We start from the raw sequence: 111,613 nt of genomic DNA, 5'->3' as shown, positions 1-111,613 counted from the left end.
AAATCGCTGCCTGGCATTCGACCATGGTAGCGGGCCGATTTTTTTTGAAATCACTAAACTGCGCACCTTGCTTCCGTAGCCTGAGATAAGAATCCATGTACCGTGATCGCATCCGCTTGCCTTCGTTGTTGAACAAGGTCATGAGCGCGGCAGACGCCGCCGCACTGATCGAGGACGGCATGACCGTCGGCATGAGCGGCTTCACCCGTGCCGGTGAAGCCAAGGCCGTTCCCCACGCCCTGGCCGAACGCGCCAAGACGTCGCCGCTGAAAATCACCCTGATGACCGGCGCCAGCCTGGGCAATGACCTGGACAAGCAACTGACCGAAGCGGGCGTACTGTCACGACGCATGCCTTTCCAGGTCGACAGCACCCTGCGTAAGGCAATCAACGCCGGCGAAGTGATGTTCATCGACCAGCACTTGTCGGAAACCGTCGAACAACTGCGCAACAACCAACTCAAGTTGCCGGACATCGCGGTGATTGAAGCGGTGGCGATCACTGAACAAGGGCATATCGTGCCCACCACGTCTGTGGGCAACTCAGCCAGCTTCGCGATTTTTGCCAAACAGGTGATTGTCGAGATCAACCTGGCGCACAACCCGAACCTGGAAGGGTTGCACGACATCTATATCCCGACCTACCGGCCGACGCGCACGCCGATCCCGCTGGTCAAAGTTGATGACCGTATCGGCAGCACCGCGATCCCGATCCCACCGGAAAAGATCGTCGCCATCGTGATCACTAACCAGGCCGACTCCGCCTCGACGGTGACGCCGCCCGACATCGACACCCAAGGCATCGCCAATCACCTGATCAACTTCCTCAAGCAGGAAGTCGACGCCGGGCGCATGACCAACAAGCTCGGTCCGCTGCAGGCCGGTATCGGCAACATAGCCAACGCGGTGATGTGCGGTTTGATCGAGTCGCCCTTCGAAGACCTGACCATGTATTCGGAAGTGTTGCAGGATTCGACCTTCGACCTGATCGACGCCGGCAAGCTCAGTTTCGCCTCGGGCAGCTCGATCACCTTGTCGGAGCGGCGCAATGCCGACGTGTTCGGCAACCTGGAACACTATAAGGACAAGCTGGTACTGCGCCCGCAGGAGATCTCCAACCACCCTGAGGTGGTGCGGCGCTTGGGCATTATTGGCATCAACACCGCGCTGGAGTTCGACATCTACGGCAACGTCAACTCCACCCATGTCTGCGGCACGCGGATGATGAACGGCATTGGCGGCTCCGGGGATTTCGCGCGCAACGCGCACCTGGCGATCTTCGTCACTAAGTCGATTGCCAAGGGCGGCGCAATTTCCAGCGTTGTGCCAATGGTCAGCCACGTCGACCACACCGAGCATGACGTCGACATCCTGGTGACAGAAATTGGCCTGGCCGACCTACGTGGCCTGGCGCCACGGGAACGGGCTCGGGTGATCATCGACAACTGTGTGCACCCCGCCTACCGCGATGCGCTGAACAGTTACTTCGATGCCGCCTGCGCCATCGGCGGGCATACCCCGCACATCCTGCGCGAAGCACTGAGTTGGCACATCAACCTGGAAGAAACCGGGCACATGCTCAAGGCGTGATTGATACAGATCCGAGCTGATGCAAATACAGTCTCATCAGCTCGGTGGCCTCATCGCCACTTATTGAAAAAACTGTACTGCTGTACCGGTCATTTCTTACCGAAATATCCTACGCACTTCACCGAAAACACCTATTTCGCACTATTTCAGTGCGGACAGGTACAGTTGCCCCAATTCCGTACAGTACAGCGCCTATAAACAGTTAACTGGCCCCTCACAATACAGGTGAACTGTATCTAGAGAGTCTTGCGCCGGAAGAGGATCATTGGCATCAGTTAAACCACTACCTAATCCCGCCACAAGCGGAAGGATGTCATCATGGAACGTACACTCAGTTCCGAACTGTTCTTCGAAGAAAAAGCTGTAAACACCCAGGCCTCCCTGCCTCTGCGGGTTATCGCCAACCTGATGTTGTGGCAGCGCCGCATCTCCAGCCGCCACCAACTGGCTCGCCTGGATTCGCGTCTGCTGGCTGACGCAGGTATCAGCGAAGCTCAACGCTACGAAGAGCTGAGCAAGCCGTTCTGGCGCTGATTTAGCGCTCGCTGGCCCTGACCTGACGGGTCCACTGCCAGCAACCTGATTTGTCAAAACAAAGCCCGCCCCGGGAAACCGGAGGCGGGCTTTGTTGTTTGTGGCCTTCGGATTTCCAACAGAAAACAGAAGCTTCGTGAAGCAATAGGTACAGTTTAAAAAATATAACAGTCAAGCAGTACAATTTTATTTCAGTGTATCTGTATCGGTCACACCGACTCACCCAACATGGTGCTCCAAGACCTCAGGAAAGGTACTCGCCATGGATACGCCATCCCCTCTATATAAGAGACTGCTACGCCAAACGGCCTCAACCCTCGCCAAATGGGTACGCCACACTTATGAACGACGCCAACTGTCGCAGCTTGATACCCGGGAATTGTCCGATGTCGGCATCAGCCAGGGCGACCGAATGGCCGAGCTGTCCAAGCCGTTCTGGCGTGACTAGGCAGTCAAGGCGCTTCCCGAACGGATAAGCGGCGGCTTAATATCCAGCCACCCTGTGGCAAACCGTGCAGTACAGGCGTCTGATCCCCAATGGCTGGCCTGCGCCACCTTATCCGTTCATCTATAGGAGTCATCCCATGTCCCGTCTTCGCCTGCTGAGTGCTGCCACCCTGTTCGCCCTGGCTGCCAACGCCAACGCGACCAGCTTCATCGTGACCACCGACTCCATCGTCGGCGCGCTGAAGGCCACTTCCGACGCCAGCTCCGATGCCACTTCGTCCCTGCGTGACAACAAGGTCGTACGTGCTGCCCGTGACGACGCCGCCAGCTTTGTCGCCAGCGAAGGCGCCATCCGTGGCGTGAAACTGGAAAGCGCCCTGGCCCAGATCCGCCAGCAAGCGCCGCAATTGAACACGGCCACTGACGCACAACTGGCCCAAGCCATCCTGGCCATCTGACGACAAGGCGGACGCCCGGGCGCTGGCTCTCGCCCGGGCATTGCGCTAGCCTTGGCGCTCGCTTTCAATTCTCGAGTCCCATGGCTTTTTCATACCGCCTTTTAATCGTCCCGGTGTTGTTTTCGTTCGGTTGGTCACCCTTGGCTTCGGCCTTTGACCTGACCACCCAGAGCACCGTCGCAAGCGCCTACGCCACCAGCAAGGTGACGTCTGCGCCCTTCGACAGAAAAGTGATAATGGCCGCCCAGGATGACGCTGCCGCATTTATCGCCACTGACGGCCAATGGCGGGGCACAAGGTTGGAGTCTGCGCTGGATTATCTGCGCCGCAGCCAACCAAAACTTAACGCCAGCGACCTTGAACTGGCGCAAGCAATTCTCGTCCAATAATCATCTTTGTATTCCATCTTTGTATCTGGAGTTATTCCATGCGTAGCCCGCTGATCGCCGCCACCCTCGGCCTGCTGTTGTTGGCCGACATCGCCCAGGCACACACCCTGGTGGCCACCAGTAACATCATTGTTCGCGCCTCCGGCCGCACCATTGATTTCACTTCGGACACCACCACCTCCATCCGTGACTCCAAAGTCGTGCGCGAAGCCCACGATGACGCCGCCAGTTTCGTCGCCAGCAACGGCGAGATCCGTGGCGCCCACCTTGAAGCCGCCTTCGACACCCTGCGCACACGCCTGCCGGAAGCCCGCGACGCCAGCGACCAGACGCTCGCCGAAGCCATCCTCGCACTGTGAGGCGAATCGTCGCCTGGCTCCTGGCCGGTGCTGTGCTGCTGTGTGCCGGCGCAGCCCAGGCCAGCCTGCAGCTGCGACTCAAGACCGAAGGTCTGAGCCCGGCTGAACAACAGGCCAGCCAGGCGTTGCTCGACGAAGCGATGCGTTCCCTGCCGCCACGCTTTGTCGAGCAGTTGGACCGGCGCATCGATGTCGGCTGGACCGACAAGATGCCCGAGAACGCCTACGGGCAAGCCTCGCTCGTGTCCGAGCTGGACCTCAACAACAACCTGCTGGCCAGCCTGACCGACGGCAGCGCCGCCACCCAAAAAACCAATCGCCCCCACGGAACTGTGCGCCGGGAAATGCTCGCCACGGTGCTGCATGAACTGACCCATATCTATGACCGTGCGCGCCTGTGGTCCAAAGAAGACCGCACGCTGATCAATCGCTGCAGCCGCCAGAACAACCTCACCGGCCTGATCGGCCTGCCGGATCAATGCCGTGGCCAGAATGGCCGCCGCTTTACCTTGAGCGATGATCCACGCCTGCTGGACCTGGCCGGCTGGCCGCAATACGTAGGCCGTCGCGGAGAGCGTGAACAAAATAATCATCAAGTCGCCCGCAGCCCGGACATCTACGAAACCACCAGCCCGTTGGAATTCGTGGCGGTCAACATGGAGTACTTCCTCCTCGACCCGAGCTACGCCTGCCGTCGTCCCGCGCTGTTCCGCTATTACAAGGAACACTTCGGCTGGGCCCCGCCGCAACAAGACACCTGCGCCAACACCTACGCGTTCCTCAATGCCGGTAACGATTTTGCCAAGACACCGCTGGGCCATGTGGACCCGGAGCGCGTCTACGAGATCGACTACCTGCTGGCCGAGGCCAACCAGAACCTGGTCAGCCGCTGGGGCCACAGCATGCTGCGCCTGGTGATCTGCGCACCGGGGCGCCCACGCGGGCCGGACTGCCGGCTGGACCTGGATCAGCATCTGGTCTTGTCCTACCGCGCGTTCGTCGGTGACGTACAGCTGTCGAGCTGGGATGGCCTGGTCGGCAAGTACCCCTCGCGCCTGTTCGTGCTGCCGCTGGCGCAAGTGATCGATGAATACACCAAGACCGAGCTGCGCGGCCTGGCCTCGGTGCCGTTGAAACTGACCCGCCAGGAAATCAACGATACCGTCGAGCATGCCGCCGAAATGCATTGGAGCTACGACGGCAACTACTTCTTCATCTCCAACAACTGCGCGGTCGAGAGCCTGAAACTGCTACGCAGCGGCAGTGCCAACCCGCAACTGACCGGCCTGGACAACATCACCCCCAATGGTTTGCTTGAGGTGCTGAGCGCACGCGGCCTGGCCGACACCAGCGTACTGGACGACAAACGCAGGGCATTGCGCCTGGGCTATCACTTCGACTCCTTCCGCGAACGCTACCAGGCGATGTTCGATGTGCTGCGCAAACACCTGCCGATCAAGCAGACCCAAGTTGAAGACTGGCTGTCCCTGAGCGCCGAGGAGCGTCGCCAGTGGTTCGACCAGGCCGACTTGCGCACCAGCGCCGCGTTGCTGCTGCTGGAGCAGGCGAGCTTTCGCAAGCAGTTGATGCTGGCCCAGGACGAAGTCAAACAACGCTACCTCGGCGCCCGCGAGCTGAAAAACGGTGGCATGGAGAAAGCCAACGCCACACTGCAACAGATCCTCGCCAACAGCGGCTTCCTCAGTCGCCCGGCTGAACTGCTGGGCAGCGGCGGCTATGGCCTGCCGCAACCTTCGGAAGCCACACGCCTGGAATCGGAAAGCGCCGAACGCCAGAAGCAGCTGCAATCGCTGACCGGCGAATTGGACAAGGAGGTGAGGGCGCTGCTGGAGCCTTCCCGTTCGGCCGAGATTGCCGCCTGTGAAGCCAACCTCAAGCTGGTGGGCGAACACTTGCGCAAGCTGCACAAAGCCGCCGGCGGCCTCGAACTGCCCTAAAAACCTCAGGCAAATGTGGGAGGGGGCAAGCCCCCTCCCACATGCTGATCGACATAAATCCAGAAACTGCGTGTATTCCCTTCGTCACCTGTTTTTCCAGCGAAAGCTGGCTGAAAGCTTACCCGTCTAGGATCGCCCCCACTGCCGGCAACAGACCGGCTGTTAACAACAACAATGGTGATTCCCGATGTCCGCTCGTACCCGCCTGTTCGCCCCAACTCCACCCGTACGCCTCGTGCCTTTCGTTCTGCGCTGACCGCCACCCGGTTCGCCATTCCCTAGCCGCGCTACGCCTGGAGTATTCCTATGCTGACTTTCCTTGGCTTTGCCATGGTCATCACGTTCATGTTCCTGATCATGACCAAGCGCCTGTCCGCGCTGATCGCCCTGATCATCGTGCCAATCCTGTTCGCGCTGTTCGGTGGCTTCGCGCCCGAGATCGGCCCGATGATGCTGGCGGGTATCACCAAGCTTGCGCCGACCGGCGTAATGCTGATGTTCGCCATTCTGTACTTTGCCCTGATGATCGACTCCGGCTTGTTCGACCCGGCCGTGCGCAAGATCCTCAAGATGGTCAAGGGCGACCCGCTGAAAGTCTCGGTCGGCACTGCCGTGCTGGCCCTGGTGGTGTCCCTCGACGGTGACGGCGCCACCACCTACATGATCTGCGTGGCCGCCATGTTGCCGCTGTACCAGCGCATCGGCATGAGCCCACGGATCATGGCCGGCCTGATCATTCTCGCCGGTGGCGTGATGAACATGACCCCCTGGGGCGGCCCAACTGCCCGTGCTGCCAGCGCGTTGCATGTGGACCCGTCGGACATTTTTGTGCCGATGATCCCGGCCATGGCCGCCGGCGTCGTCGCAATCCTGGTGATTGCCTACATGTACGGCCTGCGCGAACGTGCACGCCTGGGTGAATTGCACCTGCAAGGCGACGAGATCGACCACAGCGAAATCAGCGTGTCGCAATTCCCGGACGCCCGTCGCCCGAAACTGATCTGGTTCAACGGTGCCCTGACCTTTGCCCTGATGTGCACACTGATCGCCGGCCTGTTGCCACTGCCGGTGCTGTTCATGGTGGCGTTCAGTATCGCGATGATCGTCAACTACCCGTGCCTGCAGATGCAGAAAGACCGCGTCGCCGCCCACTCCGGCAGCGTACTGGCGGTGGTGGGGCTGATCTTCGCGGCCGGTATCTTCACCGGCATCCTGTCGGGCACCGGCATGGTCGATGCCATGTCCAAGAGCCTGCTGGCGGTCATCCCTGACGCATTGGGCCCTTACCTGGCGGTGATCACCGCACTGGTGAGCATGCCGTTTACCTTCTTCATGTCCAACGATGCGTTCTACTATGGCGTACTGCCCGTGCTCGCCGAAGCCGCCAGCCACTACGGCATCACGGCTGCAGAAATGGGACGTGCGTCGATCGTCGGCCAACCTGTACACCTGTTGAGCCCGCTCGTACCCTCGACCTACCTGCTGGTCGCTTTGGCAGGTATCGAATTTGGCGATCACCAGCGCTTCACCCTCAAGTGGGCAGTGCTGGTATGCCTGTGCATAATGGTCGCCGCTTTGCTGATGGGGATTATTCCGCTGTTCAGCACTCTATAATCCCAAACACCCAACCGCGCGGCGCTGCAGCTTGCGCGGTTTAACACTCGCTCAAAGGAATACACATGGAATGGCTGACCAATCCGGAAATCTGGATTGCCTTCTTCACCCTGACGGCCCTCGAGATCGTCCTGGGCATCGATAACATCATCATGATTTCGATCCTGGTCAGCCGCATGCCCAAGCATATGCAGGCACGCACCCGGATCTTCGGCCTGGCGCTGGCCATGGTCACGCGCATCCTGTTGCTGCTGTCGATCACCTGGGTAATGCAACTGACCGCCGACCTGTTCGTGGTCTTCGGCCAGGGCATCTCCGGTCGCGACCTGATCCTGTTCTTCGGTGGCCTGTTCCTGCTGTGGAAAAGCTCCCAGGAGATGTACCACGCGCTGGAAGGTGAAGACGAAACCCACGACGAGCCGAAGGGCGCCGGTGGCAAGTTCATCTACACCATCATCCAGATCGCGATCATCGACATCGTGTTCTCCCTGGACTCGGTGATCACCGCGGTCGGCATGGTCTCCCATGTACCGGTGATGGTCGCGGCGATTGTCGTGGCAGTGCTGGTGATGATGCTGGCAGCCGGCACCATCAGCGAATTCATCGACAAGCACCCGTCGCTGAAGATGCTCGCCCTGTCGTTCCTGCTGGTAGTCGGTACCGTGCTGATCGCCGAATCCTTCGACGTGCACGTGCCAAAAGGCTACGTCTACTTCGCCATGGCCTTCTCGCTGGCGGTGGAAGCGGTGAACATCAAGATGCGCACCGCCATCGCGAAAAAGAAGAAACAGCAGGATCCCGTGAAACTGCGCAAAGACATCCCGGGTCAATAATCCCGAGCCAGACAAAAAAGGGGCCTGCACAGGCCCCTTTTTTTCATCCGCACAAAGCTGATTTCATGACAGTTTTATTTCAATCCCCACTTTAGCTATGCGATGCTGGCGCCGAACCCATTCGCCAACTACAGCTTAAGTACAAGACGTAGAGCGGCACGCGGCAACTTTCCTTCGCTCATTTTCGAGCGCACCCACACGGGGGGCCGAGCATGCTGACCTTGCTCAATCTGCTTTCCGCCGTGACCCTGCTTATCTGGGGCACGCACATCGTCCGTACCGGCATCCTGCGGGTCTACGGTTCCAACTTGCGCCAAGTCATCGGGCAGAACATGTCCAAGCGCTGGCTGGCGTTTATCGCCGGTATCCTGGTGACCGCCATGGTGCAGAGCAGCAACGCCACGGCGATGCTGGTCACGTCCTTTGTCGGCCAGGGCCTGATGGGGCTGATGCCCGCCCTGGCGACCATGCTCGGCGCCGACGTCGGTACGGCGCTGATGGCGCGGGTGCTGACGTTTGATTTGTCCTGGCTGTCGCCGCTGCTGATTTTTCTCGGGGTGATCTTCTTCCTGTCACGCAAACAGACGCGGGCAGGGCAGTTGGGCCGGGTGGGGATCGGCCTCGGGCTGATCATCCTCGCACTGCAATTGATTGTTGAAGCGGCCGGGCCGATTACCCACGCCCAGGGCGTCAAAGTGATCTTCGCGTCGTTGACCGGCGACATCCTGCTCGACGCCTTGGTCGGCGCCTTGTTCGCGATGATTTCCTACTCCAGCCTGGCCGCGGTCCTGCTGACCGCCACGTTGGCCGGCGCCGGTGTGATCGGCCTGCACGTGGCCATCGGCCTGGTGATCGGCGCCAACATCGGCAGCGGCGTGCTGGCGTTCCTCAGCACCAGCATGCAGAACGCCGCCGGACGCCAGGTGGCCCTGGGCAGCCTGTTATACAAATTGATCGGCCTGTTGCTGATCATCCCGGTGCTCGACCCGCTCGTACGATGGATGGATGGCTTGGACTACAGCGCACAAGGCATGGTCATCACCTTCCACCTGCTCTACAACGTCAGCCGTTGCCTGATCCTGTTGCCGACCATTGGCCCGATGGCCCGCTTGTGTGCCTGGTTGCTGCCTGAACGCGAAGAGGTCAACGGCAAGGCCAAACCACGCCACTTGGACCTGGCCGCGCTGGCCACACCCAGCCTGGCACTGGCCAACGCTGCCCGCGAAACCCTGCGCCTGGGCGACCTGATCGACAATATGCTCACGGCCATGCTCGAAGTGCTGCGCGGCAAGCAGACCGCCATCACCCAGGAAATGCGCAGCCTCAGCGATGATGTCGAAGCGTTGTACAGCGCGATCAAACTCTACCTGGCACAAATGCCCCGGGAAGACCTCAGTGAACATGACAATCGGCGCTGGGCCGAGATCATCGAACTGTCGATCAACCTTAAACTGGCCGGCGACCTGATCGAACGTATGCTGCGCAAAGTCCAGCAGCAGAAAACCTCCCAGCGTCGCCAGTTCTCCGAAGTGGGCCTGGAGGAACTCACCGGCCTGCACAGCCAGTTGATCGCCAACCTGCGCCTGGGGTTGTCAGTGTTCCTCAGTGCCGACCCGGAAAGCGCCCGCCAGTTGCTGCGCGAGAAGCGCCGCTTCCGCGCCCAGGAACGGCGCCTGGCCCACGCCCATGTCAGCCGCCTTCAGCGCAAGATCGTCCAGAGCCTGGAAACCAGCTCCCTGCACCTGGAACTGATTGCCGACATGAAACGGCTAAACTCGTTGTTTTGCAGCAGTGCCTATGTAGTGTTGGAAACGTCTGACACCGGCGCGCTCTCCGCCGAAGATATTGCCGACATCACACATTCGCCCTGAACGTACGGTGGCCCGTGAAGTCAGTTAAAAATGACCTCACTCGCCAGGAAGCTTGTTATGCGTCGCCTGTTGTTCGCTTGCCTGCTCATGGGATCTGCCCACGCCTTTGCCTTTGACCGCCTGCAAGTCGAGGGCTACACCTTGCCCAACGGCCTGCAATTGTTGCTCAAACCGGGCACCGAACGCGGGCATGTAGCCATCCGCCTGGTGGTCGGTGTAGGCCTGGATGACTTCAACTGCGCAGACAAAGAGCTGCCGCACCTGCTCGAACACTTGCTGTTCAGCGGCATCGACGGCGGCGGCGAAGCTGAGCTTGAAGACCGTATGCAGGCCCTGGGCGGCGAGTGGAACGCCTACACCAGCAACGCCGATACCACCTTTGTGATCGAGGCGCCCGCGCAAAACCAGCGCAAGGTGCTGGACCTGCTGCTGGCGATCATCACCCGCACCGAACTGACCGACGCCAATATCAACGCGGCCAAGCGGGTCGTCGAACGCGAAGATGGCGGCCACTACTCACACCTGCAACGCCTGCTGGACCGCCAGGACCTGGGCCACACTGCCAGCAACCAATTGGCCGTCGAACTGGGACTCAAATGCGCCGAACGCGCCGAGGTCGACCACCTGACCCGCGACCAGCTGGAGAATCTGCGCACACACTGGTACGCCCCCAACAACATGACCCTGATCATCGTCGGCGACCTCGACAAACTGCTGCCGGCCTACCTGGAACGCACCTACGGCCAGCTCGACCCGGTCGACCCTACCGAGCATCCGGCGCTGCCGGAAATCCAGCACGCCGCTGCCAGCCATCGCGAGCTGATCCACGGCTGGGTCGGCAACAGCGCCAAGTTGCATTGGTTGTTTCCCGAACCGGTGTTGGACGAGGGTCATGATGAAACCTACGACCTGCTCAAGGACTACCTCGACTGGGCGCTGTATCGCCAGCTGCGCCTCAAGCACGGTTTGTCCTACGGCCCCTGGAGCGAGCGCGAAGTACTCGGCGGCGTCGGTTTCCTCAGTCTGAATGCCGACCTTGAGCGGGAAGACCTCCCCGAAGCGGAACACGTACTCCAGGACCTCAAGGCCCAACTGCTCAAGGACGGCCTCGACCCAGCGGTATTTGCGCGCCTGCAACAAGCTGCCATCGCGCGCCAGGCGTGGGCCGTGCAAGGCAACAGCGCCTTGGCCGACTACTACTGGAGCGCGTCCGGCGACTACAACAACGGCCACTTCAGCGACCCAGCCAAGCGCATCAAGGCCGTGAGCCTGGACCAGACCAACCAGGCCATGCGCGAAGTGTTGAAGCAGCCCGGTTACTGGCGCATCGAGAAACCACTGCTCAGCTACGACATGCTGAGCTGGATCGGCGCCGGAGTGCTCGGACTGATCGCCTTTGTGCTGATTGGCGTGCGGCTTTATCGCAAACGGATTGCGCAATGAGGCACCGTACAACGGCCTAAGACGTTATTCTGTCTGGGATTTTTTCCTACAAGTCTGCGAAGCGCCGAATGCCAAACCTGACTCACTTAATCCAGCGCGTCCTCGAACTGATGAAGCGCTACCCAGGGGTGATTGCACTCGGCGGTTTTATCTCGGGTGTGTGCAGCTTCATCCTGGTGGATCGCCAGCAGGGCATGGCCAGTTGGATTGCAGTGATCATGCTGGTGAGCTGGTTGTGGCTGATGCTGGAGAACAGCTTTACCCAGCTGTTCACCAAAGTCTTCAAGCGCGAAATCCCCGAACCGCTGTTGCGCTACGCGACCCAGATGATCCACCAGGAAAGTCTGTTTTTCGTGCTGCCGTTCTTTTTCGTCACCACCGCGTGGAACAGCGGCCAATCGGTATTCACTGGCTTGCTCGGCGCGGCGGCGCTGGTGTCGATCATCGACCCGCTGTACTACAAGTGGCTGGCGCCCAAGCGCTCACTGTTCCTGGCGCTGCATACCCTGACCCTGTTCGCCGCGCTGCTCACTGCATTGCCGATCATCCTGCACCTGACCACCGCCGAGAGTTACAAACTGGCCCTCGGCGTGGCCATGGCACTGTCGATCCCAAGCCTGGCGGTAAGCCTGCCGCTGCGTAGCGTCAAAGGCTGGGCGATGCTGCTCGGGGTCACCGCCGCCATCGGCTGCGCCGGGTGGTTCCTGCGCAGTTGGGTGCCTCCGGCCACCTTGTGGATGACCGAAGTGGCCATCAGCACTCAACTGCAGGACCGCACGCCAGGCGACGATCTCAAGGAAGTCACTGCAGCCCAACTGCGCAGCGGCGGGCTGTATGCCTATACCGCGATCAACGCGCCGCGTGGGCTGGATGAGCGCATCTACCACGTGTGGAAATTCAACGGCCAAGAGGTCGACCGCATCGCCCTGGATATCCACGGCGGGCGCAAAGAGGGCTACCGCGCCTGGACCCACAAGCAGAACTTCCCGGCCGACGCCGTGGGCCGCTGGCAGGTGCGGGTGCTGACCGAAGACGGGCAAGTGATCGGCGTGCTGCGCTTCAAGGTGACGGACTCAGCACAAACGGACAACCCAAAGTAGGCCGTATCGTGCTATTACGTAGGAATTGTGGATAGCCAAACAAGCTCGGAGCTTATGACCACCAGCACGACGGCCGGCGCAGCCCACCTCGATACGTCCACCACCCCGCCACAACTGCGGATTACGGGGGACTGGACACTTGCCCACTATGCCAACCTGAAAAAGCTGTCGGACAAGCTCGACGGCCAATACGACGCCGGCGCGCGCATCGACCTCAACGGCCTCGGCGCCCTGGATACGGCCGGCGCCTCGTTGCTGATGGAACTGCTGGGACCGAGCCGCATCGAGCAGTCCGCCGAGCAGACCGATTGCAGCTTGTCTGCCGCCGACCGCGCGCTGCTCAAGACCGTCTACCGCTCCCTGAATGATTTTTGCGTGCCGGAAAAAGCCCCGGAAGAAGCGGCGGGTATCCAGGTCCTCGCACGCATCGGCCGAGCAGTGGACACCGTCTGGCAGGACACCAAGAAACTCTTGGGTTTCGTCGGCCTGATTCTCGAAACCTTCGCCCGTAGCATTTTGCGCCCCAAGCGCTGGCGCGTGACGCCCATGGTTGCGCACCTCGAACAGGTCGGACTGGATGCCGCGCCCATCGTGGCTTTGCTGACGTTCCTGGTGGGTGCGGTAGTAGCCTTCCTCGGCGCCACCGTGCTCAAGAGCTTCGGTGCGACGATCTTCACGGTGGACCTGGTGGCGTTCTCTTTCCTACGGGAATTCGGCGTCTTGCTCACCGCGATCCTGATCGCCGGCCGCACCGCCAGTGCCTTTACCGCACAGATCGGCTCGATGAAGGCCAACGAAGAAATCGACGCGATCCGCACCCTGGGCCTGGACCCAATGGAGCTGCTGGTCCTGCCCCGCGTGCTGGCACTGCTGGTGGCGCTGCCGATGCTAACGTTCCTGGCGATGCTCTCGGGCATCATCGGCGGCGGCGTGGTATGCGCGGTGGCGCTGGATATTTCGCCGGCGATGTTTCTCTCGCTGCTGCAATCGGACATTGGCGTGCAGCACTTCCTGGTGGGCATGGTGAAAGCGCCGATCTTTGCGTTCCTGATCGCTGCGATTGGTTGCCTGGAAGGCTTCAAGGTCAGCGGCAGCGCTGAATCAGTCGGCGCCCACACCACCTCCAGCGTGGTGCAATCGATCTTTGTGGTGATCGTGATGGATGCTGTCGCCGCGCTGTTCTTTATGGAGATGGGCTGGTGAGTCGTCTACACCGAGCGCCCAGTGAGGCGGTGATTGAAGTGCGCGGCCTGTGCAATCGCTTTGGCAGCCAGAGCGTGCATGAAAACCTTGACCTGGATTTGTACAAGGGCGAGATCCTCGCAGTGGTTGGCGGCTCCGGCAGCGGCAAGTCGGTGCTGTTGCGCAGCATTGTCGGCCTGCGTCGTCCCAGCGAAGGTGAGGTGCGGGTGTTCGGCAAGAACCTGCCGAGCCTGCCGGAGCACGAACGCTCGATGGTGGAACGACGCTTTGGCGTACTGTTCCAGAAGGGCGCGCTGTTTTCCTCGCTGACCGTTACCGAAAACGTTGCACTGCCCTTGATCGAACACGCCGGCCTCAGCCGTCGCGACGCCGAGCACTTGGCCGCGGTCAAGCTGGCCCTGGCCGGGCTGCCGCTGTCGGCGGCCGACAAATACCCGGCCTCGCTGTCCGGCGGCATGATCAAGCGCGCCGCCCTGGCCCGCGCGTTGGCCCTGGACCCGGACATTCTGTTCCTCGACGAACCCACCGCCGGCCTCGACCCGATCGGCGCGGCGCAATTCGACCAACTGATCCTGACCCTGCGCGATGCACTGGGCCTGAGCGTGTTCCTGGTCACCCACGACCTGGACACGCTGTACACCATTACCGACCGCGTGGCGGTGCTGGCACAAAAGAAAGTGCTGGTGGCCGATGCCATCGATGTTGTCTCGGAAACCGACGACGCGTGGATCCACGAATATTTCCACGGCCCCCGTGGCCGCGCGGCATTGGATGCCGCTCAATCGCTCAACGAGGTATGAAATGGAAACCCGAGCCCATCATGTGATGATCGGTCTGTTCAGCGTGATCGTGGTGGTCGGCGCGATGCTGTTCGGCCTGTGGCTGGCCAAGTCCAGCGTCGACAGCGCCTTCCAGGACTACGAAGTGATCTTCAACGAGGCGGTCAGCGGGCTGTCCCAAGGCAGTTCGGTGCAGTACAGCGGGATCAAGGTGGGCGATGTGATCAGCCTGAGCCTGGACCCCAAGGACCCGCGCCGCGTGCTGGCGCGCATCCGCCTGGCCGGGCAGACGCCGGTCAAGGAGGACACCCAGGCCAAGCTCGCCCTGACCGGCATCACCGGCACCTCGATCATCCAGCTCAGTGGCGGCACCCCACAGAGCCCCGAGCTCAAGGGCAAGGACGGCAACCTGCCGCAGATCATCGCCTCGCCATCGCCCATCGCGCGCTTGCTCAACAACAGCAACGACCTGATGACCAGCGTCAATCTGCTGTTGCACAACGCCAACCACATGTTCTCCCGCGAGAACGTCGAACGCCTGAGCAACACCCTGGAGAATCTGCAGCAAACTACCGGCGCCATTACTGACCAGCGTGGCGATATCAAGGTGGTGATGCAGCAACTGATGCAGGTGAGCAAACAGGCGACTGCCGCCCTGGAACAGACCACCGTGCTCATGCGCAACGCCAATGGCTTGCTCAACGAACAAGGCAAGCAGGCCTTCGGCAGCGCCGAACAGGCCATGAAATCCCTTGAACAAAGCACCGCGACCATCAACACCTTGCTGACCAACAACAAGGACTCGGTGAACAGCGGTATGCAAGGTCTCAACGAACTGGCGCCGGCCGTGCGCGAGCTGCGCGAAACCCTCGGTTCGTTGCGCGCCATCTCCCGCCGCCTGGAAGCCAACCCCAGCGGTTACCTGCTGGGCAGCGACAAGAACAAGGAGTTCACGCCATGAAGCGTGCTTACCAACTAGTTGCCCCTCTAGCACTGGCGCTCATGAGCGCATGTTCGATTCTGCCCAAGGCCGACCCGTCGGACGTGTATCGCCTCGCGTCGGCGCAGACCACCAGCCAGGGCGCGCCGGTCAGTTGGTCGCTGCGCGTGAACAAGCCGCAGACCAGCGAGTTTCTCGACAGCCCACGCATCGCCGTGGTGCCCAATGGCGACCTGATCAGCAGCTATGCCAACTCGCGCTGGAGCGACCCGACGCCGGTGCTGCTGCGCAACCGCTTCATGGACGGCTTCCAGCGCGATGGCAGGGTGACGCTGCTGAGTACCGACGACACCAACCTGCAGTCCGACTATGAACTGGGCGGGCAATTGCAGGCGTTCCAGAGTGAATATCACGGCAGTGCGGTTGAGGTGGTGATTCGCCTGGACGCGCGCCTGGTGCGCGGGCGTGATCAGCGGATTATTGCCAGCCGACGGTTTGAGGTGAGGCAACCGGTCAGCGACACCAAGGTGCCGGCGGTGGTCGCCGGGTTTGGGCAGGCGGGGGATCAGTTGAATAAGCAGGTGGTGGATTGGGTGGTTCAGCAAGGCAATAGTGCAGCTAAACACTGAAGGCCTCATCGGGGGCAAGCCCCCTCCCACAGGTTGATCTGTGAACACATTCAAATGTGGGAGGGGGCTTGCCCCCGATAGCAATCCGAGCCTTAACCGAAGAACCAGTAACACACCGCAATCGCTGCCACCACACCGGCAAACTCCGCCAACAACGCACAGCCCACGGCATGCCTGGCCCGCTGAATACCCACCGAACCAAAGTACACCGCCAACACATAGAAGGTGGTCTCGGTACTGCCCTGAATCGTCGCCGCCACCAACGCCGGGAAGCTGTCCACACCCTGGGTCTGCATGGTCTCGATCAACATCGCCCGCGCGGCGCTGCCGGAGAACGGCTTGACCATCGCGGTCGGCAACGCATCGACAAAGCGCGTGTCCATGCCGGTCCAGGCGACCACATGACGAATGCCTTCGAGGCCGAAGTCCAACGCGCCCGAGGCTCGCAACACTCCGACGGCGCAGAGCATCGCCACCAGGTACGGCAGCAGGTTCTTGGCTACGTCAAAGCCTTCCTTGGCGCCTTCGACAAACGCCTCGTAGACCTTGACCTTGCGCAGCGCACCGATCACCAGGAACAGCATGATCAGGCCAAACAATGTGAGGTTGCCGAGGATCGAGGACAACCCGGCCAGCGCCGTGGCGGAGAGGGTCGCCAGCAGCGCCATAAAGCCGCCCAATACCAACGCACCAGGAATCAGATACGCCAGCACCACCGGGTCCCATAGCCGCAGGCGCTGCATGATCGCCACCGAGAGCAGCCCCACCAGCGTGGATGCACTGGTCGCCAGCAGAATCGGCAGGAACACCAGCGTCGGGTCCGCCGCACCTTGCTGGGCGCGGTACATGAAGATGGTCACCGGCAACAGCGTCAACGACGACGCGTTGAGCACCAGGAACAGGATCTGCGCGTTACTGGCGGTGTTGGGGATGGGGTTTAGTTCCTGCAACGCCTTCATGGCCTTGAGGCCGATGGGGGTGGCGGCGTTGTCCAGGCCCAGGCCGTTGGCGGCGAAGTTGAGGGTGATCAGGCCGATGGCCGGATGCCCGGCAGGCACTTCCGGCATCAAACGGCGGAACAGCGGGCCGAGGGCCTTGGCCAGCCAATCGACGATCCCGGCTTTTTCGGCGATGCGCAGAAAGCCCAGCCACAATGTCAGGGTGCCAAACAGCAGCACCATGACTTCCACCGACAATTTGGCCATGGCGAAAATGCTTTCGACCATCGCCGCAAAAATCCCGGCGTTACCGCCGACCAGCCATTGCGCCAGTGCCGACACCATTGCCACGACAAAGAAGCCAAGCCACAGGCCATTGAGCATCAGTTGAATCCCCCGAAGAATGGGGCGAATGATAGCGGGGCTGGCAGAAACGACAAACCCCGGAATTTTCCGGGGTTTGTCTTTAAGCCGTCACGCTATCAGCTACGGGTGGCCTGGGCGACCGGTGCAGCGGTCCTGGTCCGCCAGTGCGGCAGCGAGTTCCAGTAGCGCTCGCCCTTGGCATCGTCGTACATGCCTTCCCAACGGGAGATCACCAGCACAGCCAGGGCGTTGCCGATCACGTTCAGTGCGGTACGCGCCATGTCCATGATGCGGTCCACACCAGCGATGAACGCCAGGCCTTCCAGCGGAATGCCCACGCTGCCCAGGGTGGCCAGCAGCACCACAAAGGATACGCCCGGTACGCCGGCGATGCCTTTGGAGGTGACCATCAGGGTCAGCACCAGCATCAGTTGCTGACCGATCGACAGGTCGATGCCATACAGCTGGGCAATGAAGATCGCCGCGATGCTCTGGTACAGGGTCGAGCCGTCGAGGTTGAACGAGTAACCGGTCGGCACCACGAAACTGCAGATGGCTTTCGGCGCGCCGTAGGCTTCCATCTTCTCGATCACACGCGGCAACACGGTTTCGGAACTGGCGGTGGAGTAGGCCAGTACCAGCTCATCCTTGAAGATGCGCATCAGCTTGATCACCGAGAAGCCGAACAGACGGGCAATCAGGCCGAGGATCACGAAAGCGAAGAACAGGATGGCGACGTAAACCAGGATCACCAGCTTGGCCAGTGGCAGCAGCGAGGCGAAGCCGAAGTTGGCGACGGTCACCGCGATCAGTGCGAACACGCCGATGGGGGCGTACTTCATGATCATGTGGGTGACTTTGAACATGCTCTCGGACACACCCTGGAACATGGTTACCAGAGGCTCGCGCAGCTCAGGCTTGAGGCTCGACAAGCCAAGGCCGAACAGCACCGAGAAGAAGATGATCGGCAGCATCTCGCCACGGGCAACGGCGGCAAAGATGTTCGACGGGATCAGGTTGAGGATGGTCTGGATGAACGCATGCTCATGCTGCACTTCGGCGGCGGTAGCGGTGTATTTGGAGATGTCGACGGTACCCAGGGTACTCATGTCGATACCCGCGCCCGGGTGGAACAGGTTGGCCAGCAGCAGGCCGACCACGATGGCGATGGTGGTGACGATCTCGAAGTAAAGGATGGTCTTGACGCCGATGCGCCCGAGCTTCTTCGCGTCACCGACACCGGCGATGCCGACAATCAGCGAGGAAATCACAATCGGGATCACGATCATCTTGATCAGGCGGATAAAGATATCGCCCGCTGGCTGCAACACATTGCTGATCCACCAGGCCTTTTCAGCACTGAAATGGTTAAGCACTGCACCGATTGCGATCCCCAGCACCAAACCGATGAGGATCTGCCAGGCGAGGCTTAGCTTTGCCTTCTTCATGTCATTACCCTTACTTCAAGTGAACTTAAGGCAAATGCGCCAGCCGCAACGCTCGAGAGCGAAAAAGTGTGTGCATCTGCCTCCATGGAAGGTCACCGCAGCGTGGCCGAAATGGCTTACTGGCAGGCGAAAAAAGGCGCAACTATTCCCATGCAAGGGGGCGACGTCTAATGCCGTAAACGCCTACCCTATGCCGAATCGGCATGAGATTTTTTAATAATAACTGTCCGAACGGTCAGTTCAAATGTGACATTTTGTCCGACAAAAATGCCGTGAACCGGCCAAACCCGGCTCGCTCAGAGATTCAGGACGTCTCCGCAGACTTGGCGGAAATGCCTGAGAGTTCCACCGTTTAGTGTCGGAAATGTCCTATGGCACCCACCAAAATTTATCGATAGATGGTCTACCCGACACACCAAGTAATGGTTGGGAATGAGCAGAAAGGAAATTTTCGACTAAGGGCTGCATGAGAATAGAAGAAAGAGCGTTAAAGCCCGCCGCAAGTTCAGCAAGCCGATGGCTTGTGAACCTGCGTCGCAGCTTTTCGCCTGACCCGGCCCTTGCGCAGGCACTCCCTGTACCCGTAGGTCACGCCGATCGCAGGTGATCAGAGCAACCCAGCCCCTTGGTCATGCACCGCCCTTGGCGAGCGGTGCAAACAGAAAGAAGCGAGGGCTTCTTTCTATGGACGCCGGCCCCGCAGACAACAAGCGTGTCAGACGGAACCTAGTACCAATTCGGATCTTTCTTCAACTGCTCCATCAGCAGCTTTTGCATGCCTTCATCCGGCTTACCGATAAAGCGGTAATCGGCGTGCCGCGTCGGCGACTTGTCCGCCGGCAGACCGGCCGGGACTTGCACCAACATGGCGTAGGCATCTTCCTTATCGAGGCTGAAGGCAACGATCAGGCGTTTGTTCAGGCAGGTGTCCGCAGTTTCGCAGAGGGGCCCGACCAAATACTTGTCGCCATCTTCTTCCACGGCATTCATCTGCTCGGCCGTGCCGGACAGGTTCATCACCCATTCCGGCAAGCGCTCTTCTTTCTTCACCACACCTTGCCAGGTCTCACGGTATTGCGGGTCCGCGCTGAGCAATTCGTTGGCTCGGGACTGGCCGTCGTTGGCAGCCAACGCCAAGCCGCTGCCGCCCAGTAGCAGGGCGGCAGTAATGGCTTTGAAGGACAAAGTGGTCATGTTCAGCCTCGGCCGCGACGACCAAAGAAGAAGGAAGCGATGAACATCACCAGGAAAACCACAAACAGAATTTTTGCGATACCCGTGGCGGTGCCCGCGATACCACCGAAGCCCAGGACTGCAGCCACAATGGCGATGATCAGAAATGTGATTGCCCAACTCAACATGGTGATTCTCCTTATGCTTCTTTAAGAGGTAACAGCGGTAGTGCTTTGCGGCCACACAAGTGGCCTTTTGGTGCCTAGAACACCCAACGCTCCTGGGATGGCAGCTCACTCAGGGAAGACTCCTGGTCAACCATCCGCAGTTGCGGGGCTGTTGCATCGGCAGCAACACTGCCAACGGAACGGAAATGGGTCTGGGTCATGGCCGGACGTTCGAATTGGGGAATCTGCTGCTGACTCTGCTGCCAATGGCTGAGCTGCTGGCCGCCAATCAACGTGACCATGAGCGCCAGGCTCGCAAATAAGCCTTGTTGCAAATGCAGGGGCGATACACGCAATTGGCTGAGGCTTTGGCGAGTCATGCTGTTGTTCTCCCGCATTCTGATTATTCGTTGGGAGAGCTATTGCAGAGCGCGTGCCAGCTTTTTTACAAAATAAATCTCAATAAAATCATATAGTTATGAATTACAACTTAATCTCCCCCCCAGCATCCTGCACGATGCCCCCTCGGGCGCCGTGCGAAATGCACGATGGCCAGCGGTCGGATCAAGGGATCGAAAACACAAGGGGTGTTGCCGAAGTGGCAAGACGGCATGAAAACGCCATCAACTCGGGGCTTTGTAGGAAGTCATGCAGATACCTGCACGACACAGCTATTTATCGATCAGAATAAACCATGCAACTTGCCCGATTATTCCGGGACTAAACACCATCATTCATAGTTTAAGGAGCGCGGGACAGATGGAATCAGCCAAGGAACTTCAAGGCCGCATTCTTTTAGTGGACGACGAGTCCGCGATCCTCCGCACCTTCCGTTATTGCCTGGAAGATGAAGGCTACACCGTCGCCACTGCGAACAGCGCGGCCCAGGCCGATGCCTTGATGCAGCGCCAGGTGTTCGACCTGTGCTTTCTGGACTTGCGCCTGGGTGAAGACAATGGCCTGGATGTGCTGGCTCAGATGCGAATTCAGGCGCCATGGATGCGCGTGGTGATCGTCACCGCGCATTCGGCCGTCGATACTGCGGTCGATGCGATCCAGGCCGGCGCCGCCGACTACCTGGTAAAGCCCTGCAGCCCGGATCAACTGCGCCTGGCCACCGCCAAACAGTTGGAAGTGCGCCAACTGTCTGCGCGGCTCGAAGCCCTTGAGGGCGAAGTGCGCCAGCCTAAAGACGGCCTCGACTCTCACAGTCCGTCGATGATGGTGGTGCTGGAAACGGCGCGCCAAGTGGCTGGTACAGATGCGAACATCCTGATCCTTGGCGAGTCCGGCACCGGTAAAGGTGAACTGGCCCGCGCTATTCACGGTTGGAGCAAGCGCTCGAAAAAATCCTGCGTGACCATTAACTGCCCGTCGCTGACGGCAGAACTGATGGAAAGCGAGCTGTTCGGCCATAGCCGAGGGGCGTTTACCGGCGCCAGTGAAAGCACGTTAGGCCGCGTCAACCAAGCGGACGGCGGCACGCTTTTTCTCGACGAGATCGGCGACTTTCCTCTCACATTGCAACCCAAGTTGCTGCGATTTATCCAGGACAAGGAGTACGAGCGTGTGGGTGACCCCGTCACCCGCCGTGCCGATGTGCGCATCCTCGCCGCCACTAACCTGAACCTGGAAGACATGGTCCGCGACGGCCGCTTCCGTGAAGACTTGCTGTACCGCCTCAATGTAATCACCTTGCATCTACCGCCATTGCGCGAGCGCAGTGAAGACATCCTGACTCTGGCCGACCGGTTCCTGGCGCGCTTCGTCAAGGAATATGCCCGACCAGCACGCGGTTTCAGCGATGAAGCGCGCGAAGCGCTGCTCAATTACCGCTGGCCAGGCAACATCCGCGAACTGCGCAACGTAGTGGAGCGCGCCAGCATCATTTGCCCGCAGGAGAAGGTGGAAATCAGCCACCTGGGCATGGCCGAACAACCTAGCAACAATGCCCCACGCATCGGCGCGGCACTCAGCCTGGACCAGTTGGAGAAAGCCCATATCGGCGCGGTACTCGCTACCAGCGACACTCTGGACCAGGCGGCCCGCACCCTGGGCATCGACGCGTCGACCCTGTATCGCAAACGCAAACAGTACAACCTGTGAGCTGCACCCTATGAAGTTAGCGATGAAGTTGCGCACTCGGTTATTCCTGAGCATCTCAGCGCTGATTACCGTCGCCCTGCTGGGTTTGATCCTGGGCCTGGTGAGCGTCATGCAAATGGCCAAGACCCAAGAGTCCCTGATTCGCAGCAATTTCGTCACCCTGGACCTGGGCCTCAAGCTACGCCAGAGCCTGGGCGATCAATTGATCATGATGCTGGAGGAGCGCCCGGACCCCGCGGCGCTGCAAACCTCCAAGCAACGCTATTTCGATCTGCTGGATCAGGGTATTGCCCATGAACAACGCGACGGTCGCGGGACGGGCTTCAGCCAGGCTCGAGGCCAGTATCAGGCGCTGCTTGAGGCCTTTGACGAATCCCAGCAACCGTCGCCCCCGCCCGGCGCCAAGGACAAGCTCACCAACACCTTCAACGCGCTGCGCAATGGCCTGATCGCCGAACACAAGCAAGCCCTGGAAAACATCAGCAACAGCGAGCACAAGTCCCGCGAGCGCGCGTTGTTGATTGCCGGACTGCTGGGGTTGGTGGGGCTTGCCGTGCTGATCATCGGATTTGTGACGGCCCATGGCATCGCCCGGCGTTTTGGTGGACCGATCGAAGCGCTGGCCAAAGCGGCAGACAAGATCGGACAAGGGGATTTCGAGGTAACACTGCCGATCTCGTCGGCAGCAGAGATGAACCAGCTGACCCGCCGCTTCGGCATCATGGCCGAGGCGCTGCGCCAGCATCAGGCAACCAATGTCGATGAACTGCTGGCCGGCCAGCAGCGCCTGCAGGCCGTACTCGACAGCATCGACGATGGCCTGCTGATGATTGACCGCCAAGGCCGCCTGGAGCACCTCAACCCTGTGGCCCAACGCCAACTGGGCTGGGACGAGGAGCGCCTCGGCCAAGGCCTGGGCGAAGCCTTGTCGCGCCCGGAGCTGGATGAGCAGCTGCAACTGGTGCTGCGCGGCGGCAACCTGGAGCGCGCGCCGGACGACCTGGAAGTGGAGGTCGAGGGCGAACTGCGCCTGCTGACCTACAGCCTGACCCCGGTGAGCCATACCCAGGGGCATATCCTCGGCGCAGTGATGGTGCTGCATGACGTAACAGAACAACGCGCCTTCGAGCGGGTGCGCAGTGAGTTCGTATTGCGTGCCTCCCATGAACTGCGTACGCCGGTGACCGGCATGCATATGGCCTTCGGCCTGTTCCGCGAGCGTGCGAAATTCCCGGCGGAGTCCCGCGAAGCGGACTTGCTGGATACCGTCAATGAAGAGATGCAGCGCTTGATGCAGTTGATCAACGACCTGCTCAACTTTTCGCGCTATCAGAATGGCCTGCAGAAACTCACGCTGGGGCCGTGCGACGTCACCGATCTGCTCGAACACGCTCGCGCACGCTTCGCCGAGCCCGCCAATGCACAAAACATTGAGCTACTGGTGGAAACCCAATCGGACCTGCCTCGGCTATATGCAGACCAGGCCCAACTGGAACGGGTGCTCGACAACCTGCTGGGCAATGCTCTGCGCCACACCACCGCGGGCGGGCAGATACGCCTGCAAGCACGCCGCCATGGCGAGCGAGTGATCGTCAGCGTAGAGGATAACGGCGAAGGCATCGCCTATGGACAGCAGGGGCGGATCTTCGAGCCCTTTGTCCAGGTGGGCCGCAAGAAAGGCGGCGCCGGCCTGGGGCTGGCGCTGTGCAAGGAAATCGTGCAATTGCACGGCGGCCGCATGGGCGTGTACTCGCGACCGGGGCAGGGCACTCAGTTCTATATGGCGTTGCCGCTCTAGCTTCGGTTCAACGCGCGCAGGATCGCGGCACTTTCCGCATCCGGCGTGCCATCAAACAGCGACGGCCGGAAATGCATCTGGAACGCCGCGATCACATGGCGCGTGGCGACATCCAGCTCGCCGGTCTGCGGCGTCTGGTAGCCCAGGCGGGCCAGCTCCTCCTGGAACCAGGTAATGCTCGGCAGTTCAGCGGCGTATTGCACCTGGAAACGTGCAACGGCAGTGGCGTCCGGCCAAACACCCAACCCTTCGGCGGCCAGCCGCTTCCAGGGGAACAACGGGCCCGGATCAAGCTTGCGCAACGGCGCAATATCACTGTGGCCAATTATGTTCTTGGGGTCGATGCCGTTGCGTTTGCTGATGTCCTTGAGCAACACCACCAGGGACTTCACCTGCGCCTCTGAGTACGGGTACCACAAGCGGCCCGTAGGTGTGTCCTGGTAGCCTGGGTTCACGATCTCGATGCCAATGGAGCTGGAGTTGAGCCAAGTGCGCCCCATCCACTCGCTCTCCCCGGCATGCCAGGCGCGCTGGTTCTCGTCCACCAGCTTGTAGATGGTGGCCGAGGCGTCGTCACCGATCAGGTAATGGCTGCTGACCTGGCCATGGGTGAGCAATGCCAGGGAGCGTTCAAGGTTGGTGGAGGTGTAATGCACGACCACGAACTGCACGCGGTTGTCGTGATTCACCGAAGGGTGGCTGGTGTTCAGGCGAGGGCCGCTGGCACAGCCTGCGAGCAGAAGGAACACAAAAGCGAAGTACAAGGATTTCATGGCGGTAGACGTTACGCAGAAGACGATAATGCAACAGTGTAACGTACCGCTCGCCAACCAGCGGTCAAATCACAAAATGGAACATCTTTCAGGCGGCCTGTACCTGGTTGCGCCCCGCGGCCTTGGCCCGATACAACGCTTCGTCGGCACGCTTGAGCGCCAGGTCACTGCGCTCTCCCGTCTGGAACTGCGCCACGCCCATGGACACGGTGATCGTCACCGGCTCGCCCTTGAAGTGAAACGGGCACGCTTCAATCGCCGCACGCAACACCTCGCCCACGGCCAGGGCATCCGCCAGGGACGAGTCGGGCATCAGCAACACAAACTCTTCACCACCAAAGCGCGCGATAAAGTCGGTCGGGCGCAGGCGCTTGCGCAGCACGTTGGCGATGATCTTCAGCACCTTGTCGCCGGCGAGGTGGCCGTAGCCATCGTTGATACGCTTGAAGTGATCCAAGTCCAGCATCGCCAACGACAGGTTATTGCCGCGCTGGTGCCAGGTGTTCACCTCATAATCAAGGCGTTCGCTCCAGGCTGCGCGGTTGGGCAGGCCCGTGAGCGGATCGATCAACGCCTTCTGGCGCTGCACCTCCAGGTGCTCGCGATAGCCCTGGGCTTCCTGCTCCATGTTGGCAACCCGCTCAGCCAAGCCTTTGAGGCGGGCCGCCGTCTCCTGCTCACGTAGGTCGCGCTGCTGCTGGTGCTCATCCATGGTGCCGAGCAGCCCCTCAAGATGGCTTTCCAACACGTGCTTGAGGCTGTCCAGGTCGGCGGCTTCCTGCACGCTGCTTTGCAGGCCATCGACCTGTTCGCGGATCTGCGTGTCCAGCTCTCGAGCGGCGGAGCGGCTGTCGGCATGCCCCTCGCTGGCGACTTGCAAGTGGCCCTGGAACGCCTCGAGGCGCTCGTTGAGCTGTTTGAGGTAAGCCTCGAACTCATGCTGGCCGCTGTCAGTGATCGCCAGCATCAAGACTGCCAGGTCGTCGAGGATCGGCAACAGCTCGTACCAATTCAAGCCGTGGGCCAGGCGCTCGCGCATGGCTTCGGCCTGGGGGCGGTGACGCTCGGGTAACGAGAGTTCTTCGAGCAGGCCGAGCAGGGTGTCTTCGATATGCTTGGCCACGGAGCTGTAGGACGGCTCCGGTGAGTCGGGCAGGGCATAGGCTCCATCCACTTGCAGCTCGTCAGGATCAGGCTCCTCCAGCACTGGAGGGAGCGACAAGCTGCCAATGGTGGTCTCATCCAGGGTCTCGACCTGAACTTCAGGCGTTTCGATGAAGGCGGCGAGGGCGCTTTCCGCTGCAGGTTCTTCGACTTGAGGCTTAGGCTCGACACGCGCTACGGGCGTCTCAATAGCTGCGGCTTGAGGCGGGGCTTCATAGACGAAGGTTTCGCTGGAGGGCTCGGCCACCTGGGCGGGGGCCACGGGCTGGATGACAGGAGCGACCGTTTCTTGAGGCTGCGGCGCAAAGGCACGCAACGCTTGCGTCAGTTCCTCGGATTGCTCGGACGGCTGTGACTCGACAGCAACTGGCTTGGCTGCCTCAGGCTGCGGGGCCGGTCGGGGCGTCGATTCGTCTGGCACCGCCTCGTTCGCAACTTCCTTGGCGCCGAACAGGCGCTGCAAAAGCCCAGGCCCTGGTCGCGCAGTTTCGCCGTCCGGCTCCAGGTTGTTCAGTGCCTGGCCTTGCAGGCCGCTCAACTCGCTGAGCAACAGCGGGATCTCTCGCGCCTGGCCGACGCGGCCGTCCAACTGCTTGGCGAACGTCTTCAGCGGCCGGGCCACCTCACGGGGCAACGGAAGTTTCTGTAGTTGCGTGACCAGGGACGTCAGCGCGGTGCTGATCTGATCGACCCGAGTTTCGCGGCGCTGCTCGGAGTCCAGCACAGCTTTTTCCAGGCGCGGCAGCAAGGCGGCGAGGGCGGCGTCCATGTCATCGGTACGGACAACGTCGCGCATTTCCTTCATGCATTGGTCGACTGCGCGATCAGTGCCCTCAGCCGCCAGCGTGCTGCGCACCAGTCCACGGCGCAGCAGGTCGAGACGGGCAGCCCAGCGGCGTTCGAGTTTGTCTTGTTGCTCGATGCTCTTGAGGTATTTCTCTTTCCAGCGCTGGGCGTCGTCGCTCATGCAAGGGGTCCGCGGGGGCCTGGGCTCAACGCGGGTAATGCATCAGCCGTGAGCGAACCCGGCAGACGAATCTCTACCGCGACCGGCAGGTGATCGGAGATGGGCTGCGCCAGCACCTGCACACTCTCGAGTGTGAGGGTAGGACTGAGCAGGATATGGTCAAGGCAGCGTTGCGGGCGCCAGCTGGGGAACGTGGCTTCGGCTTGCGGCGCCAGTAGCCCGAGGTCGCGCAACGGAGAATTCTGTAACAGGTCACTGGCGTGGGTATTCATGTCCCCCATCAGCACCTGGTGCTTGTAATTGCCAATCAGCTCTCGGATGTAGGCCAGTTGCATCGTGCGAGTGCGGGCACCCAGTGCCAGGTGCATCATCACGACCACCAGCGCCTCCGGGCCTTCGCCAAAGCGCACGAGGATCGCACCCCGCCCCTTGGGTCCGGGTAACGGGTGATCTTCGATGACTGAGGGCTTCAAGCGACTGAGCACACCATTGCTGTGCTGCGCCAGACGCCCGAGGTTACGGTTGAGCTGCTGATACCAATAAGGGAAGGCACCCAGCTGGGCCAGGTGTTCCACCTGGTTGATATAGCCGGAGCGCATGCTGCCACCATCAGCTTCCTGCAGGGCGACCAGGTCGAAGTCGTTCAGCAGGTTGCCGATTTTTTGCAAGTTGCCGGCACGCCCGTTGTGGGGCAGCAGGTGCTGCCATCCACGGGTGAGGTAATGCCGATACTTCTCGGTACTGATGCCCACCTGGATATTGAAGCTGAGCAGGCGCAGACGACTGTCTGCCGGCAGGCCCGTTGACTCCAGGTGATGTTCGTTGACCTGCGGATCATGCAGGCCAACCACACGTTCGGTACCCCAACGGCGCATGACGGGCCCCTTACTTGGCTGCGCGCTCTTTGGCGATCAGTTGGTCGGCAACATTGAGGGTCTGCTCAGGACCACCGGAAGTGCCCAGGTCGAAACGGTATTTGCCGTTGACGATCATGGTTGGAACGCCTTGCACGCCGTACTTTTGCGCCAGCTCCTTGGCCTGCTTGATCTGGCCTTGGATGGCGAAGGAGTTGAAGGTGGCCAGGAACTTGTCCTTGTCGACACCCTGGGTGGCCACGAAATCAGCCATTTCGTCTGGCTTGGTCAGGCGCTTGCCTTGCTTCTGGATCGCATCGAATACCGCGTTGTGGACTTTGTGCTCGACACCCATGGCTTCCAGGGTCAGGAACAGTTGGCCATGAGCATCCCATGGACCGCCGAACATGGCCGGGATGCGCTTGAAGTTCACATCCTTTGGCAGTTTTTCAACCCATGGGTTGATGGTCGGTTCAAAAGCGTAGCAATGCGGGCAGCCGTACCAGAACAGCTCCACCACTTCGATCTTGCCGGGTTCGGAAACCGGAACCGGGTTGGCCAATTCAACGTAGGTCTTACCGGCTTCAAGCGGCACGTCGGCAGCTTGTGCGGTCATGCCGAAGAGGCTGGCAGTGACGAGAGCGGCGCTGAGGATCAGATTACGCATGCTTTACTCCTGGACAAATAAAGTCGCCTCACGCGACCTTTGTTGTGACAGGTCTACGCGGGCATGAGTTCGTTAGTGTAACGGCACCGGCCACAAAAAAGGGCGGCCTGGGCCACCCTTTTTATGCTTGCATCACGGGATTAATCGAGTGTTAACGTTGCGTGCACCTCAGTGCAGGCCCTGGATGTAGCTGGAGACCGCCGCAATGTCCTCGTCACTCAGCTTGCGGGCGATGGTGCGCATGATCGCCGCGTCGCCATCGTTGGTGCGCCCTGCCTCTTCCTTACGGAAATCGGTCAGCTGCTTGGCGATGTAGGTGGCGTGCTGGCCGCTCAAGTGCGGGAAGCCGGCGGCGGCGATGCCCGCGCCATTGGGCGAATGGCAGCCGGTGCAGGCAGGCAGGCCTTTATCCAGGTCGCCGCCGCGGAACAGTTTCTCGCCGCGGGCCACCAGTTTCGGATCAGCAGCTCCCACACTGCCTTTCTGGCTGGCAAAATACGCCGCGATGTCTGCCAGGTCCTGATCGCTGAGGTTGGTCAACAAGCCGGTCATTTCCAGGACCGTGCGCTTGCCGGACTTGATATCCTGCATCTGCTTGGTCAGGTAACGCTCGCCCTGGCCGGCCAGTTTGGGGAAGTTCGGCGCCGGGCTGTTACCATCCGGTCCATGGCAAGCACCACATACGGCGGCTTTCGCCTGGCCCGCTGTAGCGTCGCCTGCAGCATGGGCAACACCGGTGATGCCCAAGGTCAACAGCAGACTCACGATCAGTTTGTTCATCAGCTAATCCAACTACGGCTAAGGGGTTTAAGAGTTATCTACCGGGTTTACTCACCATCAATTCAATGATGGCCTGGTAATCCTCAGTACTGCAGTCCATGCACAAACCACGCGGCGGCATTGCCTTGAAACCCTGGGTCACGTGTTGCACCAGCGTGTCCATGCCCTGCGCCAGTCTTGGCGCCCAGGCTGCCTGGTCACCCCGTCTGGGGGCGTTGGGCAACTGGCCGGCATGGCAAGCCACGCAAACTCGGTTGTACACCGCTTCCGGATCCTGTGTAGCCTGAGCGCCGTAAAGCGGGACCAGGACACCGATAGCGAGCAACCACTTGGTCATACGTCGACCATTTCAGGGTTTGAGAGCGTTTTGCGTTCTAATGCGCAATAAAGGTCTATCGCTCCCGTGAACTTCATCCTTCGCTGGGACAAAGCACACACAAAATCTGCGGCATTATATACTGGCGCTACTGAAACGGAAACGACACCGCTTGCCGCACCCTTTCTCGGCACCGCCCACATCGGAAATCTCATGCAACTCAAGAATCCCATCCTCGGCCTGTGCCAACAGTCCACGTTCATGCTCAGCGCCGCCAAAGTTGACCAATGCCCCGATGACGAAGGCTTTGAAGTCGCCTTTGCCGGTCGCTCCAATGCCGGCAAGTCCAGCGCGCTGAACACCTTGACTCACGCCAGCCTGGCACGCACCTCGAAAACCCCGGGCCGCACGCAACTCCTCAATTTCTTCAAGCTAGACGATGATCGGCGTCTGGTCGACCTGCCGGGCTACGGTTACGCAAAAGTACCTATCCCGTTGAAGCTGCACTGGCAGCGTCACCTAGAGGCTTACCTGGGGGGCCGGGAGAGTTTGAAAGGTTTGATTCTGATGATGGACATCCGCCATCCGATGACCGATTTTGACCTGTTGATGCTCGATTGGGCGGTCGCCAGCGGCATGCCGATGCATATCCTGCTGACCAAGGCAGACAAGCTCACCTACGGCGCGGCCAAGAACACCTTGCTCAAAGTGCAGTCTGAAATCCGTAAAGGCTGGGGCGACGCCATTACTATCCAGCTGTTCTCGGCGCCAAAGCGCATGGGCTTGGAAGAGGCTTACACCGTGCTGGCTGGATGGATGGAATTGGCGGACAAGGGCGCGGAACTCGCGGAATAACTTTTCTGCAGGCAAAAAAAACCCCGGACTTCGTATGGGGAGGGGAAGTTCGGGGTTCAAGTTCCGGACCGCTAGGGCGGGGTCCAGATATCTGCCAACACTTAACACAACATAGGAGCATTGAAGGGCTTCACCACCCATTCAGTAACTCTGAGTAGCAGTTCACGGGTTAAGTTCCGGCAGGCCAGAAAAACTATTTGAAATAACCGACAGTGATTTCCGCACTAAAGCACTCTGCCACCACTCAACGCGATGGCAGAGCCCGCAAATCAGTGCGCTTCATCCCAGTTATTTCCAACGCCCACTTCCACCAGCAGCGGTACGTCCAGCTTCGCAGCTGCACTCATGTGCTCGCGAATCTTCTCGCTGACCTGTGCAACCAGATCCTCACGCACTTCCAGTACCAATTCATCGTGCACCTGCAGGATCACCTTGGCATCAAGGCCCGAATCGGTCAGCCATTTGTCCACCAGCACCATGGCTTTCTTGATGATGTCTGCCGCCGTGCCCTGCATCGGCGCGTTGATCGCGGTGCGTTCAGCGGCCGCGCGCTCCTGGGGCTTGTTGGAGTTGATGTCGGGCAAGTACAGGCGACGGCCGAAGAAGGTTTCCACGTAGCCTTGGTCTGCCGCCTGGGCGCGGGTGCGCTCCATGTACTCGCGAACCCCGGGATAACGGGCGAAATACACATCGATGTAAGCCTTGGCCGTCTTGGTATCGACGCCGATGTCCTTGCCCAGCTTCTGCGCGCCCATGCCGTAAATCAGACCGAAGTTGATCGCCTTGGCACTGCGGCGCTGGTCGGAGGTGACCTCGCCCAGCTCAACCTTGAACACCTCGGCTGCCGTGGCGGTGTGTACGTCCAGGTTGTGACGGAAGGCGTTCATCAAGCCTTCGTCCTTGGACAGGTGCGCCATGATCCGCAGCTCGATCTGCGAATAGTCCGCCGCAAGCAGCTTATAGCCCTTGGGCGCGACAAATGCCTGGCGAATCCGCCGCCCTTCGGCGGTGCGCACCGGGATGTTCTGCAGGTTCGGATCACTGGAAGACAAGCGACCGGTCGCGGCCACCGCCTGGTGATAGGAGGTGTGGATACGCCCGGTACGCGGGTTGATCTGTTCCGGCAGGCGATCAGTGTAGGTGCTTTTCAGCTTGCTCATGCTGCGGTACTGCATCAGCACCTTGGGCAGCGGGTAGTCATCTTCAGCCAGCTTGGCCAGCACTTCTTCGGCCGTCGACGCCTGGCCCTTGCCGGTTTTCTTCAGCACCGGCAGGCCGAGCTTTTCGTAAAGAATCGCGCCGAGCTGCTTGGGCGAGCCCAGGTTGAACTCCTCGCCGGCGATCTCGAACGCCTGGCGCTCCAGCTCAACCATCTTGTTGCCCAGCTCGATGCTCTGGATACCCAGCAGGTCCTTGTCAACCAGTGCACCCTGGCGCTCGATACGCGCCAGCACCGGTACCAATGGAATCTCGATATCCGTGAGTACACTCGCCAGGCTCGGAATTGCGCTCAATTGGGCAAACAGCGCCTGATGCAAACGCAAAGTCACATCAGCATCTTCCGCCGCATAAGGGCCGGCCTGCTCCAGGGCGATCTGGTCGAAGGTCAACTGCTTGGCGCCCTTGCCGGCGATGTCCTGGAAGGCGACGGTGTCGTAGTCCAGGTACTTCTTGGCCAGGCTGTCCATGTCGTGACGGGTTGCCGTGGAGTTCAGCACATAGGACTCAAGCATGGTGTCGAACGCAATGCCACGCACGGCAATGCCCTGCGCCGGGTCGCCGCCGATAGCGCAATTGGCCAGGATGTTCATATCGAACTTGGCGTGCTGGCCGACTTTGAGCTTGGTCGGGTCTTCCAGCAGCGGTTTCAGGGCCAGCAGCACGGTGTCGCGGTCCAACTGCTCCGGCGCGCCGATGTAGGAATGGGTCAGCGGGATGTAGGCCGCTTCATGGGGCTGCACAGCGAAGGAGACGCCGACCAACTGCGCCTGCTGTGCATCGATACCGGTGGTTTCGGTGTCGAAGGCGAACAACTTCGCGTCGTTGAGCTTCTTCAACCAGGTGTCGAACGTCGCCTGGTCGAGGATGGTAGTGTAGAGGCTCTCTGCCGGCGCTGCCGCCTCAACAGCTTCTTCGGCAACCGGCGCAGCCTTGAGCTCCACACGCTTGGCGTCGCGCTGGATCTCATCAATCCAGCTCTTGAACTCCAGCAACGTGTACAACTCCAGCAGCTTCTCGCGATCCGGCTCGGTCAGGTGCAGGTCATCCAGGCCAACATCCAATGGTACATCACACTTGATCGTCGCCAATTGGTAGGAAAGAAAAGCGCTCTCCCGATGCTCTTCCAGCTTGGCCGGCAACGTCTTGGCGCCACGGATAGGCAGGGTCGGCACAATATCCAGCTGCTCATAAAGCTCTTTAATGCCGCCGTTAACGCCGACCAGCAAGCCGGACGCAGTCTTCGGACCAATACCTGGAACCCCCGGAATGTTGTCGGACGAATCGCCCATCAGCGCCAGATAGTCGATGATCTGCTCGGGAGCGACACCGAATTTCTCCTTCACGCCCTCGATGTCCATCGCGCTACCGGTCATGGTGTTGACCAAGGTAATGTGCCCGTCGACCAGTTGCGCCATGTCCTTGTCACCGGTGGAGATCACCACCGGGCGGTCAGCCGCCGCACTGCTGCGCGCCAGGGTGCCGATCACGTCATCGGCCTCGACGCCTTCGACGCACAGCAACGGGAAGCCCAGCGCGATCACGCTCTGGTGCAACGGCTCGATTTGCACGCGCATATCATCGGGCATGCTCGGGCGGTTGGCCTTGTATTCGGCGTACATGTCATCGCGAAAGGTCCCACCCTTGGCGTCGAACACCACCGCGAAGGGGCTACCCGGGTACTGCTTGCGCAGGCTCTTGAGCATGTTCAACACGCCCTTGACCGCGCCGGTAGGCAGGCCTTTGGAGGTGGTCAGCGGTGGCAACGCGTGGAAGGCGCGGTACAGATAGGAAGAACCGTCCACCAGGACGAGGGGTGCTTGGCTCATGAGCAGAATCAACCTTTTCGGCGGGTCAGGCGCTAGAATAGCCGGACCAATGACGACAAAGGGACAAGGTTATCATGCGTACATTCAATCGCCTGCTGTTGACTGGCTTGATTGCACTCACTCCGATGGCTGCGATGGCGGCGGACAGCGCGCCTTCGGGTGATCCGGAAGTGACCATTCGCACGGAAGGCGACAGAACTATCCAGGAATATCGCCAAAACGGTTTCCTGTACGCGATCAAGGTAACTGTAAAAGGCGCGCCGCCGTATTTCCTGGTGCGCGCGGACGGAACCGATGCGAACTTCATCCGTTCTGACCAGCCGGATATGCTGATCCCGTCATGGAAGATCTTCGAATGGAAATGATTTCTTAACTTCAATTGGCGCCGCGCACCGCGGCGCCCGTACTGGCAGTTTTAACCATGTCTGTGTTCACCCCCCTGGCTCGGCCTGAGCTGGAAACCTTTCTTGCCCCTTACGGCCTCGGCCGCCTGATCGACTTCCAGGGGATTGCCGCCGGTAGCGAAAACACTAATTTTTTTGTCAGACTGGAGCAGGGTGAGTTCGTCCTGACCCTGGTCGAGCGTGGCCCGGTTGCCGAAATGCCGTTTTTCATCGAACTGCTCGACGTGCTCCACGACGCCGACCTGCCGGTGCCTTACGCCCTGCGCACCACCGATGGCGTGGCCTTGCGCGAACTGAAAGGTAAACCGGCGCTGCTGCAACCGCGCCTGGCCGGCAAGCACATCAAGGACACCAACGCCCAGCACTGCGCCCAGGTCGGCGACCTGCTGGGCCATCTGCACCTGGCGACGCAGGGCGAGAAAGTCCTCGAACGCAAGACCGATCGCGGCCTGGACTGGATGCTCAGTGAAGGTGCGCAACTGATTTCGCACCTGAACGACGCGCAGCAGCGCCTGCTGCAAGATGCCCTGACCGAGATCGCAGCGCACAAGGCCGAGATCCTCGCCCTGCCGCGCGCCAACGTGCACGCCGACCTGTTCCGCGACAACGCGATGTTCGAAGGCACGCACCTCACCGGCCTGATCGACTTCTACAACGCCTGCTCCGGCCCTATGTTGTACGACGTGGCAATCGCCCTGAATGACTGGTGCTCGGACGCCGACGGCGTGATTGATGGGCAACGCGCCCGGGCATTGCTGGGGGCGTATGCGGGGCTGCGGCCGTTTACCGCGAAAGAGGCAGAACTGTGGCCGACGATGTTGCGCGTGGCCTGTGTGCGGTTCTGGCTGTCACGCCTGATCGCGGCTGAGTCGTTTGCCGGGCAGGATGTGTTGATCCATGACCCGGCGGAGTTCGAGCATCGGCTGGTGCAGCGTCAGCAGGTCAGCGTGCAACTGCCATTTGCCCTCTAAAGACCCGTGAGATCAAAAAATGTGGGAGGGGGCTTGCCCCCGATTGCAGTGAATCAGTCGACATATTAGTGACTGACACACCGCCATCGGGGGCAAGCCCCCTCCCACATTTAGTCTTCGTTGGCTATCAGAGTGATTCCAGGCAACCCGCCAGATCGTTGCCCAACTTATCCAGCACCTGCTCGTAGCCTTGAGCGGTAGCCGGGGTGTAACCACCCAACGCATCCAACTCCGCCAACTTCACCGGTAACCCGGCAACCAGCGTTTCAGCCAGGCGCGGACGCAACGGCGGCTCACTGAACACGCACGTCTTGCCCACTTCCTGCAAACGAGTGCGCATCGCTGCCACATGCTGGGCGCCCGGCTGGACCTCGGCGGCCACGCTGAACACACCGGCATGCTTGAGCCCATAAGCGTCTTCGAAGTAATCGAAGGCTTCGTGGAACACGAAGTAAGGCTTGCCATCGATCGGAGCAAGGCGGGTTTTCAGGCGAGCATCCAGGGCATCCAGACGCTCGTCGAAGGCTTTCACGTTGCTCTGGTAACGCGCGGCGTTGGCGGGGTCGGCGGCGGCCAGGTCAGTCGCCATACGTGCTGCAATCACACGCGCATTGACGGTCGACAGCCACAGGTGCGCATCGAGGCTGCCTGGACGGTGATCATGGTCATGCTCGTCGGCATCGTCGGCGTGTGAGTGGCTATCTTCGGCAAAACGGCGCAGCTTCATGCCCGGCAGATCCTGCACTGCCACAGTTGCAGCCGTACGACCTTTCAGCACCCGCGGCAGGAAACTCTCCATATCCGGGCCAATCCAGTACAGCAAGTCCACCGACTGCACGCGCCGTACGTCGGATGGTCGTAACGCATAGTTATGCGGCGACGCACCCGGCGGCAACAACACCTCCGGAACCGCCACACCGTCCTGTACAGCCGCTGCGATCAACTGCAACGGCTTGATGCTGGTCAACACCTTGACCTCGGCCTGAGCGGCGCCAGTAATGAACAAACTGGTGACAAATACGACAAAAACGGGAAAAAGTCGGGACACGATGACCACTCAATGGCGTAGGAACGGGTAACATAATAACGTCTCTATCAAATATCTGTCGCCGCTCATGCCTAAAACACCGCTTGCCAGCCGTCCCCATGACCACTCTCACTGCGTGCATACCGCGCTGTCGGAGGCCGACACCCTGTGCACACAGAAGGGTCTGCGCCTGACCGCACTGCGTCGCCGCGTGCTGGAATTGGTGTGGCAGAGCCACAAGCCGCTGGGCGCCTACGACATTCTCGGCGTACTCAGCGAGCAGGATGGCCGCCGCGCCGCGCCGCCCACCGTGTACCGCGCGCTGGATTTCCTGCTGGAAAACGGCCTGGTGCATCGCATCGCTTCGCTGAACGCCTTCGTCGGCTGCAGCCACCCGGAACACGCGCACCAGGGCCAGTTCCTGATCTGCCGCGAGTGCCACGCCGCCATCGAGCTTGAACAAAAAAGCATCAGCGACGCCATCATCAAGAGTTCTGCCGAGGTCGGCTTTCGGGTCGAAGGGCAAACGGTCGAAGTGGTCGGCCTTTGTTCGGGCTGCCAGGGGGCTTGATGAGCAACGCGTTAATCCGCCTGGAACAGGTCGGGGTCACGTTCGCCGGTCAAAACGTGCTGGATAACATCGCACTGAGCGTGGAGCCGGGGCAGATCGTTACCCTGATCGGCCCCAACGGCGCCGGCAAGACCACCCTGGTGCGCGCCGTACTGGGCCTGCTCAAGCCCGATACCGGCAGCGTGTGGCGCAAGCCCAGGCTGCGCGTCGGCTACATGCCGCAGAAACTGCATGTGGATCCGACCCTGCCACTGTCCGTCCTGCGTTTCCTGCGCCTGGTGCCCGGCGTGGACCGTGCCCGCGCCCAGGCTGCGCTCAGGGAAGTCGGCGCCGAACAGGTGATCGACAGCCCGGTGCAAAGCATCTCCGGCGGCGAAATGCAGCGCGTGCTGCTGGCCCGCGCCCTGTTGCGCGAGCCGGAACTGCTGGTGCTGGATGAGCCCGTGCAGGGCGTCGACGTCGCTGGCCAGGCCGAGCTGTACAGCCTGATCACCCGCCTGCGCGACCGCCATGGCTGCGGCGTGCTGATGGTGTCCCACGATTTGCATCTGGTGATGAGCACCACCGATCAGGTGGTGTGCCTCAATCGCCACGTGTGCTGCTCGGGCCACCCGGAACAGGTCAGCGGCGACCCGGCGTTCGTTGAGCTGTTCGGCAAGAATGCCCAGAGCCTGGCGATCTACCACCACCATCACGACCACGCCCACGACCTGCATGGCGCCGTCGTCGATGACCCCGCCGCCCCTCATACCCACGTTCATGGAGATAGCTGCAAGCATGGCTGATTTTATGCTCTACGCCCTGCTGGCAGGCTTGGCTTTGGCGTTGGTGGCGGGCCCGCTGGGCTCGTTTGTGGTCTGGCGGCGCATGGCCTATTTTGGCGACACCTTGTCGCACGCCGCGTTGCTCGGCGTGGCCCTGGGCTTTCTGTTGGATGTCAGCCCGACCATCGCCGTGACGGTCGGCTGCCTGTTGTTGGCGGTGCTGCTGGTGACCCTGCAACAGCGCCAGCCCCTGGCCTCCGACACCCTATTGGGCATCCTGGCACCCAGCACCCTGTCCCTGGGCCTGGTGGTGCTGAGCTTCATGCATGAAGTGCGCATCGACTTGATGGCCTACCTGTTCGGCGACCTGCTGGCGATCAGCCCTGGCGACCTTGCCTGGATCCTCGGCGGCAGCGCGGCCGTGCTGGTGCTGCTGGTGGCCCTGTGGCGCCCGCTGCTGGCGATCACCGTGCATGAAGAACTGGCTACGGTGGAAGGTTTGCCGGTGCCGGCCCTGCGCATGGCCCTGATGTTGTTGATCGCCGTGGTGATTGCTGTCGCGATGAAGATTGTCGGCGTATTGTTGATCACGTCGCTGCTGATTATTCCCGCGGCCGCTGCCCAGCGCCACGCCCGCTCACCGGAGCAGATGGCAATCGGCGCCAGCCTGCTGGGGATGCTCGCCGTGTGCGGGGGCCTGGCACTGTCCTGGTTCAAGGACACGCCGGCCGGGCCATCGATTGTGGTCACGGCAGCCGCCCTGTTTCTGCTGAGTTTTGTCCTGCCCCGTCGAGGGGTGTAGACTTGCTCGCTTTTTGCGCAAATAGAGAGTCGCAGGAATGAAGCCGTTCACCTCCCGTTATCTGCTCCTTGCCGCATTTTCCCTGCTGCTGGGCGCCTGTCAAAGCACACCGCCCGCCGCCCCCGAGGCCCCGGACGCACGCGCTGTGGCCATCGCACAGCTGGAGCAAAACCTGGCCAGCAGCGAGCTTGCCACTGCCGAGGACCAATTGGCGGCGCTGCAAGCCCAATCGCCCAACGACCCAGCGCTGGAAACCTACCAGCGGCAATTGGCCGAAGCCTACTTGCAACGCAGCCAGATCGTGCTGCAAAAGGGTGATGTAAACGCCGCCGCGACCGCCCTCAGCCGTGCCCGCGCCCTGATGCCCAAGGCCCCCGCGCTGACCGGCGGCGTCAACAGCGCCATCAGCCATGCGCGCAAGGCCGAGCTGGATAAAGCCGAAGCCGACCTGAAAGCCGCCGAAGCCAAGCCCGCCGCCAAGGTCATCGACCCGACGGCACCCAGCACCACCGTGGCATTGAACCTCACCAACATCGAAGAACTGCGCCATCAGTTGGATGCGATTGCCACCGACGTGGTGAATTATCAGTGCGATGTGAGCATCCAGGCGCCGCGCACAGAGGATTACCCATGGCTGGCCACGTTGCTGACCAAACGGGTGAAGCGAATTGATTCGGGGTATGACCTGAAGATTCACCGGCAGATTCTAAAGAAGATTCCGGCGCAAGTTGTGCTGATTCCGCGCAAGGCGGAATAAAACCATCGGGGGCAAGCCCCCTCCCACATTTTGAGCTGTGAATACATTAAAAGTGTGGGAGGGGGCTTGCCCCCGATGACGATCTAAAAAACAACCAAAGACTTAAGCCGGAATCGCCTTGGCCTTCGCCTCACGATCCCACACCCGATGCTGCCCAATCGCGGCAAAGAACGCCTTGAACGCCTTGGCGTCCGCGCCCACGATCAACCCCGCATCCACTTCAAGTTTCAGCAGATCCAGCAAGGGCTTGGCATCACTGGCCACGGCAATCGCCTTCAGATGCTTGTACGCCTCCAGCACGTAATGCAGCGCCACCCCATCGCCACTCAACGCCTTCACCGACTCTTTGCCGCCGGGGATGAACACCGCATCGAACGCAACCGACGGCAGGCCTTCCATCGACGCATCTACCGGCAGGCTCTTGCCATCAGCCGTCTTCACCGGCGCCGAGGTCGGCCCCAGCAGCTTGGCATGCGCACCTTCGGCTTGCAGCGCCTTCTTCAAAGCGGCAATCGCCGCTCCGTCCACACCATTGGCCGCCAGGATCGCCACCTTACGGGTCTTGATATCGCCCGGCAGCAAATTCGCCTGACTCAGCGCAGGCGAACGCTCCGGCTGGGTTTTACGTACCGGCACCGTGCCTTTGGTCGGTGCGGGCAGCCCCAGGTTCTGCGCCACGCGCTTGGCCAGTTCCAGGTCGATGTTGGCCAGGATCTCGTTGACCTGACGCGCGCGGATAAACTCGCGCTCGACCTTGCCCAGCTCAAAGCTGTAGGCCGCAATGATGTGCTCCTGTTCGTGCTTGCTCATGCTGTGGAAGAACAGACGCGCCTGGGAGAAGTGATCACCGAACGACTCGCTGCGCTCACGGATCTTGTGGGCGTCGATGCGCTCAGGGTAGGACTCAAAACCACCATCCTGCGCAGCCGGTGGGGTTTCTTTCGGCCAGCCGCCATCGATGGAGTTCGGCTCATAAGCGGCGCGCCCTTTATCGATGGTGCTGCGGTGCATGGCATCGCGCTGGTTGTTATGCAGCGGCGTCACCGGCTGGTTGATCGGCAACTGGTGAAAATTCGGCCCGCCGAGTCGGCTGATCTGCGTGTCGGTGTAGGAAAACAGCCGACCTTGCAGCAATGGATCGTTGGAGAAGTCGATACCCGGCACGATATGGCCTGGGCAGAACGCGACCTGCTCGACTTCAGCGAAGAAGTTGTCCGGGTTGCGGTTGAGCACCATCTTGCCCAGCGGCGTGATCGGCACCAGTTCCTCAGGGATCAGCTTGGTCGGGTCAAGGATGTCGAAGTCGAACGCATGCTCCTTGTCCTCGGGAATCACCTGCACGCCCAACTCCCACTCGGGGTAGTCGCCCATCTCAATGGCTTCCCAGAGGTCGCGGCGATGGTAGTCGGTATCTTTACCGGCGAGCTTCTGGGCTTCATCCCACACCAGCGAGCAAGTGCCCGCCGTAGGACGCCAGTGGAATTTGACGAAGTTGGATTTACCCTCGGCATTCACTAAGCGGAAGGTGTGCACGCCAAACCCCTGCATGCTGCGCAGGCTTTTTGGAATGGCGCGGTCAGACATCGCCCATATCACCATGTGCGCCGATTCAGGCTGCAACGAGACGAAGTCCCAGAAGGTATCGTGCGCCGAACCACCTGTAGGAATTTCATTGTGCGGCTCGGGCTTCACCGCGTGCACGAAGTCAGGAAACTTGATCGCGTCCTGAATGAAAAACACCGGCATGTTGTTGCCCACCAGGTCGAAGTTGCCTTCTTCGGTGAAGAACTTCACGGCAAAACCGCGCACGTCACGTACGGTGTCACCCGAACCACGCGGGCCTTGCACGGTGGAAAAACGCGTGAAGACCGGCGTTTTATGCCCAGGGTCACGCAGGAACCCGGCTTTGGTCAGCGCCGAATGGTTCTCGTAAGTCTGGAAATAGCCGTGGGCGCCAGTGCCACGGGCATGCACGATGCGCTCCGGGATACGCTCATGGTCAAAGTGCGTGATTTTTTCACGCATGATGAAATCTTCGAGCAGCGACGGGCCACGGGAACCCACTTTCAGGGTGTTCTGGTTGTCGGAAATCTTGACGCCTTGGTTGGTGCGCAGGGCCTGACCGGTTGCATCGGCGCGGAACGCCTCCAGGGCCTGCAGCTTGGCGTTGGTGTTACTACGATCCAGGGTGTCGGTCCCTGCGAGTTCGCTCTTTGGCTTTTTGGTGCTCATCAGTCATAACTCCTTATTCAAGGTGGCCAGAGCGTTCCCCGGCTCGTTTGAGCAAAACCCCAGGCACGGCACCTGGGAAATCGAGTTGCTTAAGTAGTGACTGGCACGATTTTGTACCGTTCCTTTTTTATGACCTTTGATCGCGTTATTGCCAAATCGCTGGTTGAATACGAAATAAATGCTAAGAAACGCTATACGGACAGGCTAAAATGCGCGCCCGGCTAACCGCTGATCCCTTTTCCATGCGCCCCACAAGGTTCGCTACGTGATCGAGTTTCAAAACGTCCATAAAACCTACCGCGTCGCCGGTAGGGATATTCCCGCACTGCACGCCACCAGTCTGAGTGTCGAAAACGGCCAGGTGTTCGGCCTGATCGGCCACTCCGGTGCGGGTAAAAGCACCCTGCTGCGCCTGATCAACCGCCTCGAAGAACCGAGCGGTGGCAAGATCACGGTAGACGGCGAAGAAGTCACCGCCCTGGACGCCAACGGCCTGCGCCGTTTCCGCCAGCAGGTCGGGATGATCTTCCAGCACTTCAACCTGCTGGCCTCCAAGACCGTCGCCGACAACGTGGCGCTGCCACTGACCCTGGCCGGCGAACTGTCGCGCAAGGACATCGACCTGCGCGTCGCAGAACTGCTCGCCCGCGTCGGCCTGTCGGACCACGCCAAAAAGTACCCGGCGCAGTTGTCCGGCGGCCAGAAACAACGCGTCGGCATCGCCCGCGCCCTGGCGACCAAACCAAAGATCCTGCTGTGCGACGAAGCCACCAGCGCCCTTGACCCGCAGACCACCGCCTCGGTATTGCAACTGCTGGCCGAGATCAACCGCGAGTTGAAGCTCACCATCGTGCTGATCACCCATGAAATGGACGTGATCCGCCGCGTCTGCGACCAGGTGGCGGTGATGGACGCTGGCGTGATCGTCGAGCAAGGCTCGGTGGCCGATGTGTTCCTGCACCCCAAGCACGCGACCACCAAGCGCTTCGTGCAAGAGTCCGAGCAAGTCGACGAAAACGAGCAGCGCGACGACTTCGCCCACGTGCCAGGCCGTATCGTGCGCCTGACGTTCCAGGGCGAAGCGACCTACGCGCCGCTGCTGGGCACCGTCGCCCGCGAAACGGGCGTGGACTACAGCATCCTCGCCGGTCGTATCGACCGCATCAAAGACATCCCTTACGGGCAATTGACCCTCGCCGTCACCGGTGGCGACATGGAAGCTGCGTTTGCGCGCTTCACCGCCGCTGACGTCCACATGGAGATCCTGCGCTAATGGACGTCCTGTTGAGTTTCTTCGCCAATATCGACTGGTCCGAAATCTGGCTGGCCACCGGCGACACCATGACCATGCTGTTCGGTTCGCTGTTCTTCACCGTGGTGCTCGGCCTGCCCCTGGGCGTGCTGCTGTTTCTGACCAGCCCGCGCCAACTGTTCGAACAGAAAGGCCTGTACGCGCTGCTGTCGCTGATCGTGAATATCCTGCGCTCGCTGCCGTTCATCATCCTGCTGATCGTGATGATCCCGTTCACCGTGTTGATCACCGGTACTTCGCTGGGCGTGGCCGGTGCGATTCCGCCGTTGGTGGTGGGCGCGACGCCGTTCTTTGCACGCCTGGTGGAAACCGCCCTACGTGAAGTGGACCGCGGCATCATCGAAGCCACCCAGTCCATGGGCGCCAGCACGCGCCAGATCATCACCAACGCCCTGCTGCCCGAAGCCCGCCCGGGCATTTTCGCGGCGATCACGGTGACGGCGATTACACTGGTGTCCTACACGGCCATGGCCGGTGTGGTGGGTGCCGGTGGCCTGGGCGACTTGGCGATCCGTTTCGGTTACCAGCGTTTCCAGACTGACGTGATGGTGGTCACGGTGGTGATGCTGTTGATCCTGGTGCAAATTCTGCAAACCGTCGGCGACAAGCTGGTGGTGCACTTTTCTCGAAAATAACGGCCATTGCCGGTGACATGCCGGCACATGCCCGAACAAGGAGTTTGTTGGATGAAAAAACTACTGGTTGCTTTCGCCGCCGTTGCCGCGTTTTCCGCCCACGCCGAGACCATCACGGTCGCCGCTTCGCCGGTCCCACACGCGGAAATTCTCGAATTCGTGAAGCCTGCCCTCGCCAAAGAAGGCGTGGACCTGCAGGTCAAAGTCTTCACCGACTACGTGCAGCCGAACGTACAAGTCGCGGAAAAGCGCCTGGACGCCAACTTCTTCCAACACCAGCCATACCTGGATGAATTCAACAAAGCCAAGGGCACTCACCTGGTGAGCGTCGGCGCGGTGCACCTGGAACCCCTGGGCGCCTACTCCAGCAAGTACAAGAAGCTGGACGAACTGCCAAGCGGCGCCAATGTGGTGATCCCGAACGACGCCACCAACGGCGGCCGCGCACTGTTGCTGCTGGCCAAGAACGGCCTGATCACCCTGAAGGACCCGACCAATATCCTGTCGACCATCAAGGACATCACCGCCAACCCTAAAGGCCTGAAATTCCGCGAACTGGAAGCCGCCACCCTGCCGCGCGTGCTGACCCAGGTCGACCTGGCGCTGATCAACACCAACTACGCGCTGGAAGCCAAGCTGGACCCGTCCAAGGATGCCTTGGTCATCGAAGGCAGCGACTCGCCTTACGTGAACATCCTGGTGACCCGCGAAGACAATAAGGATTCGGACGCCGTGAAGAAGCTGGTTGCCGCCCTGCACACGCCTGAAGTGAAGCAATTCATCGAAGAGAAGTACAAAGGCGCGATCAAGCCGGCGTTCTGATGTAACCCGATCTCCCAAACACTGGAGATCAAAAAATGTGGGAGGGGGCTTGCCCCCGATAGCAGTGGGTCAGCCACCAGATGCAGTGACTGGCACTCAGCAATCGGGGGCAAGCCCCCTCCCACATTTGTTATGTGTTGCCTGTTACTGACGCTTCAACAACCCCGGCAACTGCGCCACCAGCTTCTGGTTGTTCAACGGCGCCCGAATAAACCCACGCTGCGTCCCATCCGGCCCGATCAACGCCAGGTTGCCGCTGTGGTCGACGGTATAGTTGGGCTTGCTGGTGTCCGCAGGAATGAACGGAATGCTCACCGCATTCGAGACCTTCTGCACCTCCTCCACATTCGCGCCAGTCAGGCCCTGGAACTGCGGGTCGAAGTAACCCAGGTACTGCTTGAGCTGAATCGGCGTGTCGCGGTTCGGGTCCACGCTGACTAGGATTACCTGCAACTTGTCCACCGCGTCTTTAGGCAACTCGCTCTTGATCTGGCGCAGCTGGGCGAGGGTGGTCGGGCAGATGTCCGGGCAGAAGGTATAGCCGAAGAACAACAGGCTCCACTTGCCTTTCAATTCATTGACCAGCACCGGCTGGCCGTCCTGGTTGGTCATGGTCACCGGCGGCAACTGACGGCTTTGCGGCAGCAGGATGATGCCAGCGTCGATCAGCGCGGTAGGGTCACCCTGGCCCTTGCCCGAAAGCACTTTGTTAACGGTCAGGCCCATGATCAATGCCACCAGGGCCACCAGGATGAAGACAGTCTTTTGAGTTCGAGTCATAGGTTCAACAGTAAGTAGTGGTCTACGAGCAGGGCGATAAACAGCAGCAGCAAGTACCAGATAGAGTACTTGAAGGTGTTGATCGCCGCGTGCGGCCGACCGCCACGGTACAACACCCAGGCCCATTGCAGAAAGCGCCCGCCCAATACCAGGGCGCAGCCTAGGTACAGCAGGCCGCTCATGTGGATCACGTAGGGCATCAGGCTCACCGCCAGCAGGGCGAAGGTATAGAGCAGGATATGCACCTTGGTGTAGTGCTCGCCATGGGTCACCGGCAGCATCGGGATATCGGCCTTGGCGTATTCCTCCTTGCGATGGATGGCCAGAGCCCAGAAGTGCGGTGGGGTCCAGGCGAAGATGATCAGCACCAGCAGCAGGGGCTCGGCGCTGATATGTCCGGTGACCGCAACCCAGCCCAGCAAAGGAGGCGCTGCACCGGCCAGGCCACCGATGACAATGTTCTGCGGCGTCGCCCGCTTGAGAAAGCCGGTGTAGATCACGGCGTATCCCAGCAGCGAAGCCAAGGTCAGCCAAGCCGCCAGGGGGTTGGTAAACGCCAACAGCAGCGCCAACCCCGCAACAGCCAGAAACAATGCAAACGTCAACGCCGCCAGTGGCGACACACGACCTTCCGCCAAGGGCCGCTTGTGGGTGCGCGCCATCACCGCATCGATCCGCCGATCCACCACATGATTCACCGCCGCCGCGCCGCCCGCACACAGGGCAATCCCCAGGTTGCCAAACACCAGCACGGGCCACGGCACGCCGGCACGGGTCGCCAGGAACATCCCCACCAGCGAGGTGATGAGCATCAGCACCACCACCTTCGGTTTGGTCAGTTCCAGGTAGTCACGCCAGATGGCCTGGCCGTGACGCGCACCGATCAAGGTCGCCATGGCATCTCTCCTTTAAGGGTAACGAGCCCCGATACGTGCTTGCGCGGGATAAAGCGCCAGCCGAACGGCAGCTGGTTGCGCACCCGGACCAGGCTGGTGCGGGCGTGGTAGTTGACCAGTACCAGCGTCAGCAACAACGCCGCACCGCCCGCGTTGTGGCCCACTGCAACCGGCAGCGGCAGATGGAAATACACATTGCTCAGGCCCAGGCCGATTTGCGCCGCCAGGGCGATCAGCAGCAAGCCAGCCAACCGCGTCATGCCTACCGCGCGCAACTGCCACGCCAGGCCCAGCAGCACCAGGCTGACGATGACGGCACCGATGCGGTGGGTCAGGTGGATGGCGGTGCGCGCCTCGCTGTCCAGCTGCCCACCGAGGTAATTGGGGCCGATGTGTTGGGTGAGATGGAAGCCATTGGCAAAATCGGCTGCCGGCCACCACTCGCCATGACAGGTCGGCAAATCGATACAGGCCACCGCCGCATAGTTCGAACTGACCCAGCCGCCCAATGCAATCTGGCCGATCACCAGCACCAAGCCTGCCGTCGCCCAATATTGCAGGCGCTTGGGCACGATCAAGGCGGGCAATACGCCGGACAAACGCAGGGTCAGCAAGAACAGCAGGCTCAAGGTCGCAAAACCACCCAACAAATGCCCCGTCACCACCTGCGGCCACAGCTTCAATGTCACCGTCCACATGCCAAATGCCGCTTGGGCGAACACCACCGCCAGCACGAACAGCGGCAGTTTCACCGGCTGGCCCGGATCGCGCCGATGGCTCCACGAGCGCGCCGCCAGCAACACAATCAGCAAGCCCAAGGTGCCGGCGAAGTAACGATGAGTCATCTCGGCCCAGCCCTTGTCGGCCTCCACCGGCGTGTCGGGGAAATGCAGCTCGGCATGGGCCAGTTGGGCTTCGGTGTTGGGCACGCTGATAAAGCCGTAGCAGCCGGGCCAATCCGGACACCCCAGGCCGGCGTGGGTCAGGCGGGTATACGCCCCCAGCAGCACGACGATCAGCGCCAGCAGGGTGGCAAACAACGCGAGGCGAAATCCAGGTTTGGCCATGACGATGCCCCTATCCGATGTTCGACAGTTTCAGCAGATGGCGCAGGTCGTTGAGCAAGTCCTTGCCCTTGACCCTAGCGTCGTAGCGCAGCACCAGGTTGCCGTGGGGGTCGACGATCCACAGCTGCGCATCGCCCGGCGCAGCGGCATTTTTACTGAAGGTCGACAAGTCCAGCGGGTAGCGTTGCAGTTGCGGGTACTCGACCTTGAGCTTGGCGTCATAGTCGCTGCCCAGCGGCTGCGCACTGGCCAAGGCATGGCTGGCACGGGAAGCGTCGCGCCCCAGGCCAATCTGCAATTGGCGTGCGAGGTAGACCAGTTGCTGGCAATCGGCGGCACACGCGGCGGGCGCGGTGACCAGCAGTTGCCAGCGCTGCTCATCGGCCGGCACGCCAATGTCGGCGCGGGTCTGGCCGTTGCCGATCATCTCGCCGTGGTAGCTGCGACTGTCCGGCACCCAGAACTGCAGCTTGTACATGAAGGTGGCCAGCGCCATCGGGCCGATCACCATCATCAGGATCAGGATCAACTGCCAACGGCCTTTGCGCCGATCAGGCACCTCAGACATGTTGAGTGGATTCATGGCCGCTCCCATGGGGCTTCTCCTTTTTGTTGTGCCATCCGAGGTAGAGGTAAAGCGCCAGCAACGCCAGCGACATGGCGAACCACTGCACGGCATACGCCAGGTGTTTTTCCGGCCCCATGGCCACGATGGGCCAGGTGGTTTCGTAAGTGCCGGGGCCGGGCTCGGCACGTAGCTCATAGGTGAAACCGCTGCGCCCCAGTTCCGCCCACAACGCAGCAGGGTGCAGCGCCGTCAGCAGGCGTGGCCATTGCGCACTGGCGGGGTCGGCGTGCAATTGGAAGGTTTCGCCAGGGGCGACGTAGACCCAGGCATCCAGATTCAAGACCTGCTCCGGGGTGCTGAAGGCCGGAGGTGTGCGCCGGTCCGGCCAGGGCAACCAGCCACGATTGAGCAACAGCCACAGGCCGCTGGCCTGATCATGGAAGGGTTGCAGCAGCTCTACGCCGGCCTTGCCGTCGCGCATGCGGTTATCGAGAAACACGCTGTGCTCGGCATCCAACTGCCCGCGCAAGCGCACGCGGCGAAAGGCCGGGTCGGGCATGTCATTGAGCTGCGTACTGCTGATCGGCTCCGCTGCGCGTCGCTCGGCATAACTGTCTACCAGCAGCTGCTTTTCATGGCCCCGCGACAGTTGCCAGAACCCCAGCCCCACCATCAAGGGCAGCAGCACCAGCACCACTAAGGTGGGTGCGATCCCTGGACGAAAGCGTTTTGCGGCGCTGGCTATACTTGTTTTCATTGCCCGCCCATCCCCGTGGAGCCCGACCATGCTCAAAGCCGCTATTGCCCTGATGCTGATCGCGACCGTCGTGAGCCTGTTCAGTGGCTTGTTCTTCCTGGTCAAGGACGAGGGCAACTCCAACCGCCTCGTCAACGCCCTGACCGTGCGTGTGGTGCTGGCCGTGATCACCCTGGCCTTGATCACCTGGGGCTTTTTCAGCGGCCAACTGGTTTCTCATGCGCCGTGGTAAGCCGCCTCACAGCACGTAGACGAAGAAAAACAGCCCGATCCACACCACGTCCACAAAGTGCCAATACCAACTGGCCGCCTCAAAGCCGAACTGGTGCTCGGCATTGAAATGCCCCTTGAGGATGCGCATCAGCATCACGAACAGAATGAGGGTGCCAATGGTTACGTGGGCGCCGTGGAAACCGGTAAGCATGAAGAAGGTTGCGCCATAAACGCCGGAGCCGAGCGTCAGGCCCAATTCTTTGTACGCGTGGATGTATTCCTCGGCCTGGAAGCCCAGGAACGCCATACCCAGCAGGACGGTGATCGCCAACCAGATTTTCAGCGCACCGCGATGGCCTTTGCGCAGGGCATGGTGAGCGATAGTGATGGTCACGCTGGAGCTCACCAGCAGGATGGTATTGACCAGCGGCAGGCCCCACGGGCTGATGGTGCCCTCCGGCGGCGGAAACAGTTTCGGGTCGGGGTTGTTGAGCAGCGGCCAGGTGAATTCGAAGTTCGGCCACAGCATGTGCGCAATGCCCTTGTGACCCTCACCGCCCAACCACGGGCCGGACATATGCCGCACATAAAACAGCGCACCGAAGAAGGCGATAAAGAACATCACTTCGGAAAAGATGAACCAGGTCATGCCCCAACGGAACGAGCGGTCCATCTGCGAACTGTACAAACCGGCGCGGCTTTCCTTGATGACCGCACCGAACCAGCCGAACAGCATGTAGGCCAGCAGCAGCCCGCCGACGAAAAAGATCCACGGGCCGTGGGATTCCGGGCGTGCCGCCTTCAAGTCGTTGAACCACACAGCCAGTCCGTACACGGTGACCAGCAGGCCAATCGTGGCAATTATCGGCCATTTGCTTTGCGCTGGTACGTAGTACGTATCATGAGTCGACATGTATTCGCTCTCCTGATTGAAGGGGCAAACAGTAGCTAGCCGCCGCTGTGCACAGCCACCGGCGGTTGGCGCGCAGTGATATCGAACAGCGTGTACGCCAGGGTCAGATGCTTCACATCCTTGGGCATGTCGCGGTCGACGATGAAACGCACCGGCATCTCGATGCGCTGGCCCGGTTGCAGCACTTGCTGGGTGAAGCAAAAGCACTCGGTCTTGTGGAAGTACATCGCCGCTTCGGCCGGGGAAATGCTCGGTACGGCCTGGGCGGTCATCGGCTTGTCGGTCGGGTTGTGGGCCACGAACAGCATCTCGGTCACCGCGCCCGGGTTGACCACCACTTCGTCAGCCTTGGCATAGAAATCCCAAACCATGTCGATGGCGTTGGTAGACAAGAACTGCACGCGCACCTGGCGCGTCGGGTCGACCACTTGCTCGCCCTCGTACTGCCCGGCGGTCTTGCCGTTGATGCCGAACGCCTTGCACATCACGTCGTAGATCGGCACCAGCGCAAAGCCGAAGGCGAACATCGCCACCACCAGGATCAGCAGGCGCGTGACCAGGCGCTTGATCGGCAAGGATTCAGCCATTACGCCCACCCAATGTGAATGAGGCCATTGTGGGAGGTGGCTTGCCCCCTCCCACATTGGCCGTGTACGCAGTGCCAAGGCGTGTTCATTAGACCTCCGGCGGCGTGGTGAAGGTGTGGTACGGCGCCGGCGAAGGGATGCTCCACTCCAGGCCTTCGGCGCCATCCCAGGGCTTGGCCGGCGCCGGCGGGCCGCCACGGATGCACTTGATCACGATAAACAGGAAGAAGATCTGCGTGGCGCCGAACATGAATGCGCCGATCGACGAGACCATGTTGAAATCCGCGAACTGCAGGTTGTAGTCCGGCACCCGGCGCGGCATGCCCGCCAGCCCGACGAAGTGCATCGGGAAAAACGCCATGTTCATGCCCACGAAAGACAGCCAGAAGTGCAGCTTGCCCAGGGTTTCGTCGTACATGTGGCCGGTCCATTTCGGCAGCCAGTAGTAGGCCGAGGCGAAGATGCCAAAGATCGCACCGGGCACCAGTACGTAATGGAAGTGCGCCACCACGAAATAGGTGTCGTGGTACTGGAAGTCCGCCGGGGCAATCGCCAGCATCAGCCCGGAGAAACCGCCGATGGTGAACAGGATCACGAAGGCCACGGCAAACAGCATCGGCGTCTCGAAGGTCAGCGAGCCTTGCCACATGGTGCTGACCCAGTTGAACACCTTCACCCCAGTGGGCACGGCAATCAGCAGGGTGGCGTACATGAAGAACAACTCGCCCACCAACGGGATACCCACCACGAACATGTGGTGCGCCCACACGATGAACGACAGGAACGCGATGCTCGCCGTGGCGTAGACCATCGACGTGTAGCCGAACAACGGCTTGCGCGAAAAGGTCGGGATGATCGAGCTGACGGCGCCGAAGGCCGGCAGGATCATGATGTACACCTCGGGGTGGCCGAAGAACCAGAACACATGCTGGAACAGCACCGGGTCTCCACCGCCGGCCGCGCTGAAGAAGCTGGTGCCGAAGTGGATGTCCATCAGCATCATGGTCACGCACCCGGCCAGCACCGGCATGACCGCGATCAGCAGGAACGCGGTGATCAGCCAGGTCCAGACGAACAGCGGCATTTTCATCAAGGTCATGCCCGGCGCACGCAGGTTGAGGATGGTGGCGACCACGTTGATCGCGCCCATGATCGAGCTGATACCCATCAGGTGGATGGCGAAGATAAAGAACGTCACGCTTTCCGGCGCGTAGGTGGTGGAGAGCGGGGCGTAGAAGGTCCAGCCGAAGTTCGGCCCGCCGCCTGGCGTGAACAGCGTCGAGACCAGCAGCAGGAAGGCCGCCGGCAACAGCCAGAAACTGAAGTTGTTCATGCGCGGCAGGGCCATGTCGGGCGCGCCGATCATCAACGGGATCATCCAGTTGGCCAGGCCGACAAACGCCGGCATCACCGCGCCGAACACCATGATCAGGCCGTGCATGGTGGTCATCTGGTTGAAGAACGCCGGCTGCACGATCTGCAGGCCGGGCTGGAACAGCTCGGCACGGATCACCATGGCGAACGAGCCGCCGAGCAGGAACATGGCAAAGGCGAACCACAGGTACATGGTGCCGATGTCTTTGTGGTTGGTGGTCAGCACCCAGCGCATCAGGCCCTTGGCGGGGCCGTGGGCATGGTCGGCGTGACCATGGTCGTCGATCACAGCGCTCATGGTCGTTCTCCTGCAAGCGAGTGGGCGGGGCGGGTCGAGGTCAATGCCATGGGGGAGGTCATTTGCTTTCCGCCTGCTTGATGGCCAGCACGTCTTTAGGCGTGACCATGTCGCCTTTGTTGTTACCCCAGGCGTTGCGCTCGTAGGTCACCACGGCAGCGATATCCACTTCCGAGAGCTGCTTGCCGAACGCCGCCATCGCGGTGCCGGGCTTGCCGTGGTACACGAGGCTCAGGTGATCGGCGGCGGGGCCGGTGGCGATCTTCGACCCCTTGAGCGCCGGGAACATCGGCGGCAGGCCCTGGCCTTCGGCCTGGTGACAGGCCACGCAGGTGGTGTGGTAGACCTTGTCGCCACGGGCCACCAACTCTTCCAGGGTCCACTCTTTGGAGGTCAGTTCCTTGAGCTTGGCGGCCTCTGCCTTGCGCTCGCCGAGCCAGGTGTCGTAGTCGGCCTTGGACTTGACCTCGACCACGATAGGCATGAAGCCGTGGTCCTTGCCGCACAGTTCGGCGCACTGGCCACGGTAGATGCCAGGCTTCTCGACACGGGTCCAGGCCTCGTTGACGAAGCCGGGAATCGCGTCGCGCTTGACCGCAAACGCCGGCACCCACCAGGAGTGGATCACGTCGGCGGCCGTCACCAGGAAGCGCACCTTGGCGCCCACCGGCAACACCAGCGGCTGGTCGACTTCCAGCAGATAATGTTCGCCCTTGGTCGCCTGGTTGTGGATCTGTTCGGCAGGGGTGGCCAGGTTGCTGAAGAACTCGACGTCCTGGCCCAGGTATTTGTAATGCCACTTCCACTGGTAGCCGGTGACCTGGATGTCGATATCCGACTCACTGCTGTCGTAGATATTGATCAGGGTTTTGGTCGCCGGAATGGCCATCGCGATCAGGATCAGCAAGGGTACGACGGTCCAGAGGATTTCCACCGTGGTGCTCTCGTGGAACTTGGCCGCCACCTGGCCCGTGGACCGGCGATGAACGATCATCGACCAGAATATTGCGCCAAACACGATGATGCCAATCACCACACAGATCCAGAAAATGGTCATGTGCAGGTCGAACACAGCGTGACTGACTTCTGTCGCCCCTGGCGCCATATTCGTTGTCCAGGCGGCATGTGCCTGGCCGAATACTGACCACAACAGGAGGCCCATCCAAACGTGTGGATGTCGCATCATTGCGGGTTCCCCTTATCGTTCTTGTTATCCCGCCGGTTTGCACCTGCGTCGAAGGGAGCGGCTTCCATACTGCTTACAACCGCCTGGCCTTGCCTGCTTATGCAGTCTGGCGTCATCAGCTAATCGCGTACAAATCCGAGTATAGACAGGCTCTGCAACCCCGCAATGTGTAGGGGCAAATGAGTAGAAATGACTGGCTGGAGCCAATAAAACCGGGCACGGAATCGTTTATCCGACGAACGATGGCAATTCGATATAACGCAGGCGCATAACCGTGAAATAATTATGACAAATGCGTCTGAGGCGCTCGTATAAACGAGCTACCTTATCTTCTCCCTTTTCCTACGCCTGCATCACTGGAGCTTTCATGAACACCGCCGCATTGCGCGAGCAGATTTCCCGTGCCCATCAACACGAAGCCAGCACTGGCCAGCTTGCCCTGCAACTGGAAAAACAATTGCCGCACCTGCATTCGGCCATCTCCCTGGCTGACGGTGATCGCAACATTGTCATGACCCGCTTTGTCACCGCCTACATCGACTTGGTCCCGGACTTGCTGGACGCCGCCAACGACGTGGCCCGCGAGGCCGGTATCGAAAGCCAGATCAAGCCGGTACTGAAGATCGCCGAGCATTTCTTCCTGCAACCGCCCGCCATCCTGGCCGGCCACGAAGGTCTCGATGGCCTGCTGGATGAGGCCTACCTGGCTCATCGCCTGGTCGAAGAGGTCAACGATCTGTATATCAAGCACTTTGGCCAGCCGTTGATTCCGGCCGATACCACAGTGGCCAATGTCATTGCCCATCAGCTGATCGGCGAAGCCTTCGCCAACCAGCTGGATGAAGCGGTGCACCACGCAGTGGATGAAATGCTCAACGAAGAAAGCTTTGCGCTGGAGTCCGTGGAGGCTTATCGCGAACAGCTCAAGAGCCCCGACACGGAAGCCGCGTGGAAGCGCTGGCCATGCCTGTCGCGACAGCTGGGGGTTGAGTTGGCGCTGGATCAGCCGGCCTGATCCCGCCTGTAGGAGCTGGCTTGCCAGCTCCTACAGGCGTTGTTTTGCTGTTCAGGCTGGCGCGGAGCCTATCCCCGTCGTCGTCCTCACCCGGCCTTCCAGCCGACGCTTCAACCCGCGCGCCTCGATCACCAACGTCGAGCCCTTGGCCGCATTGGCCCGCCCCCATTCCTCCAGCAATTCCAGGCAGGAATGGTCGATGTAACTCAGGTTGCTCAGCGGAACATGCACGGTCGTCCCGGCAGGCACCGTCGACAAGACTTGAGTCAACGCGGGCACTTTCAGAAAGGTCGCCGCACCGGTCAGGCGCAGCTCCATCTCACCGTCCTGAGGCAGGTCGATCAGGCTGACCTTGAGCCTTGAAGCCTTGAACGCCAGCTTGACCAACGTCAACCCGAAGCCCACCAATACGCCGGTCAGCAGGTCGGTAAAGATGATCGCCAGCGCCGTGGCCGCATAGGTAAACATCGGCATCCGCCCATAACGCCCCAGCGCCTTGAACGCCTTGATGTCCACCAGCTTGATACCGGTGTACACCAGCACCCCCGCCAGGCTCGCCACCGGGATGCTTTGCAGCACACTCGACAGCAACAGAACGAACGCCAGCAGCCACAGGCCATGGAACATCGCCGACAAGCGCGTGGTTGCACCAGCCTGCACGTTGGCCGAGCTGCGCACGATCACACCGGTCATCGGCAAGGCGCCGACCAGGCCGCAGAGCATGTTGCCGACACCTTGAGCAGACAATTCCTTATCGAAATCCGAACGCTGACCACTGTGCATGCGGTCGACCGCCGCGGCAGACAGCAGCGTTTCAGCGCTCGCGATAAACGCCACGGCAAATGCCGCGATCAACAGCTGGGGATCGGCGAGGTTCAACAGGTCGCTGGGGCGTAGCCAGTCGATAGCATCGGCGAGGTTTTCCGGGACTTCGACACGCTTGACCTGCAACGCCAGCACCAGGCTGACAACCGTGGTCAGGCCCACGCCCAGCAAAGCGCCAGGCACAAAGCGCAGCTTCTGCGGGCGCAATTTATCCCAGGCGTACATCACCAGCATCGTCGACAAACCGAGCAACCCCGCCTGCCAGCCGAGGCCACCGCCCAGGGTCGGGATTGCGTCGGCCAGTGCCGCCGGGAAGCCTGCCAGGTTGTCGAGCCCCGAAGGCTTGGGCGCGCCGTCGAGCATCACGTGAATCTGCGACAGCACAATCAACACGCCAATCCCCGCCAGCATGCCGTACACCACCGCCGGTGCCGTGACGCGGAACCAGCAGCCCAGGCGCAAACGCCCTGCAACCAGTTGCAGGAATCCCGCCAGCAGCAGGATCGGCCCGAGCATCAGCATGCCGTGCTGGCGCACCAACTCGAACACCAGCACCGCCAGGCCCGCCGCCGGGCCACTGACTTGCAACGGCGAGCCCGCCAACCAGCCCACCACCAGGCCACCGATAATCCCGGTAATCAGGCCTTTGGCCGGCGGCATGCCAGAGGCGATCGCGATCCCCATGCACAAGGGCAGGGCGACCAGAAACACAACCACGGAAGCGAGCAGCTCCCTTGGCAATACAGCTTTCAATTGAGCAGCACGCATGATGACTCTCCCGAGGCATTCGCCGGGCGCGGTAAAGCCTGGCTGCGTCCATGGCAGCCACCGCTTTACCCGGCAGGGAAGTGTTTTAGAAGCGCGCTTTAGGCGTCGCGCAAGGGATCGGTCCGTCGCCGCTCAACGGTCGGAACGTCGACTGGTCGGCATCGTAGGCGCGGATTTCGCTGGTCTCGATGTTGTAGATCCAACCGTGGATAAACAAATGACCATTGGCCATGCGCGAAGCCACGGAGGGGTGGGTGCGCAAATGTTGCAGCTGGGCGATGACGTTTTCTTCGGTGAGCACCTTCATGCTCTCGCCTTCATTGGCGCAGTCGCAGTTGTCATGGACCATGGTCTTGGCGACCTCGGCATGCCGCAGCCAGGCCTTGACCGTCGGCATCTTCTCCAGGCTGTCAGGGTTGAGCACCGCGCGCATGGCGCCGCAATCGGAGTGCCCGCAGACGATGATGTGCTGCACGCCCAGGGCAAGTACTGCGTACTCGATGGCCGTGGAAACACCGCCGTTCATCTGGCCGTAAGGCGGTACGACGTTGCCGACGTTACGGGTCACGAACAAATCGCCCGGAGAACTCTGGGTGATCAGCTCGGGCACGATGCGCGAGTCGGCGCAGGTAATGAACATCGCCCGTGGGCTCTGGGCCGTGGCGAGTTTCTTGAAGAGTTCTTCCTGCTGGGGGAAGACGTCGTGATGGAAATGCAAAAAGCCGTCAACGATATGCTTTAGCGCTGCATCGGCGGTTTCCGCCACCGGAGTGGCAGAAGCCGACGCAGCCAACGGCTGTTTATCCTTGTCACTCATGATTCATCCTCTTGATTAATGCAGGGGAGTGTTCAGGTCAGTTGGACGCTTGGCCAGTGGATTAGTTGTAAAACGCCAGGGGCCACAGTGCCGACTCATCAGTCACTCGCTGAACAAGGTAACCGGCGAAACTTAACTCAAACTGAATGAACCGCTCTAGATCGCGGGTTTCAGTGATATCAAAACGCGACTATTCCTACGGGAGCGGTGCATTCTTGCTTGTCAGTCTACAACAATGCCATCTGTCTGCCCGGAGGACAGAACGCCGTGCAATCCAGGTTAAACCCTTCCCGCCGGTTGATTCCCAGCCGTTTGATGGCTTTGCTGAAGCGCTGCGCCAGCAAGTCGGCAAACGGCCCTTCGCCACGCATGCGCACGCCGAAGCGGCTGTCATACACCTCGCCGCCACGCACCTGGCGCACCAGGCTCATCACATGGGCCGCACGCTGCGGGTAATGCGCCGCCAACCACTCCTCGAACAACGGCGCTACCTCCAACGGCAGGCGCAGCATCATGTACGCCGCACTTTGCGCGCCCGCAGCGTGAGCTTCGGTCAGCAGACTTTCCAACTCACTGTCGTTGATCATCGGGATCATCGGCGAGCACAACACACCCACCGGGATCCCCGCCTCACGCATCACCCGGATCGCGCGCAGGCGCGCCTTGGGCGCCGCCGTACGTGGCTCCAGGATGCGCTTGAGTTCGTCGTCCAGGCTGGTGAGGCTGATCATCACGGCCACCAGTCGCTGGCGCGCCAACTCTGTGAGCAGGTCCAGATCGCGCAAAATCAGCGACCCCTTGGTGATGATGGTCACCGGGTGGCGATAGCGCAGCAGCACTTGCAGGGTTTGCCGGGTGATCTTGTATTCGCGCTCGATCGGTTGGTACGGGTCGGTGTTGGACCCAAGGTTGATCGGCGCGCACACGTAACCCGGCTTCGACAGCTGCTGTTCCAGCACATCGGCAGCGTTGGTCTTGGCGATCAGTTTGGTTTCGAAATCCAGCCCCGGCGACATGTCCCAATAGGCATGGCTCGGCCGCGCGTAGCAGTAGATACAGCCGTGCTCACAGCCACGGTAGGGGTTGATCGAACGATCGAACGGCAAGTCCGGCGAGTTGTTGCGGGTGATGATGGTCTTGGCCGTTTCGATGCGCACTTCAGTGCCCTGGGTCGGCGGCACTTCCTGGAACCAGCCGTCATCCTCGACCACGCTGACAGTCGGTGCGAAGCGGTTGTGCAGGTTGGTGGCCGTGCCCCGGCCTCGGGGCGGCAGCGGAGTAGACATGAAAGCGCCTCGATACTGTTTTTATATACAGTATCGAGGCGCAGGGCTTCTGACCAGTGCCGTTTGGCGGTCAGCCAGGGATCAGTGCCGTTGCGTGACCTGGCCCAGGTCATCGCCCGAGGTGGTACGCATATCGTTCTTGCGCAGGTCCGCCACTTCGTTGGCTTTCACCGGCGCACCTTTATTGCCCCAACTGCCCCGAATGAAACTGACCACATCCGCCACTTCCTGATCCGACAGGCGCCAGGCGAACGCCGGCATGGTGAAGGTCGATGGCGCCGCGTGGGTAGCCGGCAAGGTGCCGCCGTTCAACACGATGTTGATCAACGACGTGGCATCCGCCGTCTGCACCACCGGGTTACCCGCCAGCGCCGGGAACACCCGCGTATAGCCATGCCCGTCGGTACGGTGGCAGGCCGCGCAGTTGTCGATATAGACCGACGCGCCCGGCTTGCGGTCATCGCCTTTCCACAGTGCCTCGGCCACTTGCTTGTCATACTGATGCGGCTGGTCCTTGGGGTCCCCCGCCGGCAAGCTTTTGAGGTAACGGGCGATAGCCGTCAGGTCAGTTTCCGACATGTACTGCATGCTGTGGACGACAACGTCGCTCATGCCACCAAACACTGCACTGCGATTACTGCGGCCGGTCTTGAGGAATTGCACCAACTGTTCCTCACTCCAACTGCCGAGACCGTCCTTGTGGTCACCGCGCAGGCTTTTGGCGATCCAGCCCTCCAGTGGCGCGCTGCCGGACAGGAAAGCGTTGCCGTCGGTGGCACTCAAGGCTTTTTCCTGCATGGTCAGGGCCCGTGGCGTATGGCACGCGCCGCAATGACCGAGACCTTCCACCAGGTAGGCACCGCGGCTCACCACCGGGTCGGCGGCGGCTTGCGCCTGATGCGCTTCGACTGCCGGCGCAAACATCCAACGCCACGCCGCCAGCGGCCAACGCATGCTCAAGGGCCACGGAATATCGCTGTCCTTGTTCTGCTGAGCGACCGGCTCGACCCCCGTCATGAAATACGCATACAACGACTGCATGTCGCTGTCGCTGACGCGCGCGTAAGACGGGTAGGGCATTGCCGGGTAAAGCGTACTACCGCTCTTGGCGACGCCGTGGCGCACGGCCTTGTCGAAGTCCTCGAAGCTGTAGTCGCCCAGGCCGGTCTTGTCCGGGGTGATGTTGGTGGAATAGATCACGCCAATCGGCGTTTCCATTGGCAGGCCGCCGGCGAAGGGTTTGCCGCCTTTGGCGGTGTGGCAGGCCACGCAGTCACCGGCGCGGGCCAGGTATTCACCTTGCTTGATCAAATCGCTTTCAGCGGCACTGACAGAGCAGCTGCTGAAAAGCGCGAAGGTGGCGATAACAAGTGCTTTCATGGTCATCGCTCCTTATACCTGAACCAGTGGGCCGGGATTTTTCAGGTACTGCTCGCGAATGGCCCGCGCCGACCAGTAGGTCAGCGCCGCCACCAGGCCGGTAGGGTTGTAGCCCAGGCCTTGTGGGAAAGCGGACGCGCCAGGAACAAACACGTTGTGCACATCCCAGCATTGCAAATAGCGGTTCAACGCGCTGGTTTTCGGGTCGGTGCCCATGATCGCGCCGCCGTTGAGGTGAGTGGTCTGGTAGGACGCAGTGTTGAAGTGCTCACCGACCTTTTTGCCGAGCAGGGCAATCGCCTTGGGGCTCATCGCCTCGGCGACCTTGCTCATTTTCTCGACCATGAAGCGGTTCATCTTGATGTCGTTTTCCTGCCAGTCGAACGTCATCCGCAGCAGCGGCAGGCCGTAGGCATCACGGTAAACAGGGTCCAGATCGAGGTAGTTGCCCCGGTAGGATTGATGGGCGCCGTGGGCATCCATCGACACCTGGTGCGTGTAGTAATCGGCGGTGGCGCGTTTCCAGGCACTGCCCCAGGCCGGAGTGCCCGGGGGGTTGGACGTACCGGCAATCGGCCGGCTGCCGGCCTGGTTGACCCACATCGGCGAACCGCCCACGAAGCCATGGGGGCCATGGTCGAAGTTGTCGGCGTTGAAGTCATCGATGGCCACGCCATTGCCGCCTGCACCGATGAAGTTGTTGGTATGAGTGTCTTTGTCGAAGAAGGCCTTGATGGTGGCCATGTTCTGGTATGCGAAGTTCCTGCCCACCACGCCCTCATTGGTTATCGGGTCGTAGGGCTTGCCGATGCCCGACAACAGCATCAACCGCACGTTATGGAACTGAAAGGCGCCGAGAATCACCAGATCTGCCGGCTGTTCGCATTCCCGGCCCTGGGCATCGATGTAGGTCACGCCGGTGGCCTTGTTCTTGGTGCTGTCGAGATTGACCTTGAGTACGTGGGAATTGGGCCGCAGCTCAAAGTTCGGCACCTGGCGCAACGCCGGCAGGATGTTCACGTTCGGCGAAGCCTTGGAATACATGTAGCAGACATAGCCGCTGCAGAAACCGCAGAAGTTGCACGGCCCCATCTGCGCACCGTAAGGGTTGGTATACGGCCCCGAGGTATTGGCGGACGGCAGGTTGTAGGGCTTGTAACCCACCTCGGCAGCCGCTTTCTGAAACAGCTGTGCGGAGACGGTATTCTTCTGCGCTTCCAACGGAAACGGATTGGAACGGTCCGGTGCATACGGGTTGCCGCCACGGCCTTCGCCGACCAGTTGGCCTTTCACGGTCCAGGCTTGCCCAGAGGTGCCGAAGACTTTTTCCGCGTAGTCGAAAAACGGCTCCAGCTCTTCATAGCTCACGCCGAAGTCCTGGATGGTCATGTCCTTGGGAATGAAGTGTTTGCCGTAGCGCTCTTCATAGTGACTGCGCATACGCAGCTCGATCGGGTCGACACGGAAATGCACGCCCGACCAATGCAGGCCCGCACCGCCCACGCCGTTGCCCGGCAGAAACGCACCCAACTGACGGTTGGGCAGGGCGACGTCATTCACGCTATGGCGAATGGTCACGGTCTCTTTGGAGATGTCCTGGAAGAGTTTTTTACGCACGCTGTAGGTCAATTCATCGATGACCTGCGGGTAGTTGCCGTCCGGGTAGGTGTCCTGCATCGGGCCACGCTCCAGCGCGACCACGTTGAGGCCAGCTTCCGTCAGTTCCTTGGCCATGATCGCGCCGGTCCAGCCGAAGCCAACGATCACCGCATCCACTTTCTTCATGATGGTCGCCACGTTCAAGCCCTCTCGCCGCGGATGGAAACTGCCGGGAAGGGGTATTGCTCGTTGCGTTCAACCCAGTCCATGAAATCGGCGCGAGCGCCGGGGAAGCCGATCATGGTCCAGCCGACCATACCTTTGTTGCCACCGTGGATGGGGTCACAAAAGAACCCTTCCTTGGTGTTTTGCAGCAATAGGTTGAAGAACATCTTTGGCGGCACCGCTTCAAAATGCGCGGTCACTTCACTGCCGCCAGCCTCCAGACGACGCAACATGTCGTCTCGGGTAGCGCTGTCTTGCGCAGCAAAAGCTTTACCGTTGAAGGCTTTCGACCAGGCATCCGTCGCGGCAATGCCCAGGCGATAGATGTCCTTAGGCACCAGTTTGGACTGCCAGCCCATCTCTGGAGCGGCATCCGCGTTGAACGGGCCTTGCATGAACCACAGGGCGCCGCTGGCGTACGGGGTGTTCATCTGACGGTCGATGTATTCCGGCGCGCCGGCTTCCAGGGCACCCGGGCCTTGGTCATCGGCAGGGATCAAGCGCTCGACGGCGGCGTTGATAAACGCCCATTCCTCGGCCGTGAAGTAAGTAGGCTCGTAGGCCTTTTCACTCGCCGCTGGCTTGGCTGGTGCGGCCTGCGCCGGCTCAGGTGTTGCCATCAGCATCGAGCCGCCAAGGCCGGTGCTGGCAACCGTGACCACCGGGATCAAGGTCAAGGATTTGCGCAAAAAGTCACGCCGGGGGTTGTCTTGATCTTGATCAGACATGGTGGCACCTCATCATGTGGTCACGGGTTTATCCGCCGCTTCTGGGAGCTGCGTGATGTGTGGCAAGCCAGTGGGGTATCACGCACCGGCAAACAATAGTTACAAATGATAGCAGCCTAAGCATCAGGACGAATCGATTGAGCGGTAAAAACACCGGATCAGATGAGGCCATTCACATTTCTTTGACGAGCACCTCACACGGTGTTGACCCCCCCTAGGCGAATCTGCGCTCCATCAGCCATTTCCCTATTGGGTCACAAAGCGCATGTCCAACACTCGATTGCTGCCTGCTCTCGGCCTGGCACTCATGGCACTGCTCGGCGCCGTTCACGCCCAGGCCGATGAGACTTCGTCCATTCGTTCACCCGAGTGGGCCCAGCCAGTGGGCAACCAATTCAACCTGCACCAAATGACGCCAACGCTCTATCGCAGCGCTTTGCCCGATAGCAGCGCCGTGCCTGAGTTGGAAAAACTCAAGATCGGTACAGTGATCAACTTTCTGCCGGAATCTGATGCCGCCTGGTTGAAGTCATCTGATATCAAACAGGTACAGCTGACTTATCGCACGAACCATGTCGACGATTCCGACGTACTGGCGGCACTCAGAGCCATCCAGGAAGCCGAAGCCAACGGGCCGGTGCTGATGCATTGCAAGCACGGCTCTGATCGCACCGGCCTGATGGCCGCGATGTATCGGGTGGTGATTCAGGGGTGGAGCAAGGAAGACGCGCTGAACGAAATGACCTTGGGCGGGTTTGGCACCAGCAATGGCTTCAAGGACGGCGTTCGCTACATGATGAAGGCTGATATCGACAAGTTACGCACCGCCTTGGCAAATGGCGACTGCAGCACCAGTGAATTCGCGCTGTGCTCAATGAAAAGCTGGCTCAACACGGCCAGCAGCAGCCGTGTCGAACCCAAGAAAGACGCTGAAGTGGTGCTGACACCCTAAGCGGGTATCAGTCCTTTTTCAGCTTGGGATTGGGGAAAAACTGCACCGCCTGCACCTTCGGGTCCGCCGGCGCTTTCAACGCCGTGGTATTGACCCGCGTGCCCAATTCCTTGGGCACCGATAACCCTTGGTCATTCAACGTGTCGGTATAACCGCAGGCCACACACTCACGGTGCGGCACGCTGTCCTCGGTCCACATCTTAAGCTTGTCCGGCTCACTGCACGCCGGGCAGACCGCCCCGGCGATGAATTGCTTTTTGGTAATCACAGGCCCTTCACTCATGCTGCCGCGTCCTCACTCAGGCCGCTGTGGCGCAAGAGTGCGTCAATCGACGGCGCACGTCCGCGGAAGTCGACGAACAGCACCATCGGCTCCTGGGAACCGCCACGCGCCAGGATTGCTTCGCGGAAGGCACGGCCGGTCTCGGCATTGAGTACGCCGTCTTCTTCGAACTTGGAGAAGGCATCCGCCGACAGCACTTCGGCCCACTTGTAGCTGTAGTAACCCGCCGCATAACCGCCAGCGAAGATGTGCGCAAAACTGTTGGGGAAGCGGTTGTAGGCCGGCGGACGCATCACCGACACCTCATCACGCACCCCTTCGAGCACCTGGGCCACGCTGCGACCATCGCCATGGGTGGCGTGCAGCTCAAAGTCGAACAGCGAGAACTCCAGCTGGCGCACCATCATCAGGCCGGACTGGAAGTTTTTCGCTGCGAGCATTTTTTCCAGCAGGTCCTGGGGCAGCGGCTCGCCGGTTTCATAGTGACCAGATATCAGTGCCAGGCCTTCCGGCTCCCAGCACCAGTTCTCCATGAACTGGCTCGGCAGTTCCACCGCATCCCAGGCCACGCCGTTGATGCCAGACACGCCAGCGTGTTCAACACGGGTCAACAGGTGATGCAGGCCGTGGCCGAATTCGTGGAACAGCGTAGTGACTTCGTCGTGGGTCAGCAGGGCAGGCTTGCCGCTGTCGGCCGGGGTGAAGTTGCACACCAGGTTGGCCACCGGGCTTTGCAGGGCGCCGTCGATTGTGCGGCGACGGTCGCGTGCACCGTCCATCCAGGCACCGCCACGCTTGTTGGCGCGGGCGTACAGGTCGAAGAAAAAGCGGCCCACGTGCTGGCCGTTTTCCTTGATTTCAAACAGGCGGACATCCGGGTGCCAGGTGTCGAAGCCTTTTTGCTCGGCGATCTCGATGCCGTACAGGCGCTGCACGATGGCGAACAGACCGCCCAGCACTTTGTCGATCGGGAAGTAGGCGCGCAAGGCTTCCTGGGACACGCTGTAGCGCTGCTCGCGGAGTTTTTCGCCGTAGAAACCGCTGTCCCAGCTCTGCAGGTCCGCACAGCCTTGTTCGGCAGCATAGGCCTTGAGCTGTTGCAGGTCTTGGGCGGCGAACGGCTTGCTGCGCTTGGCCAAATCACGCAAAAAGCTCAGCACCTGGTCGCTGGACTCGGCCATCTTGGTGGCCAGGCTCAGTTCGGAGAACGACGCATAACCCAGCAACTGGGCCAGCTCCTGGCGCAGGTCGAGGATCTGTTCCATCACTGGGCCGTTATCGTTCTGACCGGCATTCGGGCCTTGGTCCGACGCACGGGTGCAGTAGGCCGCGTAGACTTCTTCACGCAGCGCGCGATCCTGAGCGTAGGTCATGACGGCGTAGTAGCTAGGGAATTCCAGAGTGATCAGCCAGCCGTCGAGGCCTTTGGCCTGGGCGGCGGCGGCCATCTGCGCCTTGGCCGAGTCGGTCAGGCCGGCGAGGGTGGCTTCATCGGTGACGTGTTTGGTCCAGGCCTGGGTCGCGTCCAGCAATTGGTTGGAGAACTTGCTGCCCAGCTCGGAGAGTTTGCTCTGCACTTCGGCGTAACGTTTTTGCTGCTCCGGCGGCAGATCGATGCCGGACAGGCGGAAGTCACGCAGGGAATGTTCCAGGATGGTTTTTTGCGCCACGTCGAAACCGGCGGCTTCCGGGCTGTTGGCCAAGGCCTCAAAGGCCTGGAACAGTTCGCGGTTCTGGCCCATCTCGGTAGAGTACGCACTCAATGCCGGCAGGCAGCCTTCGTAGGCTTCGCGCAGTTCAGCGCTGTTGCACACGGCGTTGAGGTGGCTGACCGGGCTCCAGGCGGCGCCCAGGCGGTCGTTCAGTTCGTCCATGGCCAGAACCAGACCGGCCCATGTCGGATTTTCCCCCTGGCTTTGCAGGATGCCTTCGATGGCAACGCGGTTGTCGGCCAGGATCTGTTCGATGGCCGGCTGGACGTGCTCGGCACGGATCGCCGAGAACGGCGGCAGGTCGTAGGACTGCAGAAGAGGGTTGTTCGCGCTCACGGTGGGCACCTTGGCTGAAGAAACATGTAAGAACAAAGATGGGGCCATCTTAATTACAATCAACGCCCACCGCAGCTATCAGCAGAAGAGAGAGAGGCTATCGTGACCCTTCGCACCTATCAGAACCACACGCCAGCCCTGGGCGCCGGGGCTTTTGTCGATATTTCGGCGGTGGTGATCGGCGATGTCGAAATCGGCGCCGACAGCTCGGTCTGGCCACTGACCGTGATCCGTGGCGACATGCACCGCATCCGCATCGGTGCGCGCACCAGCGTGCAGGATGGCTGTGTGCTGCACATCACCCATGCCGGGCCGTTCAACCCGGACGGTTTCCCGCTGCTGATCGGCGACGACGTGACCATCGCCCACAAGGTCATGCTGCATGGCTGCACAGTCGGCAGCCGCATCCTGATCGGCATGGGCAGCATTGTGATGGATGGCGCCGTGGTCGAGGACGACGTGATCATCGGCGCCGGCAGCCTGGTGCCGCCGGGCAAGAAGCTCGAAAGTGGCTTCCTGTATGTCGGCAGCCCGGTCAAACAGATCCGCCCGTTGACTGACAAGGAACGCGCCTTTTTCACCTACAGCGCCGCGAACTACGTGAAGCTCAAAGACCTGCACCTGGCTGAAGGATTCGACCGATGACCCTGCCTTACCAAACCGTCCTGTTCGACCTGGACGGCACGCTCACCGATCCACGCGAGGGCATCACCCGCTCGATCCAGTACGCCCTCGGCAAGTTGGGGGTCCACGAGCCGGACCTGACCAAACTCGAACACTTCATCGGCCCGCCCTTGCTGCAAGCATTCATGCAGTTCTACGGCTTTGACGAAGCCAAGGCGTGGGAAGCGGTGAATTTCTATCGCGAGCGTTTCAAGGTCACCGGGCTTTATGAGAACCGTGTGTTCGACGGCGTGATGCCGCTGCTGGAAGCGTTGAACGGTCAAGGCCGCCAGCTCTACGTCGCCACTTCCAAACCCTGGGTGTTTGCGCGCGAAATCGCCCGGCATTTCGACTTTGCCAAGCACTTCAAGGTGATCTACGGCAGCGAGCTGGACGGGACGCGCACCAACAAAGTCGAACTGATCGCCCACCTGATGAGCGAGGAAGGCCTGGATCCGGCCACCACCTTGATGATCGGTGATCGCAAGCATGACCTGATCGGCGCGCACAAGAATGGGCTGGATTCGGCGGCGGTGGGGTATGGGTTCGGCAGTTTCGAGGAGCTGAATGCCGAGGCGCCGACCTGGCATTTTGAGACGCTGGATCAGATGCATCAGGCGTTTTTGCAGCGACTTTGAGACCGCCATCGGGGGCAAGCCCCCTCCCACAATTGACCGGCGTACACGGTCAAAATGTGGGAGGGGCGGTGCGACGACTCGACTTGCCCCCGATGAGGCCCTAAAAAGCACCCCCTTCCAACTGCCTCAACGCCGCCTTGCGCTGCTCCACCGGCAACCCACCCAGCTTCTCCACCGCCTTATAAAACCTCACCCAATCCCCACCTTCCCGCGCAAACAACGCCGCAAACGCCAGCACCCACTGGTCATACAGCCCAAACGGTAACAACCGCGCATTGTTCATGGGTTGGTTGATCCACGCGTCATAACGCTTGTCCCCGCCCCACTGGCTGTCGCGCAGTTGCCGGTAATCGCGACGCAGACGCTCGAACTCGGCCGACTTCGCCTGGCGCATCACATCAGTGGCCAAGGGTTGGGCATAGAGTTTTTCCAAGCGTTGGCGGGTATCGAGGATCAGCTGAATGAACTCATCACGCTGCTTCGACGCCGACAGGCTCTGCGGCGCCAAGCCCCGTGCAGCACGCCACTGGCGCGTGCCTTCCTGCTCGACGAAATTGGCAAACGACTCATTGAACTCGGTGTCGTCCTTCACATAGAAACGCTGGTGCGCCAGCTCATGGAAGATCAACGTGGCCAGCCGCTCATCACCCCAGTTCATCATCGAGTTCATGATCGGGTCGTTGAACCAGCCCAAGGTGGAATAGGCCTCGACACCGCCGATCGACACGTCCATGCCTCGCTGCTTCAACAACGCCGCCTCACCACGCGCCGCGCCCTGGTTGTAGTAGCCGCGATAGGCCACACAACCCGCGATAGGGAAGCAATGGGTTTCGGGAGACAGGGAAAACTCCTGCGTAGCGAAGACGTTCCAGACCACATAGGGTCGGCCAATGTCGGCATACAACCTGTAGCTCTGGTTGTCAGGCAGATGCAGGTGTTCACTGGCGAACGTACGCGCCTTTTGCGATTGCGCCAGGTGCTCGCGCAACAGCACTGGGCGGGAAGGGTCGGCGATCACCTGCGCCACCGGCTCCCGGGCGCGCAGCAATTGCCACTGACCACTGGCCAACTGGCTGTAATAGCTGACACTGGAACAGCCGCTGAGCAGCACAACCAGCAACCCTGGAAGAAAACGCCTGACCATGCCCCGACCGCTCCTGGGTAATTTGCTCGCCAGACTATCGCGCCCAGGCGGAATTTTTCCATGGCGAGACGTGTTTATACTCACAAGGAGTCTGTCGCCGCTGGCATCAGGCTGAACTCTTTCCTACGTGAGTGCCTGCCATGCGTCAGCTCTGGTTTCCCGTCGCCGCCTTGTTCCTCAGTGCCTGCACCACCACCCCGGTGCCACCGGTAGACCCGCAACAGGCGTGGGTTGATTTCACCACGCCGACGCCGGGGTCCAAGCTGGTAATGGCGCAACGCTTGGACGGCAAGAACCTGGATGACGGGCGTTTTTTCCAAATGCCGCCCGGCCATCATGAACTGATGGTTCGTTTCGACTTTGAAGTCCCCGCCGGCGGCGGTTTGGGTGGGCTCAGTCAGATGATGTACCGCACCTGCTTCATGACCCTGGAATACGACCATTTCCAGGCGGGCCAGCGCTATGTGCTGGAAGGGCGCTCGCTGGCCTTCACACCCAACATCCGGTTGTATGACGCGGCGCGTCAGTTGCTCGCAGAAGAACGCAGCGTCAACTGCATCTGATCAGTCGTTGTTCTTCTGGTAGACGATGGCCTTGGTGCCGTTCTCACAGCTGCCGACGACCATGGCGCTGTCGTGCTTGTCGGCTTCTTCCTTGCTGACGATCTCCAGGGTGTAGGACGGCACCGCGTTAGCCTGGATCTTGACCTCGATCTCCTTCCTGAGCTCTTCGCAGTCTTTTGGCGCGGCCACAGCCGATGTGGCCACTACACCGCAGATGATCGCCAAGGCAAAACGTTTCATGTGTGAAGCTCCCTGAATGCACTGCGCACGAGTGTGCGCCTAGGCTGCATGGTAATAGGACCACACTGACAAAACACGAGTTCTGATCCAACGCAGAACAAAATGTGGGAGGGGCGGTGCGACGATTCGACTTGCCCCCGATAGCGGTGAAGCAGTCAACATCTCTGTTGCTGATCAAACGCAATCGGGGGCAAGCCCCCTCCCACATTGGACCTACTGCGTTAGCCAACCAAGGTGGCATCCAGGCTGATTTTCGCGTTCAGCACTTTGGATACCGGGCATCCTTCCTTGGCTTTTTTGCTCAGCTCCTCGAACTGCGCCTGGCTTGCGCCCGGAATCTTGGCCTTGAGCACCAGGTGCACAGCGGTGATCGCAAAACCACCGTCAACCTGGTCCAGGGTCACTTCGGCCTGGGTATCGATGCTGTCAGCCTTGAGCCCGGCGTCGCCGAGAATCATGGAAAACGCCATGGAGAAACAACCTGCGTGGGCAGCACCGATCAGTTCTTCCGGGTTAGTGCCCTTACCGCCCTCGAAACGGGCCTTGAAGCCGTAGGGCGCTTCGCGCAGTACGCCGGTTTCCGTGGAAATGGAGCCCAGGCCGGTCTTCAGGTCACCTTCCCAATGCGCGGATGCTTTTTTAACGATACTCATAGCGGTCTCCTCGAACGGTGGTTTTGCGTCAGTAAGGGTTCTGAGGATAGTCGGCCAGGCAAAGTTCATCTTGTGAGAGAAACCTAGCGATTCAGTAGGAAATTTCCTGGCCTGCTATTGAATCTCGGGTATATGCCCTCATTGCATAGAACATGCACATGAAGCGGCAGGTTTTGGTTCGTCTAAAAAGCCTGCGGCCCCTTTGGAGAAGCAGGCTTATGAAATCGCTGTCCGACGTAAAGTTTTCGACCCTCGACCTGGTGCCCGTACGCGCCAACGGCAGTCCGGCGCAGTCGCTGCGCAATTCCCTGGACCTGGCCCAGCATGTCGAAAAGTTCGGCTACAACCGTTTCTGGGTGGCTGAACACCACAACATGGACGGTATCGCCAGTTCGGCCACCTCGGTGCTGCTGGGTTACCTGGCCGGCGGTACTTCCACCATTCGCGTCGGCTCCGGCGGCGTGATGCTGCCCAACCACGCGCCGCTGGTGATCGCCGAACAGTTCGGCACCCTGGAAAGCCTCTACCCCGGCCGTATCGACCTGGGCCTGGGCCGCGCGCCCGGCTCCGACCAGATGACCGCCCGCGCCCTGCGCCGTGAGCGCTCCGGCAGTGCCGACGATTTCCCCGAAGATGTGGCGGAGCTGATGGCCTACCTCGGCCCACGCACCCCCGACCAACGGGTGATCGCCGTCCCCGGTACCGGCACCAACGTACCGGTGTGGCTGCTGGGCTCCAGCCTGTTCAGCGCGCAATTGGCGGGCGAACGCGGTTTGCCCTACGCCTTCGCCTCACATTTCGCACCGCGCCTGATGCATGAGGCGATTCGCGTGTACCGCAATCACTTCAAGCCTTCGGCCGTGCTGGACAAACCCTACGTGATGCTCGGTATTCCGCTGGTCGCCGCAGACACAGATGAACAAGCCGACTACCTCGCCACCTCGGTCTACCAACGCATCCTCGCGCTGATGCGCGGGCAAAGCCTGGTGCAGCGCCCACCGGTGAAAACCATGGACGGCCTGTGGCTGCCCCATGAAAAAGACGCGGTCGGCAGCTTCCTCGGCCTGGCCATGGTCGGTAGCCCGGCGAAGATCCGCGCCAAGCTGGAGGTGCTGATCGAACAAACCGGTGCCGATGAGCTGATCTTTACCTGCGACCTGTACGAGCACGCCGATCGGATTCATTCCTACGAGTTGCTGGCGCAGTTGATGAAGGGCTGAAACCCTCAGGCGAAAAAAAACCGACGCACTCGCGTCGGTTTTTTATGTCTGGAACACGGGATTAACCGCGCTTGTAGACGATTTCCTTGGTGCCGCCTTCGCAGCTGCCGACCACTTTAGCGTCGGTAGAAGCGCCTTTATCCACCACTTCCAACGAATAGCCCGAAGCGCCCTTGGCGTCGATTTTCGCCGCAATCTCGCTTTTCAGCTCTTCACAAGGCTTGCCCGCCGCCAGGGCTGTACCGGCAATGCTCAACAAACCTACCGCTAACAGGAACTTCTTCATCCGTTACTTTCCTTGCACTGATCAAAAAGAGCGTGCCGACGCTTGTGGCATCGGCACCCATTGGTTGTAGCGCAGGTTATGGCAATCGGCCAGTCAGCAAGTTCAACCGCTGCGATCAACTACTGGCAATTCGGAACCCTACCTTGAGGGTGACCTGATAGTGCGCAACCTTGCCATTCTCGATATGGCCGCGTGTTTCAGTCACTTCAAACCACTCGAGATGCTTGATGCTCTTGTTGGCTTCAGCGACAGCATTGTTGATCGCATCTTCAATACTGGTGGTCGACGAGCCGACCAATTCGACTTTCTTGTAGGTGTGATGATCACTCATGGCAGTTCTCCTAAGGGTCGTTAAGCAAGCGTAGCAGTCAATGTTCGTACTGCTTCTGGCGACCATTCCTACCTGAAAGTTCAGATTAACTGCACTTTCTGAAACGGCCGCAGTCGGTATCTACACACGCCACTCAATCACTTCAGGAGAGTCCACATGGCCAACACTTCTTTACGCAAAGCGTCGCTGGAAAGCATGGAAGCCGAGATTTCGAGCCTGCTCAAGTCTCTGGAAAGCCTCAAGGACGATGCGTCTGACGAATCGCGCAAAACCTTGAAGGCCCTGAAAAGCAATGCCGAGAATGCCCTCAAGCACTCCCGCCACCTGATCAGCGATGCCTACGAAGAAAGCAAAGTCAAAATCCGCGAAACCGGTGTTGCAACCCGGGACTACGCCCAAGAGCACCCATGGACTACAGCCGGTGTTGCCGTAGGCGCACTGGGCCTGCTGGCCGCCTACCTGCTGTGCAAGCGCGGTGACTAAACAGGCTGGCGCAACAGCTCAGCCTTGAGCCACTGCGCCAGTTGCCCGGCGCGCCCGTCTGCGGCGCGCTTGGGTAGCCATAACGCCAGGTGCGCCGGGGTTTCACAGAAACCCCACGGCGTCACCAGGCGACCCGCACGCACGTCTTCGACAACCAGCGGCTCCGGCGCTATCGCAACGCCCAGCCCAGCCACTGCTGCCTCCAGCAAATAATACAAATGCTCAAACCCCTGGCCGTGCTTCAACGTGCCGGGTTCGATGCCGTGTTGCCGCGCCCAACTGGGCCAGGCTTGCGGACGTGAAGTGGTGTGCAACAACGCTTCGCCACACAACGCCGACGCGGGCGCCTGGCGCAGCCGCTCGTAGCCGACGAAACGCGGGCTCATCACCGGGCCGATGCGTTCGCTGGCCAGCTCATACACCTGCATATCCGCAGGCCAGGGTGGCTCGGCGAACACCAGCAAGGCATCCAGGCCGGGGCGCCGGGGGTCAAGGTCACCGTCACCCGCCGACAGGTGCAGGCGCAGGTCCGGCAGGTCCGCGTTCAAGCGGCCCAGGCGCGGGATCAGCCAGCGCGCCAGCAAGCTGCCCGAGCAACCCAGCACGAACGGCGCGTCGGCACTGCTCTGGGTGAGTTCGGCGCACACATCCCGCAACCGTTCGAACGCCTCGGCGCTGGCGTCGCGCAAACGGGCACCGGCATCTGTGAGTTTAAGGCCGCGCCCCTCCTTGACGAACAAACTCACGCCCAAGCGCTCTTCCAGTACCTTCAACTGCCGGCTGACCGCGCCATGGGTCACATGCAATTGCTCAGCCGCCTGGCTGACGCTGTTCAATCGCGCAGTCGCTTCAAAGGCACGCAGGGCATTCAGGGGTGGAAGGTCTCGGCTCATCTGTGAGTTTTCCTGACAGGTTGCGGCGATCTTATCGGTTTTCAGCGCAGGACGTCAGGGGTAGAGTGGCCCTCATTGTTTCCCACACCCATTCTCTCCTGGAGCGTCCCATGACTCAGTCCCAGACCGATCTACGCAACGGCCCAGACGCCAACGGCCTGTTCGGCGCGTTTGGCGGCCGTTACGTCGCTGAAACCCTGATGCCGTTGATCCTCGACCTGGCCCGCGAATACGAAGCGGCCAAGATCGATCCGGCGTTCAACGAGGAATTGGCCTACTTCCAGCGCGATTACGTCGGTCGACCGAGCCCGCTGTATTTCGCCGAGCGCCTGACCGAATTCTGCGGCGGTGCCAAGATCTACCTCAAGCGCGAAGAGCTGAACCACACCGGCGCACACAAAATCAACAACTGCATCGGCCAGATCCTGCTGGCGCGGCGCATGGGCAAAAAACGCATCATCGCCGAGACCGGCGCCGGCATGCACGGCGTGGCGACCGCCACCGTGGCTGCGCGCTTCGGCCTGCAATGCGTGATCTACATGGGCACCACTGATATCGAGCGCCAACAGGCCAACGTGTTCCGCATGAAGCTGCTGGGCGCCGAAGTGATCCCGGTGGTCGCGGGCACCGGCACCCTCAAGGACGCGATGAACGAAGCCCTGCGTGACTGGGTGACCAACGTCGACAGCACCTTCTACCTGATCGGCACCGTGGCCGGCCCACACCCTTACCCAGCCATGGTGCGCGACTTCCAGGCCGTGATCGGCAAGGAAACCCGCGACCAACTGCAAGCCCAGGAAGGCCGCCTGCCGGACAGCCTGGTGGCATGCATCGGCGGGGGTTCCAACGCCATGGGCCTGTTCCACCCGTTCCTGGATGACACCCGCGTCGAAATCATCGGCGTTGAAGCCGCCGGCCACGGCATCGAAACCGGCAAGCACGCCGCCAGCCTCAACGGTGGCGTACCGGGTGTACTGCACGGCAACCGCACCTTCCTGCTGCAGGACGACGACGGCCAGATCATCGACGCCCACTCGATTTCCGCCGGCCTGGATTACCCCGGCATCGGCCCGGAACACGCCTGGTTGCATGACATCGGCCGCGTCCAGTACACCTCGGTGACCGACGACGAAGCCCTCGACGCCTTCCACAAATGCTGCCGCCTGGAAGGGATCATTCCAGCCCTGGAAAGCGCCCACGCCCTGGCCGAAGTGTTCAAGCGCGCCCCGACCCTGCCGAAGGATCACCTGATGGTGGTGAACCTGTCGGGCCGTGGCGACAAAGACATGCAGACCGTGATGCACCATATGGAACAGTCCCAGCAGGAGAAACACTGATGAGCCGCCTGCACACCCGCTTCGCTCAGTTGAAACAACAAAACCGCGCCGCCCTGGTGACCTTCGTCACCGCTGGCGACCCTGGCTATGACACTTCCCTGGCCATCCTCAAAGGCCTGCCGGCCGCTGGTGCCGATGTGATCGAGTTGGGCATGCCCTTCACCGATCCGATGGCGGACGGCCCGGCCATTCAGCTGGCCAACATCCGTGCGTTGAATGCCAAGCAGAACCTGGTGAAAACCCTGCAGATGGTCCGCGAGTTCCGTAAGGACAACGACGACACGCCGCTGGTGTTGATGGGCTACTTCAACCCGATCCACAAATACGGCGTGCCGCAGTTCATCGCCGACGCCAAGGAAGCCGGGGTGGACGGCCTGATCGTGGTCGACGTGCCGCCCGAGCATAACGGTGAGCTGTGCGACCCGGCCCAGGCCGCAGGCATCGACTTTATCCGCCTGACCACGCCGACCACCGACGATGTACGCCTGCCCACCGTGCTCAACGGCAGCTCCGGCTTCGTGTACTACGTGTCGGTCGCCGGCGTGACCGGTGCCGGCGCGGCGACCCTGGAACACGTCGAAGAAGCCGTGACCCGCCTGCGTCGCCACACCGACCTGCCGATCAGCATCGGCTTCGGTATCCGCACACCGGAACAAGCGGCGGCCATCGCCCGCTTGGCCGACGGTGTGGTGGTGGGTTCGGCGCTGATCGATCACATCGCCAATGCCAGGAATGACCAGCAAGCCATCGACGGCGTGTTGAGCCTGTGTGCGGCATTGTCGGAAGGCGTGCGTAACGCCCGTAAGTAAGGGCCCCGTAAGCGGTAGGTAAAGTTCCTGATACAGAGGAATCAACCCGCTCAGGCACGGCCTAAACAGCAAGACCAAGGGACTTCGAACCTCGTTCGACGTCCCTTTTTTGTTTGCGTGCCCTGAGGAATACCCGATGAAAATGCCCAAATCCGTGATTGCAGGCCTTGGCGTGCTGGTGCTTGGCGCCAGCGCGCTGGTGCAAGCCGCGCCTTATGACCAAGGCGGCCCCGACCGTGGCGGCCCGCAGGGCCAGCACGAGCAACATGGCGACGACCATCGCGGCCCGCAGGACAACCGTCGCGGCGGCCCACCCCAGGACTTCGGCCCGGTACGCCAGATCATCCATGACAACCACGGCCAGTTCTCCCGTGGCGCACCACCGCCGCCCAATGTGCGCCTGGTGCGTGGCCAGCCGTTGCCCCGTGGTTACTACGGAGAACGCCTCGACAACCGCGCCCTCGCGCGCCTGCCGGTGTACCCGGGTTATGAGTGGCGCCGTTCGGGGCCGGATGTTGTGCTGATCGCAGTGGGCACGGGCATCGTCTACGAGATCCTCGACGGCGTGCTCAACTAGGCCACGACGATAATTAATATTGTCGCGAACAGGCTTCTGTGGCGAGCGGGGCAAGCCCGCTCACCACAACAAGCATGCTCGCCACAACAAGCGCCCTCACCGCAGGTTATTCGTTCAGCTGAATGCGTTCGACCTTACCGACCAGCAACACGTAAGAGAGCGCCCCGAGCAAGGCCAGCACCGCGATGTAGGTAATCGCCGGCGCAAACGAATCACCACTGGCCAGAAACCCAATCACAATCGGCGTGGCGATCGCCGACAGGTTGCCGATGAAGTTGAACACACCACCGGTCAGTCCCAACAGGCGGGCCGGTGCCAGGGTCGACACCAGCGACCAGGTAATCGACGCCAGGCCATTGCCAAAGAACGCCACCGCCAGGAACGCAATCACCCAGGCCGTCGAGTCCACATAGTTGGCGCCGATGATCGCGGTGGAGATCAGCAGCCCGCCAATGATCGGCAACTTGCGCGCAAAACCCACCGACGCGCCGCGACGAATCAGCCAGTCGGAAAAGATCCCGGAACACAGCACGCCGACAAACGCCGCGAGGAACGGCAACGATGCCAGCAGGCCGGATTTGATGAAGTCCATGCCGCGATATTTCACCAGGTAGGTGGGGAACCACGTCAGGAAGAACCACAGCGTGGAGTTCAGGCAGAACTGCCCCAGGTAGATGCCCCAGAGTTTGCGCTTGCTCAGCACGATCCCCAGGTCGACCCAGCTGAACGGCGCCTTGGCGGCTTTTTCCTGCATGTCCACCAGGCCACCGCCTTCGCGGATCAGCTCGATTTCAGCGGCGTTGGCGCCTTTGAAGTCCTTCGGCTCGCGGTACACCGCGTACCAGATGATCCCCCACAGGATGCCAACACCACCGGTGACGACAAACACCATGTGCCAGCCGAAGGCGTGTTGCAGCCAGGCCAGCACCGGGGTGAGGAACGCCAGCCCGACAAACTGCCCCGAGGTGTAAAAGCCAATCGCCGTGGCGCGTTCGCGCTCGGGAAACCAGGTGGTCACCACACGGCTGTTGATTGGATACGCCGGCGCTTCAAGGGCACCTACCGCCATGCGCAGCACGAACAACGCGATAAAACTGGCAGCGAAGCCGAGCATAACGGTGGCGATGGACCACAAAATCAACGCGACCGTATAGAGAATGCGCGGCGGCACGCGGTCCACCAGCCAGCCGCCAGGGATCTGCATGGCAGCGTAGGTCCAGCCGAACGCGGAGAAAATCAGCCCGACCTGAACCGGGTCGATGCCCAGTTCGCTGGTCAGCGCCGGGGCGGCAATCGACAGGTTGCTGCGGTCCAGGTAATTGATCACCACGGTGATGAACAGCAGCACCATGATGAAAAAACGCTTTTTGGTAGGCGTGACTAAAGAAGCCTGCCCGGTGAAGGATTCAGGGTGCATGGGGGTTGCCTCTTCTTATGTTTGTTGAGGACAGGTTTTACTGAAGAACCGGATCAAAATGTGGGAGCGGGCTTGCTCGCGAAAGCCGTACTTCAGTCACTGATGTGTTGAATGACACACCGCTTTCGCGAGCAAGCCCGCTCCCACAGTTTTAACCGCATTTCTTCAGTGAGACATCACCACTCGGCGAAGCTGCCGTCGGCATGCCGCCAGATCGGGTTGCGCCAGCGGTGGCCGATGGCCGCGCGCTCGATCACGTATTCTTCGTTGATCTCGATGCCCAGGCCCGGCCCGTTGGGGATCTTCACGAAGCCCTGGTCATAGTCGAACACGCCAGGGTCGCGCACATAGTCGAGCAGGTCGTTGCTCTCGTTGTAGTGAATGCCCAGGCTCTGCTCCTGGATAAACGCGTTGTAGCAGACCGCATCCAGTTGCAGGCATGCCGCCAAGGCAATCGGGCCCAGCGGGCAGTGCAGGGCCAGGGCCACGTCATAGGCCTCGGCCATGTTGGCGATCTTGCGGGTTTCGGTGATGCCACCGGCGTGGGAAGCATCGGGCTGGATGATGTCGACATAGCCTTCGCTGAGCACACGCTTGAAGTCCCAGCGCGAGAACAGGCGCTCGCCCAGGGCAATCGGCGTGCTGGTCAGCGGTGCGAGTTCCTTGAGTGCCTCGTAGTTTTCGCTGAGCACCGGCTCTTCGATAAACATCAGTTTGTACGGGTCCAGCTCTTTCATCAGCACCTTGGCCATCGGCTTGTGCACCCGACCATGGAAGTCGACGCCGATGCCGACGTTCGGGCCGACCGCATCGCGCACGGCGGCGACGTTGGCCAGGGCCAGGTCGACTTTCTCGAAGCTGTCGACGAACTGCAGTTCTTCAGTGCCGTTCATCTTCACTGCGGTGAAGCCTCGGGCCACGGCCTCTTTGGCGGCGCGGGCGGTGTCGGCCGGGCGATCGCCACCGATCCACGAGTACACGCGGATCTTGTCGCGCACCTGGCCACCCAGCAGATCACTGACAGACACGCCGAGGGCCTTACCCTTGATGTCCCACAGCGCCTGGTCGATACCGGCGAGGGCGCTCATGTGCACCGCACCGCCGCGGTAGAAGCCGCCACGATAGAGCACGGTCCAGATGTCTTCGATATTGCGCGGGTCTTTGCCGATCAGGTAGTGGGACAGTTCTTCGACGGCAGCCGCCACGGTGTGGGCGCGGCCTTCGACCACGGGCTCACCCCAGCCGGTCACGCCCTGGTCGGTCTCGACCTTGAGGAAGCACCAGCGCGGCGGGACGATAAAGGTCGTCAGTTTGGTGATTTTCATCTCTTGTCTCTCTTATAGATGCGGCGCCAGGGGCGCGGAACTTGATATCAGCTCAGGGCTTTCCAGGCGGCGACATAAGCCTGGGCACGGCTCGCTACCTGATCCACTGTCATACCCGGTTTGAACAACCCGGAACCCAGCCCGAACCCTTTGGCGCCGGCATCGACAAACACCTGCATGTTGTCCGGGGTAATGCCGCCGACTGGCAGCAGCAAGGTGCCTGCCGGCAGTACCGCCAGCCACGCCTTGATCACCGCCGGGCCCATTTGCTCGGCGGGGAACAGTTTCAACACATCAGCACCCTCGGCCAGTGCGGCGAAGGCTTCGGTCGGTGTCGCAACGCCTGGCGACAGGAACAGGCCCGCCGCCTTCGCCGCTCGCAGCACCTTGGCATCGCTGTGGGGCATCACGATCACCTGGCCACCGGCCGCCTTCACCTGCTCGACCTGTTCAGGCAGCAACACCGTGCCAGCACCAATCAGGCAATCGGCGGGCAGGCTGTCGCGCAGGGTGCGGATGCTGGTGTAAGGGTCGGGCGAGTTCAGCGGGACTTCGATCACCCGAAACCCGGCCTCGTACAGCACCTGGCCGACGGCCTCGGCTTCGTCGGGGCGAATGCCACGCAGGATGGCGATCAAACCGTTTTGCGCGAGTGCGTGCTTGAGCATGTCAGGCCTCCAATACAGGTTGAGTGAGCCCGGACGCTACCGCCAATTGCCACAACCCGCGCTCGGTGGCTTCTTGCGCCAGGCTGACGTGGGCGAAGCCGCAGAGGGCGAGGGCGCGTTGATAGCGGGCGCAGAGGGGCGCGGCGCCGACCAGGATGATCGGCTTGTGTCGGGCGCTGCCAGGCAGGCCGGCGAGTTCGTGGCCGATGAGCAAGCCGGAGAGGTAATCAGGCTGCTGCTCGGCAGTGAGTTCGGCGGTGAGGCCCAGGGTGCGCGCACTGAACAGCGTCGACAGCACGCCGCGCTGGCCGTCTTTGGACAGCGCCACCTGCACGCCTCGGTCAAAGGCGTCGGCCTGGAATTGTGCGGATTGTTGCTGGGTGCGTCCGAGGATGCTGTGCTTGCTCAACACCGCAAACAGCTCGCCGGTCATGAAGGTGTCGAAGTGGGTGATGCAGCCATCGACCACCTCCACCCACTTGGAATGGCTCCCGGGCAGGCCGATCAATGCGTCGGTGCCCAGCCCCTGCAACACGCCCAGCACTTGGGTTTCTTCGCCGCGCATCACGTTGGGCAAGCCAATCTGCTCGATCACGCCCGGCACGATATGCACGTCCACGCCACGCAGGCTGCGCACCTTATGCAGCGCCTGGCCGAGGCTGGCGACATCGACAGGGGTATTGCGATAAGCCGCTTCGCTCCAGCCCTGGGCGCTGCCGACCATGCCGCAGGCAATCACCGGCAAACCCGGCTCGGCGTCGAGCCAGTCACCACACGCGGCATCGAACGCCAACTCGAAGCCATCGCTGCAACGCACGCCAGCAATGTCCCGGGGTTCAGTCGGCAAATGCATGATGCCCCACGCCAGCGAGCGCTGTTCCAGCACTGCGCCTGCGGGGCCGAGTTTATAAGCACGAAGGGAACTGGTTCCCCAATCGAGCGCGATCAATTGCGCCTGCATCGCTTCACCTGAGTTCTGAGCGGATGCAGCGAATATAAACCTACGGCGCAAGAAGTCTCAATATATAAATATCAATCCCATATTTAGGGATTTGAATTTACGAGAAGGCTGACAAGTTCAGCTCCCGCATCGCCCCCATCCAGACGGCGTAGTCGGTGTGGTCCTTCAGGTCATCGCCGGTATCGGGGTGCAGGAACACCACCAGGCCATTGCGATGGATCACCAGCCACGGCAGCACCACACCGATGTATTCCGGGTCGAACGCCAACTGGCAGCTCCAGTCCGGGTGCGGCCCCACAGGCCGCTCGTGCACACGGCCCATGCGCAGCGGGAACAGCTTAGCGGCGTCTTCGCACAAGGTGCGCGCCTGTTCGATAGTGTTCGCGTCGAAGTAGATATGGGCGTGATAGCCCTTGATACGTTGCATGACGCACTCCGGATCCAATATGCGCCAGATGCTAGACCGCAATCGACGGCAGGGCCAGCCCGGTCAGCGACTGTGCGCTGCTGGCCTGCTCGGCCACCAGCCAGTCGACGAAACGCTCCACCAACTGCCCTCGGCGTTTGCGCTGGGGTTGCACCACGTAATAGCCGAAACGTGAGATCACAGTGTCGCTCACCGGCCGGCACAGCCAGTTCTGTTCCAGCAGGTTATCCACCAGATGGCGCCAGCCGATGGCCACGCCCTGGCCAGCAATCGCAGCCTGGATCAACAGGGTGTAGTTATCGAAGCGCAACTGGCCGGGAGTGGGCGCAGTGGTGATGCCCAGTTCGCGAAACACGCCGCTCCAGTCGAACCACTGGCTGTTGTTTTCCTGGCGCAGGTGCAGCAGCGGGAAATCGTGCAGATTTTGTACAGTCAGCGGCGTGGCCTGCGTCTTCAGCCACTGCGGGCTGCACACCGGGAACACTTCCTCGTTGAACAGCCACAGGCTATCGCCCTGCTTGAAACGGCCGTCGCCAAACAGCACCGCCACATCGATATCGCTGCGCAAGGTCGCGTGGTTGCGCTCGCTGGTCACCAGGCTGACGTCCACCTGGGGGTTGGCCTGGTGGAAGCGGTGCAACCGCGGCATCAGCCAATAGGCGGCGAAGGCGAAGTCGGTGGCCACTTGCAGCACTTCATGCTGGTCCTGCTGGGTGATCAGGCTCAGTCCCTGGTTGATGCTTTGCAGACCGCCCTGCACATGCTCGAATAACAGGGCGCCGGCATCGGTCAACTCAATGCCACGGTAGATGCGATCAAACAGGCGGATCGCCAGTTGCTCTTCCAGGCGCTTGATCTGCTGGCTGATCGCGGGCTGGGTGGTACCCAGTTCCATGGCAGCGGCGGTAAAACTGCGGTGGCGCGCCGCAGCTTCAAACGCGCGCAACAGATCGAGGGACAGGTCGCCAAGGGCTTCATACATAAGCTCTGCTTATCCTAGACATTGCTTTTCATGGGCTTTACCCCATTTTCCATGGGCTGCATGCTCATTGGCATAAACACTGCCTATGGAATGCCGATAGATCATGAAGCGCAAGAACATTCTTTTCATCATGGCCGATCAAATGGCCGCGCCGATGCTGCCGTTCTACGGACCTTCCCCTATCAAATTGCCCAACCTGAGCCGCCTCGCCGCACAGGGCGTGGTGTTCGATGCCGCGTACTGCAACAGCCCGCTGTGCGCACCGTCGCGCTTCACCCTGGTCAGCGGCCAGTTGCCAAGCAAGATCGGCGCCTACGACAACGCCGCCGATTTCCCCGCCGATGTACCGACCTACGCCCACTACCTGCGCCGCCTCGGCTACCGCACCGCGCTGTCGGGCAAGATGCACTTCTGCGGCCCCGACCAACTGCACGGTTACGAAGAACGCCTGACCAGCGACATCTACCCCGCCGACTATGGCTGGGCGGTGAACTGGGACGAGCCGGACGTACGCCCCAGCTGGTACCACAATATGTCGTCGGTGCTGCAAGCCGGCCCGTGCGTGCGCACCAACCAGCTGGATTTCGACGAAGAGGTGGTATTCAAGGCCCAGCAATACCTGTTCGACCATATCCGCGAAGACGGCGAACAACCGTTCTGCCTGACGGTGTCGATGACCCATCCGCACGACCCGTACACCATTCCCAAGCCGTTCTGGGACCTGTACGACGACGCTGATATCCCGTTGCCTACAAGACCCGCGCAAAGCGATCTCGACCCCCACTCCCAGCGCCTGCTCAAGGTCTACGACCTGTGGGACAAGCCTCTGCCGGTGGATAAGATCCGTGATGCGCGTCGTGCCTATTTCGGCGCGTGCAGCTACATCGACAGCAACGTCGGCAAGCTGCTGCAGACCCTGGAAGACACCGGCCTGGCCGACGACACCATCATCATTTTCTCCGGCGACCACGGCGACATGCTCGGCGAACGCGGGCTCTGGTACAAAATGCACTGGTTCGAAATGGCCGCCCGCGTACCGTTGCTGGTCAGCGCGCCGGGGCAGTTCAGCGCGGGGCGCGTGACCAAAGCCGTGTCCACCGCCGACCTGCTGCCGACCCTGGTGGAACTGGCCGGCGGCGAGTTGGACCCGCGCCTGCCGCTGGACGGCCGCTCGCTGGTCCCGCACTTGCAAGGGCAGGGCGGGCACGACGAAGTGTTCGGCGAATACATGGCCGAAGGCACCCTCAGCCCGCTGATGATGATTCGCCGAGGTGCCTACAAATTCATCTACAGCGAAGACGACCCTTGTCTGCTGTTCGATGTGCACAACGACCCGCACGAGCGGGAGAACCTCAGCCAGTCACCGGAACACCGGCCACTGTTCGAGGCGTTTTTGAGTGAGGCGCGGGCCAAATGGGACATCCCGGCGATCCACCAACAGGTGCTCGCCAGCCAACGCCGTCGTCGCCTGGTATTCGAGGCACTCACCCAGGGCAAGCTGAAGAGCTGGGATCACCAGCCACTGGTGGACGCCAGTCAGCAATACATGCGCAACCATATCGACCTCGACGACCTGGAGCGCAAGGCACGTTTTCCACAACCCTGCCAAAACCAATAAATACAGAGGGAAGGCCATGCAAAAGTTGACTGTGATGTTGAGCCTGTTGGTACTGACCAGCGCCAACGTGTACGCGGACGCCAGTTGTGAAACGGTAAAAATGGCCGATCCGGGCTGGAGCGATATCGCAGCCACCAACGCCATCACCGGTTTCCTGCTGACCGGCATGGGCTACAAACCGAAGGTGGACACCCTGGCGGTGCCGATCACCTTTGGCGGGCTCAAGGACGGCCAGGTGGACGTGTTCCTCGGCAACTGGATGCCGGCGCAGCAGGGCTTCTACGACAAGTTCGTGGCCAATGGCGACGTGGTGCAACTGGCGAAAAACCTCGACGGCACCGAGTTCACCCTCGCTGTGCCGGACTATGTGTGGGACGCCGGGGTGCATGATTTTGCCGACCTGAACAAGTTTGCCGACAAGTTCGACAAGAAGATCTACGGCATCGGCTCCGGTGCGCCGGCGAATATCTCGTTGCAGGAAATCATCAAGAAGAACGACTTCGACCTGGGCCAGTGGAAGCTGGTCGAGTCCAGCGAACAGGCGATGCTGGCCGAAGTGTCGCGAGCGGTGAAGAAACAGAAATTCGTCACCTTCCTCGGCTGGACCCCGCATCCGATGAACGTGCAGTTGAAAATGCGCTACCTCAAGGGTGGCGAGAAATACTTTGGTGACACTGGCAGCGTGTATACCTTGACCCGCAAGGGTTACGCGCAAGCCTGCCCCAATGTAGGAAAACTGCTGACCAACCTGAGTTTTACCCAGGAGATGGAGAACGGCATCATGGCCGAGGTGGCCAACAACAAGGTCAGCAACGCGGATGCGGCGAAGGCGTGGATCAAGGCCAATCCGGCGGTATTGGATAAGTGGCTGGAAGGTGTAAAAACACTGGACGGCAAAGACGCACTCCCTGCAGTTAAAGCCAGACTCTGAGGCCTGATGCAATTCAAATGTGGGAGGGGACTTGCCCCCGATAGCGGTGTGTCAGCCATGGATGTATCAACTGACACTCCCTCATCGGGGGCAAGCCCCCTCCCACATAGGCACTGTGTGTACTGATACTCTGATGCAAACCTTCCGACCCGAGTCCGCGATGCCCCGGCCCAACCGCCACACACTCTTCCCCTTTCTGAGCTGGCTCCCGCGCCAGACCCGCGCCAGCGTCGGTCGGGATGCGATGGTGGGCCTCAGTGGCGCAGTCCTCGCCCTGCCACAGTCGATTGCCTACGCGCTGATCGCGGGTCTGCCACCCGAATACGGCCTGTACGCCGCAATCATCCCGGTACTGATCGCTTGCCTCTGGGGTTCGTCGTGGCATTTGATCTGCGGGCCCACGGCGGCAATTTCCATTGTGCTCTACGCCAGCGTCAGTCCATTGGCCGTGCCGGGGTCACAGGACTACATCACGCTCATCCTGTTGCTGACCTTCCTCGCCGGCGTTTTCCAGTGGCTGTTGGGCATGCTGCGCTTCGGCGCGTTGGTGAACTTTGTCTCGCACTCGGTGGTGCTCGGGTTCACCCTGGGTGCCGCCGTGGTGATCGCCCTCGGCCAGTTGCCCAACCTGCTGGGGCTGGATCTGCCAAGCCAGGCCACCGCCATCAATAGCCTATTGGCGCTGATCCACCACAGCGGCGAATGGGACCATGCGTCCCTCCTGCTAGGGCTTGGCACGTTGCTGGTCGGCGCGCTGCTCAAATACCTGGTGCCTCGCTGGCCGACGCTGCTGATTGCGCTGGCACTGGGCAGCCTGGTGGCGTGGCTGTGGCCGGCGATGTTCGGGCACGTAGCGCTGGTCAGTTCGTTTGTCGGCAAACTGCCGCCGTTCAGCCCGCTGCCGATGGACCTGGACATGCTCCTGCGCCTGCTGCCGAGTGCCGTGGCAGTGGGCATGCTCGGGTTGGTGACCAGCCTGTCGATTGCCCGCTCGTTGTCGGCGCGCTCACAGCAGTTGCTCGACGCCAACCAGGAAGTCCGTGCGCAGGGTTTATCCAATATCGTGGGCGGATTTTTCTCCGGCTACCTGTCAGCCGGTTCGTTCACCCGCTCCGGCCTCAGCTACGAGGCGGGCGCGTGCTCGCCGTTGGCCGGGGTGTTTTCCGCGTTGTGGGTGGCGTTGTTCGCGTTATTTGGCGCGGCGTTGATCGCCCACATTCCGATCCCGAGCATGGCCGCGAGCATCCTGCTGATCAGTTGGGGGCTGGTGGACCGTCGCGGTATTCGGGCGTTATTTCGCGTCAGTCGCGCCGAGTTTGTGGTGATGAGCCTGACCTGTGTGGCCACCTTGCTGCTGGAATTGCAAACCGCCATTTATGCCGGGGTGCTGGCGTCGCTGTTTTTCTACCTCAAGCGCACCTCCCAGCCACGGGTACAACAGTGGCGAGACGGCGATGAGGATGTACTGCGGGTGGGCGGCTCGATCTTTTTCGGCGCCAGCCACTACCTGCAAGTGCGCCTGCAAAGTCTGCAGGGCGAGCGAGTGGTGATCGAGGCGCAGCAGATCAACTTTATCGACTATTCAGGGGTGGAGATGCTGCACCAGGAGGCTCGGCGCTTGCGTGGCTTAGGGCGCAGTTTGACGCTGCGCCGGGCCAGACCGCAGGTGGTGGAAGAGTTGAGAAAGCTGGAAGGGGCCGACAATTGCCCCATCCAATTCCAAGACTGAAAACGATCAACAATGTGGGAGGAGGCTTGCCCCCGATAGCGGTGTGTCAGCCATGGATGTATCAACTGACACTCCCTCATCGGGGGCAAGCCCCCTCCCACATTTGGATCAGTGTCAGATCAACTGGCGGCGAAGTTCAGCCAATACAGGCGCCGAATCCGGGCGTACGCCGCGCCACAGGAAGAAGGCCTCCGCCGCCTGTTCCACCAGCATGCCCAGGCCATCCATCGCCACGGATGCACCTTGCTCAGTCGCCCAACGGCAGAACGCGGTCGGTTCCTTGGCGTACATCATGTCGTAGCAAAAGGTCTTGCCTGGTTCGATCAGGCTGCCCGCAATCGGCGGTACATCGCCTGACAGGCTGGCGGACGTGGCGTTGATGATCACGTCCACCGGCTCACGCAGCCAGTCGAAACCGCTGGCAGATACCGGGCCGAGGTCGTCGAACAGCTCGGCGAGCAGTTCGGCCTTTTCAACGGTGCGGTTGGCGATGATCAGTGACGCGGGTTGCTCGGCCAGCAACGGTTCCAACGCGCCTCGCACGGCACCACCCGCGCCCAGCAGCAGGATGCGTTTGCCTTGCAGGCTCAACCCGGCGTTGACGGTGAGGTCGCGCACCAGGCCGGCGCCATCGGTGTTGTCGCCCAACAGGCTGCCATCGGCCAGCTTGCTCAAGGTGTTCACCGCGCCGGCACGTTGGGCGCGCTCGGTCAGGGTGTCGGCCAGTCGGTAGGCGTCCTCCTTGAACGGTACAGTGACGTTGGCGCCACGGCCCTGCTGAAAGAACTCACGGGCACAGCCGGTGAAATCCTCCAACGGCGCCAGCAAGGTGCTGTAGTCCAGTTGCTCGCCGGTCTGCTCGGCGAACATGCGGTGGATCAGCGGCGACTTGCTGTGGCCGATGGGGTTGCCGAACACGACATAACGGTCCATCAGACAGCCGCCTTGGGCGCGGCAAGGCCCAACCAGTCACGGTCTTGCAGGAAGTAGTCGGTGAGGCGTGCTTCTTCGCTGCCGGCCTCGGCCTTCCAGTCGTAGCTCCAGCGCACTTGCGGCGGCAGCGACATCAGGATCGACTCGGTACGCCCGCCCGACTGCAACCCGAACAAGGTGCCACGGTCGTAGACCAGGTTGAATTCAACGTAGCGGCCCCGGCGGAATTCCTGGAATTCGCGCTGTTGCTCGGTGTAGGCAATGGCCTTGCGGCGCTGCACGATCGGCAGGTAGGCGTCGATGTAGGCATCACCGATGGCGCGGATGAAGGCGAAGCAGGTGTCGAAGTCCCACTCGTTCAGGTCATCGAAAAACAGGCCGCCGATACCGCGCGGTTCGTTGCGGTGCTTGATGTGGAAGTAAGTGTCGCACCACGCTTTGTAGCGCGAATACACGTCAGGACCGAACGGCGCGCAGGCCTGCTCGGCCACGCGGTGCCAGTGGATGCAGTCTTCTTCGTTGCCGTAGTAAGGCGTGAGGTCGAAGCCACCGCCGAACCACCACACCGGCTCTTCGCCTTCTTTCTCTGCGATGAAAAAGCGCACGTTGGCGTGGGAAGTCGGCACATGAGGGTTATGCGGGTGGATCACCAGCGACACACCCAGGGCCTCGAAACCGCGACCGGCCAGCTCAGGCCGATGCGCGCTGGCAGACGGTGGCAGGCCGCTGCCAAAGACGTGGGAAAAGTTAACGCCGCCTTTTTCGATGACAGAACCGTTTGCAATCACACGGGTGCGACCGCCGCCGCCGGCAGGCCGGGTCCAGGCGTCTTCGATAAAGCGAGTGTCCGTCTCGAAGGTTTCCAGGGCGCTGCAAATGCGGTCTTGCAGGTCAAGCAGGTAGGCCTTTACAGCCTCGGTGCGGGTAGTCATGGCATCACCTTGAATCGGGCAAAGCTACGCGAGGCCATTGGGCGTCGGCGGCAAATGGGCGCACAGGATACCACCGCACCCACGTAGGTCGCAGTTGACGAAGATCAAGCTTAGGAGTCCGATAGGGGGCTACGCGATTCGAACCCAGGAGAAGTGCAGATGGCCAAACGTATCCAGTTCAGCGCCCATGGCGGCCCCGAAGTGCTTGAGTATGTGGACTACACGCCGGCCGAGCCTGGCCCGCAGCAGGTTCGCGTGCGTAACGAGGCGATCGGCCTGAACTTCATCGACACCTATTTCCGCAGCGGCCTGTACGCGCCGCCGGCCTTGCCATCAGGGCTGGGCGCGGAAGGCGCCGGTGTGGTCGATGCCATCGGCAGTGAAGTCACCCAATTCAAAGTCGGCGACCGCGTGGCCTACGGCAGTGGCCCGTTGGGCGCCTACAGCCAATTGCATGTGTTGCCCGCCGCCAACCTGGTGCACTTGCCGGACGACATCAGCTTCGAACAGGCCGCCGGCGCCATGCTCAAGGGCCTGACCGTGCAGTATCTGCTGCGCCAGACCTATGAACTCAAAGGCGGTGAAACCATCCTGTTCCACGCCGCAGCCGGTGGTGTGGGCTCCCTGGCCTGCCAGTGGGCCAAGGCTTTGGGCGTGAAGCTGATCGGTACGGTGAGCTCGCCGGAAAAAGCTGCCCTGGCCAAATCCCTCGGCGCCTGGGAAACCATCGACTACAGCAAGGAAAACGTCGCCCAGCGCGTGCTGGAGTTGACCGACGGCAAAAAAGTCCCGGTGGTGTATGACGGCGTCGGCAAGGACACCTGGCTGACCTCGCTGGACAGCGTAGCGCCCCGCGGGCTGGTGGTGAGTTTCGGCAATGCGTCGGGCGCGGTGGATGGGGTGAACCTGGGGATCCTGTCGGCCAAGGGCTCGCTGTACGTCACCCGGCCGACCTTGGCGACCTATGCCAACAACCCGCAGAACCTGCAGGCGATGGCTGATGACCTGTTTTCGATGATCAAGAGCGGCAAGGTGCGCATTGATATCAACCAGCGGTACTCGCTGGCAGAAGCGGCCAAGGCGCAGACCGAGTTGTCGGCACGCCGCACGACGGGGTCGACCATTCTGCTGCCGTAAGGCACACGATATCTGGAGTCTGTAAGGGCCTCATCGCGGGCAAGCCCGGCTCCCACATTTGACCGTGTTGTCATGAAAGACGCGGATCAGGTGTGGGAGCCGGGCTTGCCCGCGATGGCCGCACCTCGGTCTCAGGAAGGCCGCACAACCTCGCCGGTCACCAGGTCACGAATCAGGCTGGGGTTCTTGCGCCCACCCAGGGCGCCGCCCAACACCAGGTCCACCTGGCCACGAAAGTATTGCTCCACGCGGATCCGCGTACGCGCCGCCGGGCGACCCTGAGGGTTGGCCGACGTGGAAATCAACGGCCCCACCAGCGAGCACAAGTCCCGCACCAGCGGATGGTCAGTCACCCGCAGCGCCACCGTGTCATGCACACCTGTCACCCATTCCGGCAGCAAGTCCTGATGGGGCACCAGCCAGGTATTCGGCCCGGGCCAAGTGGCGGCCATGCGGTCGATCCAATCCTGCGGGAAGTCTTCGAAGAGAAAGTCGAACTGGCGGATGCTGTCCGCCACCAGGATCAGGCCCTTGTCCACCGAGCGGTTCTTGATGGCGAGCAAACGGTCCACTGCTTCTTCATTCCACGGGTCGCAGCCCAGGCCCCAAACCGCTTCGGTTGGATAGGCAATCACCGCGCCTGCGCGAATTTCTCGTGCGGTTTCCAGCACACGCCACCGGTTGACCATTATTCACTCTCCAGACTAAAGCTCTGCGCAGTTTACCGATCTTCGTTACAAAACCTAGCAGCGCGCAAGCCAGCGCCCGCTTTCGCAGATAACCTGGCCTTCAAGCTCCAGCTCCGTAAGCGTCGCCAACACCTGGGACAACGGTCGCCCGCTGGCAATCGCCAGCGCTTCACTGGTGTGCGGCGCCGCATGCAGCAGTGCCACCAGCGGATGGGTCACCGGCATCGGCGCCGGACGGGACAGCGCCTGCCAGCCGCGCAAGCCTTCAAGAATGTGCTCGATGGTTTCCACCAACACCGCACCATCGCGGATCAACTGATGGCAGCCCTTGGCGCCGGGATGATGGATAGAGCCCGGAATCGCGTACACCTCGCGCCCCTGCTCGGCCGCCAGCTTCGCGGTGATCAGCGAACCGCTGGCCATGCTGGCTTCCACCACCAGTACGCCGAGGGACAGACCACTGATGATGCGGTTACGCCTGGGGAAGTTGCCGGCCTGGGGTGGAGCGTCCAGCGGAAACTCGGAAACCACCGCGCTGCCCTGGTCAATCATCGCCGCCGCCAGCCGTCGGTGGCGCTGTGGATAAAAATTTTCGAGCCCGGTGCCGAGGACGCCGATTGTCTGGCCGCCCACGTCCAATGCCGCTTGATGGGCGGCGCCGTCAATACCCAAGGCCAGGCCACTGGTGATGACAAAACCCGCGCTCGCCAGGCTGCGGGAAAACGCAGCTGCGGTGTCCATGCCAGGACGGGATGCACGTCGGCTGCCCACCATCGCCAGTTGCGGTTTTTCCAGGGTCAGAGGGTCACCAGCGACGAATAACAGCGGCGGTGCGTCGTCAATCTGGGCGAGCAGTGCGGGGTACTCCGGCTGGTCCCACATCAGCAAATGCTGGGCCGGGCAAGCCAGCCAGGCCAATGCCGCACTGGCGCCCTCGCGGATTTCATGGCTGCGCCGAGCATCGGCGCTGATGGCCGGCACCCCCAGCGAACGCCAGGCACTGGCGGGGGCACTGATGGCCTTTGACGCAGAGCCGAACGCTTCGATCAATAAGCGAAATCGCTTGGGGCCCAGTTCCGGCAGCCTGTGCAAGCGTAGTCGGGCTTCCAGTTCTGACGGGGATACTTCATGACTGTTTATCGGATTCATTTGATCATCCTTGACCGGAACAAGCTGTGGATAACTCTGTTGGTAACTTATTTAGCAACCTATTCATTGTGTTTGATGCGCAGTCTCGAAACGGTCCATCACCGCCAGGGGTCGCGAGGCATTGAGGATCAGGCCGTAACTGAGCTTTTCGTAGGTGCGAAATACCAGCAGGGTGCCGGCGCGTTCATCGGGGAGTCGGGTCGGCGTGCCGGTGAGGCTATCGCGCACGGTGGCGCCAGCCTTGATCACGCTGAGCAGTTGACCTTCGACCAGGCCGTCACGGCGACCTTTGTTCAGGATGACAGCATCGAGTACGCCGATCTGGGTGACACCCTTGGGGACATCGATGATGTGCCCTTCGATGAAGGGCGCGGCTGAAATGACCTCAAGGGTGGCCGGATCGACAGGAGATTGCGCACGTAGCAGGCGGTCACCCGGGCGCACCTCCTGGGTCACTCGCTGCACGGCCAGGGTGGTGAGGTCGCCAGCCGTGACGAAACGGGCCGTGCCGATATCGTCGGCGTTGATGCCCAGTAGTTCTTGGGTCTGCGGATCGGTGTAGGCCTTGCCGCGTCGGAATATTCCGTAATGGGGTTGGGAAGGGTCCAGGTTGCCCCTGGCATGCACCCGCTCACCGTTGGCCCCCAGCACTCGACCTGCATCAGCCGCAACAATGTACGGCGCGCTGTCCAGGTCCTGCGGCGAATCAAGAATGCGGTTGTGCAGTAAAAAGCGCTGGATGGCCTGTTGTGTCGATTGATCCAGGCGCTGGACGGGCTGGGGCAGCAGGGCCATGGCGAACGGGGCCCACAGCAGCAAGACGAGTAGCGATTTCCTCATGGGGTGAATCTCCTTTATTATGTGCGTTCGCGTGAAATGCCAGGGCCTTCGCGGCTTCGGGGCGTTTCACACCGGCTGTCTGGGTCCATCCCAACGCCGATTTGCCTTTACCTCACATGTGCAGCAATTACGCTTATGGCTATTTTGAACATCCTCGAATTTCCCGACTCGCGCCTGCGCACGATCGCCAAGCCGGTGGCCGTAGTGGACGACAAGGTTCGTCAGTTGGTCGATGACATGTTTGAAACAATGTATGAAGCCCCGGGCATCGGCCTCGCCGCGACCCAGGTCAACGTACACCTACGTGTCGTGGTCATGGACCTGTCGGAGGATCGCAGCGAACCGAGGGTGTACATCAACCCCGAGTTCGAACCACTGACCGACGAGATGGGCGAGTACCAGGAAGGCTGCCTGTCGGTGCCCGAGTTCTACGAGAACGTCGAGCGCCCGCTGCGCGTGAAGATCAAGGCCCTGGACCGCGACGGCAAGCCGTTCGAGCTGATTGCCGAAGGCCTGCTGGCGGTGTGCATCCAGCACGAATGCGACCACCTCAACGGCAAGCTGTTTGTCGATTACCTGTCCACGCTCAAGCGCGACCGGATCAAGAAGAAGCTGGAAAAAAAGCATCGCCAGCAAGCTTGATGCCCTTCTTCCAAAGGCTTGCTGCGGCAAGCCTTTTTCTTTTGTGACTGCTTTTAACCGAGACCTCCCATGACCGAGCCACTGCGCATTGTTTTTGCCGGCACTCCTGAATTCGCCGCCGAACACCTCAAGGCCCTGCTTGCCAGCCCTTATGACATCGTCGCGGTGTACACCCAGCCGGATCGCCCGGCCGGTCGCGGGCAAAAACTGATGCCAAGCCCGGTCAAGCAGCTGGCGCTGGAGCACAATATCCCCGTGCTGCAGCCGCCGACGCTGCGCAACGCCGACGCCCAGGCTGAACTGGCGGCGCTGAAGCCGGACCTGCTGGTGGTCGTGGCCTACGGCTTGATCCTGCCGCAAGGGGTGCTGGATATCCCGCGCCTGGGCTGCATCAACAGCCATGCCTCGCTGCTGCCACGCTGGCGCGGTGCGGCGCCGATCCAGCGTGCCGTGGAAGCCGGCGACAGCGAAAGCGGCGTAACCGTGATGCGCATGGAGGCGGGTTTGGACACCGGCCCGATGCTGCTCAAGGTCACCACCCCGATCACCGGCGATGACACCGGCGGCAGCCTGCACGACCGCCTTGCCCAGCTGGGCCCGCCCGCCGTGATCCAGGCCATCGCCGGTCTGGCCGCCGGCACCCTGGCAGGCGAGGTCCAGGACGACAGCCTGGCCACCTACGCCCACAAGCTGAACAAAGACGAAGCGCGCGTCGACTGGAGCCGCCCGGCCGTGGAGCTGGAGCGCCTGGTACGTGCCTTCAACCCCTGGCCGGTCTGCCACAGCACCCTCAATGGCGAAGCCGTGAAAGTATTGGCCGCCAAACTCGCCGAGGGCAAAGGCGCTCCCGGCGAGATCATCGGCGCCAGCAAGGACGGCCTGCTGGTCGCCTGCGGCGAGCAGGCGCTGTGCCTGACCCGTCTGCAATTACCCGGTGGCAAAGCGCTTAATTTCAGCGATTTGTTCAACAGCCGTCGTGAGAAATTTGCTGTAGGCACCATCCTCGGGACAGCCCAATGAACCCACGTCTAGCCGCCGCCAAGGCTCTCGCCGCCGTCCTCAACGGCAAGGCGTCGCTGAACAGTTCGTTGCCGACCCAGTTGGACAAGGTCGAAGACCGCGATCGCGGGTTCACCCAGGACCTGGCCTTTGGCACCGCGCGCTGGCAGCCACGCCTGTCGGCTCTGGCAGCCAAGCTGCTGCAAAAGCCATTCAAGGCGGCCGATGCGGATGTCGAGGCGCTGCTGCTGGTGGGCCTCTATCAGTTGCTCTACACCCGTGTACCCGCCCACGCCGCGATAGGCGAGACAGTCGGTTGCGCCGACAAGCTGAAAAAGCCGTGGGCCAAGGCCCTGCTCAATGCCGTGCTGCGCCGTGCCCAGCGCGAAAGCGAAGCGCTGCTGGCCGAGCTGGAACATGACCCGGTGGTGCGCACCGCCCACCCGCGCTGGCTGCAAAAATCCCTGAAGGCGTTCTGGCCCGAACAATGGGAAGCCATCTGCGCGGCGAACAATGCGCACCCGCCGATGATCCTGCGGGTCAACCGCCGTCACCACAACCGTGATGCCTACCTGCAATTGCTCACCGACGCTGGCATCAACGCCACATCCTGTGTGTACAGCATCGACGGCATCGTGCTGGAGGCGGCCACCGACGTGCGCAGCCTGCCGGGCTTTGCCGAAGGCTGGATCAGCGTGCAGGATGAGGCGGCGCAACTGGCGGCCGACCTGCTCGACCTGGCGCCGGGCCAACGCGTGCTCGACGCCTGCTGCGCGCCGGGCGGCAAGACCTGTCACATACTGGAGGTCGAAAAAGACCTGGCCGGTGTCGTCGCTGTCGATCTGGAAGCCAAGCGCCTGGTGCGCGTGCGGGAAAACCTTGCCCGGCTGGGCCTCAGCGCCGAGCTGATCGCCGCCGATGGCCGTGACACCGCCACCTGGTGGGACGGCAAACCGTTCCAGCGCATCCTGCTCGATGCACCGTGCTCCGCCACCGGCGTGATCCGTCGCCACCCGGACATCAAGCTCACCCGCCAACCCGATGACATCGCCGCCCTGGCCGTGCTGCAGGGCGAGCTGCTCGACGCGATGTGGCCGACCCTCGAAGTCGGCGGCATCCTGCTCTATGCCACCTGCTCCACCTTGCCGACGGAAAACACCGAGGTGATCGAAGCCTTCCTCGCCCGCACCAGCGGTGCGCGGGAGCTGGACCTCGCCACCTCCGCTGGCATCAAGCAGCCCCACGGCCGCCAGTTGCTCGCGCAAGAAGGCGGACACGATGGCTTCTACTACGCCAAACTGATCAAGATCGCCGCCGCGCGCGGCTGAATGGTTTAAAGGGAGTGACCGGATGAAAATCATCATCCTTGGGGCAGGGCAGGTTGGCGGTACGTTGGCCGAACATTTGGCCAGCGAAGCCAATGACATCACCGTGGTCGACACCGACAGCGAACGCCTGCGCAACCTTGGCGACCGCCTCGACATCCGTACCGTGCAAGGCCGCGCATCGTTCCCGACGGTGCTGCGCCAGGCCGGCGCGGATGACGCCGACATGCTGGTGGCCGTGACCAACAGCGACGAAACCAACATGGTCGCCTGCCAGGTCGCCCACACCCTGTTCCACACCCCGACCAAGATCGCTCGCGTACGCGAAGCGGCCTACCTGACCCGTGCCGGGCTGTTCGACAACGATGCGATTCCGGTCGACGTGCTGATCAGCCCGGAACAGGTGGTGACGCACTACATCAAGCGCCTGATCGAAATCCCGGGCGCCTTGCAGGTGATCGACTTCGCCGGTGGCAAGGCGCAGTTGGTGGCGGTGAAGGCCTATTACGGCGGCCCGCTGGTGGGCCAGCAACTGCGTCAACTGCGCGAGCACATGCCGAATGTGGAGACCCGCGTCGCGGCGATTTTCCGGCGTGACCGTCCGATCCTGCCCCAGGGCGATACGGTGATCGAGGCCGACGACGAAGTGTTTTTCATCGCCGCCAAGGCGAATATTCGCGCGGTCATGAGCGAAATGCGCCGTCTCGATGAGACCTACAAGCGCATCGTCATCGCCGGCGGTGGGCAGATCGGCGAGCGTCTGGCCGAAGCCATCGAAAGCCGCTACCAGGTGAAGATCATCGAGATGAGCCCGGCACGTTGCCGGCATTTGTCCGACACCCTGGACAGCACCGTCGTACTGCAAGGCAGCGCCTCGGACCGCGACCTGCTGATGGAAGAAAACATCGCCGACGCCGACATCTTCCTGGCGCTGACCAACGATGACGAAGCCAACATCATGTCGTCGTTGCTGGCCAAGCGACTGGGCGCGAAAAAGGTGATGACCATCATCAACAACCCGGCCTACGTGGACCTGATCCAGGGCGGCGATATCGACATCGCCATCAGCCCGCAATTGGCGACCATCGGCACCTTGCTCGCCCACGTACGCCGGGGCGATATCGTCAGCGTGCACTCCCTGCGCCGGGGCGCGGCGGAAGCCATCGAGGCGATTGCCCATGGCGACTCCAAGTCGAGCAAGGTGATCGGCAAGGCCATCCGCGATATCGGCTTGCCGCCGGGCACCACCATTGGCGCCATCATCCGTGACGAAGAGGTGATCATTGCCCACGACGATACGGTGATCCAAACCGGGGACCATGTGATCCTGTTTCTGGTGGATAAGAAACATATCCGCGATGTGGAGAAGTTGTTCCACGTGGGGTTGAGTTTTTTCTGATCGAACGGAGTGGCCGACATGCTCGAATCCCTGGAAAAAATGCTCGCCAAGGGTGTGGATAACTCGCTGCTGCGGTTTGGCTTGGGCAAGGGTTATCTGGACCTGAAGGACAACGCCAAGGCGGCGGAGCATTTGCAGAAATGCGTGGAGTTCGACCCGAAGTATTCGGCAGCGTGGAAGTTGTTGGGCAAGGCGCAAGCGGAGCTGGGTGATCAGGCTGCAGCGCGGCTGGCATGGGAGAAGGGTATTGAAGCGGCCCAGGCCCATGGTGATAAACAGGCCGAAAAAGAGATGATGGTGTTCCTGAAGAAACTCGACCGCCAGGCTTAGCGCAATTCAAATGTGGGAGGGGGCTTGCCCCCGATGGCAGTGTGTCAGTCGATACCTATTTGACTGAGCAACCGCTATCGGGGCAAGCCCCCTCCCACATTTGGTTCAACACTCGTCTTGAGGCAGTGGCAGTCAGTACCAGCGCTCTTCACCCGGCGGGCGTTTCTTGAAGCGCTTCATGCTCCACATGTACTGGCTCGGGTACGCGCCGACATACCGCTCCACCACCTTGCTCATCGCCGCGCAGGACGTGGCGGTGTCGGTGCTGTACATGTCTTCCGGCGCCGCCTCCAAGATCACTTTGTAGCCCGAACCGTCCGGCAGCCGCAGCGCATGCAGGAACACCCCCACCGCCTTGTGGCCGGCGAGCATGTTCGGCACGAACTTGCTGGTGAGCGCCTGGGTGGCGAAGAACGGCACGAAGATCCCGGCGGATTCGGCCGGTTCCGGGTCGGCAGGGATACCGACCTGGCCACCTTTGCGCACTTCCTTGATCACACTGAGGATGCCTTCCTTGGTCGACGCCGCCACGCGGTTGCCCAGTTGCACGCGCTGTTTGCGCAGCAGTTCATCCACCGCCTTGAGTTTGGGCGGGCGGTAGAAAATGATCGGCTTGCACTGGCTGCAATAGAAGTGGTTGAGCACTTCCCAGTTGCCCAGATGGCTGGTGATGCCGACCACGCCTTTGCCCGAGGCCAGGGCTTCGTGCAGCACTTCCAGGCCTTCGACTTCACGTACCAGGTCGATGGAGCGCTGGGCCGGCCAGATCCAGGCGCAGGCGCTTTCGGTCAGGGACTTGCCGATGTCCATCAGGCTCTGGCCGACCAGGCGCTCACGGGCGGCCGGATCCATGTCCGGGAAGCACTTGGAGAGGTTGATCCGCACCGTGTCGCGGGAGCGGTTGGGGGTTTTCCACATGATCCAGCCGATGGCCGTGCCAACCGCCTGGACAGCGCGCCAGGGCAGCAGGGCAAACAACCGCAGAGCGCCTACCAGCAAGGCGCCTTTAAACTTTTCCACAGGTCACTCCTGATCGTGTGTGGTGCGCAAAGCGCGCATTCTAACCGGCGTTGACCAAGTCCGCGTAACGGTCGCAGTCCTGAGTGTGGTCCATGACCATGCCCGAGGCCTGCATGAAGGCGTAGCAAATGGTCGGCCCGACGAAGGTGAAACCGGCTTTTTTCAAGGCTTTGCTCATGGCTTCGGCCTCGGGGGTTATCGCCGGGACTTCGCTGCGGTCCTTGAAATGATTGACCTTGGGTTTGCCGCCGACGAAGGACCAGAGCATCCCCACCGGGTCCTCCAGCGCAAGCCATGCGGCGGCATTGCGTCGGGTGGCATTGAGTTTCAGGCGATTACGCACGATGCCCGGATCGAGCATCAGCGCATCGATCTCGGCGTCGCTCAGTTGGGCCAACCGCGGGGCATCAAAACCGAACAAGACCTTCCGATAATGCTCGCGTTTGCGTAAAACGGTGATCCAGGACAGGCCCGCCTGGAACCCTTCGAGCAAAAGCAACTCGAACAAACCCTGCGCATCGCGTAGCGGCGTTCCCCACTCCTGATCGTGATAAGCCATGTACAGCGGATCTTCAGAACACCAAAAGCAGCGTGGCATAAGGCTCCAGGGAGTGGTGGCGGGGCCGAATCGGGTATACTCCCGCTCTTTAAATCGCAGCCCAAGTAACAGGTGAATTTCGTGAGCCAGCCTACGCCAGCCGTGCGTACCTTCCAAGACTTGATCCTCGCCCTCCAGCAATACTGGGCCGAGCAAGGTTGTGTGGTACTTCAGCCCTACGATATGGAAGTAGGCGCCGGCACTTTCCACACCGCTACATTCCTGCGGGCCATCGGCCCGGAAACCTGGAACGCCGCTTATGTGCAGCCCAGTCGTCGCCCGACTGACGGCCGCTACGGCGAAAACCCGAACCGCCTGCAGCACTACTACCAGTTCCAGGTGGTATTGAAGCCGAACCCGGACAACTTCCAGGAACTGTACCTGGGCTCGCTCAAGCACGTAGGCCTGGACCCATTGGTCCACGACATCCGTTTTGTCGAAGACAACTGGGAATCGCCGACCCTGGGCGCCTGGGGCCTGGGCTGGGAAGTCTGGCTCAACGGCATGGAAGTGACGCAGTTCACTTACTTCCAGCAAGCCGGTGGCATCGAGTGCTACCCGGTGACCGGTGAGATCACCTACGGTCTCGAGCGCCTGGCCATGTACCTGCAAGGCGTGGACTCGGTCTACGACCTGGTGTGGGCTGACGGCCCGTTCGGCAAGGTCACCTACGGCGACGTGTTCCACCAGAACGAAGTGGAGCAGTCCACCTACAACTTCGAACACGCCAACGTCGACAAGCTGTTCGAACTGTTCGACTTCTATGAAAGCGAAGCCAAGCGCCTGATCGAACTCGACCAGCCGCTGCCGTTGCCGAGCTATGAAATGGTGTTGAAGGCCTCCCATACCTTCAACCTGCTGGACGCGCGCCGTGCCATCTCGGTAACCGCTCGCCAGCAATACATCCTGCGTGTACGCACCCTGGCGCGTTCCGTCGCCCAAGCCTACCTGTTGGCTCGCGCCAAGCTGGGCTTCCCGATGGCCACCCCGGACCTGCGTGATGAAGTGTTGGCTAAGCTGGAGGCTGCACAATGAGTGTTCAAGATTTCCTGGTTGAACTGGGCACCGAAGAGCTGCCACCCAAGGCACTGAACACCCTGGCCGACGCGTTCCTGGCCGGTATCGAAAAGGGCCTGCAAACCGCCGGCCTGAAGTTCGCCGCGAAAAAAGTCTACGCCGCGCCGCGTCGCCTGGCTGTATTGCTGACCGCGCTGGAAACCCAGCAGCCGGACCGCAGCATCAACCTCGACGGCCCACCGCGCCAGGCGGCTTTTGACGCCGAAGGCAACCCGACCCAGGCGGCCCTGGGTTTCGCCAAGAAATGTGGCGTGGAACTGAGCGAGATCGACCAGAGCGGCCCGAAACTGCGGTTCAGCCAGGTCATCACCGGCAAGCCTACCGCCAGCCTGCTGCCGACCATCGTTGAAGATTCGCTGAACGATTTGCCGATCCCGAAGCGCATGCGCTGGGGTGCACGCAAGGAAGAATTCGTACGTCCGACCCAATGGCTGGTGATGCTGCTCGGTGACCAGGTCATCGACTGCACCATCCTCGCCCAGAAGGCCGGCCGTGATTCCCGTGGCCACCGCTTCCACCATCCAGAAGCCGTGCGCATCACTTCGCCGGCCAACTACCTCAACGACCTGCGCGCGGCCTATGTGCTGGCGGATGCCAACGAGCGTCGCGAGCTGATCAGCAAGCGCACCGAAGAGCTGGCCCGTCTGCAGGAAGGCACTGCCATCGTGCCGCCAAGCCTGCTGGACGAAGTGACCGCGCTGGTTGAATGGCCGGTGCCGCTGGTGTGTTCGTTCGAGGAGCGTTTCCTCGACGTGCCGCAGGAAGCGCTGATCACCACCATGCAGGACAACCAGAAGTACTTCTGCCTGCTGGACGTGGATGGCAAGTTGCTGCCGCGTTTCATCACCGTGGCCAACATCGAAAGCAAGGACCCGCAGCAGATCATCGCCGGTAACGAGAAAGTCGTACGCCCGCGCCTGACCGACGCCGAGTTCTTCTTCAAGCAAGACAAGAAGCAGAAGCTGGAAGACTTCAACCTGCGCCTGCAGAACGTGGTGTTCCAGGAAAAACTTGGCAGCGTGTACGACAAGGCCGTGCGGGTTTCCAAGCTGGCCGCCTATATTGCACCACGCATTGGTGGTGATTCCGCCTGGGCTGCCCGCGCTGGCCTGCTGTCCAAGTGCGACCTGGCCACCGAAATGGTCGGCGAGTTCCCGGAAATGCAAGGCGTTGCCGGTTACTACTACGCCCTCAACGACGGCGAGCCAGACGATGTTGCCCTGGCCCTGAACGAGCAGTACATGCCACGCGGTGCCGGCGCTGAACTGCCGACCACCCTGACCGGTGCAGCCGTGGCGATCGCCGACAAGCTGGACACCCTGGTGGGTATCTTCGGGATCGGCATGTTGCCAACCGGCAGCAAAGACCCGTATGCCCTGCGCCGTGCGGCCCTGGGCGTGCTGCGTATCTTGATCGACAAAAAGCTGGACCTCGACCTGACCCAGGCCGTGGTGTTTGCCGTCGGCCAGTTCGGTGCCAAGGTCAAGCAGGCCGGCCTGGCCGAGCAAGTGCTGGAGTTTGTGTTCGACCGCCTGCGTGCGCGTTACGAAGACGAAGGCGTGGACGTGTCGGTGTACCTGTCGGTACGTGCCCTGCAGCCGGGTTCGGCGCTGGACTTCGATCAACGCGTACAAGCCGTGCAGGCGTTCCGCAAACTGCCGGAAGCTGATGCCCTGGCCGCCGTGAACAAGCGTGTGTCGAACCTGCTGAGCAAGGCCGAAGGCCTGGGCAACGCTGACGTCGACCCTGGCCTGTTTGCCGATGCCAAGGAGTTCTCGCTGAACTCGGCCATCGCCAAGGCCGAAAATGCAGTGAAACCGCTGATCGCTGAGCGCAACTACGCCGAAGCGTTGGCGCGCCTGGCCACCTTGCGTGAACCGGTGGATGCGTTCTTCGAAGCGGTGATGATCAATGCCGACGATGCCGGCGTGCGGAAAAACCGCTATGCCATGCTGGCGCGCCTGCGTGGCTTGTTCGTCAACATCGCTGACATTTCGACGCTGAGCTGACCATGTTGAAACTGCTGATTCTCGATCGGGACGGGGTGATCAATTACGACTCCGACGCTTACATCAAGTCGGTGGCGGAATGGATTCCACTGCCCGGCTCCATCGAGGCCATCGCGCAGTTGAGCAAAGCCGGCTGGACGGTGGCGATCGCCACCAACCAGTCCGGCATCGCCCGCGGGTACTACGACATCGCCACCCTGGACGCCATGCACGCACGCCTGCGCGCACTGGTGGCCGAGCAGGGCGGTGAGGTGGGGCTGGTGGTGTACTGCCCCCACGGGCCGGATGAGGGCTGCGATTGCCGCAAACCCAAGCCTGGCATGCTGAAAACCATTGCAGAACATTACAAGGTGCCCTTGGCTGGGCTATGGTTCGTCGGGGACAGCCTCGGTGACCTGGAGGCGGCCAAAGCCGTCGACTCTCAGCCAGTTTTGGTTAAGACCGGGAAAGGCGAAAAGACCCAGGCGAAAAACCTGCCGGTAGGCACCTTGATTTTTGACGATCTGGCGGCCGTTGCCGCAGAACTTATCAACAACTAGCCGCCCTCGACTTCCTGACCAAGGACTGTTCGGGAGTGCGCTTTTAACAGGCGGGCGTTGTCCCGCAACGGTAAATGCCGCCATGTCGATTTTGCAGGCCATCAGAACCTTCTTCTTTTACCTGCTGCTGGGCACCAGTTCGTTTCTCTGGTGCACCCTGAGCTTTTTTATTGCGCCCTTTTTGCCGTTCAAGGCGCGCTATCGCTTCATCAACGTTTACTGGTGCCGCTGCGCGTTGTGGCTGACCAAGGTGTTCCTGAACATCCGCTTCGAGATCATGGGCGCTGAAAATGTCCCGGACCAGCCGTGCGTGATTCTGTCGAACCACCAGAGCACCTGGGAGACGTTCTTTCTCTCGGCGTACTTCTCGCCGTTGAGCCAGGTGCTCAAGCGTGAGTTGCTGTATGTGCCGTTCTTCGGTTGGGCCATGGCCATGTTGCGTCCGATCGCCATCGACCGCGACAACCCCAAGGCAGCGCTCAAGCACGTGGCCAAGAAGGGCGATGAACTGCTCAAGGATAACGTTTGGGTACTGATCTTCCCGGAAGGGACTCGCGTGCCCTACGGCACCGTAGGCAAGTTCTCACGCGGGGGTACGGCTTTGGCGGTCAACGCCAACCTGCCCGTGCTGCCGATTGCCCACAACGCAGGCAAGTTCTGGCCCAAGACCGGCTGGGCCAAGCGCGAAGGCACCATCACCGTGGTGATTGGCGAACCGATGTACGCAGAAGGTGAAGGCCCACGTGCCATTGCAGCGCTGAATGACCGCGCTCAGGCGTGGAATGAAGCGCAGCAACGGGCAATGGGTTCGCTGCCGCCAGAGCCTGTTGTGGTCGACACTCCGGTGATCTGAGCATCTGTGGATAACCTGTGTACGGTTTGTTGGCAAATTGTGCTTTTTTAATCATAAAAGCCTGATTTTATTGCATATTTCCCAAGCTCATAAAATCGCGGAAAAGGTGCATAAGTTTTTTCCGCATAAAAAAACCGGTCCTTGCGACCGGTTTTTTATGCACAGCAGAAAAGTACGTTTTTTCAGTCTTCCAGCAGGGGTAGTTGCAGGCTGAACGTGGTGCCTTTGCCTACCACGCTTTCGCAACGGATATGTCCACCGTGGCGCTCGATTACCGCCTTGACCATGGTCAACCCCAACCCCAATCCTTCGCTGCCCTGTGCCGATTCAAAGCGCCGGTATTGGCTGAACAGCTCCGGCAAGTCCTCGGCTGCAATCCCCGGCCCCTGGTCACTGATACGGCACTCCAACCAACCTTGTGCACTGCTGTGCCTCAACCTGACAGTGGTGCCCGAGGGTGAATACTTGACGGCATTCTCCAGCACGTTGAACAACGCACGGGTGAGCAGTGACTGGTCAGCCGAGACCATGCCCTCGTCGGCCTCATCCAGGTCATGAACCAGGTGGATCCCCTTGAGCTGGGCGATCAGCGCCACCTGATCAAAGGCATCCATCACCAACATGGCAAACAGCGTCGGCTGGAACTGGTAACCGTCAGCTTCGGCTTTCGCCAGTTGCACGAAAGATTCAGTGAGGCCCAAGGCACGGCGAACCTGCTGTTCGATCTGGGCGAATACCGGGGACTCGCCGTTATGCACATCCAGCAGCGCGAGGATTGCCGAGTGCGGCGCACGCAGGTCATGGGAAAGGAAGCGCAACATGGTTTCGCGGTGTTGTTGCGCTTCGCGCTCCTTGCTCAAATCCGTGAGGCTCAACAGCCAGCCCAGTGCGACATCACCTTCGGCCGGCAGCAAGGGCGCCAATTCCATGCGCAGGCTGCGTTGGTGGATGTCGCGGAATTCGACCAGCTCCAGCGCGGAGAGGGCGGGGCGCACGCCATTGTGCAGCGGCGGGTAGCCCAGGTCGGCCAATTGCTCCAGCAGGTTTTCGGTGACCAGGTCATTGCCGAACACTTCGCGGGCGATGCGGTTGGCCAGCAGGATGTTGCCCTTGGGGTCGGTGATCAGCGTAGCCACCGGCAGGCACTCCAGCCCATCCGCCATGAAGCGCCGTGTATCGCGCGTGCGGCTTACGGCCTGCTCCAGGGCAAAGATCCGCGCCTGCAGCACGTCGCCTTTGCTGGCGGGCGCACGGCGGCGTTCGGGCAGGACTTTGGGTTCGTTATCCAGGCGCGCCAGTTCCCAGCCGAAGTAGGCGAGGATCACACTCAGGCGACGCCAGTTCCAGATCAAGTAGCTGAGCAGCAAGCCGATCAGGCAGGCCGCAGGCGACCACCAGTGGCCAAGGCGCAACAAGGCCCAGGCGCCAAGCAACGCAGCGATCATGCAGCCCAGGGTCATCCACAGCGCATAGCGTGGGCGATAGAGCAGCAGGCCCAGCAACAAAGCCACCAGGGAGGTCGCCATCAGCGCCGCGAGCCAGCCCGGCAGGTCGACAATGCTGCGACCTTGCAGCAAGCCGTTGAGCACATTGGCCTGGATTTCCACCCCTGCCGTTGTACCGACCGTGGAGGAGAGGGGCGTGACGAACCGGTCACCCATCCCGGAAGCCGTCGAACCCACCAGGATCAGGCGGCCTCGGAGTTGCTCGGGAGGAACCTCACCGCGCAATACGCTGACGTAGGACACGCTGGGGAAATGGGTATGGGGTGCGATAAACGGGATGCGGATGGCGTGTTCACGGTGCCAGTGTTGTGCGGTCGCCTGCTGCGGCTCGCCCGGCATGTCCGATAGCTCGCCGCTCATCTCATAGGCCAGCCAGGCCAGTTGCGGTGCCGTCGTGTCGGGAGGGCCTTCGCGCAGATACAGGCTGCGAACCACGCCGTCGCTGTCCGCTTCGACATTGATGTGGCCCACGCCCTTGGCACATTTATGCAGCGCCAGCATCTGCCCACCGGGCTGGCTATAACTTGCTGTGCCCTCACGTACCAGCGGCAGCAAAACATTGCCTGCATTGCATACCGCTTCGGCCAGGCGCTTGTCATTGGCGGGGTCTCCGGGCTCACTGAAGATCACATCGAAGAGGATACCCGCCGGTTGCCCGGCGCTGAGGCGGTCGATCAGGTCGGCGTGCAAGCTGCGTGGCCAGGGCCACTGGCCAAGCTTTTTCAGGCTGGTGTCATCGATGGTCACTAGCAGGATGCGCGGGTCTACAGGAAGCGGGGTGAGGCGACGCAGGCTATCGTACAGCGGATTATTCAACGCCAGGCCTGGGCTCAACGACAGATAGACGGTAACAGGCAGCAACAGCAACCCGATCCACAACCACTCGCGCACCAGGCCATGAAACAGGCGCTGGGCATGGGTGGGCTGGCGTTTCTCGGTCTTGCCCCAGAGCTTCATAGGTCAATGTGCCTGGGTGGTGGGTGGGTAGTAAAAGATGTCATAGACCCCGGTTTCTCCCTCCAGCCCGTTTTCATCGTAGGCCGAAAGGCGCACGTGGTAGAACGAGGCTTTGAGCCCAGTGAAGCTCATTTTCGGCGCACTGGAAAAGTTTTCCTGCTTGATGTCCATGAAGGCTTTGTCGATAGCGACCTGTGCCCGGTATCGCTGGGCTCCGGGCAAAGGCCGGAGGTACAGCCTCCAGACCGGCGCATCGCCTTTCTGGCCGTCCTGACCCACGAGCTTCGGTGCAGCAAGTAGCTCAACCGGTTTCAGGTCTCCCTGCTTCTTGAACAGCAGACCTTGCCGGGCATCGATTTTTACCTCCGGTTCCATCGGCTGGTTTTTTGCCTCGCGGCTGACGGCAACCTGCCCGTCCAACACTTCGAGCAGCGATTGCTCTGCGTCGTTACGCACCCGGAAATGCGTGCCGCGTACGCCCAACACTCCCACGGGGGTCACGATCTGAAAACGATCATGGTCGCTGGTACGCTTGATCACATACGCTTCCGCCTGACCTTGTTCGAGTACAACCTGGGGAATCGACAGCTTGCGCTCCAGATGCAATCGAACCTGTGAACTTGCGGGCAACACCACGCGGGATCCGTCACCGAGCAACAGGCTGACGAACGCCGACGCCGAGGTCTTCACGCCTTCCTGTTCATCAATGGTCATGCCTTCCAGCAAAAGGCTCGCCTGGCCCTTGGTATCAATTTTCCAGGCTTCCCCGGTGAGATGCTGAACCACCGCCGGTAACGGCTGGGGGCGACACAGCACGTGATCATCGATGTACGGCGCGCGCGCGTTGTTAGCGGCACCCGCAGAGCCGACCGCAATGATCAACAATGAGGGGAGGGCGCGGCACAGGCGATTCGAAGAAAGGATCATGGAGCTCATCAAGGTTGGGTTCCAGAGGGCATCTGACAGCAGCACGCAGGAGTGTACGGCAGCGCATGCGTCGGCTGATCCTTTTCCTTATGGGCGGGAGCCGGTATCTTTCCCACATCGGTATCAAGGACTTTCAATGGGTTAATCGCTCATTGATCCCAGCGTACCGAGAGATCCAAGGGGTCGACGGAACTGAACATAATTCTTCAGATTCCGAGACCGGCATCTGCGCAGTGCGTGCCATCACTAACCCGGCTGACGGCTGCCGTACTCTTCAAGAAGAAAGGACCCACCCATGCGTGTCGCAATACTGGATGACGAACCCGCGGAACTGCGACGGGTGGAACAGACACTGCGACAAATCCCCAGCACCGCCGAACAACCCTGGACCCTGCACTGTTTCGAACGCGGTGAAGACCTGCTACGCCAACTGCGCCGGGAAACCTTCGACCTGTTGATACTCGACTGGCAACTGCCGGATATCAGCGGGATCGCGTTGTTGCGCTGGACCCGTGAACACATGGAGTCACCACCTGCCGTCATCATGCTCACCAGCCGCGACGCCGAGAGCGACATCGTCACTGCGCTGAACAGCGGTGCCGATGATTACGTCAGCAAGCCCTTTCGTCCCAATGAACTGAAGGCGAGGGTCACGGCAGTTCTGCGTCGACACGGCCTGCAAAAGTCGGCTACTCATGAAGTCCAAAGCTTCAACGATCTGACCTTTGATGATGCGGAGTTGACCGTGACCCGCGCAGGCAAACCCATCAACCTGACCGAGCGCGAGTACCGTCTGGCCAGTTGCCTATTTGCAAACCTGGCGCGACCGCTGTCTCGCGAATATCTCTACGAGCGGTTTTGGACCCATGAAGAAATGGTGTCGTCGCGGCCGCTCGATACGCACATCTACCGGTTGCGCAACAAGCTGGGGCTGACAGCGGACAGGGGGTGGCAGCTGTTGACGATCTATGGATACGGTTACCGACTGGAGAGTGTGACAGCGCCTTCCCAACAAGGCTAAAACGCGTATGTTCCACGTGGAGCATTCTTGGAATAGCTGATACTTATCCAATAAAAAAGGCCAACGCATAGCGTTGGCCTTTCTTACTCAGCGGATTATCAGGATCAGAAGTCCAGGTTGGACACCGCCAAAGCATTGCTTTCGATAAAGTCACGACGAGGCTCGACCGCATCACCCATCAGGGTGTTGAAGATCTGGTCCGCGCCAATAGCATCTTCGATGGTCACGCGCAGCATGCGACGCTGAGCCGGGTCCATGGTGGTTTCCCACAGTTGATCCGGGTTCATTTCGCCCAGACCTTTGTAGCGCTGGATGGTGTGGCGCTTGGTGCTTTCAGCCATCAGCCAGTCGAGGGCTTCCTTGAATTCCTTGACCTGCTTCTTGCGTTCGCCACGTTGAATATAAGCGCCGTCGTCCAACAGGGTGCTTAGTTGCGCGCCCAGCGTTACCACGGTCTTGTAGTCATTGCTGCCGAAGAAGTCGCGGTTGAAGGTGACGTAGTTCGACAGGCCGTGGGAGATCAGTTCGACCTCTGGCAGCCATACGTTACGTTCACGGTCTTCGCGCAGGCTGGCTTTGTACACCAGGCCGGACTTCTCGACGGTACGCAGACGCACTTCGTACTGGGCCAACCAATCCTGCATGTGCGCGTGGTCGCCCAGTTGCTCCAGGCTTACGGCTGGCAGGTAGATAAAGTGCTCGGTCAACTCCTGCGGGTACAGGCGCGACAGACGCTTAAGAGTCTTCATCACCATGCGGAAGTCGTTAACCAGACGCTCCAACGCTTCACCGGAGATACCCGGTGCTTCATCGTTCAAGTGCAGGCTGGCATCTTCCAGGGCCGACTGCGTCATGTACTCTTCCATGGCGTCGTCGTCTTTGATGTATTGCTCTTGCTTGCCTTTTTTGACTTTGTACAACGGCGGCTGCGCGATGTAGATGTAGCCACGCTCGATCAACTCCGGCAGCTGACGGAAGAAGAAGGTCAGCAGCAAGGTACGGATGTGCGAACCGTCGACGTCAGCATCGGTCATGATGATGATGTTGTGGTAGCGCAGCTTGTCGATGTTGTATTCGTCACGACCGATACCGCAGCCCAACGCCGTGATCAAAGTGCCGACTTCCTGGGAAGAAATCATCTTGTCGAAGCGTGCCTTCTCGACGTTGAGGATCTTACCCTTCAACGGCAGGATGGCCTGGGTGCGACGGTTACGACCCTGCTTGGCGGAACCGCCAGCAGAGTCACCTTCCACCAGGTACAGTTCGGAGAGGGCAGGGTCCTTCTCCTGGCAGTCAGCCAGTTTGCCCGGCAGGCCAGCGATATCCAGCGCGCCTTTACGGCGAGTCATCTCACGGGCTTTACGCGCCGCTTCACGGGCACGTGCAGCGTCGATCATCTTGCCGACGACCAGCTTGGCTTCGTTCGGGTTCTCCAGCAGGAAGTCGGAGAAGTATTTGCCCATTTCCTGTTCAACGGCAGTCTTCACTTCGGAAGACACCAGCTTGTCTTTGGTCTGGGAGCTGAACTTGGGATCCGGTACTTTCACCGAGATAATCGCAGTCAGGCCTTCGCGCGCATCGTCACCGGTAGTGGCGACTTTATGCTTCTTGGCCAAACCTTCGGCTTCGATGTAGGTGTTCAGGTTACGCGTCAGTGCGGAACGGAAACCCACCAGGTGAGTACCGCCGTCGCGCTGAGGAATGTTGTTGGTGAAGCACAACAGGTTCTCGTTGAAGCTGTCGTTCCACTGCAGGGCGATTTCCACGCCGATGCCGTCTTCACGCTGGATGTTGAAGTGGAACACCTGGTTGACCGCAGTCTTGTTGGTGTTCAGGTATTCAACGAACGCTCGCAAGCCGCCTTCGTACTTGAACAGCTCTTCCTTGCCGCTGCGCTCGTCCTTGAGGACGATACCCACGCCGGAGTTAAGGAACGACAGTTCACGAATACGCTTGGCCAGGATGTCCCAGCTGAAATGGATATTCTTGAAGGTTTCAGCCGATGGCTTGAAGTGGATCTGCGTACCGGTGGTTTCACTGTCGCCGACGATTTTCATCGGTTCTTGTGGAACGCCGTGGACGTAGGTCTGTTCCCAGATCTTGCCGCTACGGCGAACGGTCAGGATCAGCTCTTCGGACAGTGCGTTCACTACCGAAACGCCCACACCGTGCAAACCACCGGAGACCTTATAGGAGTTGTCGTCGAACTTACCGCCGGCATGGAGCACGGTCATGATGACCTCCGCCGCCGAGACGCCTTCTTCTTTGTGCACGTCTACTGGAATACCGCGACCGTTGTCACGCACGGTAATAGACTCATCCGGGTGGATGATGATGCTGATGTCGTCGCAGTGACCGGCCAAAGCTTCGTCGATGGAGTTGTCGACCACCTCGAACACCATGTGGTGCAGACCGCTACCGTCATCAGTGTCGCCAATGTACATACCGGGACGTTTGCGTACGGCATCCAAACCTTTCAGCACTTTAATGCTGGTCGAGTCGTACGTGTTTTCTTCGCTCATGCCTTCACTCCCGATGGTCGTGGGTCTGGGTGATACGGCCTTGTTCCACGTGGAACAAAGCGACTGGCGTTTCCGTCTGCCAGCCTTCCCTCAATAATTCGTGGTCTACACAAGTGATAAACACCTGGCAGCGTAATTCTTCCAACAAGCGGCAAAGCGCGTGGCGGTGCTGCTCGTCGAGTTCCGACGGCAAGTCGTCCACCAGATAAATACACTGACCGCGCCGGGCTTGGCTCACCAAGTGGCCCTGGGCAATCCGCAGTGCGCACACCACCAACTTCTGCTGGCCACGGGACAAGATGTCCGCAGCATTGTGAGCGCCTAATCTAAGGCGCAAATCAGCCCGTTGTGGTCCGGCCTGGGTATGACCAATTTGCTGATCCCGCTGCAGGGACGTCGCGAGCACTGCACTCAGGTCACGCTCTTTGTCCCAACCACGGTAGTAGCTCAGCGTCAGTCCTTCGAGGTCCAACAGCTCACTCAAGGTCTGCTCAAAGACTGGTTTCAAGGCTTTGATGTAGGCACGGCGGTATTCATCTATTTCGTCGCTGGCCAGGCACAGTTCCCGGTCCCAGGCCGCTTGCGAAGCGGCGTCAAGTGTACCATGCCGCAGCCATGAGTTCCGCTGCCGCAGGGCCTTCTGCAGGCGCTGCCAAGTGGCCATAAACCGCGGTTCCACGTGGAACACTCCCCAATCGAGGAATTGCCTGCGGATTTTCGGTGCGCCTTCCAACAGACGAAAGCTGTCGGGATTGATCAATTGCAGCGGCAGGATTTCCGCCAACTGCGCAGCACTGCGCGCGTTTTGCCCGTCAATGCGAATCTGAAACTCCCCGCCGCGGTCACGGGATATCCCCAGGCTGCTGTGCCCGCCTTCAGCCAGCTCGACCTGGCCAAACACCGTACACGCCAATTGTTCGTACTGGATGACCGGTAGCAGGCGAGCACTACGAAAGGAACGGGCAAGCCCCAACAAATGTATGGCTTCCAGCACGCTGGTTTTGCCACTGCCGTTGGCGCCGTGGAGGATATTGATGCGGGGAGAGGGGGAGAAGGTCACCGGGTGCAGATTGCGCACCGCGGTGACCGAGACGCGACTGAGGGACATCTAGCTTCTGCTGAGCATGGTTACAGGCGCATCGGCATGACAACGTAAGCCGAGTCGTCGTTGTCGGATTCCTGCACCAGGGCACTGCTGTTGGAGTCCGACAGGATCAGGCGAACCTGTTCGGTGGTCATTACACCCAGCACGTCCAGCAGATAGCTCACGTTGAAGCCGATTTCCAGCGAACCGCCGTTGTAGTCGACGCCCACTTCTTCTTCCGCTTCTTCCTGCTCCGGGTTGTTAGCCTGGATCTTCAGCTGACCGTTGGCCAGTTGCAGACGGATACCACGGTACTTCTCGTTGGACAGGATCGCGGTACGGCTGAACGCTTCACGCAGCGCTTGGCGATCGCCCAGCACCAGCTTGTCGCCACCTTTAGGCAACACGCGCTCGTAATCCGGGAACTTGCCGTCAACCAGCTTGGAAGTGAAAGTGAATTCGCCGGTGGTGGCGCGGATATGGTGCTGCCCCAGCACGATACTAACGTTGCCTTCCGGCTCGGTAAGCAGACGCGCCAGCTCAAGGATACCTTTGCGCGGCACGATCACCTGGTGACGATCCGGTTGGCCGATATCGGCACGCATCGAACACATCGCCAGACGGTGACCGTCGGTGGCCACGGCGCGGATGATGCCTTCCGACACTTCCAGCAGCATGCCGTTGAGGTAGTAGCGTACGTCCTGCTGGGCCATGGCGAAGCTGGTGCGCTCGATCAAGCGACGCAGCTTGCTCTGATCCAGGCTGCAGGTCAGCGAACCCGGGCCTTCTTCAACCGTCGGGAAATCATTGGCTGGCAACGTGGACAGGGTGAAGCGGCTGCGGCCGGCCTTGACGACCAACTTCGCCTCATCAACCTTGATGTCGATCAGCGCATCGTTCGGCAGGCTTTTGCAAATGTCCATCAGCTTGCGCGCAGGCACGGTGATCTCGCCAGGCTCGGCGGGCTCTTCCAGCTGCACGCGACCAACCAGCTCGACTTCCAAGTCGGTACCGGTCAGGGACAATTGCTGGCCTTCGACGACCAGCAATACGTTAGAGAGCACCGGCAAGGTCTGTCGGCGCTCGACGACGCCTGCGACCAGTTGCAGGGGTTTCAACAGGGCTTCGCGTTGAATGGTGAAATGCATGGTCTAGTCCCTTGCCTTAATAAGCTGCGCTGGTGTCATCAAGTGGTCAGTGTACGCAGCAGGTTCTTGTAGTCCTCGCGAATATCCGCGTCGGATTCCTTAAGTTCGTTGATCTTGCGGCACGCGTGCAAGACCGTGGTGTGGTCGCGTCCACCAAACACATCTCCGATTTCCGGCAGGCTGTGGTTGGTCAACTCCTTGGAGAGGGCCATCGCCACCTGACGGGGACGTGCCACCGAGCGCGAACGGCGCTTGGACAACAGGTCGGAAATCTTGATCTTGTAGTACTCGGCCACGGTGCGCTGAATGTTATCCACACTCACCAGTTTGTCCTGCAGCGCCAACAAGTCTTTGAGGGATTCGCGAATCAGCTCGATGGTGATGTCGCGGCCCATGAAGTGTGAGTGCGCGATGACCCGCTTGAGTGCACCTTCGAGCTCACGCACGTTGGAGCGGATACGTTGGGCGATAAAGAAGGCGGCATCGTGTGGCAGGTCGACTTTGGCCTGATCGGCCTTTTTCATCAGGATCGCGACGCGGGTTTCCAGCTCCGGCGGCTCTACCGCAACGGTCAGGCCCCAGCCGAAGCGCGACTTCAGACGTTCTTCCAGGCCTTCGATTTCCTTCGGATAACGGTCGCTGGTCAAGATGACCTGCTGGCCACCTTCGAGCAGGGCGTTGAAGGTATGGAAAAACTCTTCCTGGGAACGCTCTTTGCGGGCAAAGAATTGAATGTCATCGATCAGCAACGCATCAACCGAGCGGTAGAACCGCTTGAACTCGTTGATCGCGTTGAGCTGCAAGGCCTTGACCATGTCAGCCACGAAGCGCTCCGAGTGCAGGTATACGACCTTGGCATTCGGATTCTTCTTTAATAGGTGGTTACCCACAGCGTGCATCAAGTGGGTTTTACCCAAGCCAACGCCACCATAAAGGAAGAGCGGGTTGTAACCATGCTTGGGATTATCGGCGACCTGCCAGGCGGCTGCGCGAGCCAACTGGTTGGATTTACCTTCGACGAAATTCTCGAAGGTAAACGTACGATTCAGGTAGCTGGTGTGCTTGAGCGCGCCTTCGACCTGGACAGTGCGCTGTTCGGCACGGACCGGGGCTTGCTGGGACGCGGCGCCTGCCATCGGGTCAAAGCTGTCGCGGGACGGCTCTTCATTTTCTGGCGCGCTTTTTCTCGCAGACGATTTGGATGACGCCGGTGCAGGAGCAGGCGCACTGGCAGCCGGTGTGGCGGCTGCCTGGGCTTGCGACGCCGCAGCGGCCAATGGCGCATTCGGCGCAGCACGGGGTGCAGAGCTGCGTTTGCTGCCTATTAATAAGGAGAGCACGGGCGCGAGGCCGTTGCCATGTTCATCGAGCAATTCGAGAACGCGGCTCAGGTACTTCTCATTGACCCAATCGAGAACAAAACGATTGGGTGCGTAGACACGCAACTCGTCGCCTTCGGCTTCGACCTGTAGCGGACGGATCCAGGTGTTGAATTGCTGGGCAGGCAGCTCATCGCGCAAAAGCTCCACGCACTGCTGCCAAAGTTCCACTGACACGGATATCCCCTAAGTTGAAAGCCGGTGAGGCAAAAACAGCCGCCATTGTAGCGGCGAGCCGTCCACTTATCCACATGTAGCTTGATCACAGGCCGGCCAA

At 60.9% G+C, this 111,613-nt stretch carries 108 protein-coding genes and 1 pseudogene; 53 read left to right on the top strand and 56 right to left on the bottom strand.

Annotation, left to right across the window (positions count from 1 at the left end; translation table 11 throughout):
• The first annotated feature begins 95 nt into the window (after positions 1-95).
• The 16 genes from ACZ445_RS00545 (at position 96) to ACZ445_RS00470 (ending at position 16,146) form a co-directional block, all read left to right on the top strand.
• Complete coding sequence (locus ACZ445_RS00545) at positions 96-1,589, top strand: acetyl-CoA hydrolase/transferase family protein (protein ID WP_058424452.1); 1,494 nt, start codon at positions 96-98, stop codon at positions 1,587-1,589.
• Between the two features lie 318 nt (positions 1,590-1,907).
• Entirely contained in the window at positions 1,908-2,123 is a 216-nt protein-coding gene (locus tag ACZ445_RS00540; RefSeq protein ID WP_012721550.1) for a DUF1127 domain-containing protein, read from the top strand.
• Positions 2,124-2,385: 262 nt separating this feature from the next.
• Positions 2,386-2,571, top strand: coding sequence for a DUF1127 domain-containing protein (locus tag ACZ445_RS00535; RefSeq protein WP_081049251.1), 186 nt, complete (start codon positions 2,386-2,388; stop codon positions 2,569-2,571).
• 136 nt (positions 2,572-2,707) lie between these two features.
• A complete protein-coding gene (locus tag ACZ445_RS00530; protein ID WP_179028264.1) occupies positions 2,708-3,028 on the top strand; it encodes a DUF2388 domain-containing protein in 321 nt (106 codons plus the stop codon).
• Positions 3,029-3,108: 80 nt separating this feature from the next.
• Positions 3,109-3,417, top strand: a complete 309-nt coding sequence (locus tag ACZ445_RS00525; RefSeq protein ID WP_464707895.1) for a DUF2388 domain-containing protein — start codon at positions 3,109-3,111, stop codon at positions 3,415-3,417.
• Positions 3,418-3,455: 38 nt separating this feature from the next.
• Entirely contained in the window at positions 3,456-3,776 is a 321-nt protein-coding gene (locus tag ACZ445_RS00520) for a DUF2388 domain-containing protein (RefSeq protein WP_058424449.1), read from the top strand.
• Complete coding sequence (locus ACZ445_RS00515; RefSeq protein ID WP_464707894.1) at positions 3,773-5,734, top strand: DUF7844 domain-containing protein; 1,962 nt, start codon at positions 3,773-3,775, stop codon at positions 5,732-5,734. Before ACZ445_RS00520 ends, ACZ445_RS00515 begins: the two co-directional genes overlap by 4 nt.
• 306 nt (positions 5,735-6,040) lie before the next feature.
• Positions 6,041-7,348: a CitMHS family transporter gene (locus tag ACZ445_RS00510; protein WP_028618667.1), complete on the top strand. Its 1,308-nt coding sequence runs from the start codon at positions 6,041-6,043 to the stop codon at positions 7,346-7,348.
• A gap of 65 nt (positions 7,349-7,413) precedes the next feature.
• Positions 7,414-8,181 carry a TerC family protein gene (locus ACZ445_RS00505; RefSeq protein WP_014716354.1) on the top strand — a complete coding sequence of 256 codons (768 nt, stop codon included), beginning with the start codon at positions 7,414-7,416 and terminating at the stop codon, positions 8,179-8,181.
• 212 nt (positions 8,182-8,393) lie between these two features.
• Positions 8,394-10,052 (top strand): Na/Pi cotransporter family protein, encoded by a 1,659-nt coding sequence (locus ACZ445_RS00500; protein ID WP_058424447.1) that lies wholly within the window; start codon positions 8,394-8,396, stop codon positions 10,050-10,052.
• A gap of 57 nt (positions 10,053-10,109) precedes the next feature.
• On the top strand, positions 10,110-11,495 hold the full coding sequence (locus ACZ445_RS00495; RefSeq protein WP_058424446.1) for a M16 family metallopeptidase: 1,386 nt from the start codon (positions 10,110-10,112) through the stop codon (positions 11,493-11,495).
• 68 nt (positions 11,496-11,563) lie between these two features.
• Complete coding sequence (locus ACZ445_RS00490; RefSeq protein ID WP_179029876.1) at positions 11,564-12,595, top strand: DUF5924 family protein; 1,032 nt, start codon at positions 11,564-11,566, stop codon at positions 12,593-12,595.
• 54 nt (positions 12,596-12,649) lie between these two features.
• Positions 12,650-13,798: an ABC transporter permease gene (locus ACZ445_RS00485; RefSeq protein WP_464707893.1), complete on the top strand. Its 1,149-nt coding sequence runs from the start codon at positions 12,650-12,652 to the stop codon at positions 13,796-13,798.
• A complete protein-coding gene (locus ACZ445_RS00480; protein ID WP_058424443.1) occupies positions 13,795-14,598 on the top strand; it encodes an ABC transporter ATP-binding protein in 804 nt (267 codons plus the stop codon). The genes ACZ445_RS00485 and ACZ445_RS00480 overlap by 4 nt, the downstream gene beginning before the upstream one ends.
• Before the next feature lies 1 nt (position 14,599).
• Complete coding sequence (locus ACZ445_RS00475; protein ID WP_310862926.1) at positions 14,600-15,538, top strand: MlaD family protein; 939 nt, start codon at positions 14,600-14,602, stop codon at positions 15,536-15,538.
• On the top strand, positions 15,535-16,146 hold the full coding sequence (locus tag ACZ445_RS00470) for an ABC-type transport auxiliary lipoprotein family protein (protein ID WP_179029878.1): 612 nt from the start codon (positions 15,535-15,537) through the stop codon (positions 16,144-16,146). Before ACZ445_RS00475 ends, ACZ445_RS00470 begins: the two co-directional genes overlap by 4 nt.
• A 92-nt stretch (positions 16,147-16,238) precedes the next feature.
• Here ACZ445_RS00470 and ACZ445_RS00465 read toward each other — a convergent pair whose 3' ends face one another.
• From ACZ445_RS00465 to ACZ445_RS00445, 5 genes are all read right to left on the bottom strand, one after another.
• Positions 16,239-17,468 (bottom strand): nucleoside recognition domain-containing protein, encoded by a 1,230-nt coding sequence (locus ACZ445_RS00465; protein WP_010207849.1) that lies wholly within the window; start codon positions 17,466-17,468, stop codon positions 16,239-16,241.
• 98 nt (positions 17,469-17,566) lie between these two features.
• The gene (gene gltP / locus ACZ445_RS00460; RefSeq protein ID WP_464707891.1) at positions 17,567-18,898 is read right to left on the bottom strand and encodes a glutamate/aspartate:proton symporter GltP; all 1,332 of its coding nucleotides are present in this window, start codon (positions 18,896-18,898) and stop codon (positions 17,567-17,569) included.
• Between the two features lie 726 nt (positions 18,899-19,624).
• On the bottom strand, positions 19,625-20,092 hold the full coding sequence (locus ACZ445_RS00455) for an inhibitor of vertebrate lysozyme family protein (RefSeq protein WP_058424439.1): 468 nt from the start codon (positions 20,090-20,092) through the stop codon (positions 19,625-19,627).
• 2 nt (positions 20,093-20,094) lie between these two features.
• Positions 20,095-20,259, bottom strand: a complete 165-nt coding sequence (locus ACZ445_RS00450; RefSeq protein ID WP_003170804.1) for a DUF1328 domain-containing protein — start codon at positions 20,257-20,259, stop codon at positions 20,095-20,097.
• Between the two features lie 74 nt (positions 20,260-20,333).
• Positions 20,334-20,618 (bottom strand): hypothetical protein, encoded by a 285-nt coding sequence (locus ACZ445_RS00445; protein ID WP_058424470.1) that lies wholly within the window; start codon positions 20,616-20,618, stop codon positions 20,334-20,336.
• 379 nt (positions 20,619-20,997) lie between these two features.
• Here ACZ445_RS00445 and algB point away from each other — a divergent pair, with 379 nt between their 5' ends.
• Together algB and ACZ445_RS00435 are read left to right on the top strand one after the other, a co-directional pair.
• Entirely contained in the window at positions 20,998-22,344 is a 1,347-nt protein-coding gene (gene algB, locus ACZ445_RS00440; RefSeq protein ID WP_058424438.1) for a sigma-54-dependent response regulator transcription factor AlgB, read from the top strand.
• Between the two features lie 10 nt (positions 22,345-22,354).
• On the top strand, positions 22,355-24,142 hold the full coding sequence (locus ACZ445_RS00435) for a KinB sensor domain-containing domain (protein WP_058424437.1): 1,788 nt from the start codon (positions 22,355-22,357) through the stop codon (positions 24,140-24,142).
• Here the strand turns inward: ACZ445_RS00435 and ACZ445_RS00430 are convergent.
• From ACZ445_RS00430 to ACZ445_RS00405, 6 genes are all read right to left on the bottom strand, one after another.
• Positions 24,139-24,915 (bottom strand): N-acetylmuramoyl-L-alanine amidase, encoded by a 777-nt coding sequence (locus ACZ445_RS00430; protein WP_058424436.1) that lies wholly within the window; start codon positions 24,913-24,915, stop codon positions 24,139-24,141. The genes ACZ445_RS00435 and ACZ445_RS00430 overlap by 4 nt on opposite strands.
• 88 nt (positions 24,916-25,003) lie before the next feature.
• On the bottom strand, positions 25,004-27,046 hold the full coding sequence (locus ACZ445_RS00425; RefSeq protein ID WP_464707889.1) for a GGDEF domain-containing protein: 2,043 nt from the start codon (positions 27,044-27,046) through the stop codon (positions 25,004-25,006).
• The gene (locus ACZ445_RS00420; protein ID WP_058424434.1) at positions 27,043-27,921 is read right to left on the bottom strand and encodes an endonuclease/exonuclease/phosphatase family protein; all 879 of its coding nucleotides are present in this window, start codon (positions 27,919-27,921) and stop codon (positions 27,043-27,045) included. Before ACZ445_RS00420 ends, ACZ445_RS00425 begins: the two co-directional genes overlap by 4 nt.
• 10 nt (positions 27,922-27,931) lie before the next feature.
• Complete coding sequence (gene dsbA / locus ACZ445_RS00415) at positions 27,932-28,567, bottom strand: thiol:disulfide interchange protein DsbA (RefSeq protein ID WP_033899253.1); 636 nt, start codon at positions 28,565-28,567, stop codon at positions 27,932-27,934.
• A 168-nt stretch (positions 28,568-28,735) separates the two neighbouring features.
• Entirely contained in the window at positions 28,736-29,347 is a 612-nt protein-coding gene (locus ACZ445_RS00410) for a c-type cytochrome (RefSeq protein ID WP_058424433.1), read from the bottom strand.
• 34 nt (positions 29,348-29,381) lie between these two features.
• Positions 29,382-29,684: a c-type cytochrome gene (locus ACZ445_RS00405; RefSeq protein WP_058424432.1), complete on the bottom strand. Its 303-nt coding sequence runs from the start codon at positions 29,682-29,684 to the stop codon at positions 29,382-29,384.
• A gap of 192 nt (positions 29,685-29,876) precedes the next feature.
• Here ACZ445_RS00405 and yihA point away from each other — a divergent pair, with 192 nt between their 5' ends.
• The gene (gene yihA, locus ACZ445_RS00400; protein ID WP_010207832.1) at positions 29,877-30,518 is read left to right on the top strand and encodes a ribosome biogenesis GTP-binding protein YihA/YsxC; all 642 of its coding nucleotides are present in this window, start codon (positions 29,877-29,879) and stop codon (positions 30,516-30,518) included.
• 269 nt (positions 30,519-30,787) lie between these two features.
• Here the strand turns inward: yihA and polA are convergent, their stop codons facing one another.
• A complete protein-coding gene (gene polA / locus ACZ445_RS00395) occupies positions 30,788-33,565 on the bottom strand; it encodes a DNA polymerase I (RefSeq protein ID WP_464707888.1) in 2,778 nt (925 codons plus the stop codon).
• A 74-nt stretch (positions 33,566-33,639) separates the two neighbouring features.
• On the opposite strand from polA, the gene ACZ445_RS00390 reads away from it, so the two are divergent.
• Complete coding sequence (locus ACZ445_RS00390; protein WP_058424430.1) at positions 33,640-33,930, top strand: DUF2782 domain-containing protein; 291 nt, start codon at positions 33,640-33,642, stop codon at positions 33,928-33,930.
• A 56-nt stretch (positions 33,931-33,986) separates the two neighbouring features.
• The gene (locus ACZ445_RS00385; protein WP_464707887.1) at positions 33,987-34,940 is read left to right on the top strand and encodes a homoserine kinase; all 954 of its coding nucleotides are present in this window, start codon (positions 33,987-33,989) and stop codon (positions 34,938-34,940) included.
• 127 nt (positions 34,941-35,067) lie between these two features.
• Here ACZ445_RS00385 and ACZ445_RS00380 read toward each other — a convergent pair whose 3' ends face one another.
• Positions 35,068-35,997, bottom strand: a complete 930-nt coding sequence (locus tag ACZ445_RS00380; protein WP_058424428.1) for a zinc ABC transporter substrate-binding protein ZnuA — start codon at positions 35,995-35,997, stop codon at positions 35,068-35,070.
• Between the two features lie 58 nt (positions 35,998-36,055).
• Between ACZ445_RS00380 and ACZ445_RS00375 the strand changes: the two genes are divergently transcribed.
• The 4 genes from ACZ445_RS00375 to ACZ445_RS00360 are packed head-to-tail and all read left to right on the top strand — an operon-like array spanning position 36,056 to position 38,861.
• Positions 36,056-36,538, top strand: a complete 483-nt coding sequence (locus ACZ445_RS00375; RefSeq protein WP_025854323.1) for a Fur family transcriptional regulator — start codon at positions 36,056-36,058, stop codon at positions 36,536-36,538.
• Positions 36,538-37,323 carry a zinc ABC transporter ATP-binding protein ZnuC gene (gene znuC / locus ACZ445_RS00370; RefSeq protein ID WP_179029449.1) on the top strand — a complete coding sequence of 262 codons (786 nt, stop codon included), beginning with the start codon at positions 36,538-36,540 and terminating at the stop codon, positions 37,321-37,323. The genes ACZ445_RS00375 and znuC overlap by 1 nt, the downstream gene beginning before the upstream one ends.
• A complete protein-coding gene (znuB, locus tag ACZ445_RS00365; protein WP_058424426.1) occupies positions 37,316-38,104 on the top strand; it encodes a zinc ABC transporter permease subunit ZnuB in 789 nt (262 codons plus the stop codon). The genes znuC and znuB overlap by 8 nt, the downstream gene beginning before the upstream one ends.
• 37 nt (positions 38,105-38,141) lie before the next feature.
• A complete protein-coding gene (locus ACZ445_RS00360; RefSeq protein WP_058424425.1) occupies positions 38,142-38,861 on the top strand; it encodes a PA5502 family lipoprotein in 720 nt (239 codons plus the stop codon).
• Positions 38,862-38,963: 102 nt separating this feature from the next.
• On the opposite strand, the gene katE is transcribed toward ACZ445_RS00360, so the two are convergent.
• Positions 38,964-41,093 carry a catalase HPII gene (gene katE / locus ACZ445_RS00355; RefSeq protein ID WP_179040607.1) on the bottom strand — a complete coding sequence of 710 codons (2,130 nt, stop codon included), beginning with the start codon at positions 41,091-41,093 and terminating at the stop codon, positions 38,964-38,966.
• A 265-nt stretch (positions 41,094-41,358) separates the two neighbouring features.
• On the opposite strand from katE, the gene ACZ445_RS00350 reads away from it, so the two are divergent.
• The 3 genes from ACZ445_RS00350 to ACZ445_RS00340 are packed head-to-tail and all read left to right on the top strand — an operon-like array spanning position 41,359 to position 43,862.
• On the top strand, positions 41,359-42,366 hold the full coding sequence (locus tag ACZ445_RS00350; RefSeq protein WP_058424423.1) for a methionine ABC transporter ATP-binding protein: 1,008 nt from the start codon (positions 41,359-41,361) through the stop codon (positions 42,364-42,366).
• Positions 42,366-43,040 carry a methionine ABC transporter permease gene (locus ACZ445_RS00345; protein WP_010207814.1) on the top strand — a complete coding sequence of 225 codons (675 nt, stop codon included), beginning with the start codon at positions 42,366-42,368 and terminating at the stop codon, positions 43,038-43,040. The genes ACZ445_RS00350 and ACZ445_RS00345 overlap by 1 nt, the downstream gene beginning before the upstream one ends.
• Before the next feature lie 51 nt (positions 43,041-43,091).
• Positions 43,092-43,862, top strand: a complete 771-nt coding sequence (locus ACZ445_RS00340; RefSeq protein ID WP_092241435.1) for a MetQ/NlpA family ABC transporter substrate-binding protein — start codon at positions 43,092-43,094, stop codon at positions 43,860-43,862.
• Positions 43,863-44,006: 144 nt separating this feature from the next.
• Here the strand turns inward: ACZ445_RS00340 and ACZ445_RS00335 are convergent, their stop codons facing one another.
• The 5 genes from ACZ445_RS00335 to ACZ445_RS00315 are packed head-to-tail and all read right to left on the bottom strand — an operon-like array spanning position 44,007 to position 47,930.
• Positions 44,007-44,642, bottom strand: coding sequence for an SCO family protein (locus ACZ445_RS00335; RefSeq protein WP_058424421.1), 636 nt, complete (start codon positions 44,640-44,642; stop codon positions 44,007-44,009).
• Positions 44,639-45,538 carry a heme o synthase gene (gene cyoE / locus ACZ445_RS00330; RefSeq protein ID WP_058424420.1) on the bottom strand — a complete coding sequence of 300 codons (900 nt, stop codon included), beginning with the start codon at positions 45,536-45,538 and terminating at the stop codon, positions 44,639-44,641. The genes ACZ445_RS00335 and cyoE overlap by 4 nt, the downstream gene beginning before the upstream one ends.
• On the bottom strand, positions 45,526-46,605 hold the full coding sequence (locus tag ACZ445_RS00325) for a COX15/CtaA family protein (protein ID WP_058424419.1): 1,080 nt from the start codon (positions 46,603-46,605) through the stop codon (positions 45,526-45,528). The genes cyoE and ACZ445_RS00325 overlap by 13 nt, the downstream gene beginning before the upstream one ends.
• A gap of 10 nt (positions 46,606-46,615) precedes the next feature.
• A complete protein-coding gene (locus ACZ445_RS00320; protein ID WP_058424469.1) occupies positions 46,616-47,200 on the bottom strand; it encodes a hypothetical protein in 585 nt (194 codons plus the stop codon).
• Entirely contained in the window at positions 47,166-47,930 is a 765-nt protein-coding gene (locus tag ACZ445_RS00315) for an SURF1 family protein (protein WP_464707886.1), read from the bottom strand. Before ACZ445_RS00315 ends, ACZ445_RS00320 begins: the two co-directional genes overlap by 35 nt.
• Positions 47,931-47,958: 28 nt before the next feature.
• Here ACZ445_RS00315 and ACZ445_RS00310 point away from each other — a divergent pair, with 28 nt between their 5' ends.
• Entirely contained in the window at positions 47,959-48,162 is a 204-nt protein-coding gene (locus ACZ445_RS00310; protein WP_058424417.1) for a twin transmembrane helix small protein, read from the top strand.
• Positions 48,163-48,168: 6 nt separating this feature from the next.
• Here the strand turns inward: ACZ445_RS00310 and ACZ445_RS00305 are convergent, their stop codons facing one another.
• The 4 genes from ACZ445_RS00305 to coxB form a co-directional block, all read right to left on the bottom strand.
• A complete protein-coding gene (locus ACZ445_RS00305) occupies positions 48,169-49,056 on the bottom strand; it encodes a cytochrome c oxidase subunit 3 (protein WP_179030112.1) in 888 nt (295 codons plus the stop codon).
• A gap of 35 nt (positions 49,057-49,091) precedes the next feature.
• Positions 49,092-49,643 carry a cytochrome c oxidase assembly protein gene (locus ACZ445_RS00300; RefSeq protein ID WP_179030113.1) on the bottom strand — a complete coding sequence of 184 codons (552 nt, stop codon included), beginning with the start codon at positions 49,641-49,643 and terminating at the stop codon, positions 49,092-49,094.
• Positions 49,644-49,731: 88 nt separating this feature from the next.
• Positions 49,732-51,315, bottom strand: coding sequence for a cytochrome c oxidase subunit I (gene ctaD / locus ACZ445_RS00295; RefSeq protein WP_464707885.1), 1,584 nt, complete (start codon positions 51,313-51,315; stop codon positions 49,732-49,734).
• 58 nt (positions 51,316-51,373) lie between these two features.
• On the bottom strand, positions 51,374-52,501 hold the full coding sequence (gene coxB / locus ACZ445_RS00290) for a cytochrome c oxidase subunit II (RefSeq protein ID WP_464707884.1): 1,128 nt from the start codon (positions 52,499-52,501) through the stop codon (positions 51,374-51,376).
• A gap of 367 nt (positions 52,502-52,868) precedes the next feature.
• Here coxB and ACZ445_RS00285 point away from each other — a divergent pair, with 367 nt between their 5' ends.
• A complete protein-coding gene (locus tag ACZ445_RS00285) occupies positions 52,869-53,516 on the top strand; it encodes a hypothetical protein (protein WP_179030114.1) in 648 nt (215 codons plus the stop codon).
• Between the two features lie 51 nt (positions 53,517-53,567).
• Here the strand turns inward: ACZ445_RS00285 and ACZ445_RS00280 are convergent, their stop codons facing one another.
• From ACZ445_RS00280 to ACZ445_RS00255, 6 genes and pseudogenes are all read right to left on the bottom strand, one after another.
• Positions 53,568-55,109: a SulP family inorganic anion transporter gene (locus tag ACZ445_RS00280; protein ID WP_058424412.1), complete on the bottom strand. Its 1,542-nt coding sequence runs from the start codon at positions 55,107-55,109 to the stop codon at positions 53,568-53,570.
• Between the two features lie 85 nt (positions 55,110-55,194).
• A complete protein-coding gene (locus ACZ445_RS00275) occupies positions 55,195-55,926 on the bottom strand; it encodes a carbonic anhydrase (protein WP_058424411.1) in 732 nt (243 codons plus the stop codon).
• Positions 55,927-56,153: 227 nt separating this feature from the next.
• Positions 56,154-57,212 (bottom strand): PA0069 family radical SAM protein, encoded by a 1,059-nt coding sequence (locus ACZ445_RS00270; RefSeq protein ID WP_058424410.1) that lies wholly within the window; start codon positions 57,210-57,212, stop codon positions 56,154-56,156.
• A 70-nt stretch (positions 57,213-57,282) separates the two neighbouring features.
• Positions 57,283-58,598: pseudogene (locus ACZ445_RS00265) on the bottom strand (c-type cytochrome).
• Positions 58,599-58,604: 6 nt separating this feature from the next.
• Complete coding sequence (locus tag ACZ445_RS00260) at positions 58,605-60,389, bottom strand: GMC family oxidoreductase (protein ID WP_464708640.1); 1,785 nt, start codon at positions 60,387-60,389, stop codon at positions 58,605-58,607.
• A 2-nt stretch (positions 60,390-60,391) separates the two neighbouring features.
• Positions 60,392-61,144 (bottom strand): gluconate 2-dehydrogenase subunit 3 family protein, encoded by a 753-nt coding sequence (locus ACZ445_RS00255; protein ID WP_058424407.1) that lies wholly within the window; start codon positions 61,142-61,144, stop codon positions 60,392-60,394.
• 265 nt (positions 61,145-61,409) lie between these two features.
• On the opposite strand from ACZ445_RS00255, the gene ACZ445_RS00250 reads away from it, so the two are divergent.
• On the top strand, positions 61,410-62,096 hold the full coding sequence (locus tag ACZ445_RS00250) for a dual specificity protein phosphatase family protein (RefSeq protein WP_179030117.1): 687 nt from the start codon (positions 61,410-61,412) through the stop codon (positions 62,094-62,096).
• 7 nt (positions 62,097-62,103) lie between these two features.
• On the opposite strand, the gene ACZ445_RS00245 is transcribed toward ACZ445_RS00250, so the two are convergent.
• Complete coding sequence (locus tag ACZ445_RS00245) at positions 62,104-62,379, bottom strand: YheV family putative zinc ribbon protein (RefSeq protein WP_020301415.1); 276 nt, start codon at positions 62,377-62,379, stop codon at positions 62,104-62,106.
• Complete coding sequence (gene prlC / locus ACZ445_RS00240) at positions 62,376-64,475, bottom strand: oligopeptidase A (RefSeq protein WP_183133309.1); 2,100 nt, start codon at positions 64,473-64,475, stop codon at positions 62,376-62,378. Before prlC ends, ACZ445_RS00245 begins: the two co-directional genes overlap by 4 nt.
• Before the next feature lie 54 nt (positions 64,476-64,529).
• Here prlC and ACZ445_RS00235 point away from each other — a divergent pair, with 54 nt between their 5' ends.
• The gene (locus ACZ445_RS00235) at positions 64,530-65,072 is read left to right on the top strand and encodes a gamma carbonic anhydrase family protein (protein WP_058424404.1); all 543 of its coding nucleotides are present in this window, start codon (positions 64,530-64,532) and stop codon (positions 65,070-65,072) included.
• Positions 65,069-65,728 carry an HAD family hydrolase gene (locus ACZ445_RS00230; protein WP_058424403.1) on the top strand — a complete coding sequence of 220 codons (660 nt, stop codon included), beginning with the start codon at positions 65,069-65,071 and terminating at the stop codon, positions 65,726-65,728. Before ACZ445_RS00235 ends, ACZ445_RS00230 begins: the two co-directional genes overlap by 4 nt.
• Before the next feature lie 100 nt (positions 65,729-65,828).
• Here the strand turns inward: ACZ445_RS00230 and ACZ445_RS00225 are convergent, their stop codons facing one another.
• Positions 65,829-66,872: an aminopeptidase gene (locus ACZ445_RS00225; protein ID WP_058424402.1), complete on the bottom strand. Its 1,044-nt coding sequence runs from the start codon at positions 66,870-66,872 to the stop codon at positions 65,829-65,831.
• 140 nt (positions 66,873-67,012) lie between these two features.
• On the opposite strand from ACZ445_RS00225, the gene ACZ445_RS00220 reads away from it, so the two are divergent.
• Positions 67,013-67,435 (top strand): PA0061/PA0062 family lipoprotein, encoded by a 423-nt coding sequence (locus tag ACZ445_RS00220; RefSeq protein WP_058424401.1) that lies wholly within the window; start codon positions 67,013-67,015, stop codon positions 67,433-67,435.
• Here the strand turns inward: ACZ445_RS00220 and ACZ445_RS00215 are convergent, their stop codons facing one another.
• Together ACZ445_RS00215 and ACZ445_RS00210 are read right to left on the bottom strand one after the other, a co-directional pair.
• Entirely contained in the window at positions 67,436-67,675 is a 240-nt protein-coding gene (locus ACZ445_RS00215) for a DUF1161 domain-containing protein (RefSeq protein WP_058424400.1), read from the bottom strand. It lies immediately after the preceding gene.
• Between the two features lie 221 nt (positions 67,676-67,896).
• Positions 67,897-68,328: an OsmC family protein gene (locus tag ACZ445_RS00210; protein ID WP_058424399.1), complete on the bottom strand. Its 432-nt coding sequence runs from the start codon at positions 68,326-68,328 to the stop codon at positions 67,897-67,899.
• Between the two features lie 218 nt (positions 68,329-68,546).
• On the opposite strand from ACZ445_RS00210, the gene ACZ445_RS00205 reads away from it, so the two are divergent.
• Positions 68,547-69,548: an LLM class flavin-dependent oxidoreductase gene (locus tag ACZ445_RS00205; RefSeq protein WP_021491416.1), complete on the top strand. Its 1,002-nt coding sequence runs from the start codon at positions 68,547-68,549 to the stop codon at positions 69,546-69,548.
• Positions 69,549-69,609: 61 nt separating this feature from the next.
• On the opposite strand, the gene ACZ445_RS00200 is transcribed toward ACZ445_RS00205, so the two are convergent.
• Together ACZ445_RS00200 and ACZ445_RS00195 are read right to left on the bottom strand one after the other, a co-directional pair.
• A complete protein-coding gene (locus ACZ445_RS00200; protein ID WP_058424398.1) occupies positions 69,610-69,834 on the bottom strand; it encodes a DUF1161 domain-containing protein in 225 nt (74 codons plus the stop codon).
• A gap of 115 nt (positions 69,835-69,949) precedes the next feature.
• Positions 69,950-70,165, bottom strand: a complete 216-nt coding sequence (locus tag ACZ445_RS00195) for a dodecin (protein ID WP_049710778.1) — start codon at positions 70,163-70,165, stop codon at positions 69,950-69,952.
• Positions 70,166-70,321: 156 nt separating this feature from the next.
• On the opposite strand from ACZ445_RS00195, the gene ACZ445_RS00190 reads away from it, so the two are divergent.
• Positions 70,322-70,648 (top strand): ElaB/YgaM/YqjD family protein, encoded by a 327-nt coding sequence (locus ACZ445_RS00190; RefSeq protein WP_003170746.1) that lies wholly within the window; start codon positions 70,322-70,324, stop codon positions 70,646-70,648.
• Here ACZ445_RS00190 and ACZ445_RS00185 read toward each other — a convergent pair.
• On the bottom strand, positions 70,645-71,541 hold the full coding sequence (locus ACZ445_RS00185; protein WP_464707882.1) for a LysR family transcriptional regulator: 897 nt from the start codon (positions 71,539-71,541) through the stop codon (positions 70,645-70,647). The genes ACZ445_RS00190 and ACZ445_RS00185 overlap by 4 nt on opposite strands.
• 110 nt (positions 71,542-71,651) lie before the next feature.
• On the opposite strand from ACZ445_RS00185, the gene trpB reads away from it, so the two are divergent.
• The 3 genes from trpB (at position 71,652) to ACZ445_RS00170 (ending at position 74,264) form a co-directional block, all read left to right on the top strand.
• Complete coding sequence (gene trpB / locus ACZ445_RS00180) at positions 71,652-72,878, top strand: tryptophan synthase subunit beta (RefSeq protein ID WP_464704631.1); 1,227 nt, start codon at positions 71,652-71,654, stop codon at positions 72,876-72,878.
• Positions 72,878-73,687: a tryptophan synthase subunit alpha gene (gene trpA, locus ACZ445_RS00175; RefSeq protein ID WP_464704630.1), complete on the top strand. Its 810-nt coding sequence runs from the start codon at positions 72,878-72,880 to the stop codon at positions 73,685-73,687. Before trpB ends, trpA begins: the two co-directional genes overlap by 1 nt.
• A 136-nt stretch (positions 73,688-73,823) precedes the next feature.
• On the top strand, positions 73,824-74,264 hold the full coding sequence (locus ACZ445_RS00170; protein ID WP_248485530.1) for an anti-virulence regulator CigR family protein: 441 nt from the start codon (positions 73,824-73,826) through the stop codon (positions 74,262-74,264).
• Positions 74,265-74,370: 106 nt separating this feature from the next.
• On the opposite strand, the gene ACZ445_RS00165 is transcribed toward ACZ445_RS00170, so the two are convergent.
• The 6 genes from ACZ445_RS00165 to ACZ445_RS00140 all read right to left on the bottom strand — a co-directional run bounded on the left by ACZ445_RS00165 (position 74,371) and on the right by ACZ445_RS00140 (position 80,044).
• On the bottom strand, positions 74,371-75,681 hold the full coding sequence (locus ACZ445_RS00165; RefSeq protein ID WP_058424393.1) for an MFS transporter: 1,311 nt from the start codon (positions 75,679-75,681) through the stop codon (positions 74,371-74,373).
• 176 nt (positions 75,682-75,857) lie between these two features.
• On the bottom strand, positions 75,858-77,006 hold the full coding sequence (gene dgoD / locus ACZ445_RS00160) for a galactonate dehydratase (protein ID WP_464707880.1): 1,149 nt from the start codon (positions 77,004-77,006) through the stop codon (positions 75,858-75,860).
• A 47-nt stretch (positions 77,007-77,053) separates the two neighbouring features.
• Positions 77,054-77,674 carry a 2-dehydro-3-deoxy-6-phosphogalactonate aldolase gene (locus ACZ445_RS00155; RefSeq protein ID WP_058424392.1) on the bottom strand — a complete coding sequence of 207 codons (621 nt, stop codon included), beginning with the start codon at positions 77,672-77,674 and terminating at the stop codon, positions 77,054-77,056.
• A gap of 1 nt (position 77,675) precedes the next feature.
• Entirely contained in the window at positions 77,676-78,635 is a 960-nt protein-coding gene (locus ACZ445_RS00150; RefSeq protein WP_058424391.1) for a 2-dehydro-3-deoxygalactonokinase, read from the bottom strand.
• Between the two features lie 97 nt (positions 78,636-78,732).
• Positions 78,733-79,062 (bottom strand): DOPA 4,5-dioxygenase family protein, encoded by a 330-nt coding sequence (locus ACZ445_RS00145; RefSeq protein ID WP_058424390.1) that lies wholly within the window; start codon positions 79,060-79,062, stop codon positions 78,733-78,735.
• A gap of 31 nt (positions 79,063-79,093) precedes the next feature.
• Positions 79,094-80,044: a choline sulfate utilization transcriptional regulator gene (locus ACZ445_RS00140; protein WP_058424389.1), complete on the bottom strand. Its 951-nt coding sequence runs from the start codon at positions 80,042-80,044 to the stop codon at positions 79,094-79,096.
• Positions 80,045-80,147: 103 nt separating this feature from the next.
• Here ACZ445_RS00140 and betC point away from each other — a divergent pair, with 103 nt between their 5' ends.
• From betC to ACZ445_RS00125, 3 genes are all read left to right on the top strand, one after another.
• Complete coding sequence (betC, locus tag ACZ445_RS00135) at positions 80,148-81,662, top strand: choline-sulfatase (RefSeq protein WP_058424388.1); 1,515 nt, start codon at positions 80,148-80,150, stop codon at positions 81,660-81,662.
• A gap of 16 nt (positions 81,663-81,678) precedes the next feature.
• Positions 81,679-82,593, top strand: coding sequence for a choline ABC transporter substrate-binding protein (gene choX, locus ACZ445_RS00130; RefSeq protein WP_058424387.1), 915 nt, complete (start codon positions 81,679-81,681; stop codon positions 82,591-82,593).
• A gap of 160 nt (positions 82,594-82,753) precedes the next feature.
• Positions 82,754-84,322, top strand: a complete 1,569-nt coding sequence (locus ACZ445_RS00125) for a SulP family inorganic anion transporter (RefSeq protein WP_058424468.1) — start codon at positions 82,754-82,756, stop codon at positions 84,320-84,322.
• A gap of 114 nt (positions 84,323-84,436) precedes the next feature.
• On the opposite strand, the gene aroE is transcribed toward ACZ445_RS00125, so the two are convergent.
• Both aroE and hemF read right to left on the bottom strand, forming a co-directional pair.
• Complete coding sequence (gene aroE, locus ACZ445_RS00120; RefSeq protein ID WP_058424386.1) at positions 84,437-85,255, bottom strand: shikimate dehydrogenase; 819 nt, start codon at positions 85,253-85,255, stop codon at positions 84,437-84,439.
• The gene (hemF, locus tag ACZ445_RS00115) at positions 85,255-86,187 is read right to left on the bottom strand and encodes an oxygen-dependent coproporphyrinogen oxidase (RefSeq protein ID WP_058424385.1); all 933 of its coding nucleotides are present in this window, start codon (positions 86,185-86,187) and stop codon (positions 85,255-85,257) included. Before hemF ends, aroE begins: the two co-directional genes overlap by 1 nt.
• A gap of 159 nt (positions 86,188-86,346) precedes the next feature.
• Here hemF and ACZ445_RS00110 point away from each other — a divergent pair, with 159 nt between their 5' ends.
• A complete protein-coding gene (locus ACZ445_RS00110) occupies positions 86,347-87,324 on the top strand; it encodes a quinone oxidoreductase family protein (protein WP_058424384.1) in 978 nt (325 codons plus the stop codon).
• Between the two features lie 131 nt (positions 87,325-87,455).
• Here ACZ445_RS00110 and tsaC read toward each other — a convergent pair whose 3' ends face one another.
• The 3 genes from tsaC to ACZ445_RS00095 all read right to left on the bottom strand — a co-directional run bounded on the left by tsaC (position 87,456) and on the right by ACZ445_RS00095 (position 90,002).
• Positions 87,456-88,013 carry an L-threonylcarbamoyladenylate synthase type 1 TsaC gene (tsaC, locus tag ACZ445_RS00105; protein ID WP_058424383.1) on the bottom strand — a complete coding sequence of 186 codons (558 nt, stop codon included), beginning with the start codon at positions 88,011-88,013 and terminating at the stop codon, positions 87,456-87,458.
• A gap of 54 nt (positions 88,014-88,067) precedes the next feature.
• Entirely contained in the window at positions 88,068-89,162 is a 1,095-nt protein-coding gene (dprA, locus tag ACZ445_RS00100; RefSeq protein ID WP_464707878.1) for a DNA-processing protein DprA, read from the bottom strand.
• A gap of 63 nt (positions 89,163-89,225) precedes the next feature.
• On the bottom strand, positions 89,226-90,002 hold the full coding sequence (locus ACZ445_RS00095; RefSeq protein WP_058424381.1) for a hypothetical protein: 777 nt from the start codon (positions 90,000-90,002) through the stop codon (positions 89,226-89,228).
• 135 nt (positions 90,003-90,137) lie between these two features.
• Here ACZ445_RS00095 and def point away from each other — a divergent pair, with 135 nt between their 5' ends.
• The 5 genes from def (at position 90,138) to ACZ445_RS00070 (ending at position 94,697) form a co-directional block, all read left to right on the top strand.
• Entirely contained in the window at positions 90,138-90,644 is a 507-nt protein-coding gene (gene def, locus ACZ445_RS00090; protein WP_005783383.1) for a peptide deformylase, read from the top strand.
• A 69-nt stretch (positions 90,645-90,713) separates the two neighbouring features.
• Positions 90,714-91,664, top strand: a complete 951-nt coding sequence (gene fmt, locus ACZ445_RS00085; RefSeq protein ID WP_464707877.1) for a methionyl-tRNA formyltransferase — start codon at positions 90,714-90,716, stop codon at positions 91,662-91,664.
• Entirely contained in the window at positions 91,661-92,971 is a 1,311-nt protein-coding gene (gene rsmB / locus ACZ445_RS00080; protein ID WP_058424379.1) for a 16S rRNA (cytosine(967)-C(5))-methyltransferase RsmB, read from the top strand. Before fmt ends, rsmB begins: the two co-directional genes overlap by 4 nt.
• 22 nt (positions 92,972-92,993) lie before the next feature.
• On the top strand, positions 92,994-94,367 hold the full coding sequence (gene trkA / locus ACZ445_RS00075) for a Trk system potassium transporter TrkA (RefSeq protein ID WP_071490899.1): 1,374 nt from the start codon (positions 92,994-92,996) through the stop codon (positions 94,365-94,367).
• Between the two features lie 18 nt (positions 94,368-94,385).
• The gene (locus ACZ445_RS00070; RefSeq protein WP_058424377.1) at positions 94,386-94,697 is read left to right on the top strand and encodes a tetratricopeptide repeat protein; all 312 of its coding nucleotides are present in this window, start codon (positions 94,386-94,388) and stop codon (positions 94,695-94,697) included.
• A 132-nt stretch (positions 94,698-94,829) separates the two neighbouring features.
• On the opposite strand, the gene ACZ445_RS00065 is transcribed toward ACZ445_RS00070, so the two are convergent.
• Positions 94,830-95,717 (bottom strand): lysophospholipid acyltransferase, encoded by an 888-nt coding sequence (locus ACZ445_RS00065; RefSeq protein WP_071490897.1) that lies wholly within the window; start codon positions 95,715-95,717, stop codon positions 94,830-94,832.
• 40 nt (positions 95,718-95,757) lie between these two features.
• Positions 95,758-96,315: a DNA-3-methyladenine glycosylase I gene (locus ACZ445_RS00060; protein ID WP_179029049.1), complete on the bottom strand. Its 558-nt coding sequence runs from the start codon at positions 96,313-96,315 to the stop codon at positions 95,758-95,760.
• Between the two features lie 81 nt (positions 96,316-96,396).
• Between ACZ445_RS00060 and glyQ the strand changes: the two genes are divergently transcribed.
• The 4 genes from glyQ to ACZ445_RS00040 all read left to right on the top strand — a co-directional run bounded on the left by glyQ (position 96,397) and on the right by ACZ445_RS00040 (position 100,793).
• Positions 96,397-97,350: a glycine--tRNA ligase subunit alpha gene (gene glyQ / locus ACZ445_RS00055; RefSeq protein WP_003187265.1), complete on the top strand. Its 954-nt coding sequence runs from the start codon at positions 96,397-96,399 to the stop codon at positions 97,348-97,350.
• The gene (gene glyS / locus ACZ445_RS00050; RefSeq protein WP_464707876.1) at positions 97,347-99,401 is read left to right on the top strand and encodes a glycine--tRNA ligase subunit beta; all 2,055 of its coding nucleotides are present in this window, start codon (positions 97,347-97,349) and stop codon (positions 99,399-99,401) included. The genes glyQ and glyS overlap by 4 nt, the downstream gene beginning before the upstream one ends.
• 2 nt (positions 99,402-99,403) lie before the next feature.
• Complete coding sequence (gmhB, locus tag ACZ445_RS00045) at positions 99,404-99,940, top strand: D-glycero-beta-D-manno-heptose 1,7-bisphosphate 7-phosphatase (protein WP_170856039.1); 537 nt, start codon at positions 99,404-99,406, stop codon at positions 99,938-99,940.
• An 82-nt stretch (positions 99,941-100,022) separates the two neighbouring features.
• The gene (locus tag ACZ445_RS00040) at positions 100,023-100,793 is read left to right on the top strand and encodes a lysophospholipid acyltransferase family protein (RefSeq protein WP_464707874.1); all 771 of its coding nucleotides are present in this window, start codon (positions 100,023-100,025) and stop codon (positions 100,791-100,793) included.
• 182 nt (positions 100,794-100,975) lie between these two features.
• Here the strand turns inward: ACZ445_RS00040 and ACZ445_RS00035 are convergent, their stop codons facing one another.
• The gene (locus ACZ445_RS00035; protein WP_058424372.1) at positions 100,976-103,255 is read right to left on the bottom strand and encodes a CHASE2 domain-containing protein; all 2,280 of its coding nucleotides are present in this window, start codon (positions 103,253-103,255) and stop codon (positions 100,976-100,978) included.
• Positions 103,256-103,258: 3 nt separating this feature from the next.
• Positions 103,259-104,191, bottom strand: a complete 933-nt coding sequence (locus ACZ445_RS00030; RefSeq protein ID WP_179029052.1) for a FecR family protein — start codon at positions 104,189-104,191, stop codon at positions 103,259-103,261.
• Positions 104,192-104,477: 286 nt separating this feature from the next.
• Here ACZ445_RS00030 and ACZ445_RS00025 point away from each other — a divergent pair, with 286 nt between their 5' ends.
• On the top strand, positions 104,478-105,203 hold the full coding sequence (locus ACZ445_RS00025; protein WP_058424370.1) for a response regulator transcription factor: 726 nt from the start codon (positions 104,478-104,480) through the stop codon (positions 105,201-105,203).
• Positions 105,204-105,307: 104 nt separating this feature from the next.
• On the opposite strand, the gene gyrB is transcribed toward ACZ445_RS00025, so the two are convergent.
• The 4 genes from gyrB to dnaA are packed head-to-tail and all read right to left on the bottom strand — an operon-like array spanning position 105,308 to position 111,513.
• Positions 105,308-107,725, bottom strand: a complete 2,418-nt coding sequence (gene gyrB, locus ACZ445_RS00020; protein WP_025854386.1) for a DNA topoisomerase (ATP-hydrolyzing) subunit B — start codon at positions 107,723-107,725, stop codon at positions 105,308-105,310.
• 4 nt (positions 107,726-107,729) lie between these two features.
• Positions 107,730-108,833, bottom strand: coding sequence for a DNA replication/repair protein RecF (recF, locus tag ACZ445_RS00015; RefSeq protein ID WP_464704625.1), 1,104 nt, complete (start codon positions 108,831-108,833; stop codon positions 107,730-107,732).
• 20 nt (positions 108,834-108,853) lie between these two features.
• A complete protein-coding gene (gene dnaN / locus ACZ445_RS00010) occupies positions 108,854-109,957 on the bottom strand; it encodes a DNA polymerase III subunit beta (RefSeq protein WP_058424368.1) in 1,104 nt (367 codons plus the stop codon).
• A 38-nt stretch (positions 109,958-109,995) separates the two neighbouring features.
• The gene (gene dnaA, locus ACZ445_RS00005) at positions 109,996-111,513 is read right to left on the bottom strand and encodes a chromosomal replication initiator protein DnaA (protein WP_058424367.1); all 1,518 of its coding nucleotides are present in this window, start codon (positions 111,511-111,513) and stop codon (positions 109,996-109,998) included.
• Positions 111,514-111,613: the final 100 nt, after the last annotated feature.

The organism is Pseudomonas allii (genome assembly GCF_055380095.1).
Note: the sequence above shows the minus strand (reverse complement) of the source record. Positions and strands in the feature narration are given on the sequence as shown.

What these genes read in the sequence shown, in the direction of transcription:
- ACZ445_RS00545 (WP_058424452.1), top strand. Translation starts at nt 96, where the DNA reads ATGTACCGTGATCGCATCCGCTTGCCTTCGTTGTTGAACAAGGTCATG.
- ACZ445_RS00540 (WP_012721550.1), top strand. Translation starts at nt 1,908, where the DNA reads ATGGAACGTACACTCAGTTCCGAACTGTTCTTCGAAGAAAAAGCTGTA.
- ACZ445_RS00535 (WP_081049251.1), top strand. Translation starts at nt 2,386, where the DNA reads ATGGATACGCCATCCCCTCTATATAAGAGACTGCTACGCCAAACGGCC.
- ACZ445_RS00530 (WP_179028264.1), top strand. Translation starts at nt 2,708, where the DNA reads ATGTCCCGTCTTCGCCTGCTGAGTGCTGCCACCCTGTTCGCCCTGGCT.
- ACZ445_RS00525 (WP_464707895.1), top strand. Translation starts at nt 3,109, where the DNA reads ATGGCTTTTTCATACCGCCTTTTAATCGTCCCGGTGTTGTTTTCGTTC.
- ACZ445_RS00520 (WP_058424449.1), top strand. Translation starts at nt 3,456, where the DNA reads ATGCGTAGCCCGCTGATCGCCGCCACCCTCGGCCTGCTGTTGTTGGCC.
- ACZ445_RS00510 (WP_028618667.1), top strand. Translation starts at nt 6,041, where the DNA reads ATGCTGACTTTCCTTGGCTTTGCCATGGTCATCACGTTCATGTTCCTG.
- ACZ445_RS00505 (WP_014716354.1), top strand. Translation starts at nt 7,414, where the DNA reads ATGGAATGGCTGACCAATCCGGAAATCTGGATTGCCTTCTTCACCCTG.
- ACZ445_RS00500 (WP_058424447.1), top strand. Translation starts at nt 8,394, where the DNA reads ATGCTGACCTTGCTCAATCTGCTTTCCGCCGTGACCCTGCTTATCTGG.
- ACZ445_RS00495 (WP_058424446.1), top strand. Translation starts at nt 10,110, where the DNA reads ATGCGTCGCCTGTTGTTCGCTTGCCTGCTCATGGGATCTGCCCACGCC.
- ACZ445_RS00490 (WP_179029876.1), top strand. Translation starts at nt 11,564, where the DNA reads ATGCCAAACCTGACTCACTTAATCCAGCGCGTCCTCGAACTGATGAAG.
- ACZ445_RS00485 (WP_464707893.1), top strand. Translation starts at nt 12,650, where the DNA reads ATGACCACCAGCACGACGGCCGGCGCAGCCCACCTCGATACGTCCACC.
- ACZ445_RS00475 (WP_310862926.1), top strand. Translation starts at nt 14,600, where the DNA reads ATGGAAACCCGAGCCCATCATGTGATGATCGGTCTGTTCAGCGTGATC.
- ACZ445_RS00470 (WP_179029878.1), top strand. Translation starts at nt 15,535, where the DNA reads ATGAAGCGTGCTTACCAACTAGTTGCCCCTCTAGCACTGGCGCTCATG.
- ACZ445_RS00465 (WP_010207849.1), bottom strand. Translation starts at nt 17,468, where the DNA reads ATGCTCAATGGCCTGTGGCTTGGCTTCTTTGTCGTGGCAATGGTGTCG.
- gltP (WP_464707891.1), bottom strand. Translation starts at nt 18,898, where the DNA reads ATGAAGAAGGCAAAGCTAAGCCTCGCCTGGCAGATCCTCATCGGTTTG.
- ACZ445_RS00455 (WP_058424439.1), bottom strand. Translation starts at nt 20,092, where the DNA reads ATGACCACTTTGTCCTTCAAAGCCATTACTGCCGCCCTGCTACTGGGC.
- ACZ445_RS00450 (WP_003170804.1), bottom strand. Translation starts at nt 20,259, where the DNA reads ATGTTGAGTTGGGCAATCACATTTCTGATCATCGCCATTGTGGCTGCA.
- ACZ445_RS00445 (WP_058424470.1), bottom strand. Translation starts at nt 20,618, where the DNA reads ATGACTCGCCAAAGCCTCAGCCAATTGCGTGTATCGCCCCTGCATTTG.
- algB (WP_058424438.1), top strand. Translation starts at nt 20,998, where the DNA reads ATGGAATCAGCCAAGGAACTTCAAGGCCGCATTCTTTTAGTGGACGAC.
- ACZ445_RS00435 (WP_058424437.1), top strand. Translation starts at nt 22,355, where the DNA reads ATGAAGTTAGCGATGAAGTTGCGCACTCGGTTATTCCTGAGCATCTCA.
- ACZ445_RS00430 (WP_058424436.1), bottom strand. Translation starts at nt 24,915, where the DNA reads ATGAAATCCTTGTACTTCGCTTTTGTGTTCCTTCTGCTCGCAGGCTGT.
- ACZ445_RS00425 (WP_464707889.1), bottom strand. Translation starts at nt 27,046, where the DNA reads ATGAGCGACGACGCCCAGCGCTGGAAAGAGAAATACCTCAAGAGCATC.
- ACZ445_RS00420 (WP_058424434.1), bottom strand. Translation starts at nt 27,921, where the DNA reads ATGCGCCGTTGGGGTACCGAACGTGTGGTTGGCCTGCATGATCCGCAG.
- dsbA (WP_033899253.1), bottom strand. Translation starts at nt 28,567, where the DNA reads ATGCGTAATCTGATCCTCAGCGCCGCTCTCGTCACTGCCAGCCTCTTC.
- ACZ445_RS00410 (WP_058424433.1), bottom strand. Translation starts at nt 29,347, where the DNA reads ATGAACAAACTGATCGTGAGTCTGCTGTTGACCTTGGGCATCACCGGT.
- ACZ445_RS00405 (WP_058424432.1), bottom strand. Translation starts at nt 29,684, where the DNA reads ATGACCAAGTGGTTGCTCGCTATCGGTGTCCTGGTCCCGCTTTACGGC.
- yihA (WP_010207832.1), top strand. Translation starts at nt 29,877, where the DNA reads ATGCAACTCAAGAATCCCATCCTCGGCCTGTGCCAACAGTCCACGTTC.
- polA (WP_464707888.1), bottom strand. Translation starts at nt 33,565, where the DNA reads ATGAGCCAAGCACCCCTCGTCCTGGTGGACGGTTCTTCCTATCTGTAC.
- ACZ445_RS00390 (WP_058424430.1), top strand. Translation starts at nt 33,640, where the DNA reads ATGCGTACATTCAATCGCCTGCTGTTGACTGGCTTGATTGCACTCACT.
- ACZ445_RS00385 (WP_464707887.1), top strand. Translation starts at nt 33,987, where the DNA reads ATGTCTGTGTTCACCCCCCTGGCTCGGCCTGAGCTGGAAACCTTTCTT.
- ACZ445_RS00375 (WP_025854323.1), top strand. Translation starts at nt 36,056, where the DNA reads ATGCCTAAAACACCGCTTGCCAGCCGTCCCCATGACCACTCTCACTGC.
- znuC (WP_179029449.1), top strand. Translation starts at nt 36,538, where the DNA reads ATGAGCAACGCGTTAATCCGCCTGGAACAGGTCGGGGTCACGTTCGCC.
- znuB (WP_058424426.1), top strand. Translation starts at nt 37,316, where the DNA reads ATGGCTGATTTTATGCTCTACGCCCTGCTGGCAGGCTTGGCTTTGGCG.
- ACZ445_RS00360 (WP_058424425.1), top strand. Translation starts at nt 38,142, where the DNA reads ATGAAGCCGTTCACCTCCCGTTATCTGCTCCTTGCCGCATTTTCCCTG.
- katE (WP_179040607.1), bottom strand. Translation starts at nt 41,093, where the DNA reads ATGAGCACCAAAAAGCCAAAGAGCGAACTCGCAGGGACCGACACCCTG.
- ACZ445_RS00345 (WP_010207814.1), top strand. Translation starts at nt 42,366, where the DNA reads ATGGACGTCCTGTTGAGTTTCTTCGCCAATATCGACTGGTCCGAAATC.
- ACZ445_RS00340 (WP_092241435.1), top strand. Translation starts at nt 43,092, where the DNA reads ATGAAAAAACTACTGGTTGCTTTCGCCGCCGTTGCCGCGTTTTCCGCC.
- ACZ445_RS00335 (WP_058424421.1), bottom strand. Translation starts at nt 44,642, where the DNA reads ATGACTCGAACTCAAAAGACTGTCTTCATCCTGGTGGCCCTGGTGGCA.
- cyoE (WP_058424420.1), bottom strand. Translation starts at nt 45,538, where the DNA reads ATGGCGACCTTGATCGGTGCGCGTCACGGCCAGGCCATCTGGCGTGAC.
- ACZ445_RS00325 (WP_058424419.1), bottom strand. Translation starts at nt 46,605, where the DNA reads ATGGCCAAACCTGGATTTCGCCTCGCGTTGTTTGCCACCCTGCTGGCG.
- ACZ445_RS00320 (WP_058424469.1), bottom strand. Translation starts at nt 47,200, where the DNA reads ATGGGAGCGGCCATGAATCCACTCAACATGTCTGAGGTGCCTGATCGG.
- ACZ445_RS00315 (WP_464707886.1), bottom strand. Translation starts at nt 47,930, where the DNA reads ATGAAAACAAGTATAGCCAGCGCCGCAAAACGCTTTCGTCCAGGGATC.
- ACZ445_RS00310 (WP_058424417.1), top strand. Translation starts at nt 47,959, where the DNA reads ATGCTCAAAGCCGCTATTGCCCTGATGCTGATCGCGACCGTCGTGAGC.
- ACZ445_RS00305 (WP_179030112.1), bottom strand. Translation starts at nt 49,056, where the DNA reads ATGTCGACTCATGATACGTACTACGTACCAGCGCAAAGCAAATGGCCG.
- ACZ445_RS00300 (WP_179030113.1), bottom strand. Translation starts at nt 49,643, where the DNA reads ATGGCTGAATCCTTGCCGATCAAGCGCCTGGTCACGCGCCTGCTGATC.
- ctaD (WP_464707885.1), bottom strand. Translation starts at nt 51,315, where the DNA reads ATGAGCGCTGTGATCGACGACCATGGTCACGCCGACCATGCCCACGGC.
- coxB (WP_464707884.1), bottom strand. Translation starts at nt 52,501, where the DNA reads ATGATGCGACATCCACACGTTTGGATGGGCCTCCTGTTGTGGTCAGTA.
- ACZ445_RS00285 (WP_179030114.1), top strand. Translation starts at nt 52,869, where the DNA reads ATGAACACCGCCGCATTGCGCGAGCAGATTTCCCGTGCCCATCAACAC.
- ACZ445_RS00280 (WP_058424412.1), bottom strand. Translation starts at nt 55,109, where the DNA reads ATGCGTGCTGCTCAATTGAAAGCTGTATTGCCAAGGGAGCTGCTCGCT.
- ACZ445_RS00275 (WP_058424411.1), bottom strand. Translation starts at nt 55,926, where the DNA reads ATGAGTGACAAGGATAAACAGCCGTTGGCTGCGTCGGCTTCTGCCACT.
- ACZ445_RS00270 (WP_058424410.1), bottom strand. Translation starts at nt 57,212, where the DNA reads ATGTCTACTCCGCTGCCGCCCCGAGGCCGGGGCACGGCCACCAACCTG.
- ACZ445_RS00255 (WP_058424407.1), bottom strand. Translation starts at nt 61,144, where the DNA reads ATGTCTGATCAAGATCAAGACAACCCCCGGCGTGACTTTTTGCGCAAA.
- ACZ445_RS00250 (WP_179030117.1), top strand. Translation starts at nt 61,410, where the DNA reads ATGTCCAACACTCGATTGCTGCCTGCTCTCGGCCTGGCACTCATGGCA.
- ACZ445_RS00245 (WP_020301415.1), bottom strand. Translation starts at nt 62,379, where the DNA reads ATGAGTGAAGGGCCTGTGATTACCAAAAAGCAATTCATCGCCGGGGCG.
- prlC (WP_183133309.1), bottom strand. Translation starts at nt 64,475, where the DNA reads ATGGCCCCATCTTTGTTCTTACATGTTTCTTCAGCCAAGGTGCCCACC.
- ACZ445_RS00230 (WP_058424403.1), top strand. Translation starts at nt 65,069, where the DNA reads ATGACCCTGCCTTACCAAACCGTCCTGTTCGACCTGGACGGCACGCTC.
- ACZ445_RS00225 (WP_058424402.1), bottom strand. Translation starts at nt 66,872, where the DNA reads ATGGTCAGGCGTTTTCTTCCAGGGTTGCTGGTTGTGCTGCTCAGCGGC.
- ACZ445_RS00220 (WP_058424401.1), top strand. Translation starts at nt 67,013, where the DNA reads ATGCGTCAGCTCTGGTTTCCCGTCGCCGCCTTGTTCCTCAGTGCCTGC.
- ACZ445_RS00215 (WP_058424400.1), bottom strand. Translation starts at nt 67,675, where the DNA reads ATGAAACGTTTTGCCTTGGCGATCATCTGCGGTGTAGTGGCCACATCG.
- ACZ445_RS00210 (WP_058424399.1), bottom strand. Translation starts at nt 68,328, where the DNA reads ATGAGTATCGTTAAAAAAGCATCCGCGCATTGGGAAGGTGACCTGAAG.
- ACZ445_RS00205 (WP_021491416.1), top strand. Translation starts at nt 68,547, where the DNA reads ATGAAATCGCTGTCCGACGTAAAGTTTTCGACCCTCGACCTGGTGCCC.
- ACZ445_RS00200 (WP_058424398.1), bottom strand. Translation starts at nt 69,834, where the DNA reads ATGAAGAAGTTCCTGTTAGCGGTAGGTTTGTTGAGCATTGCCGGTACA.
- ACZ445_RS00195 (WP_049710778.1), bottom strand. Translation starts at nt 70,165, where the DNA reads ATGAGTGATCATCACACCTACAAGAAAGTCGAATTGGTCGGCTCGTCG.
- ACZ445_RS00190 (WP_003170746.1), top strand. Translation starts at nt 70,322, where the DNA reads ATGGCCAACACTTCTTTACGCAAAGCGTCGCTGGAAAGCATGGAAGCC.
- ACZ445_RS00185 (WP_464707882.1), bottom strand. Translation starts at nt 71,541, where the DNA reads ATGAGCCGAGACCTTCCACCCCTGAATGCCCTGCGTGCCTTTGAAGCG.
- trpB (WP_464704631.1), top strand. Translation starts at nt 71,652, where the DNA reads ATGACTCAGTCCCAGACCGATCTACGCAACGGCCCAGACGCCAACGGC.
- trpA (WP_464704630.1), top strand. Translation starts at nt 72,878, where the DNA reads ATGAGCCGCCTGCACACCCGCTTCGCTCAGTTGAAACAACAAAACCGC.
- ACZ445_RS00170 (WP_248485530.1), top strand. Translation starts at nt 73,824, where the DNA reads ATGAAAATGCCCAAATCCGTGATTGCAGGCCTTGGCGTGCTGGTGCTT.
- ACZ445_RS00165 (WP_058424393.1), bottom strand. Translation starts at nt 75,681, where the DNA reads ATGCACCCTGAATCCTTCACCGGGCAGGCTTCTTTAGTCACGCCTACC.
- dgoD (WP_464707880.1), bottom strand. Translation starts at nt 77,006, where the DNA reads ATGAAAATCACCAAACTGACGACCTTTATCGTCCCGCCGCGCTGGTGC.
- ACZ445_RS00155 (WP_058424392.1), bottom strand. Translation starts at nt 77,674, where the DNA reads ATGCTCAAGCACGCACTCGCGCAAAACGGTTTGATCGCCATCCTGCGT.
- ACZ445_RS00150 (WP_058424391.1), bottom strand. Translation starts at nt 78,635, where the DNA reads ATGCAGGCGCAATTGATCGCGCTCGATTGGGGAACCAGTTCCCTTCGT.
- ACZ445_RS00145 (WP_058424390.1), bottom strand. Translation starts at nt 79,062, where the DNA reads ATGCAACGTATCAAGGGCTATCACGCCCATATCTACTTCGACGCGAAC.
- ACZ445_RS00140 (WP_058424389.1), bottom strand. Translation starts at nt 80,044, where the DNA reads ATGTATGAAGCCCTTGGCGACCTGTCCCTCGATCTGTTGCGCGCGTTT.
- betC (WP_058424388.1), top strand. Translation starts at nt 80,148, where the DNA reads ATGAAGCGCAAGAACATTCTTTTCATCATGGCCGATCAAATGGCCGCG.
- choX (WP_058424387.1), top strand. Translation starts at nt 81,679, where the DNA reads ATGCAAAAGTTGACTGTGATGTTGAGCCTGTTGGTACTGACCAGCGCC.
- ACZ445_RS00125 (WP_058424468.1), top strand. Translation starts at nt 82,754, where the DNA reads ATGCCCCGGCCCAACCGCCACACACTCTTCCCCTTTCTGAGCTGGCTC.
- aroE (WP_058424386.1), bottom strand. Translation starts at nt 85,255, where the DNA reads ATGGACCGTTATGTCGTGTTCGGCAACCCCATCGGCCACAGCAAGTCG.
- hemF (WP_058424385.1), bottom strand. Translation starts at nt 86,187, where the DNA reads ATGACTACCCGCACCGAGGCTGTAAAGGCCTACCTGCTTGACCTGCAA.
- ACZ445_RS00110 (WP_058424384.1), top strand. Translation starts at nt 86,347, where the DNA reads ATGGCCAAACGTATCCAGTTCAGCGCCCATGGCGGCCCCGAAGTGCTT.
- tsaC (WP_058424383.1), bottom strand. Translation starts at nt 88,013, where the DNA reads ATGGTCAACCGGTGGCGTGTGCTGGAAACCGCACGAGAAATTCGCGCA.
- dprA (WP_464707878.1), bottom strand. Translation starts at nt 89,162, where the DNA reads ATGAATCCGATAAACAGTCATGAAGTATCCCCGTCAGAACTGGAAGCC.
- ACZ445_RS00095 (WP_058424381.1), bottom strand. Translation starts at nt 90,002, where the DNA reads ATGAGGAAATCGCTACTCGTCTTGCTGCTGTGGGCCCCGTTCGCCATG.
- def (WP_005783383.1), top strand. Translation starts at nt 90,138, where the DNA reads ATGGCTATTTTGAACATCCTCGAATTTCCCGACTCGCGCCTGCGCACG.
- fmt (WP_464707877.1), top strand. Translation starts at nt 90,714, where the DNA reads ATGACCGAGCCACTGCGCATTGTTTTTGCCGGCACTCCTGAATTCGCC.
- rsmB (WP_058424379.1), top strand. Translation starts at nt 91,661, where the DNA reads ATGAACCCACGTCTAGCCGCCGCCAAGGCTCTCGCCGCCGTCCTCAAC.
- trkA (WP_071490899.1), top strand. Translation starts at nt 92,994, where the DNA reads ATGAAAATCATCATCCTTGGGGCAGGGCAGGTTGGCGGTACGTTGGCC.
- ACZ445_RS00070 (WP_058424377.1), top strand. Translation starts at nt 94,386, where the DNA reads ATGCTCGAATCCCTGGAAAAAATGCTCGCCAAGGGTGTGGATAACTCG.
- ACZ445_RS00060 (WP_179029049.1), bottom strand. Translation starts at nt 96,315, where the DNA reads ATGCCACGCTGCTTTTGGTGTTCTGAAGATCCGCTGTACATGGCTTAT.
- glyS (WP_464707876.1), top strand. Translation starts at nt 97,347, where the DNA reads ATGAGTGTTCAAGATTTCCTGGTTGAACTGGGCACCGAAGAGCTGCCA.
- gmhB (WP_170856039.1), top strand. Translation starts at nt 99,404, where the DNA reads ATGTTGAAACTGCTGATTCTCGATCGGGACGGGGTGATCAATTACGAC.
- ACZ445_RS00040 (WP_464707874.1), top strand. Translation starts at nt 100,023, where the DNA reads ATGTCGATTTTGCAGGCCATCAGAACCTTCTTCTTTTACCTGCTGCTG.
- ACZ445_RS00035 (WP_058424372.1), bottom strand. Translation starts at nt 103,255, where the DNA reads ATGAAGCTCTGGGGCAAGACCGAGAAACGCCAGCCCACCCATGCCCAG.
- ACZ445_RS00030 (WP_179029052.1), bottom strand. Translation starts at nt 104,191, where the DNA reads ATGAGCTCCATGATCCTTTCTTCGAATCGCCTGTGCCGCGCCCTCCCC.
- ACZ445_RS00025 (WP_058424370.1), top strand. Translation starts at nt 104,478, where the DNA reads ATGCGTGTCGCAATACTGGATGACGAACCCGCGGAACTGCGACGGGTG.
- gyrB (WP_025854386.1), bottom strand. Translation starts at nt 107,725, where the DNA reads ATGAGCGAAGAAAACACGTACGACTCGACCAGCATTAAAGTGCTGAAA.
- recF (WP_464704625.1), bottom strand. Translation starts at nt 108,833, where the DNA reads ATGTCCCTCAGTCGCGTCTCGGTCACCGCGGTGCGCAATCTGCACCCG.
- dnaN (WP_058424368.1), bottom strand. Translation starts at nt 109,957, where the DNA reads ATGCATTTCACCATTCAACGCGAAGCCCTGTTGAAACCCCTGCAACTG.